Origin of the sequence: Devosia sp. Leaf64, from assembly GCF_001421945.1 — a bacterium.
Lineage (GTDB): Bacteria > Pseudomonadota > Alphaproteobacteria > Rhizobiales > Devosiaceae > Devosia.
The window spans coordinates 284255-372063 of record NZ_LMLO01000018.1; the positions used below are offsets into that span (position 1 = coordinate 284255).

At 59.8% G+C, this 87809-nt stretch carries 99 protein-coding genes and 1 tRNA gene (1 of these 100 cut by a window edge); 54 read left to right on the forward strand and 46 right to left on the reverse strand.

The window, feature by feature from the left end; translation table 11 throughout:
- Nucleotides 1-451, reverse strand: partial view of an NADP-dependent phosphogluconate dehydrogenase gene (gene gndA, locus ASE94_RS10535; RefSeq protein ID WP_062630356.1) — the start only. 968 nt of this gene lie to the left of the window's left edge; 451 of the gene's 1419 nt are visible here — the first part of the coding sequence; its start codon is at nt 449-451; its stop codon lies off the left edge, out of view.
- Nucleotides 452-671: 220 nt separating this feature from the next.
- Between gndA and ASE94_RS10540 the strand changes: the two genes are divergently transcribed.
- Nucleotides 672-1442, forward strand: a complete 771-nt coding sequence (locus ASE94_RS10540; RefSeq protein ID WP_062630357.1) for a glucose 1-dehydrogenase — start codon at nt 672-674, stop codon at nt 1440-1442.
- Nucleotides 1429-1977 carry a gluconokinase gene (locus tag ASE94_RS10545; protein WP_348270970.1) on the forward strand — a complete coding sequence of 183 codons (549 nt, stop codon included), beginning with the start codon at nt 1429-1431 and terminating at the stop codon, nt 1975-1977. Before ASE94_RS10540 ends, ASE94_RS10545 begins: the two co-directional genes overlap by 14 nt.
- Here ASE94_RS10545 and ASE94_RS10550 read toward each other — a convergent pair.
- From ASE94_RS10550 to ASE94_RS10570, 5 genes are all read right to left on the reverse strand, one after another.
- Entirely contained in the window at nt 1961-2866 is a 906-nt protein-coding gene (locus ASE94_RS10550; RefSeq protein ID WP_062630359.1) for a DMT family transporter, read from the reverse strand. The two genes, ASE94_RS10545 and ASE94_RS10550, sit on opposite strands and share 17 nt — an antisense overlap.
- A 68-nt stretch (nt 2867-2934) precedes the next feature.
- On the reverse strand, nt 2935-3690 hold the full coding sequence (locus ASE94_RS10555; RefSeq protein ID WP_062630360.1) for a glucose 1-dehydrogenase: 756 nt from the start codon (nt 3688-3690) through the stop codon (nt 2935-2937).
- A gap of 102 nt (nt 3691-3792) precedes the next feature.
- Nucleotides 3793-4260, reverse strand: coding sequence for a CYTH domain-containing protein (locus ASE94_RS10560; protein ID WP_062630361.1), 468 nt, complete (start codon nt 4258-4260; stop codon nt 3793-3795).
- A gap of 1 nt (nt 4261) precedes the next feature.
- Nucleotides 4262-5146 (reverse strand): CHAD domain-containing protein, encoded by an 885-nt coding sequence (locus ASE94_RS10565; protein WP_062630362.1) that lies wholly within the window; start codon nt 5144-5146, stop codon nt 4262-4264.
- Between the two features lie 7 nt (nt 5147-5153).
- Nucleotides 5154-5690, reverse strand: coding sequence for a methylated-DNA--[protein]-cysteine S-methyltransferase (locus ASE94_RS10570; protein WP_062630363.1), 537 nt, complete (start codon nt 5688-5690; stop codon nt 5154-5156).
- Between the two features lie 66 nt (nt 5691-5756).
- Between ASE94_RS10570 and ASE94_RS10575 the strand changes: the two genes are divergently transcribed.
- Nucleotides 5757-6416 carry an RluA family pseudouridine synthase gene (locus ASE94_RS10575; RefSeq protein WP_244484019.1) on the forward strand — a complete coding sequence of 220 codons (660 nt, stop codon included), beginning with the start codon at nt 5757-5759 and terminating at the stop codon, nt 6414-6416.
- Nucleotides 6417-6429: 13 nt separating this feature from the next.
- On the opposite strand, the gene ASE94_RS10580 is transcribed toward ASE94_RS10575, so the two are convergent.
- Complete coding sequence (locus tag ASE94_RS10580) at nt 6430-6708, reverse strand: hypothetical protein (RefSeq protein ID WP_062630365.1); 279 nt, start codon at nt 6706-6708, stop codon at nt 6430-6432.
- Entirely contained in the window at nt 6708-7088 is a 381-nt protein-coding gene (locus tag ASE94_RS10585; RefSeq protein ID WP_062630366.1) for a RidA family protein, read from the reverse strand. The genes ASE94_RS10580 and ASE94_RS10585 overlap by 1 nt, the downstream gene beginning before the upstream one ends.
- Nucleotides 7089-7167: 79 nt before the next feature.
- Between ASE94_RS10585 and ASE94_RS10590 the strand changes: the two genes are divergently transcribed.
- Both ASE94_RS10590 and ASE94_RS10595 read left to right on the forward strand, forming a co-directional pair.
- A tRNA-Leu gene (locus tag ASE94_RS10590) sits at nt 7168-7252 on the forward strand.
- Nucleotides 7253-7272: 20 nt separating this feature from the next.
- Nucleotides 7273-7950 carry a hypothetical protein gene (locus tag ASE94_RS10595; RefSeq protein ID WP_062630367.1) on the forward strand — a complete coding sequence of 226 codons (678 nt, stop codon included), beginning with the start codon at nt 7273-7275 and terminating at the stop codon, nt 7948-7950.
- On the opposite strand, the gene gpt is transcribed toward ASE94_RS10595, so the two are convergent.
- Together gpt and ASE94_RS10605 are read right to left on the reverse strand one after the other, a co-directional pair.
- Complete coding sequence (gpt, locus tag ASE94_RS10600; RefSeq protein ID WP_061911336.1) at nt 7951-8448, reverse strand: xanthine phosphoribosyltransferase; 498 nt, start codon at nt 8446-8448, stop codon at nt 7951-7953.
- 79 nt (nt 8449-8527) lie between these two features.
- Complete coding sequence (locus ASE94_RS10605) at nt 8528-9298, reverse strand: competence/damage-inducible protein A (RefSeq protein ID WP_062630368.1); 771 nt, start codon at nt 9296-9298, stop codon at nt 8528-8530.
- 121 nt (nt 9299-9419) lie between these two features.
- Between ASE94_RS10605 and map the strand changes: the two genes are divergently transcribed.
- Nucleotides 9420-10250 carry a type I methionyl aminopeptidase gene (gene map, locus ASE94_RS10610; protein WP_062630369.1) on the forward strand — a complete coding sequence of 277 codons (831 nt, stop codon included), beginning with the start codon at nt 9420-9422 and terminating at the stop codon, nt 10248-10250.
- Nucleotides 10251-10300: 50 nt separating this feature from the next.
- Nucleotides 10301-10978: a DNA repair protein RadC gene (radC, locus tag ASE94_RS10615; RefSeq protein ID WP_082461168.1), complete on the forward strand. Its 678-nt coding sequence runs from the start codon at nt 10301-10303 to the stop codon at nt 10976-10978.
- Here the strand turns inward: radC and ASE94_RS10620 are convergent.
- From ASE94_RS10620 to dgt, 3 genes are all read right to left on the reverse strand, one after another.
- On the reverse strand, nt 10970-12229 hold the full coding sequence (locus ASE94_RS10620; protein ID WP_062630371.1) for a GNAT family N-acetyltransferase: 1260 nt from the start codon (nt 12227-12229) through the stop codon (nt 10970-10972). The genes radC and ASE94_RS10620 overlap by 9 nt on opposite strands.
- Before the next feature lie 117 nt (nt 12230-12346).
- Nucleotides 12347-13084 carry a cytochrome c biogenesis protein CcdA gene (locus tag ASE94_RS10625; RefSeq protein WP_062630372.1) on the reverse strand — a complete coding sequence of 246 codons (738 nt, stop codon included), beginning with the start codon at nt 13082-13084 and terminating at the stop codon, nt 12347-12349.
- A gap of 85 nt (nt 13085-13169) precedes the next feature.
- Nucleotides 13170-14513: a dGTP triphosphohydrolase gene (gene dgt / locus ASE94_RS10630; protein WP_062630373.1), complete on the reverse strand. Its 1344-nt coding sequence runs from the start codon at nt 14511-14513 to the stop codon at nt 13170-13172.
- 200 nt (nt 14514-14713) lie between these two features.
- Between dgt and rpe the strand changes: the two genes are divergently transcribed.
- The 6 genes from rpe (at nt 14714) to ASE94_RS10660 (ending at nt 18895) form a co-directional block, all read left to right on the forward strand.
- Nucleotides 14714-15394, forward strand: a complete 681-nt coding sequence (gene rpe / locus ASE94_RS10635; protein WP_062630374.1) for a ribulose-phosphate 3-epimerase — start codon at nt 14714-14716, stop codon at nt 15392-15394.
- 30 nt (nt 15395-15424) lie between these two features.
- The gene (gene purB / locus ASE94_RS10640) at nt 15425-16756 is read left to right on the forward strand and encodes an adenylosuccinate lyase (RefSeq protein ID WP_062630375.1); all 1332 of its coding nucleotides are present in this window, start codon (nt 15425-15427) and stop codon (nt 16754-16756) included.
- Entirely contained in the window at nt 16753-17304 is a 552-nt protein-coding gene (locus ASE94_RS10645; protein WP_062630376.1) for an alpha/beta hydrolase, read from the forward strand. The genes purB and ASE94_RS10645 overlap by 4 nt, the downstream gene beginning before the upstream one ends.
- The gene (locus ASE94_RS10650) at nt 17304-17717 is read left to right on the forward strand and encodes a GNAT family N-acetyltransferase (RefSeq protein ID WP_062630377.1); all 414 of its coding nucleotides are present in this window, start codon (nt 17304-17306) and stop codon (nt 17715-17717) included. Before ASE94_RS10645 ends, ASE94_RS10650 begins: the two co-directional genes overlap by 1 nt.
- A 233-nt stretch (nt 17718-17950) precedes the next feature.
- A complete protein-coding gene (locus tag ASE94_RS10655) occupies nt 17951-18262 on the forward strand; it encodes a DUF1344 domain-containing protein (protein WP_062630378.1) in 312 nt (103 codons plus the stop codon).
- Between the two features lie 327 nt (nt 18263-18589).
- The gene (locus ASE94_RS10660; protein ID WP_082461169.1) at nt 18590-18895 is read left to right on the forward strand and encodes a DUF1344 domain-containing protein; all 306 of its coding nucleotides are present in this window, start codon (nt 18590-18592) and stop codon (nt 18893-18895) included.
- A gap of 52 nt (nt 18896-18947) precedes the next feature.
- Here ASE94_RS10660 and ASE94_RS10665 read toward each other — a convergent pair whose 3' ends face one another.
- Complete coding sequence (locus ASE94_RS10665) at nt 18948-19271, reverse strand: DUF1476 domain-containing protein (protein WP_062630465.1); 324 nt, start codon at nt 19269-19271, stop codon at nt 18948-18950.
- A gap of 228 nt (nt 19272-19499) precedes the next feature.
- On the opposite strand from ASE94_RS10665, the gene purC reads away from it, so the two are divergent.
- The 16 genes from purC to ASE94_RS10745 all read left to right on the forward strand — a co-directional run bounded on the left by purC (nt 19500) and on the right by ASE94_RS10745 (nt 32050).
- Entirely contained in the window at nt 19500-20264 is a 765-nt protein-coding gene (gene purC, locus ASE94_RS10670; RefSeq protein WP_061911308.1) for a phosphoribosylaminoimidazolesuccinocarboxamide synthase, read from the forward strand.
- A gap of 16 nt (nt 20265-20280) precedes the next feature.
- On the forward strand, nt 20281-20523 hold the full coding sequence (gene purS / locus ASE94_RS10675; RefSeq protein ID WP_061911306.1) for a phosphoribosylformylglycinamidine synthase subunit PurS: 243 nt from the start codon (nt 20281-20283) through the stop codon (nt 20521-20523).
- A 265-nt stretch (nt 20524-20788) separates the two neighbouring features.
- A complete protein-coding gene (locus tag ASE94_RS10680) occupies nt 20789-21865 on the forward strand; it encodes an acyltransferase family protein (protein ID WP_062630379.1) in 1077 nt (358 codons plus the stop codon).
- Nucleotides 21866-21926: 61 nt separating this feature from the next.
- Entirely contained in the window at nt 21927-22448 is a 522-nt protein-coding gene (locus tag ASE94_RS10685; RefSeq protein ID WP_062630380.1) for a hypothetical protein, read from the forward strand.
- 4 nt (nt 22449-22452) lie between these two features.
- On the forward strand, nt 22453-23121 hold the full coding sequence (purQ, locus tag ASE94_RS10690; RefSeq protein WP_062630381.1) for a phosphoribosylformylglycinamidine synthase subunit PurQ: 669 nt from the start codon (nt 22453-22455) through the stop codon (nt 23119-23121).
- 33 nt (nt 23122-23154) lie between these two features.
- Nucleotides 23155-23766, forward strand: a complete 612-nt coding sequence (locus ASE94_RS10695) for a DJ-1/PfpI family protein (protein WP_062630382.1) — start codon at nt 23155-23157, stop codon at nt 23764-23766.
- Entirely contained in the window at nt 23763-25988 is a 2226-nt protein-coding gene (purL, locus tag ASE94_RS10700) for a phosphoribosylformylglycinamidine synthase subunit PurL (protein ID WP_062630383.1), read from the forward strand. The genes ASE94_RS10695 and purL overlap by 4 nt, the downstream gene beginning before the upstream one ends.
- An 80-nt stretch (nt 25989-26068) precedes the next feature.
- Nucleotides 26069-26662 (forward strand): hypothetical protein, encoded by a 594-nt coding sequence (locus ASE94_RS10705; RefSeq protein ID WP_062630384.1) that lies wholly within the window; start codon nt 26069-26071, stop codon nt 26660-26662.
- 88 nt (nt 26663-26750) lie between these two features.
- The gene (locus tag ASE94_RS10710) at nt 26751-26984 is read left to right on the forward strand and encodes a BolA family transcriptional regulator (RefSeq protein WP_061911292.1); all 234 of its coding nucleotides are present in this window, start codon (nt 26751-26753) and stop codon (nt 26982-26984) included.
- Nucleotides 26985-26989: 5 nt separating this feature from the next.
- Complete coding sequence (locus ASE94_RS10715; protein ID WP_062630385.1) at nt 26990-27304, forward strand: DUF6665 family protein; 315 nt, start codon at nt 26990-26992, stop codon at nt 27302-27304.
- A gap of 53 nt (nt 27305-27357) precedes the next feature.
- Nucleotides 27358-27681, forward strand: a complete 324-nt coding sequence (locus ASE94_RS10720) for an HIT domain-containing protein (RefSeq protein ID WP_210166234.1) — start codon at nt 27358-27360, stop codon at nt 27679-27681.
- A complete protein-coding gene (locus tag ASE94_RS10725; RefSeq protein ID WP_062630387.1) occupies nt 27678-28301 on the forward strand; it encodes an HAD-IA family hydrolase in 624 nt (207 codons plus the stop codon). The genes ASE94_RS10720 and ASE94_RS10725 overlap by 4 nt, the downstream gene beginning before the upstream one ends.
- Nucleotides 28301-28861 carry a hypothetical protein gene (locus tag ASE94_RS10730; RefSeq protein ID WP_062630388.1) on the forward strand — a complete coding sequence of 187 codons (561 nt, stop codon included), beginning with the start codon at nt 28301-28303 and terminating at the stop codon, nt 28859-28861. The genes ASE94_RS10725 and ASE94_RS10730 overlap by 1 nt, the downstream gene beginning before the upstream one ends.
- A 108-nt stretch (nt 28862-28969) precedes the next feature.
- Nucleotides 28970-29305, forward strand: coding sequence for a Grx4 family monothiol glutaredoxin (grxD, locus tag ASE94_RS10735; RefSeq protein WP_061911280.1), 336 nt, complete (start codon nt 28970-28972; stop codon nt 29303-29305).
- 146 nt (nt 29306-29451) lie between these two features.
- Nucleotides 29452-30672, forward strand: coding sequence for an MFS transporter (locus tag ASE94_RS10740; protein ID WP_062630389.1), 1221 nt, complete (start codon nt 29452-29454; stop codon nt 30670-30672).
- 121 nt (nt 30673-30793) lie between these two features.
- Nucleotides 30794-32050, forward strand: coding sequence for a multidrug effflux MFS transporter (locus ASE94_RS10745; protein WP_062630390.1), 1257 nt, complete (start codon nt 30794-30796; stop codon nt 32048-32050).
- A 35-nt stretch (nt 32051-32085) separates the two neighbouring features.
- Here ASE94_RS10745 and ASE94_RS10750 read toward each other — a convergent pair whose 3' ends face one another.
- From ASE94_RS10750 to ASE94_RS10760, 3 genes are read right to left on the reverse strand one after another with little or no spacing between them, the layout of a single operon-like run.
- Complete coding sequence (locus ASE94_RS10750) at nt 32086-32715, reverse strand: ATP-dependent Clp protease proteolytic subunit (protein WP_062630391.1); 630 nt, start codon at nt 32713-32715, stop codon at nt 32086-32088.
- A gap of 50 nt (nt 32716-32765) precedes the next feature.
- Entirely contained in the window at nt 32766-33095 is a 330-nt protein-coding gene (locus ASE94_RS10755; protein ID WP_062630392.1) for an SRPBCC domain-containing protein, read from the reverse strand.
- Nucleotides 33092-33406: a metalloregulator ArsR/SmtB family transcription factor gene (locus ASE94_RS10760; RefSeq protein ID WP_062630393.1), complete on the reverse strand. Its 315-nt coding sequence runs from the start codon at nt 33404-33406 to the stop codon at nt 33092-33094. Before ASE94_RS10760 ends, ASE94_RS10755 begins: the two co-directional genes overlap by 4 nt.
- 105 nt (nt 33407-33511) lie before the next feature.
- On the opposite strand from ASE94_RS10760, the gene ASE94_RS10765 reads away from it, so the two are divergent.
- Complete coding sequence (locus tag ASE94_RS10765) at nt 33512-34714, forward strand: aminotransferase class V-fold PLP-dependent enzyme (protein ID WP_062630394.1); 1203 nt, start codon at nt 33512-33514, stop codon at nt 34712-34714.
- Here ASE94_RS10765 and ASE94_RS10770 read toward each other — a convergent pair.
- Both ASE94_RS10770 and ttcA read right to left on the reverse strand, forming a co-directional pair.
- The gene (locus ASE94_RS10770; protein ID WP_062630395.1) at nt 34704-35516 is read right to left on the reverse strand and encodes an inositol monophosphatase; all 813 of its coding nucleotides are present in this window, start codon (nt 35514-35516) and stop codon (nt 34704-34706) included. The two genes, ASE94_RS10765 and ASE94_RS10770, sit on opposite strands and share 11 nt — an antisense overlap.
- Nucleotides 35513-36388, reverse strand: coding sequence for a tRNA 2-thiocytidine(32) synthetase TtcA (ttcA, locus tag ASE94_RS10775; RefSeq protein WP_062630396.1), 876 nt, complete (start codon nt 36386-36388; stop codon nt 35513-35515). The genes ASE94_RS10770 and ttcA overlap by 4 nt, the downstream gene beginning before the upstream one ends.
- Nucleotides 36389-36554: 166 nt before the next feature.
- Between ttcA and ASE94_RS10780 the strand changes: the two genes are divergently transcribed.
- Complete coding sequence (locus ASE94_RS10780) at nt 36555-37955, forward strand: SbmA/BacA-like family transporter (RefSeq protein WP_062630397.1); 1401 nt, start codon at nt 36555-36557, stop codon at nt 37953-37955.
- Between the two features lie 45 nt (nt 37956-38000).
- Here ASE94_RS10780 and ASE94_RS10785 read toward each other — a convergent pair whose 3' ends face one another.
- The 6 genes from ASE94_RS10785 to ASE94_RS10810 form a co-directional block, all read right to left on the reverse strand.
- The gene (locus ASE94_RS10785; protein ID WP_062630398.1) at nt 38001-38426 is read right to left on the reverse strand and encodes a VOC family protein; all 426 of its coding nucleotides are present in this window, start codon (nt 38424-38426) and stop codon (nt 38001-38003) included.
- A 205-nt stretch (nt 38427-38631) separates the two neighbouring features.
- On the reverse strand, nt 38632-39249 hold the full coding sequence (gene rpsD / locus ASE94_RS10790) for a 30S ribosomal protein S4 (RefSeq protein ID WP_061911256.1): 618 nt from the start codon (nt 39247-39249) through the stop codon (nt 38632-38634).
- 173 nt (nt 39250-39422) lie between these two features.
- Nucleotides 39423-40661 (reverse strand): MFS transporter, encoded by a 1239-nt coding sequence (locus ASE94_RS10795; RefSeq protein ID WP_062630399.1) that lies wholly within the window; start codon nt 40659-40661, stop codon nt 39423-39425.
- A 67-nt stretch (nt 40662-40728) separates the two neighbouring features.
- Entirely contained in the window at nt 40729-41541 is an 813-nt protein-coding gene (locus ASE94_RS10800) for an RNA methyltransferase (protein WP_061911615.1), read from the reverse strand.
- Between the two features lie 56 nt (nt 41542-41597).
- A complete protein-coding gene (locus ASE94_RS10805) occupies nt 41598-42194 on the reverse strand; it encodes a GNAT family protein (RefSeq protein WP_062630400.1) in 597 nt (198 codons plus the stop codon).
- Nucleotides 42195-42374: 180 nt separating this feature from the next.
- The gene (locus tag ASE94_RS10810; RefSeq protein WP_244484020.1) at nt 42375-43058 is read right to left on the reverse strand and encodes a GNAT family protein; all 684 of its coding nucleotides are present in this window, start codon (nt 43056-43058) and stop codon (nt 42375-42377) included.
- 398 nt (nt 43059-43456) lie between these two features.
- Here ASE94_RS10810 and ASE94_RS10815 point away from each other — a divergent pair, with 398 nt between their 5' ends.
- A complete protein-coding gene (locus ASE94_RS10815; RefSeq protein ID WP_200913632.1) occupies nt 43457-43792 on the forward strand; it encodes a TfoX/Sxy family protein in 336 nt (111 codons plus the stop codon).
- Nucleotides 43793-43794: 2 nt separating this feature from the next.
- Here ASE94_RS10815 and fabF read toward each other — a convergent pair whose 3' ends face one another.
- On the reverse strand, nt 43795-45078 hold the full coding sequence (fabF, locus tag ASE94_RS10820) for a beta-ketoacyl-ACP synthase II (RefSeq protein WP_062630467.1): 1284 nt from the start codon (nt 45076-45078) through the stop codon (nt 43795-43797).
- Nucleotides 45079-45135: 57 nt separating this feature from the next.
- The gene (locus ASE94_RS10825; protein WP_062630402.1) at nt 45136-45552 is read right to left on the reverse strand and encodes a MarR family transcriptional regulator; all 417 of its coding nucleotides are present in this window, start codon (nt 45550-45552) and stop codon (nt 45136-45138) included.
- Between the two features lie 142 nt (nt 45553-45694).
- Between ASE94_RS10825 and ASE94_RS10830 the strand changes: the two genes are divergently transcribed.
- Nucleotides 45695-46906, forward strand: coding sequence for an NADP-dependent isocitrate dehydrogenase (locus ASE94_RS10830; RefSeq protein WP_061911247.1), 1212 nt, complete (start codon nt 45695-45697; stop codon nt 46904-46906).
- Between the two features lie 69 nt (nt 46907-46975).
- On the opposite strand, the gene ASE94_RS10835 is transcribed toward ASE94_RS10830, so the two are convergent.
- Nucleotides 46976-48673, reverse strand: a complete 1698-nt coding sequence (locus ASE94_RS10835) for a VWA domain-containing protein (RefSeq protein ID WP_082461155.1) — start codon at nt 48671-48673, stop codon at nt 46976-46978.
- 197 nt (nt 48674-48870) lie between these two features.
- On the opposite strand from ASE94_RS10835, the gene ASE94_RS10840 reads away from it, so the two are divergent.
- Entirely contained in the window at nt 48871-49755 is an 885-nt protein-coding gene (locus ASE94_RS10840; RefSeq protein ID WP_062630404.1) for a DMT family transporter, read from the forward strand.
- Nucleotides 49756-49864: 109 nt separating this feature from the next.
- Here ASE94_RS10840 and alaS read toward each other — a convergent pair whose 3' ends face one another.
- Together alaS and recA are read right to left on the reverse strand one after the other, a co-directional pair.
- Nucleotides 49865-52504: an alanine--tRNA ligase gene (gene alaS, locus ASE94_RS10845; RefSeq protein WP_062630468.1), complete on the reverse strand. Its 2640-nt coding sequence runs from the start codon at nt 52502-52504 to the stop codon at nt 49865-49867.
- A gap of 265 nt (nt 52505-52769) precedes the next feature.
- Nucleotides 52770-53840: a recombinase RecA gene (recA, locus tag ASE94_RS10850; protein ID WP_061911241.1), complete on the reverse strand. Its 1071-nt coding sequence runs from the start codon at nt 53838-53840 to the stop codon at nt 52770-52772.
- A 276-nt stretch (nt 53841-54116) separates the two neighbouring features.
- Here recA and araD1 point away from each other — a divergent pair, with 276 nt between their 5' ends.
- The 3 genes from araD1 (at nt 54117) to ASE94_RS10865 (ending at nt 56914) form a co-directional block, all read left to right on the forward strand.
- Nucleotides 54117-55112 (forward strand): AraD1 family protein, encoded by a 996-nt coding sequence (gene araD1 / locus ASE94_RS10855; RefSeq protein ID WP_062630405.1) that lies wholly within the window; start codon nt 54117-54119, stop codon nt 55110-55112.
- A 132-nt stretch (nt 55113-55244) separates the two neighbouring features.
- Entirely contained in the window at nt 55245-56261 is a 1017-nt protein-coding gene (locus ASE94_RS10860) for an aldo/keto reductase (RefSeq protein ID WP_062630406.1), read from the forward strand.
- Nucleotides 56258-56914, forward strand: a complete 657-nt coding sequence (locus ASE94_RS10865) for a glutathione S-transferase family protein (protein ID WP_244484021.1) — start codon at nt 56258-56260, stop codon at nt 56912-56914. The genes ASE94_RS10860 and ASE94_RS10865 overlap by 4 nt, the downstream gene beginning before the upstream one ends.
- 10 nt (nt 56915-56924) lie before the next feature.
- Here ASE94_RS10865 and ASE94_RS10870 read toward each other — a convergent pair whose 3' ends face one another.
- Together ASE94_RS10870 and ASE94_RS10875 are read right to left on the reverse strand one after the other, a co-directional pair.
- Nucleotides 56925-57320 carry a DUF2237 domain-containing protein gene (locus tag ASE94_RS10870; protein WP_062630408.1) on the reverse strand — a complete coding sequence of 132 codons (396 nt, stop codon included), beginning with the start codon at nt 57318-57320 and terminating at the stop codon, nt 56925-56927.
- Nucleotides 57321-57363: 43 nt separating this feature from the next.
- Nucleotides 57364-59934, reverse strand: a complete 2571-nt coding sequence (locus ASE94_RS10875) for a PAS domain-containing sensor histidine kinase (protein WP_062630409.1) — start codon at nt 59932-59934, stop codon at nt 57364-57366.
- A 159-nt stretch (nt 59935-60093) separates the two neighbouring features.
- Here ASE94_RS10875 and ASE94_RS20655 point away from each other — a divergent pair, with 159 nt between their 5' ends.
- Nucleotides 60094-60753, forward strand: coding sequence for an AAA family ATPase (locus tag ASE94_RS20655; RefSeq protein WP_082461156.1), 660 nt, complete (start codon nt 60094-60096; stop codon nt 60751-60753).
- Here ASE94_RS20655 and flhB read toward each other — a convergent pair.
- The 6 genes from flhB to flgB all read right to left on the reverse strand — a co-directional run bounded on the left by flhB (nt 60639) and on the right by flgB (nt 64218).
- Nucleotides 60639-61721 (reverse strand): flagellar biosynthesis protein FlhB, encoded by a 1083-nt coding sequence (flhB, locus tag ASE94_RS10885; protein ID WP_062630411.1) that lies wholly within the window; start codon nt 61719-61721, stop codon nt 60639-60641. The two genes, ASE94_RS20655 and flhB, sit on opposite strands and share 115 nt — an antisense overlap.
- 3 nt (nt 61722-61724) lie before the next feature.
- Nucleotides 61725-62495, reverse strand: a complete 771-nt coding sequence (fliR, locus tag ASE94_RS10890; protein ID WP_062630412.1) for a flagellar biosynthetic protein FliR — start codon at nt 62493-62495, stop codon at nt 61725-61727.
- On the reverse strand, nt 62495-62761 hold the full coding sequence (gene fliQ, locus ASE94_RS10895) for a flagellar biosynthesis protein FliQ (RefSeq protein WP_061911225.1): 267 nt from the start codon (nt 62759-62761) through the stop codon (nt 62495-62497). The genes fliR and fliQ overlap by 1 nt, the downstream gene beginning before the upstream one ends.
- 109 nt (nt 62762-62870) lie before the next feature.
- A complete protein-coding gene (locus tag ASE94_RS10900) occupies nt 62871-63365 on the reverse strand; it encodes a flagellar hook-basal body complex protein FliE (protein WP_244484022.1) in 495 nt (164 codons plus the stop codon).
- A 20-nt stretch (nt 63366-63385) separates the two neighbouring features.
- On the reverse strand, nt 63386-63796 hold the full coding sequence (gene flgC, locus ASE94_RS10905) for a flagellar basal body rod protein FlgC (RefSeq protein WP_061911223.1): 411 nt from the start codon (nt 63794-63796) through the stop codon (nt 63386-63388).
- 14 nt (nt 63797-63810) lie between these two features.
- Nucleotides 63811-64218, reverse strand: coding sequence for a flagellar basal body rod protein FlgB (gene flgB / locus ASE94_RS10910; protein WP_061911221.1), 408 nt, complete (start codon nt 64216-64218; stop codon nt 63811-63813).
- Nucleotides 64219-64395: 177 nt separating this feature from the next.
- Here flgB and ASE94_RS10915 point away from each other — a divergent pair, with 177 nt between their 5' ends.
- The 3 genes from ASE94_RS10915 (at nt 64396) to nhaA (ending at nt 67392) form a co-directional block, all read left to right on the forward strand.
- On the forward strand, nt 64396-65052 hold the full coding sequence (locus ASE94_RS10915; protein ID WP_062630413.1) for a flagellar biosynthetic protein FliO: 657 nt from the start codon (nt 64396-64398) through the stop codon (nt 65050-65052).
- Nucleotides 65053-65131: 79 nt separating this feature from the next.
- The gene (fliP, locus tag ASE94_RS10920) at nt 65132-65809 is read left to right on the forward strand and encodes a flagellar type III secretion system pore protein FliP (protein WP_244484025.1); all 678 of its coding nucleotides are present in this window, start codon (nt 65132-65134) and stop codon (nt 65807-65809) included.
- 386 nt (nt 65810-66195) lie between these two features.
- On the forward strand, nt 66196-67392 hold the full coding sequence (gene nhaA / locus ASE94_RS10925) for a Na+/H+ antiporter NhaA (protein WP_062630414.1): 1197 nt from the start codon (nt 66196-66198) through the stop codon (nt 67390-67392).
- Between the two features lie 536 nt (nt 67393-67928).
- On the opposite strand, the gene ASE94_RS10935 is transcribed toward nhaA, so the two are convergent.
- The 5 genes from ASE94_RS10935 to ASE94_RS10955 form a co-directional block, all read right to left on the reverse strand.
- Complete coding sequence (locus tag ASE94_RS10935) at nt 67929-71273, reverse strand: hypothetical protein (RefSeq protein WP_156352105.1); 3345 nt, start codon at nt 71271-71273, stop codon at nt 67929-67931.
- 199 nt (nt 71274-71472) lie between these two features.
- Nucleotides 71473-72498, reverse strand: coding sequence for a hypothetical protein (locus ASE94_RS10940; RefSeq protein ID WP_061911211.1), 1026 nt, complete (start codon nt 72496-72498; stop codon nt 71473-71475).
- Nucleotides 72495-72938 (reverse strand): DUF6468 domain-containing protein, encoded by a 444-nt coding sequence (locus tag ASE94_RS10945; RefSeq protein ID WP_156352106.1) that lies wholly within the window; start codon nt 72936-72938, stop codon nt 72495-72497. The genes ASE94_RS10940 and ASE94_RS10945 overlap by 4 nt, the downstream gene beginning before the upstream one ends.
- A 14-nt stretch (nt 72939-72952) precedes the next feature.
- Nucleotides 72953-74119 (reverse strand): flagellar motor switch protein FliM, encoded by a 1167-nt coding sequence (fliM, locus tag ASE94_RS10950; RefSeq protein ID WP_062630419.1) that lies wholly within the window; start codon nt 74117-74119, stop codon nt 72953-72955.
- Nucleotides 74119-74652, reverse strand: a complete 534-nt coding sequence (locus ASE94_RS10955; protein ID WP_062630420.1) for a flagellar basal body-associated FliL family protein — start codon at nt 74650-74652, stop codon at nt 74119-74121. Before ASE94_RS10955 ends, fliM begins: the two co-directional genes overlap by 1 nt.
- Before the next feature lie 284 nt (nt 74653-74936).
- Between ASE94_RS10955 and flgF the strand changes: the two genes are divergently transcribed.
- From flgF to ASE94_RS11000, 9 genes are all read left to right on the forward strand, one after another.
- Nucleotides 74937-75674 (forward strand): flagellar basal-body rod protein FlgF, encoded by a 738-nt coding sequence (gene flgF, locus ASE94_RS10960; RefSeq protein ID WP_061911609.1) that lies wholly within the window; start codon nt 74937-74939, stop codon nt 75672-75674.
- Nucleotides 75675-75689: 15 nt separating this feature from the next.
- Nucleotides 75690-76475, forward strand: coding sequence for a flagellar basal-body rod protein FlgG (flgG, locus tag ASE94_RS10965; protein WP_061911204.1), 786 nt, complete (start codon nt 75690-75692; stop codon nt 76473-76475).
- Nucleotides 76476-76484: 9 nt separating this feature from the next.
- A complete protein-coding gene (flgA, locus tag ASE94_RS10970; protein WP_062630421.1) occupies nt 76485-77435 on the forward strand; it encodes a flagellar basal body P-ring formation chaperone FlgA in 951 nt (316 codons plus the stop codon).
- A 10-nt stretch (nt 77436-77445) separates the two neighbouring features.
- Nucleotides 77446-78189, forward strand: coding sequence for a flagellar basal body L-ring protein FlgH (gene flgH, locus ASE94_RS10975; RefSeq protein WP_061911200.1), 744 nt, complete (start codon nt 77446-77448; stop codon nt 78187-78189).
- Nucleotides 78190-78436: 247 nt separating this feature from the next.
- Entirely contained in the window at nt 78437-79936 is a 1500-nt protein-coding gene (locus ASE94_RS10980) for a carboxypeptidase M32 (protein ID WP_062630422.1), read from the forward strand.
- Between the two features lie 277 nt (nt 79937-80213).
- Nucleotides 80214-80648, forward strand: a complete 435-nt coding sequence (locus tag ASE94_RS10985; protein WP_061911196.1) for a curlin — start codon at nt 80214-80216, stop codon at nt 80646-80648.
- 60 nt (nt 80649-80708) lie between these two features.
- Nucleotides 80709-81086 carry a curli-like amyloid fiber formation chaperone CsgH gene (gene csgH, locus ASE94_RS10990; RefSeq protein WP_062630423.1) on the forward strand — a complete coding sequence of 126 codons (378 nt, stop codon included), beginning with the start codon at nt 80709-80711 and terminating at the stop codon, nt 81084-81086.
- 183 nt (nt 81087-81269) lie between these two features.
- A complete protein-coding gene (locus ASE94_RS10995; protein ID WP_062630424.1) occupies nt 81270-81674 on the forward strand; it encodes a hypothetical protein in 405 nt (134 codons plus the stop codon).
- A 148-nt stretch (nt 81675-81822) separates the two neighbouring features.
- Entirely contained in the window at nt 81823-82245 is a 423-nt protein-coding gene (locus ASE94_RS11000) for a YciI family protein (protein WP_061911190.1), read from the forward strand.
- Nucleotides 82246-82289: 44 nt separating this feature from the next.
- Here the strand turns inward: ASE94_RS11000 and dksA are convergent, their stop codons facing one another.
- The gene (dksA, locus tag ASE94_RS11005) at nt 82290-82706 is read right to left on the reverse strand and encodes an RNA polymerase-binding protein DksA (protein WP_061911188.1); all 417 of its coding nucleotides are present in this window, start codon (nt 82704-82706) and stop codon (nt 82290-82292) included.
- Nucleotides 82707-82880: 174 nt separating this feature from the next.
- Complete coding sequence (locus tag ASE94_RS11010) at nt 82881-83300, reverse strand: flagellar assembly protein FliX (protein ID WP_062630425.1); 420 nt, start codon at nt 83298-83300, stop codon at nt 82881-82883.
- Between the two features lie 247 nt (nt 83301-83547).
- Here ASE94_RS11010 and ASE94_RS11015 point away from each other — a divergent pair, with 247 nt between their 5' ends.
- From ASE94_RS11015 to ASE94_RS11030, 4 genes are all read left to right on the forward strand, one after another.
- Entirely contained in the window at nt 83548-84672 is a 1125-nt protein-coding gene (locus ASE94_RS11015; protein ID WP_062630426.1) for a flagellar basal body P-ring protein FlgI, read from the forward strand.
- Nucleotides 84672-84992: a rod-binding protein gene (locus ASE94_RS11020; protein ID WP_061911182.1), complete on the forward strand. Its 321-nt coding sequence runs from the start codon at nt 84672-84674 to the stop codon at nt 84990-84992. Before ASE94_RS11015 ends, ASE94_RS11020 begins: the two co-directional genes overlap by 1 nt.
- Nucleotides 84992-85462 carry a hypothetical protein gene (locus ASE94_RS11025; protein WP_061911180.1) on the forward strand — a complete coding sequence of 157 codons (471 nt, stop codon included), beginning with the start codon at nt 84992-84994 and terminating at the stop codon, nt 85460-85462. The genes ASE94_RS11020 and ASE94_RS11025 overlap by 1 nt, the downstream gene beginning before the upstream one ends.
- Before the next feature lie 235 nt (nt 85463-85697).
- Nucleotides 85698-86024, forward strand: a complete 327-nt coding sequence (locus tag ASE94_RS11030) for a hypothetical protein (protein ID WP_062630427.1) — start codon at nt 85698-85700, stop codon at nt 86022-86024.
- 126 nt (nt 86025-86150) lie between these two features.
- Here the strand turns inward: ASE94_RS11030 and ASE94_RS11035 are convergent, their stop codons facing one another.
- Complete coding sequence (locus ASE94_RS11035) at nt 86151-87260, reverse strand: flagellin (protein ID WP_062630428.1); 1110 nt, start codon at nt 87258-87260, stop codon at nt 86151-86153.
- Between the last annotated feature and the right edge of the window lie 549 nt (nt 87261-87809).

Genomic DNA, 87809 nt, shown 5'->3' on the forward strand with positions numbered 1-87809 from the left:
CCTTGGAGCCGCCGACCATGATCGAGGGGCCATGGCGGGCGCCTTCTTCACCGCCGGAAACGCCGACGCCGAGATAACCGATGCCCTTGGGACCGAGGTAGTCGAAGCGGCGCTGGGTGTCGGTGAAAAGCGAATTGCCGCATTCGATGATGGCGTCGCCCTTTTCAAGGTGCGGCAAGAGCTGTTCGATCATTTCATCGACCGGCTTGCCGGCCTTGACCATGATGATGATGGAACGCGGGGCCTTTACGGCCTGAACGAACTCGGCGAGGTCATACTTGGCCGTGACCTTGCCATCGAGACCTTCCTTCTTCGCTTCTTCGACGAACTCGTCGATGCGGCCGGGAGACCGATTATGGACGGCGATGGAATAGCCTTTTTCCGCGATGTTGAGCGCGAGGTTGGAACCCATCACCGCCAAGCCGATCAGGCCGATATCTGCATTCGCCATGAAGCTGTCCTTCCGAAGTCTTCGTCGCCGTCAAAATGTCGTGCGCCATGCGCGTGGTGCATAGCATGCGGGGGCGACAATGACCACAAAGTGGGTTCGCTGGAAAGGGCGATGGCGGCAATATTCGACCAATTCGCCATGCTTGTATGGAAGCCCCTATGCGCGTCTTGCCTCATAGCGCTTTGGATGGGTAGAAGCGTCGAGACAGAAGGATTTCAAGATGGGTCAGCGCTCGCCATTCGATCTCTCCGGCCAGCGCGCCCTCGTGACTGGCTCCAGCCGCGGCCTCGGCTTTGCTATGGCCAAGGCGCTCGCTGCGTCCGGTGCGGATATCGTCCTGAATGGACGCGATACTGTGGCACTTGGGGCTGCTGCCGCCGATCTCTCCGAAAGTGGCGTCGAGGTCAAAGCGCTGGCTTTTGACGTGGCGAGCGAGGATAGCGTTGCGGAAGCAATGGATTACTGCGACCGCGAGATCGGACCGATCGACATCCTCGTCAACAACGCCGGCACAATGGTTGGCGGCGCGCTCGAAGACTACCCGCTTGATCGTTTTGAAGCCTTGCTGTCGGCCAATCTTGTCTCTGCCCTGTGCGTAGCGCAGGTCGTTGGCAAGAGCATGCTGGCGCGGGGTCGGGGCAAGATCATCAATATCTGCTCAACGCGGGCCGATCGCCCCCTGCCTGGCAACGGGCCTTATGCGGCGACCAAGGCCGCGCTAGTGAACCTGACCCGCGCCATGGCGCTGGAATGGGCGCCGCGCGGTCTGCATGTCAACGGTATAGCGCCAGGATTCTTTGCGACCGAAATGAACGCTGCGCGCATGGCTGATCCGGAATTTCAATCATTCATGTCGCGCGTTTCACCAATGGGGCGCTGGGGCGAGCCGGATGAACTCGGCGGCGCCGTTGTCTTTCTTGCCTCGGCGGCATCCAGTTTCGTCAATGGGCACATACTTTACGTCGATGGAGGCCACAGTGCAGCAGTCTGAACCCGCCCGCATCATTATCGTCATGGGCGTCAGTTCCTCGGGCAAGTCTACCGTTGGCGCTGCGCTAGGGCGTGCCCTGCATGCGCCGTTTCTCGATGGCGACAAATATCATCCCGAAGCCAATGTCGAAAAAATGCGCGCCGGCATTCCGCTTACCGATGAGGACCGCTGGCCTTGGCTCGAAGCCTTGGCGGCAGCATTGAAAGATGCCGCGGACCAAAAAAAGGGCATTGCTGTCGGGGCGTGCTCGGCCCTCCGGAGGGCCTATCGCGATTTCATCACCGAGAAAGCCGGCGAGCCCGTGTGCTTCGTTTATCTAGACGGCAGCCGCGAGGTGATTGGCGAGCGCATGGCCAAGCGCAATCACGATTATATGCCGACAAGTCTTCTCGACAGCCAGTTCGCGACATTGGAAGTGCCGAATCCGGAGACGGAAAACGTCATCGTGGTGCCGGTGACGGATCCGGTAAACCGGATCGTGACGACGGTGACCGGCCAACTCGATCACCTCAAGAGCTTCAAGCGCTGGCAGTAGCTTTTCGGGTGAAACGGCCCTGCCCATACGCAACCAGCGCCGCAGCACCGACGACCAGAAGCGCGCCGAGAAGCGCGATTGGTACGGGAACGATTCCGAGTAGTATCAGGTCGAAGCCGAAGGCCCAGATGATGCCGGTATATTCATAGGGCGCGAGGACGGAAACCGGAGCGCGGGCAACTGATTCCATCAGTAGTACGTGGCCGAGGCCGCCAAGAAGACCAGCGCTGACGAGTAGCCAGAATTGGACTTGGGTCAGGTCCGCCCACCCCATCACAGCAGAAGAAAGTCCGGCAGCCGAGCAGATCAGCGCAAACGAGAGTGCGATGCTGGCAGGCGGCTCGGTGCGCGTCAGGTCCTTGACCTGGACACGTGACAGCGCGTTGGTAGCGGCCATGGCAACGCCTGCACCCACGCCGATCAAGGTTCCTTCGCGCAGTTCGCTACCGACGAGAGACGGGTACAGCATAAGCACGATGCCGGCGAAGCCGAGCACGACGCCAAAGAAGATCGTGGCGCCAGGCCGTTCGCGCAGAAAGATCATGGCGGCAGCGATCGAGAGGATCGGCGCGAGATAGGTCAGCGCCGTGGCAAGGCCCACCGAAAGGTAGCGCAGCGAAACGAAGGAAAAGAACATGACCGCGCAGCCAAGGAGGCCGCGGACCAGATGCTTGTGCGGATACCGGGTGCGGATGGATTGGCCGAGTTCACGCCGGACGGTGAGATAGATCAGCGTCGGCAAGAGGGCGACGAAGCTACGCCAGAAGATAATCTGGCCTGTCGATACGCCATCCGCGGCAACGGCGTGCACAGCGGTCGACATGCCCGACATGACGGCAAGGCCGCCCGTCGAAAGCCAAAGGGCGGCCGCGATATTCTGCTTGGGCATGGGTGGGGGTCACAGGAGGGAAAGTTTCGCCCTTGGTAGTGTTCCCCACCCTGCCCTGCAAGCACGGATTACTGCGCGGCGTAACCGCCATCGACCAGATGATAGGAACCGGTGATAAAGGATGCCTCATCGGACAGGAGGAACAGCGTCAGCGCCGCGACCTCACCGGACTGACCGAGACGCCCGACCGGATGCAGCGCACGGAGGCCGTTCAGGGTATCGGACGGCGTGGCGGAGCCGAGGAGCGGGGTTTCGATAAAGCCCGGACCGACGGCAGTCACGCGGATACCCTCCTTGGCATAGTCGATGGCGGCCGCCTTGGTCAGCCCTACCACACCGTGCTTGGCCGAGACATAGGCCGGAGCGCTGGCAAAACCATTCGTGCCGAGGATCGATGCCATGTTGACGATCGCGCCACCGCCGTTCTTGAGCATGGCAGCGATCTCGTACTTCATCGAATAAAAGACGGAGTTGAGGTTGACGTCGATGACCTTGTGCCAATCGTCAAAGGTGTAGTCGCCGGCCTTGGCTGCCTTGCCACCAATGCCGGCATTGTTCACGGCAACGTCGAGCCTGCCATAGGTGTCGACGGCGAACTGTACGGCCTTCTCGACCTGGTCGATCTTGCTGACGTCAACCGCGACGGCTGCGGCTTCGCCACCGGCAGCCTTGACGGCGTCCACGGCAGCCTGGGCGGCATCGAGCTTGAGATCGGCAACAACTACCTTGGCACCGCGCGCCGCCAACTGCTTGACGACCGCTTCACCGATGCCGGAAGCGCCACCTGTGACGAACGCGACCTTGCCTGAAAAATCCTGTGCCATAACAATCTCCTTTATATCCCTTGGAGATATGCGCTTTGGCCGCTGGTGCAACAGCGTGTGCGACGAAGTCCGGTGAACGGATTGTTCAATCGCGACACGAACTTATTGCGGCACACCGGGCGTGCGCGAAAGGCTCGCATTGGCGTATCGATCGTCGTCGGTGACCTCCCGCCCTATCCAATCGGGTATGGCGACCTCATCACGTTCGGATGACATTTCAACCTCAGCAAGAACCAGCCCCTCATGCAGCCCTTCGAAGACGTCGATCTCCCAGACATGATTGCCGAACGGTGCTTTGTGGCGGCGCTTCTCGACGATATTGGGAGAAGAAAGAGCCATCATTTCCCGCGCGTCAGCGAGCGGCACCTCATATTCGAATTCTGGGCGGGTAAGGCCGATTGCTTTACCCTTAAGGGTCAGTACGGCGCGAGTATCATCGAAGATACGTATGCGAACCGTGGCCTTGGCGCTGGTCGAAAGATAGCCCTGCTGCAGGCGTGCGGAACTCGTCACTGCGCTCTTCCACGCATCGCTCTTGAGCAGGAATTTACGTTCGATTTCCTCGGCCAATTCAGATGTCCTTGGGTAATAATTTCCAGAATTTGCCGAGCCGGGCGGTTAGCGCAGCACAGTTTTCAACGCAGAGTTCTCGCCCAAGCGGGATCGCTTTTTCGGCCAATGCTTGTTGTTGGCCCGCAAGGCCCTCGCGCAGCATGGCATCAAGTGGGCCGGCTCTTTGCGAGAGAAAATCGGCGAGAACCGCGATGTTGTGATGGTCACCGAGCAGATCGCCAAGCGTGTCGAGATGCGCCTTGCGTGCAGCAAGGATATGCGGTGCGGATTTGCTCAAGAGGCCAATGTGAAACCAGTGACCTTTCGACTGCTTGCGCCATTCGTGAAAATCGACTGGATCATGGGACTTCGCGGCCTTTTTCATCCGCTTCTGCATGTCGCTGTAGGTATCGCCCAGGCCCGATCGGAACAGTTGAAAACCGTCACCGCTGAGTGACCAATCGGGCACGCGGCCAACCGCGTTCTGCATGGCGAGCGCAAAGTCTGCGAGAAGCTGCGACTGGTTTTGTTCGGCTTTCACCTCGTCCAGATGGGACGTCAGCAGCGCCCGAAGATCTCGCTTCCGCTCTTCAGGGAAACCAGCCGCCCATGGGTCTTGCATGGCGGCATCGAATGTTTCGACAATGACGGCAGCATCGCGGGAAACTGAAAGCGCGCTTGCGGCATCGCGGAATGCCGCGTTTTCGGCCTCGAATTCTTTGAAATTAGGTCGGACGAGGCGTATCAGACCGCGGATCTTCTTGCAGCGACGACGGAGGCCATGAACGGTCTTGTCGAAGTCCTTGTAGGCTTCGGCCAATTCAAGCGCCGACGTGATCTGATCCGACGCGATCTGCCTTACCTGTGCCGGGGTGTCCCTGCGTTGCCTGAATGAAAAGCTCATGCCACTCCTAGAACGCGAACTGCATCTGCCCCGGCGGCGTGCCGAGGCTCACACCTTCCAATGCCAGCATGACGCGCTTGGTTGCCGTGCCGCCCGGCGCAGAAAAGCCTCCCGCCCCACCGCGCGCCGCAAGAACGCGGTGGCAAGGAATGATCAGCGGAATAGGATTTGCGCCCATCGCCTGGCCAACGGCGCGCGAAAGGCCGACATCGCCCAATTGGCGGGCCATGTCGCCATAGGTGGTGGTGGAGCCGCGGGCAACGGTGAGCAGGATGTCGTAGCAGCGACGGTGGAAGGCGGGAATGCCGTCGAGATCGAGCGCGGTTTCCGAAAAATCCACCGCTTCGCCTTCGGCATAGTCTTCGATCCTGTCGAGTACGGCGCTGATGGTGCGCGGCGGATCGGCCGGCTGGGCCCCGATTTCGGCGAGGCGTTTTTCGACAGCAATGGCCTCATTGCCCGGCAGCAGCACCCGCCGCACCCCGCGATCGGTCCAGACAAGAGCAAAGTCGCCGAGGGCGGTTGGAAAGGTGGTGCTGTACATGGGGCAAGCATAGTAGGCTTGGTGAAAAGGGCCAAGCTCTGCTAAAGCCCCGGCATGCCCGGTCCCATGCCCACCCTCCTAGACTATTTTCCGCCCACCGACCCCTATCTCAACGTCCTGCATGTCGATGACGATATTCTGGTGGTCGACAAGCAGAGCGGCTTGTTGAGCGTTCCCGGCAAGGATCCGAGCCTCTGGGATTGCGTCGAACATCGCGCGCGACAGACATGGCCAACCGCCGGCATGTGTCATCGGCTCGACAAGGACACGTCAGGGGTCTTGGTGCTGGCGCTCAACAAGCGCGCGCATGGACGCATCGGCAGCCAGTTCGAACATCGGCAGACGACCAAGAGCTATGTGGCCCGCGTTGCAGGCGTAATTGCCGAAGACAGTGGCGTCATCGACCTGCCTCTCGCGACCGATTGGGAAAACAAACCAAGACAGCGCGTCGATTTCGAGAATGGACGCCACGCCAAAACCGAGTGGCAGGTTTTAGAGCGTGAACCCAATGCAACACGGGTAAAACTGGTGCCACTGACCGGCCGGACGCACCAGTTGCGCGTGCATATGCTCGCCATTGGTCATGTCATCCTCGGCGACGCATTCTATGCCGAGGAGGAAGACTTCAAGGCCGCCGATCGGCTCCAACTGCATGCGGCGGAGCTGGGTTTTACGCATCCAACGCGCGAAGAGTTCATGACCTTCGTGGCGCCAACGCCGTTCTGACCGGTCTTTCAGATCAGTCTTCGAACTTCACTTCGATCCGCTGGAAAATGCTGCCTTCCTTCATGGTGTCGAGCCATTTGCGGAAATCGGCGACATCAGTGAAACCGGCGCGCCTTGCGTCGGCATCCGTTACGTCGTCCGCACTCATGTCGGTGACGGAAAGGATCGAAAGTTGTCCAAGCTTGGTCTTGAGCGTGCCGCCGGTTTTGACGGTCGGACGGTTCCAGCGGCGGAAGATCACATCGACCTTGCCGGCTTTGATGTCTTCGAGAAGTGCGAGTTTGAGCAGCATCAGTCGAGGACCGCCGTGGCAGTGATTTCGATTTTGAGACCCTTGGCGAGCAATTCCTTGACGACCACCGTGGCGCGGACCGGGAATGGCTGCTGAGTAAAAAACTCGCGGTAGACCGCGTTCATGCCAGGGGCATCGGCGCTGTCGACAAGAAAAATCTGCACCATGACGAGGTTGGCAAGCCTGCCGCCAGCGGCATTGAGTGCGATCTGCAGGTTCTCGATACAGCGGCGAGCCTGTGCTTCGATACCGCCCTCGACGATCTCGCCGCTGACCGGATCTTCGGCGATAGCCACGAGCCAGAGATGCTTGCCGGCGCGCACAGCGTCATTGATAGGCGCCGAGGATGGCGCAATGCCGGTTTCGATGCGTTCGATCATCTTCTCTCCGGGGTTGAGAATCGTCAGAGCACAATTGTCTTGCGCATCGCCTTGTGACAAACACGGGCCACCGAGCCAAGCGGGCGTGGTGAAACTGGTAGACACAAGGGACTTAAAATCCCTCGGCTAACGCTGTACGGGTTCGATTCCCGTCGCCCGCACCATCTCATTAACCCGAGCGCTCATGAAACCCTGGATTCATCTCGAAACGGCAAATGTCCCGGGCGACAAGACCCAGCTCAAACTGATGCAGCGGGGCGATGAATTCTCCATCATGCTCGGCACAAATGAGCTGATGAACAGCCGCCTCAGTGGCTCGGAGGAAGCGCTGGCGACACTGAGCGCCGAGCGCGTTGGCAACCGTCCCCAGCCGCGCGTGTTGATCGGCGGTCTTGGCATGGGTTTTACGCTGCGCGCGGCACAGGCGTGCTTTGGGCCAGACAGCGAATTGGTTGTGGCGGAACTGGTCCCTGAGATCATCGCCTGGGCGCGCGGTCCGCTGACGCCAGTTTTCGGCACTTGCCTCGATGACCCGCGGGTTAGAGTGGTCAATGACGACGTGGGTAAGGTCATCGCGGCGCGGAAAGCTGCCTTTGATGCGATCCTGCTCGATGTCGACAATGGGCCGGATGGCGTGAGCCGGGAGCAAAATGACAAACTCTATGGGCTCAAGTCGCTCAGAACGTCGCTGGATGCTTTGCGCCCGGGCGGCGTGCTCGCTGTTTGGTCGGCGCATCCGAGTGAGCCATTCACAAAGCGTTTGGCGACAGCAGGCTTTGCGGTCGAAGAAATAAAAGTGCGCGCGCGCAGCGGTGGTCGCGGCGCGCGGCACGTTATCTGGTTGGGCAAAAAGCCTGGCTGATCAGTCTGTGCCGCCCGAGATCGGAGCGACGTAAGCGACATCAAGATCCCACGGGAAGAAGATCCAGGTGTCCTGACTGACTTCGGTGATGAACGTATCCACCATTTCGCGGCCCTTGGGCTTGGCATAGACAGTGGCAAAATGAGCGCCGGGGAGCATTTCGCGGACAACGCGGGCGGTGTTGCCGGTATCGACGAGATCGTCGACGATCAGGATCTTGCCGCCACCCTTGCAAAGCTCGATGACGGGTTGGCTGATTTCCTTGAGGATCTTGATGCCGGTCTGGTTCTGGTGGTCATAGCTCTTTGCCGCCACAGTCTCGACGGTGCGAATGTTCAATTCGCGCGCCACGATAGCGGCCGGCACGAGCCCCCCACGAGCAATGGCGACGACGGCATCGAATGGGCCGAGGCTGGCGAGGCGCCACGCCAAGGCGCGGCTATCGCGGTGAAACTGGTCCCAGGTGACGGGAAACGACTTCTGGTTGGGATTGCTCAACGCTCAAAACTCCGGGGGCGTGCGGGCCGATTGATCCTTCGTGGGGACCGTCCATATCAAAGCGCGGCCAATCCGCCAATCATTCCGCATCGGGTGGCGCAATACCCGCTTTTTCGTGAGCATCCATTACCATCGCACGCACCTTCTCGGTGGCCTCGTTCAACCGCGCCTCGTCGGACGAGCGCAAGACGAGCTCGGTCATAACGCGGTCTTTGCCCATCTGTGGATAAGAGCCCATCTTCACGTCGGGGTATTCTGCCTGCAGTGCGCCAAGCGGGCCGCCGAGAGTTCCTTCCCCGACTGCCGCTTTGACGGTTTTAGAAAGAACCTTCTTTCCGCCTTCCAGCTTTGGCGCCAATGCCTCGAGCATGGCGCGCATGATGACGGGGACGCCTGCCATGACATGGACATTGCCGATGCGGAAGCCAGGAGCGGCGCTGACGGAATTGACGATGAGATCGGCGCCTTCCGGGATACGCGCCATGCGCAGGCGCGCTTCATTGACCTCGGTGCCAGTCTGGGCCCAGCGGGCTTCGAGCATAGCGCGGGCCTGCGGATTGATTGGCAGCGCCACGCCGAACGCCTTGGCGATGGCGTCGGCGGTGATGTCGTCGTGGGTTGGGCCTATGCCGCCCGTCGTGAAGACGTAGGTATAGCGCTGGCGCAGCGCGTTGACGGCTTCGACGATCGACTCTTCGACGTCGCTGACGACCCGGACTTCGGTGAGGTCGATGCCGAGATCGGTGCAGAAATCGGCGACGGCGCCGATGTTCACGTCCTTGGTGCGGCCGGAGAGGATTTCGTCGCCGATGACGAGGAGACCGGCAGTGACGCGCGCTTGACTGGACATGATTGGACCCGGTGTGTTTGAGCAAAAAGGAATGCCCCTGCCCTAACGCGCCGTCAAGGTTAGAAGCCCTTTCCATTGCGACAGCAACTGACTAGGTTTGGAGCATCTTCCGGAGTCCTGCATGGTTACCTACGTCGAAGCATCCGCCAAACCGCGTCGCACCGCCGGCATCATTCCGATCCACGGGACGGAAGGCTTTGAGGGCATGCGCAAGGCTGGCGCGCTGACGGCACAGGCGCTGGACATCCTGGCAGAATATGTCGAGCCAGGCGTCGACACCGCAAAGCTTGACCAGATCGCCTACGAATTTGGCCGCGATCATGGCGCGGTGCCTGCAACGCTGTTTTACAAGGGCTATCGGCATTCGATCTGCACATCGATCAACCACGTTGTGTGCCACGGCATCCCCGACGAGCGCGGCATGCGCGAGGGCGACATCGTCAATATCGACCTGACCTTTATCGTCGATGGCTGGTATGGCGATTCGAGCCGCATGTATCCCGTCGGGGAAATATCTCGAAAGGCCGAGCGGCTGATCGAAGTGACCTATGCGAGCCTCGAAGCAGGCCTCGCTGCGGCCAAACCCGGCAATACGACGGGCGATATCGGTGCGGCGATCCAGGCTGTCGCCGAGGGCGAGCGCATGAGCGTGGTGCGTGATTTTGTCGGCCATGGTGTGGGCCGGCTATTCCACGATGAGCCGAACATTCTCCATTTCGGAACGCCGGGCACCGGCGTGCCGATCAAGCCGGGCATGATCTTCACCATCGAGCCGATGATCAATCTCGGCAAGCCGCACGTGAAAATTCTCTCTGATGGCTGGACCGCAGTGACACGTGACCGGACGCTGTCGGCGCAGTGCGAGCATTCGATCGGTATCACCGAAACCGGCAACGAGGTGTTTACGCTTTCGCCCGGCGGCCTCTTCAATCCTCTCGCAGCACGGAAGTAACGTTGAGCGACAAACCCGAGACCAAATCCGGTGGACTGGCGGAAGCGCCGATGAAACCGCATTATCTTGGGCATCGCGAGCGAGCACGCGAACGGTTCAATGCCGTGGGCGGGGATGGCCTTGCGGACTACGAACTGCTTGAGCTGCTCCTCCATATCATTTTGCCCCAGCGCGATACCAAGGCGTTGGCAAAGGAACTTCTGGCGCGCTTTGGTTCGATGTCGGAAGTCCTCGGTGCGGCCCCTGCCCGCCTGGCGGAGATCAAGGGGCTTGGGGAAACCTCGATCACCCACCTCAAGGTCATGCAGGCCGTGGCGCAGCGCTATGGGCGCGATCAGATCAATGTCGAAAAGCCAATCCTCTCATCGTGGACGCAGTTGATCGACTACTGCCGCAGCGCCATGGCTTTCGAAAACATCGAACAGTTCCGAGTTCTCTTCCTCGATAAGAAAAACAGGCTAATCGCGGACGAAGTCCAGCAGGTAGGGACGGTCGACCACACGCCGGTCTACCCGCGCGAGGTCATCAAGCGAACGCTTGAATTATCCGCGTCCGCATTGATCCTCGTCCACAATCATCCGTCCGGCGATCCATCGCCTTCGCCTGCGGATGTGAAGATGACGCGCGAGATCGGAGACATCGCCCGGCAGATGGGCATTACGCTCCACGACCACATCATCATCGGTCGATCGGGTCATGCCTCACTGCGCGGGCTGAAACTACTCTGAGGTCTGGGACGCCTGCGGCTTCTTGCCGAAAAGGCGATCGCGGGTCTGATGCGCGGTCCGGATTGCGCTCTTGATGCGTGGATTGGCCTTGGCCTGAGCACGCGCCTTCTGGAACTGTTGGTGCAGCCCAACAGACAGCCGGCCTTTCCAAGTGCGACCGACATAGTGCTGGCGGATCGGGATCTGCACGTTGCACCAATGGCGCTTCTCGTCAGTGAAGCCGGAGCCCATGTCGAACATGGTGAAGCCGCCATCGAACACCGACTGCATGACGCGCAACAGACACTGCTTGCCCGGCGAACCGTTCTGGATCGCCGGATCATCGCTCATCGACGAGATCAAGCAGAACATGCGACTGCCATGAACGATATTGTAGCGCACCGCGACGATATGGCCGTTGAGGCGAAGAACGTGGAGGCGGACATCGAGCCCTGAGCCGGGCTGCATCGCCTTCTGGTAGAAATCGACGAGGTTGTCGCAAACGAAGGTGTCGCGAATGCCCTGCGCCTTGAAGCGGGCGGAGCGCTGGCGGAACATCACCTCTATGGCGGCCTTACCCGTTACCGGATTGGTAACGAGTTCGAACCCAACTTCGCCGAGCGCTGCGAGACGATCGCCTTGCTGACGGTCATGCTTCCGGCGGCTACGGCTGCGCTGGATCTGATCGCACTGTTCCCAGGACGAGAATTCGGAGCGGTAAAGCGTTTCGACCGCGAGGGCGCTACCGAGTTCGTCAAACAACTCGCCAAAGCCCGTGATTTCGGCGGGAATGGCGCGAAGATAGACCGCGTCGGCATCAGGCAGTTCGGCGATCATCGATTGCCAAAGTTGCAGTCGTCCGGCGGAGCCAAGCAGCGTGAGCTTTTCGTAATTTGAAATAGGCGCGTAGCAACCGACCTGGGAGCGCGGGAACCACGTGTAGACCGTAACGCCGAGCTGCCGGCGGCGATGGAGCGGCATCAGCGCGACTGGCTCGCCCTCGATTTCGCCAACGATGAAGGCTTGGTCCTTTTGGGCAATGCCGCGATCAGCGATCCAGAGTTTGATAAAATCAAAGCTCTGCCCGGGCGACTCGACGCTACTCTCGGTCAGAGACCGCCAAACAGCCTCGACATCATCAATATTGCGGGTGAACCGCGCGCTGACGCGCACGCCGAGACGCGGCGCTGCTTCGGCTCTTTGCTCGAGCGCATCGCTTTCAATAGCGAGTGCCCGAAGTAATGGTTGGCTGTTGATGTGTGCCGTACCCATATTCCCCGCCCCAATAGCGCCGCAAGCATTGCGGCACGCGAGTAAACCGAGGCTGAAGATCGCTCAGAAATTGTTCTGGGACTTTCAGAAAATTTGAGAGGGTTAAGAAAGTCCTGCTCAGCCGAAGGTCGACAGCACTGGAAAAGTCTCGAGGAACCAGAACGATATGCGGGTAAAATTGCCCGTAAGAAACAACACGCCGGTGACCACCAGCAGGCCGCCCATCACTTTCTCGACGGTGTGAAGATGCCGCTTGAAGGAATGGAAGAACGTCAGGAACGGGCCGATGGCAATGCCCGCGAGGAAGAATGGGATGCCGAGGCCAAGCGAATAAAGCCCGAGCAACGAAGCGCCTTCCCAGGCTGTATCGCGGCTGGCGGCAACTGAGAGGATGGCAGCGAGCACGGGTCCGATGCACGGGGTCCAGCCGATAGCAAAGGCGAGGCCGAGCAGGAAGCCACCACCCGGACCTGACGCTACGCCGGGACCATTGTGCCGCAACTGGCGGTCGAGAAAGGCCAGGCGATAAACGCCGAGGAAATGGAGTCCCATGGCGATGATGACGATGCCGGCAACGGGGGTCAGGATGGGCAGGAGCTGCCGGAAAACCTGGCCGAACGCTGTTGCGGTTGCACCAAGGGTGATGAAAACAACCGAAAAGCCGAGGATGAAAAAGAGCGAGGTGATCGCGACCTTGAGGGTCAGCTTGCCCGCACCCGTATCAACGTCGTCGCGAAGCTGGTCGAAACTCGCGCCGCTCATATAGGTCAGATAGGGCGGAACCAGCGGCAGGACGCAGGGGCTAAGAAAGCTCAAGACGCCTGCGCCGATGACCAGAGGCAGGGAAAATTCCAAGGTGACGCTCCTCGTTCACGCCTTCTCTAGCGCGGCAGCGCCGTAAAGCAATCTGCCTTACCGTCGCATCGCGCCGATGTGAGGACTAATGGCCTGAGAGCATTTTGGAAATGCGAAGTGCGTAACGGTCCGTCATGCCGGACGTGTAATCGGCTAGCGCGTGGAGTGCCTCGGCCGGTGTGGTCAGATTGCGCAGGTCGAGATCGAGCGCCCGCACCAGTTGTTGGGAGCGAGAGCCAAGGCTTTCTGGCTGCCAGCCGACGGCGGCGAGATCTTCATAAACGGGCAGAATGCCGGACATGACATTGTTGATGATGCGACGGCCGGAGACTTCCAGTTCAGTTTTGCGACGAGCGGTAAAAATGTGGTCGTTGGACAATTGGCGCATGTCGGTGAACATCTCACCCATTTCGCAAACCTCAGTCAGCGAGCCGGAAAATGTGCCGTCCATGATCGCCGCGTGGTTGTCGATAAAGGCTTTGACGCAGCTTTCGATTGCCTGACCGATGGCCATGGCGCGCAGCATGGCGACATGTTCGGCCTGGCTCCGATCGCCAGCGCTTTCGTCGCGCGGCTTTGCAACCTTGACCAGGATCGTGACGACTTCCTTGTAGGAGAGTTCGCCGGTGGTGAAGGCATCTTCGATATCGACGATATTGTAGCAGATATCGTCTGCAGCCTCGACGACGTAGACCAGCGGATGGCGACGCCACCATTTCTGCTCGCCGATGCGCTCTTCGGGCAAGCCAAGCGTGGTCGCGACATCCTCAAACAATGTCTCCTCGCTGCTGAAGAAACCGAATTTCTTGAGGCCGACATAGCTCATCTCGCCGCTTGCCTTGAGCGCGGCGCGTGTCCTCGCGGTCACCGGATACTTCATGAAGGCACCGAGCGTTGCCTTTGAGAGCCGCATGCCGCCGTCGTTGCGGCGCATTTCGAGGCGCGTCAGGATGCGAAAGCCTTGGGCATTGCCTTCAAAGGCAATGAACTCTGGTTGGATCGCTCCATCGACCTCGCGGGCTATCCCTTTGCTTGCCGCGAACTGCTCGGCAAACCAGGAGCCCATCGCATCTTCGCCGGAATGGCCGAATGGCGGATTGCCTATGTCATGGGCGACGCTGGCGGCCTGGACGATATTGGCGAGGGCATGCTCGTCGCCGGGACTGATCAGCCCCTGCCCGACCAACCACTGGCCAATGCGCATGGCAAGCGATCGGCCAACGCTGCTGACCTCGATGGAATGGATGAGCCGATGATGAACATGGTCGTGCTCATAAAGCGGCTGCACCTGCGTCTTGTTGGCGAGGCGGCGGAAGGGGGCGGAAAAGACGATGCGGTCGTGGTCTTGCACGAAAATGGACCGGCTCGCCTGCGACGCAGTCTTCTTGTCCCCGAGACGTTCCTCGGAAATCAGGCGGTTCCATTCCATGACTGGTCCTCACGCAGACAAGCGACACTGGATATGAACTGCCAACCATGGCGGAGTCCCGGCGAAGCACGGTCTTTTCAACAGCTATGCACGTGTGGCGAGCGATATGGGCAAGCTCGGAGACTGCACTTGCCCCCGCGCCGTGACCGCCCTATAGCCAGACCGAATACCTGAATATGATCTGTCGCTGAGGTGCCTTCATGCCGGCCCGTCCTCTTCGCATCGCTCCGTCGATCCTCTCCGCCGATTTTTCGCGGCTCGGGGATGAGGTCTCAGCCATCGTCGCGGCCGGTGCGGATTATATCCATGTCGACGTGATGGATGGCCACTTCGTCCCCAATATCAGCTTCGGCGCGCCGATCATGAAATCGATCCGTGGCGTGACCGATAAGGTGTTCGACGTGCACCTGATGATTTCGCCGGTCGACCCCTATCTCGCCGATTTTGCGGCAGGCGGCGCCGATATCATCACGGTACATGCAGAGGCTGGCCCGCACCTCCATCGCAGCCTGCAGGCCATTCGGGGCCTCGGCAAGAAAGCCGGCGTGGCGCTCAATCCAGCGACACCCGTTTCGGCCATCCAGCATGTCATCGACGACGTTGATCTCGTGCTGATCATGAGCGTCAATCCCGGCTTCGGCGGCCAGAGTTTTATCCCAGAATCGATCAACAAGATCCGCCAGGCCAAGGCACTGATCGGCGGGCGCGATATCGACCTAGAGGTCGATGGCGGTATAACCGCTGAAAATGCCCGCGCCGTGGTCGATGCGGGGGCCAATGTTTTGGTTGCCGGTTCGTCGATTTATGGCGGCAATGACCCCGCAACCTATGCCGGCCGCCTCGCGGCTATCCGCGAGGCGGCAACGAGCCGCATCGCCTGACTCCACTTCTGACCTTTTAGGGCTAAGTCCATGATCCCGCGCTATTCCCGTCCCGAAATGGTGGCCAACTGGTCGGCCGAAACCCGCTTCGCTATCTGGTTCGAAATCGAGGCCCACGCGACAAGCAAACTCGCCGAGCTCTGTGTCGTGCCCAAAGAAAGTGCCGACAAGATCTGGAACGTGATGAACGCCCGCAAGGCGGAGATGGGCGACTACGGGTTCGACGTCGAGCGCATCGACGAGATCGAGCGCACGACCAAGCACGATGTCATCGCGTTCCTGACGCACCTCTCTGAGATCGTCGGCCCGGATGCCCGCTTCGTGCATCAGGGCATGACCTCTTCAGATATCCTCGATACGACGCTCTCGGTGCAGATGAAGCGCGCCGCCAACATCCTGCTCGCCGATATCGATGCTCTGCTCGAGGCGCTGAAGCGTCGCGCGATGGAGCACAAGCACACGATCACCATCGGCCGCAGCCACGGTATCCATGCCGAGCCGACGACCTTCGGCGTGAAGCTCGCCGAGGCCTATGCCGAGTTTTCGCGCAATCGCGCCCGGCTTGTGGCAGCGCGCGACGAGATCGCCACCTGCGCCATTTCCGGCGCCATCGGCACCTTCGCCAATATCGACCCGCAGGTCGAAGAATATGTGGCTGAAAAGCTGGGCCTTTCGATCGAGCCAGTCTCGACCCAGGTCATCCCGCGCGATCGTCACGCCATGTTCTTTGCGACCCTTGGCGTCATCGCTTCATCGATCGAGCGCGTTGCCGTCGAGATCCGCCACCTACAGCGCACGGAAGTGCTGGAGGCCGAAGAATACTTCTCGCCGGGTCAAAAGGGCTCGTCGGCCATGCCGCACAAGCGTAACCCGGTGCTTACCGAAAACCTGACCGGGCTTGCGCGTCTGGTGCGCGGCATGGTGACCCCGGCGCTGGAAAACGTGGCCCTCTGGCATGAGCGCGATATTTCTCACTCCTCGGTCGAGCGCATGATTGGCCCCGATGCGACGATCACGCTCGATTTCGCGCTCGCGCGCCTCACTGGCGTTATCGACAAGCTGGTCGTCTATCCGGAGAACATGCGGAAAAACCTCGACCTGCTCGGCGGCCTCCACAATTCGCAGCGGGTGTTGCTTGCACTGACCCAGGCTGGTTACAGCCGCGAAGATTCCTATTCGGCCGTACAGCGCAATGCCATGAAGGTTTGGGAACATCGCGGCGATCGTGCAGGCCTTTTCGCGCAGAACCTCAAGGGCGATCCGGCGGTAACGCTGTCAGATGCGCAGATCGACGACATGTTCGATGACGCCTACCATCTCAAGCATGTCGACACGATTTTCTCGCGGGTCTTCGGCGCATGAGAATTGCTGAAACCGATATCCTGATTCTGCCTGGGCTTGGTGCTGTGGGGCCGGGCCATTGGCAGGTGCGTTGGGCCGAGAAGATGTCGACCGCCGGCATCGTCGAGCAGGCCGAATGGGACGAGCCCGATCCGGAGCATTGGGTCGATACGATCGTCAAGGCTGTCGAATTGGCCAATCGGCCTGTGGTCTTTGTCGCCCATTCGCTTGCGTGCATTGCGCTTGCGCAAGCGGCGTCACGGTTTCCCGAAGGGCGCGTGAAGGGCGCGTTGCTCGTCTCGCCCCCTGACATTGAGCTCAATGCCAGCGTGCCGGAAGAAGCAACGGCATTTGCACCCGTGTCGCGCGATCCCCTGCCCTTTCCGTCGTTGCTCGTGATTTCGGACACCGACCCCTATTGTTCTTTGGAGCGCGCTGCAGACTATGCTGCGGCTTGGGGATCGGATTTTCATCAGGCTGGAGATGCCGGGCATATCAATGTGCAGTCCGGCCATGGCCCTTGGCCCGAAGGACTGATGATGTTCACCCGCCTGATGCAGCGGCTGTGATGGACGGCTACACGCTTATCGAACAGTCGCCCGACGTCGAGGACTACCTCCGCTTGCGAGTCGTATCGGGGCTTAGTCCCAAGACGCGTGCCGGCGCTGAAGCCGGTCTGCCCAACACGTGGTATGGCGTCCACTTCATTTTCGACGGACGACCTGTCGCAATGGGTCGCGTCATCGGCGATGGCGGCACGGCTTTTCAGATCGTTGATATGGCCGTCGAGCCTGAGCATCAGGGCAAGGGCCTCGGCAAGGTGATCATGACAGCTCTGGTCGCGCGCTTGCAAAGCGACGCGCCATCGAGCGCCTATGTGAGCCTCGTGGCCGATGGCGACGCCAAGCATCTCTATGCCAAATACGGCTTCGAACCAGTCATGCCGAAGTCGATTGGCATGGCCATGGTCATCCGACCCTGATTAGAACAGCTCCAGTTCGACGCCGATTTGCCCGTTTTCCGCCTAACTTCCTGAAAATCAGGCGGAATCTGGCGTTCGGGAATTAAATCTTCTTAACTTGAGAACCAGCGTGGCCAGGCCTAGACCAGTGCTCGTCGGTTTGGAGCCGCCGGCGGGAACGAAGGACCCGCGACGCGACGACCCCTGAAAACCGACTTATGGCCGCGCATCGGCCCGTCTCATGGAGACATTTCATGCGCAAGTTCGTCGCTCCACTCTTTCTCGCTTTGCTCGTTGCCGCACCGGCAAGTGGTGCCTTTGCCGCTACGGCCATGGCTCCCGCTGCCAAGCCCGCAGCGTCTGCATCGACCTCCGCGGACCAATCTATCAATGGCACCGTGAAGAGCTTCAACCTGACGGCTCGTTCCCTCGAGCTCGCGGATGGTAGCTGGTACTTCCTGCCGCTCAATACCAAGTTCCCTGATGTGAAATCGGGTGAAAAGGTGACCGTGCACTACAAGCAGAACGGCTCGAGCCACGATGTGACCGCGATCGACGTCGGCTAATCGAAGGGGAGAAATCTCCCCACTCTTTCCTTGCACAAAGGCCGTCCGGCATCCGGGCGGCCTTTTCGTTATGGTCAATCAGCACGGGATGTTAGAACGGCTCTAGACCGACGCTGATTTACCGAAATGTCGCCTAACTCACTGAAATTTAGGCGGAATCTGGAGCCGCAGAATTAAATCTTCTTAACTTGAGAAGCCGATTGGCCGGGCATAAACCAGTTCTCGTCGGTTTGGAGCCGCCGGCGGGAAACGAAGGATCCCGCGACGCGACGACCCCTGAAAGCCGACTTTTATGGCCGCGCATCGGCCAGTCTCATGGAGACCATCATGCGCAAATATATCGCACCGCTCTTTGTTGCCCTGCTCGTCGCAGCCCCAGCCAGCGGCGCATTCGCCGCCACGGCGATGGCTCCGGCTGCCAAGCCGGCCGTCTCGGCACAGGCTGAGCAGTCGATTTCGAGCACCGTGAAGTCGATCGACCTCAAGGCACACACGCTGACCCTTGCGGATGGGAAGACCTACCAACTGCCGACCACCTTCAAGGCCCCCGGCCTCAAGGCGGGTGAAAAGGTTACCGTGCAGTGGAAGATGAATGGCCGCGCCTATGAAGCGACCCGAGTAACGATCGGCTAGTCTAGTCCAAGGAGCCGGCCATGGTCGGCTCCTTATTTTTTAAGCCTGACGATCAGCCTTCGGAGGCGATCTGTTCATTGGCAACCGCGACCAGCGTCGACATCTTCTGGCGAATCACGTCGTCGCCGACCGAAATGCCCTTAGCCTTGAGATCGCCCGACACCTTGCGGAACACGTCTTCGTCGCCGGCCTCTTCAAAATCGGCAGCAACGACTTCGGCCGCATAGGCCTTGGCGTCGTCGCCGGTGAGGCTCATCAGTTCTGCGGCCCAAACGCCGAGCAGCTTGTTGCGGCGGGCTTCGGCCTTGAACTTCTTTTCAGAATCAAAGGCAAATTTGGCTTCCTGGCCCTTCTGACGGTCGTCGAACGCGCTCATGATCTCTCCCATGTTGACCAACGTGCCGGAATTCCGGCGTCTCAAGACCGACATAGGCGGTCGAGACAAGCAAATCAACGGCATGGAAGGCCATGCGACCTTGTGTGACGGAGGCAACAGTCCGGTGCCCCAAGACGTTGGCCCCCATGAAAGCGCTTGCAATTCCGCTTGGTTCTAGCGCATGAAGCGCGCCTAAACGGTGCGCTTTTTCACGGCAGCGGAAACCTCATGAATCGTCGACGCAAAATCTACGAGGGCAAGGCAAAGATCCTTTTTGAGGGTCCTGAGCCCGGCACTCTGGTCCAGTATTTCAAGGACGATGCCACCGCCGGAAACGGCGCCCGGCATGAAGTGATCGACGGCAAGGGCGTGTTGAACAACCGAATCTCGGAATTCGTGTTCACCAAGCTCAATGCCATGGGCATCCCGACGCACTTCCTGCGCCGCATCAATATGCGCGAGCAGTTGATCAAGGAAGTCGAGATCATCCCGCTCGAAATCATCGTACGCAATTTCGCGGCGGGTTCGCTGGTCAAGCGCCTTGGCCTCGAGACGGGTACGCAACTGCCGCGCTCGATCATTGAATTCTGCTATAAGGACGATGCGCTCGGCGACCCGATGGTTTCTGAAGAGCACATCACGGCCTTCGGTTGGGCAACCCCGGCCGAGCTCGACGACATCATGAGCCTTGCGATCCGCGTCAACGACTTCCTGACCGGCCTCTTCATGGGCGTCGGCATCCAGCTCGTCGATTTCAAGATCGAATGCGGGCGCCTTTATGAAGGCGATCTCATGCGCATCGTGCTGGCTGACGAAATCAGCCCGGACAATTGCCGCCTCTGGGACATCAAGACCCGCAACAAGCTCGACAAGGACAGATTCCGCGAAAATCTCGGCGGTCTCGTCGAAAGCTATCGCGAAGTGGCCCAGCGCCTCGGCATCCTGGTTGAAAACGACAATGCGCTGACCACCGGTCCGCGCCTCGTCCAGTAATTTTCGGGAAAAGCTCATGAAAGCGCGCGTCACTGTCACGCTCAAGAATGGCGTTCTCGATCCGCAGGGCCAAGCCATCGAAGGCTCATTGTCCTCCCTCGGCTTTGGCGGCGTCTCCGGCGTTCGCCAGGGCAAGGTTTTTGATCTGGTTCTCGATGGCACCGATGAGGCTGCCGCCCGGACCCAGTTGACCGGCATGTGCGAGAAGCTTCTCGCCAATACCGTGATCGAAAACTACCAGATCGAAATCTCTAATTAACGCTTAATTGCGATAACAACTGGCGCGCCCCATTTGGCGCAGGACAGTACCATCATGCGTAAAACCCAAATTGCTCTTTCGGTCTTGTTCTTCGCCTCCATCGGCCTGCTTTTTGCGGCCTATGCCTCGGTGCCTGTGCCGGTCTGACCGGCTTTAGGGCATTAATTACCAAGCCGGCAAATGCTTCCAAACCCACCGACCGGTTTAACCGGCTGGTCGAAGGGATACGCTAATCTGCACCCGTCATCATGCGGGGAATGCGGTTATGGGCTTGAGTAAGCAGAGGCTCGATTGGGTGGATATGGCCAAGGGCCTGTCCATTTTTCTGGTCGTCATCATGTATTGCGCGTCGAGCGTCGGCGAGGATACGGGTCAAACCGGGTTCCTCCATTGGACGATCGCCTTCGCCATGCCCTTCCGCATGCCGGAATTCTTCCTGATCTCGGGCCTGTTCCTGAGCCAAGTGATCGATAGACCATGGCGGGCCTATGCCGATCGCCGGGTGGTCCATTATCTCTATTTCTACGTCCTCTGGGCGATCATCCACATCATCTTCAAGGTGGCGCTGGTCGGCCGCGATCCAGGCGGCGCACTAAACTTTCTCGCCTGGGCAGTGATCGAGCCCTATGGCGTGCTGTGGTTCATCTACATGCTGGCCGTCTTTGGGCTGGTCAGTAAGCTCGTGCATCAGGCCAAGCTCCCGCATTGGTTGGTGCTGGGCGTCGGTGCGGTGCTGCAGATGGCTTCAGTCCATACCGGCAGCTATCTCATCGACCAGTTCTGCGCCTATTTCGTCTATTTCTACGCCGGCTACGTCTTTGCCCCAGCAATTTTCCGCCTGGCAGATTGGGCAGGCCAAAATGTCGGCGCAGCGCTCGGTGTCCTGGCGGCTTGGGCAGTGGTCAACGCGGTGCTGGTTTTCACACCCGGCTTCCGGCTTGATCCCGTCCACATTCAAATGGGATGGGGCGCCCTGCCCGGCGTTCACCTGCTGGCGGCCATTGCCGGTGCTATTGCGATCTGCATCGCCTCTGCATTGCTTGTAAGACTGCCATGGATGAACTGGCTGCGCTGGATGGGTGCCAAGTCGCTGGTGGTCTATGTTGCCTTTGTGCTGCCCATGGGCATCGCCCGCACTATCCTCCTCGCACTCGGTATCGAGGAACCGAATCTGGTCAGCCTCATCATCATGACCATCGCCATCGGCTCGCCGCTCATTCTGTGGTGGCTGACCGAAAAGACCGGCTTTGGCAAATTCCTCTTCGAACGCCCGGCGTGGGCCCATTTGCCGGGTACCGGCAATTCGACCACGCCGAATCCGCAGGCCATTCCAGCCGAATAGGTCACGAAGTAGCCAAATCCGTTCGCTAGGCTGGCGGGGCACCCAAGATGGAGCCCTGCCGATGCGTCCTCTCCTTGCCTGCCTCGCCGCCCTGCCCGTCCTTCTCACGCCGGTGGCCGCCCATGCCGAATTTCTCAATCCCACATTCGAAACGCTGACGATCGATGGCGTCGCGCCGCCCGACTGGATCGCCGGTGTTCGTGAAGGCGCCTATATCGGCATTTGTGGTAGTTGTGAGGGCGGCATGGTGGTGCTCGAAATCAAGGTTCACAACGATGACGGCACCGGCGGCCGTGTCCGGTCTGGTGAGACCACGACTGAGACTTATACGGAACTCGGCAAAGCCAACGCGCAATCTCTTGGTGGTGAATCCGAATATTTCGGGACCGAGGAGATAGAGTTTGGACCTGCGGTCGGGTTCAAGACCAACGCCAAAATTGCGACCGGCGACTGCTCCACCACCTATCAGCTGTGGAGTGACGGCAAACAATTGGTGATTAGAGTTTACGGCGCGGATCAAACCGTGGTGGACAACGTCGCGGAGAAAGCCTATTCCGCCGCTGCACCCCAGACCTTCAGGTGACCTGATGAAAGCTGCCGTTCTCGTCTTCCCCGGGCTCAACCGCGACCGCGACATGATCGCCGCGCTGACCAAGATCGGAGGCGCCGAGCCGGCAGTCGTCTGGCACCAGGATGCCGATATTCCAGATGTCGACCTGATCGTCATTCCCGGCGGTTTTTCCTATGGCGATTATCTGCGTTGCGGCGCGATCGCCGCGCGCTCGCCGATGATGGACAAAGTGCGCGAACGTGCCGCCAAAGGCGTAAAAGTTCTGGGCGTCTGCAACGGCTTCCAGATCCTGATCGAAGCCGGGCTTCTGCCGGGCGCGCTAATGCGCAACACATCGCTGAAATTCGTCTGCCGCGAGGTCAAGCTCGAGGTGACGAACACGGACAACGCGTTCACGCGTGGTTACGCCAAGGGCCAGATCATCCGCTGCCCCGTCGCTCATCACGACGGCAACTATTTCGCCGATGCGGAAACGCTCGCGCGCATCGAGGGCGATGGACGCGTCGCATTCCGCTATGCCGAGGGCACCAATCCAAACGGGTCCATCAACAATATTGCCGGCATTCTCAACGCCGAAAAGAACGTGCTTGGCTTGATGCCGCATCCGGAAAATCTCATCGAAAGTGCCCATGGCGGCGATGACGGCCGGGCTCTTTTCGCTACCCTTCTCAATAAGGCAGCCTGATAGCGCGGCTCGCAAGACCGCCAGGAGTGCAGCATGGTTGACCAAGATCATCCCCTTCAACTGGCTATAGTTGTCTTTCCGGACGTCGAGGAACTGGACTTCGTGGGCCCGTGGTCCGTTTTTACCCGAGCCAAACATATCGGCGCACCTGTCCATCCCTTCACCGTCGCCTGGCCGGAGAGATCCGTGACGTGTGCTAAAGGCCTCAAGGTTGAGGCAGATTTCGATTTTACCGACGCGCCCCGCGCCGATCTCGTGATCGTTCCCGGCGGTGATGGTGTCCCACATGTCATTATGGACGATGCGTTTATTGACACCCTCCGAGATTATCTCGCAGCAGCGACCTGGCAGGCCTCTGTATGCAGCGGCGCTGCGCTGTTGGGCCAAACCGGGTTCCTTGATGGGAAGCGCGCAACAACGAACCATAATGCCATCGACTGGGTGCGCAGCATGGCTCGAAGAGCTTACTTCACGACAGACGAACGCTATGTGCGTCACGGAAGTGTCGTAACAAGCGGAGGCGTGTCGGCCGGTATCGACATGTCTCTTTGGTTCGTGGGCCATCTCTTCGGCCACGATACCGCACGAGAAGTGCAGCGCGCTCTCGAATACTATCCCGAGCCCCCCTACGGAACGACCCGATGACTCTTGCCAACGACATCGCCATCACCCCGCAGCTGGTCGCCGACCATGGGCTGAAGCCGGATGAATACCAGAAGATCCTCGACCTGATCGGTCGCGAGCCAACTTATACCGAGCTCGGTATCTTCTCGGCGATGTGGAACGAGCACTGCTCCTATAAAAGCTCGAAGAAATGGCTGCGCACGCTGCCGACCACAGGCCCACGCGTCATCCAGGGCCCAGGCGAAAATGCCGGTGTGGTCGATATCGGCGATGGTCAGGCGGTCGTCTTCAAGATGGAATCGCATAACCACCCGAGCTTCATCGAGCCGTACCAGGGCGCGGCGACGGGCGTGGGCGGCATTCTGCGCGACGTCTTCACCATGGGCGCACGCCCTGTGGCGGCGATGAACGCGCTGCGCTTTGGTGCGCCCGAGCACGAAAAGACCCGACACCTCGTCAATGGCGTCGTTGCCGGGGTTGGCGGCTATGGCAATGCTTTTGGCGTGCCTACCGTGGCCGGCGAAGTCGAATTCGATGCGCGCTACAACGGCAACAACCTCGTCAACGCATTTGCCGCTGGCTTGGCCGACACCGATAAGATCTTCTACTCTAAGGCCGAAGGCGTCGGCCTACCTGTCGTTTACCTCGGCGCCAAAACCGGCCGCGATGGCGTCGGCGGCGCCACCATGGCCTCGGCCGAGTTCGGCGACGATATAGAGGAAAAGCGTCCGACAGTGCAGGTTGGTGACCCCTTCACCGAAAAGCGCCTGCTCGAAGCCTGTCTGGAACTAATGCAGACCGGCGCCGTGATCGCCATTCAGGACATGGGCGCTGCCGGCCTGACCTGCTCTGCCGTCGAAATGGGCGCCAAGGGCGATCTTGGCATCGAGCTTGATCTCGACAAGGTGCCGGTGCGCGAAACGGCGATGACGGCATATGAAATGATGCTGTCGGAAAGCCAGGAGCGCATGCTCATGGTGCTGCATCCTGATAAGGAAGCAGCAGCCCGCGCCGTGTTCGAGAAGTGGGAACTGGATTTCGCCACCGTCGGCAAGACAACCGATGACCTGCGTTTCCGTGTGCTTTGGCAGGGCGAGGAAGTCGCCAATCTGCCGATCAAGGAACTCGGCGACGAAGCGCCAGAATATGATCGTCCTTGGGTTGAACCGAAAGTCCCGGCCGCACTAGCCGCCGATGACGTCCCGCAAATGGACGTGGCCGATGCGCTGCTCAAACTGGTTGGCGGTCATCAATGCTCCTCCCGCCGCTGGGTCTACGAGCAGTATGACACCCTGATTCAAGGCAATAGCATTCAGCGCCCCGGCGGCGACGCGGGCGTGATCCGCGTGCTGGGTCACGAGACCAAGGGCCTTGCCTTCACCTCGGACGTCAATCCACGTTATTGCGAAGCCAACCCCTATGAGGGCGGCAAACAGGCCGTGGCCGAATGCTGGCGTAACCTCACCGCTACCGGTGCAGAACCGCTGGCAGCGACCGACAATCTCAATTTCGGCAATCCCGAACGCCCGGAAATCATGGGCCAGCTTGTGAAAGCTGTGGGCGGTATTGGTGATGCCTGCCGTGCACTCGACTTCCCGATCGTTTCGGGCAATGTCTCGCTCTACAACGAAACCAATGGCCGCGGCATTCTGCCGACCCCGACTATCGGTGGCGTTGGCCTCCTGCCAGATTGGCAGAAGAGCGTGCGCATTGGCTTTGCAGCTGTGAGCCAGCCAATCCTCCTCATTGGCGGCCCTGCTGAGCGTGGCACCCACCTCGGCCAGTCTATCTATCTGCGCGACCTGTTCGATCGTCGCGACGGCGATGCTCCGCATGTCGACCTTTCGGCCGAACGCAAGACCGGCGACTTCGTCCGCACGCTCATCCGTTCGGGCGTTGTTACGGCATGCCACGATCTCTCCGATGGCGGCCTCGGCGTAGCATTGGCCGAAATGGCCATTGCTGGCGGTATCGGTGCGACGGTAACTGACATCGAAGATCATGATCCAGTCCTCCAGTATTTCGGCGAGGACCAGGGCCGCTATCTCGTGACGCTCAATCTCGACCCGCAGGGCGAAAAGATCGCGGCACTTTGGGCCGAAGCCAAAACTCTCGGCATCGAGGCGCCCTGGATCGGCACCACGGGCGGCACCGAACTCGTTCTCGGCAAGGCCCGCGCGGTTTCGCTGGCGGAATTGACCCAGGCGCACGAAGGCTGGTTCCCCAACTATATGAACGGCTGATCTGCCTATTGATTGCGGATGCCATATGATCGCCACCCTTTGGTCCGCCAAAGGGTGGCGCGTTGTTTTTGGAGCAGGTGATGAATTCGAAGCGGCTTTTGGCGATCGTGGTCAGTATGAGCGCGGTGGCGCTGCCGGCAACGAGCTACGCCCAGACCATAAACGTCACGCGCTCGATATTCCCTGACCAGCCCTACACTCTCATCTACCCGGAAGCCATGGTGGCCACCGGCGGCGCGGGCGAACCGCTGACCATCAACCACCCGAATGCGCCCTTGCAGTGCGACCTGAGCGTCGTGCCGGTAGAAGATGCCGATTGGTCCGCTGAAGCCGCCGTCGCTGCGCTAGACGCATCTGCTATTACCGAAGCCTGGGTAGAGACATTCCCCGGCTTCACGCTCGGGGAAACCGGCACCAAGAATTATCAGGACGCCACCGCGCTTTATTACGAAGGCACGAGCGAAAGCTCCTCCATGGGCGTGCCGATCACGCTGGTTCATAGCGAGACCGTGGCCCAAAGCCGCGGCTATTCGCTCGACTGTATCTACGCGACGTCAGTCGCCGAGCAGGTACGACCGGCCGTCGAATTCATCATCGCCAATTTCTCGACCCGTTCGGACGCCGATTGTTGCGTCGGCGCGACGCCCGAGACCGAACAAGCCCCGCCTCAATAGTCCGGCGATATTGAAGCCGCCCCTTCCGCATGCCATATCAAGGACATGCGCCGGCCACGGCGAACCGAAAACGACGGGGAGACTGAACATGCCAATGGACGCCCACGAGATCGAGCGCCGCATCAAGGCCGCCCTGCCCGATGCCGATATCGAGATTCGCGATCTGGCCGGCGACGGTGATCACTATGCCGCCAAGGTCGTCTCTGAAGCTTTCCGCGGCAAAAGCCGTGTCCAGCAGCATCAGCTCGTCTATGCAGCTCTTCAGGGAGACATGGGCGGCGCTCTGCACGCTCTGGCACTGCAAACCGGCATCCCCGAATAGAGCCGATGTCCGGGCTGCGCGACTCGCTTGATCTCATTCGCATGGTGCGGCCGGAAGCTGGAACGGCGGCCCTCGACCACGAGATCATGGCCGAACGCGCCAATTCGATCGGCGCGGCCGAAGCACGGGTCATCAAGAGCCTAGCCGTGCTCGAGACTGGCACGGACAAGGCCCTCTACGAAGCCAGAGACGCTGTCTGGTCTTATTTCGTTCAGCGCGAGCTCATGGGTTTTCGTCAGCACGGCGACGTCATTCGCGATCTAAGAATTCCGGCAAACGTGCTGAACGGTCTCGGCGCGACGCCCCCAAAATCTCGATGAGAGTGGCCGGTTGCCGCTTCTGTCGAGAAAATGGGCTCCTGATCGACGCGCCTTTGCTTGAGACCGAGCATTTCTATCTTCTGGCGAGCCGCGATCCAGATCTGCCCCTCGCCAGCATGATCGTGCCGCATCGGCATAGCGAAAGCCCTTTCGAGATGTCTCCTGACGAGTGGAGTGATTTCAACGCCGCGCTCGCGGCCACACGCGATCACTATGGCGACCAAAAGCCCGACGGTTTTACGCTCGGCTGGAATGTCGGATCGGTCGGTGGACAGCATGTCTTCCATACCCACCTCCATGTCATTCCACGGTTCGCGGGCGAGCCACTGGATGGCAATGGCATCAGGAATGCGTTCAAGGAAGCGCTCAAGCGGTGACACGCTCGATCATCTTCGACGTCGATGGCGTGCTCGTTCATGGCTATCACGCGCGGCCTGATGGGAAGACCTGGGAAGGAAAGTTTCTGATCGATCTCGGCATCGACCCCGTTCGATTTCGCGACGAGTTTATCTACGACATTTTCATCAAGAAGGTGGTCGTCGGGCAAACTGCTCTCGTCGACGCGCTTGACCGGCGGCTCTCGTCATTTGGCTACAAGGGCTCCGCGATCGCCTTCGCGCAGCATTGGGCGGCACGAAACAGTTTTCCCAATGAAGAACTGCTCGCGGACATCCGCAGACTCAAAGCCAGAAGCGATATCAAGCTCTACCTCGCAACAAACCAAGATCATATGCGGGCCCAATGGCTATGGCAGACTCTTGGACTGGGCGAGTTGTTCGACGATATGTTCTATTCGGCCCGTGCCAGGGCAATGAAGCCGATGGCCGCGTTCTTTGAATTCGCTGCAGCACGAATGGGCCCGCAGACCGAAATTCCGCTGTTTTTCGACGATACGCAAAAAGTGGTAGAAGGCGCCTGCAATTTCGGTTGGGAATCGGTGCTCTTCACCAGCAACAACGACTTCCGCCTGCACCCTTGGATCAAGGACAGACTTTGATGCGCCTCAGTCAAGCTCTCGCATTGATGCCGTTCCTCTTTGCTGCGCCGGCAATGGCGCAGGAGGCTCAGTGTTTTCAGAACGACCAGTTCCTCGTCATTGCGCAAGACCGGACCGATAGTGCGGGCATGGAAATCCTCGCGCGCGCGCCTGCGCGCGGTAAGATCAAATGCGAATATGTGGAGCGGGAGACGGACTTTGTCATCAATCCCCTGGGTCAGGCAGGTTGGCCCGATGGCCAGCCGCTCTGGTTTGAGGGTCTTGCAGGCAAGTACTTAGTTCTGACCCGATCGACCGGACCGGACGGCAATATCGTCATCATGGACCTCGCCGAGCACCAAACGGTCGTGGATGAAGCTGCCGACGATGAGATCATCGTCAGCGACGACGCGGTGACCTATTGGATGCGCGGCGAGCCGGGCACGGCGGACAATTGCCCGCAGTTTGAGGATTTTACCTCCAATGGGCTTGGCGCGGTTATTGCCGAAGAACAAGTGTTCGACATTGCTTCGGGCGAGGTTAAGTCGACCGGCGAAAAGCGCTGCAGCGCGACACAGTAACAATAGTGGGCGAGTTGAGGCGGTGATCTCGACACTGCCGCAGTCCTGTCCTATTTAAAGCGCGAGTTCACCCGGCCCTTGAAACCGGTTCACTGAAAGGCTCCTCCCATGACCGACATCAACGCCTTTATCGACGAGAAGGTGAAGAACAACGACGTGTTCCTCTTTATGAAGGGCACCCCAGATTTTCCGCAGTGCGGCTTCTCCGGCCAGGTTGTTCAGATCCTGAATTACCTCGGCGTCGATTATGACAGCGCCAACGTGCTCGAAAGCCCCGAACTGCGCGACGGCATCAAGGCCTATTCCAACTGGCCAACCATCCCGCAGCTTTATGTGAAGGGCGAGTTTGTCGGTGGCGCCGATATTGCCCGCGAAATGTTCCAGTCGGGCGAATTGCAGACGCACATGCAGCAGGCTGGCATCCCGGTAAAGCAGAGCGCCTAAGTCGACAGAATTATGCTGAAAGCCCCGCCATAGTGCGGTGCTTTCGCTTTCGTGGCATCACCAAATCTGATCGAAGCCATTCCGCAATATCGTTTTGCGTGATGGCGGTAGCGGCGTAATCTCTGCGGACTCGCTCAGGTGTTGCCATGACCTCTCCCGCCTCCGCTCGTCCCGTCGTTCCGCTGCCGCTGGTCATCATCGCGGGGTGCATCATTGCCGCGATTGGTTTTGGGACGCGCGGGGCCTTTGGGTTGTTCACCCTGCCGGCGACGGAAGACCTTGGCCTATCGCGCGAGCAATGGGCAATGGCCATGGCGGTACAGAACCTAGTCTGGGGCATAGCACAGCCGTTCGCCGGCGGCTTTGCGGATCGCTATGGCACAGGCCGTGTCCTTGCCGTCGGCGGCCTGATCTATGCGCTCGGCGTGCTCGGCATGTCGTTTTCGACCGACGTCGTGAGCCTGACCCTGACCGCAGGTATCGTAACCGGCACAGGCATCGCAGTCGCCTCGTTCGGTGTCGTGATGGCCGCCTTCGGCCGCGTCGTTCCCGCGGAAAAGCGCAGCTTCGTCTTCGGCATTGCCACCGCTGCCTCCTCGGCTGGCCAGTTCATTTTTGCGCCGCTCGGTCAGGGCTTCATTTCCGCTTTCGGCTGGCAGATGGCGCTCGTGTGGATTGCTCTGCTCCTCCTGCTGATCATCCCACTATCCGCCGCATTACGGGGTCGGAGCGTCAGCACGCCCGGCGAAGCCGACATGCCTTTCATGCAAGCGCTGTCGCAGGCCTGGGGCCATGGGTCATACAGGCTCTTGGTCATCGGCTTCTTCGTTTGCGGCTTCCATCTGGCGTTCATAAATGTCCACATGCCCGCCTACCTCGTGCAGTGCGGCCTGTCGCCGGAAGTCGGAAGCTGGACCATTGCGGTGATCGGCCTATTCAACATCGCCGGCTCGCTGCTTTCAGGCTGGTTGGGCTCGCGCCTGCCCAAGCAAATCCTGCTCGCGACTATTTACTTCCTGCGCGCGATTGCGATCGCAGCGTTCCTGCTGTTCCCGGTTACGGAAGTCACCGCCTATACGTTCGCGGCAGCAATGGGCCTGCTTTGGCTCTCAACCGTGCCGCTGACGGCGGGCCTCGTTACCCTGTTCTTCGGGCCGCGCTATATGGGCATGCTCTACGGCGTCGCCTTCTTCAGCCACCAGCTCGGGTCGTTCGTCGGCGTCTGGTTGGGCGGCGTTGTCTATGACCAGACCGGATCTTATAGCCTCGTCTGGTATCTCGGTATCATTCTGGGTCTCGCATCCGCAGCGCTGCATCTGCCGATCAACGAGCGCAGCGTTTCGAGTTTCAGGATCCAACCCGCTTAACCCATAGCAACTATCGTTTTTTACCGATAAAAGCTTGCCAACCCGGCCGGACAGGTTCATGTTCCGGCCAATTATTGCGCCGCCGTCTTCTGGGCGAGCCCCTCCTTACTGAGCAATTCTCATGTCTGATCACGTTAATCGGGTGCTCTCGCGCCCGGAATTCATTGCCCTTATCGCGGCCCTCATGGCGCTGAATGCGCTCGCCGTCGACGTTATGCTTCCTGCGCTGCCCTATATGGGCGAAGCGCTCAATATCGTCAGCGAGAACGAGCGCCAGTTCGTCGTGTCGTTCTACATGCTCGGCATGGGCATCGCGCAGCTTGCCTTTGGTCCATTGACCGACCGTTTTGGCCGCCGGGCGCCGCTGCTTGCTGGCATCGGCGTCTACATCATCGCTGTGATCGCCGCAGCCTTCGCGCCAAGCTTTGCCGCGCTTCTCGCGCTCCGCTTCGTGCAGGGCATGGGTGCAGCGAGCGTGCGCGTCATCGCCACCGCCGTGGTACGGGACCGGTATCAGGGCCGCGAAATGGCCGAAGTCATGTCGCTCACATTCATGGTCTTCATGGCGATTCCAATCGTCGCGCCCGGCATTGGTCAAATCCTGTTGCTGACCGGGCCTTGGCAGATGATCTTCATCTTCATGGGCCTGCTTGCTCTGGTCTTTTGGAGCTGGACCTATTTCCGCCTGCCTGAGACGCTGCCTGCCGAGAAACGTCGTCCCCTCAGCTTTTCGGGGATCATTCAAGGCTTCAAGATCGTCGTGACCAATCGCGTAGCCTTCTCTTATGGGCTCGCGGGCACTTTCCTTTTCGGCGCACTCTTTGGCTTCATCAGTTCGGCACAGCAGATCTACGTCGATATCTACGGCCTCGGCGTCTACTTCCCCGTGGCATTTGCTGCAGTGGCAGGCCTGATGGCCGTGTCATCCTTCACCAACTCGCGCATCGTGCGCAGCCTCGGCATGCGTCGCCTCTCCCATGGTGCGATGGTGGTCTACACCCTCGCTTCGGCGGTTCTGTTGGCGCTTTCGCTTGCCGGCTATGTGCCATTCTGGGTTTTCTTCGGCCTCCTTTGCGTGGTCATGTTCTGCTTCGGCTGGGCTGCGTCGAACATGAATTCGCTGTCCATGGAACCGCTGGGCGCCGTCGCCGGTACGGCAGCATCGGTCTTCGGCTTTATCCAGACCGTTGGCGGCGCCTTGATCGGTAGCTATGTCGGGCAGATGTTCGATGGCACCACCGTGCCGGTGGCGGCAGGCTATTTCAGCATGGGCGTACTGACCCTGATCTGCATTCTCGTTGCAGAGAAGGGCCGGCTGTTCGGCGTCGGTGAGCAATATAGCCACGGCGAGGCCGCGCCCATCATGGACGCGCACTAAAAACCAAGCCACCCGCAAAACGGGTGGCTTTTTTCTTACGCGAGAGAATCTACGGGCGGGAAGGAAAGCTCGGCACGATCGGCGTAGACGTGGTCGATCAACCCCCAGGCCTTGGCATCTTCGGGAGTCATATAGCGGTCGCGCTCTAGGGCCAGCTCGACTTCCTCATATGTTCGTCCACAATGGCGGGCATAGATATTATTCGTCAGGCGTTTGAGTCGCAGGCTTTCCTCTGCATGGATCAGGATGTCCGTCACCTTGCCCTGAAAACCGCCCGAGGGTTGGTGCAACATGATTGAGGTGCTGGGCAACGATGCGCGATGACCCGGCTCACCCGCAGCCAGAATGATTGTCGCGGCTGATGCTGCCATGCCCATACACAGTGTACCGACCGGTGCCTTGATAAACTGCATGGTATCGTACATCGAGAGACACGCGGTTACGACGCCACCGGGTGAATTGATATACATGTAGATCGGCTTGGTCGGCGCCTCTGCTTCCAGAAACAGCAATTGGGCACAGATCAACGAGGCCATGTTGTCCTCGATCTGGCCATTTACGAAAATGATCCGCTCCCGGAGCAGCCGAGAATAGATGTCTAAGGCGCGTTCGCCACGACTGGATTGTTCGACGACCATAGGGACGAGTTGCATCATGTCGCGCATCGGCGACCTCCATGAGGTTTTCGGTGTAATTGGTAAGGTTAGCGCGGCGCTTAAGCCGCGAGCATCATCGGCTCGTTGCTATTGTCGGCCGCGGGAACGGACAGAGGCGCATGCGTTAGCCTGAAATAGCTGCCGCCGTTATCAAGCGGGCTGATTTCAAAAGTGACGACGCTGTCGGATGAAGACGCGCCATCCTCCTGATCTCGCCACCGATAGGTCACGCTGTGCGGCTCATCGGTGTGGATGATCGAAATGTGCGTCTTGGACGGCAGATCGAGCCAAAGTTCGAGATATTCGGGGATGGTCAGCGCTCGCCAGACCTTCTCGGGCGGCGCATCGAGCTCGGTCTCGAAGACCACTGCTTCATCCTTGTCGGTCATTGGTCCATCTCCCGCAGCAGGTCCTTGAGATTATGGATCCGGCTCGGCCAGAAATCGCGATAGCGCGCGAGCCATGCGTGCAAAGGTACAAACCCGTCGGGATCGACGCGGTAATGGGCGAATCGTCCTTCCCGCCTTTCGCTGATCAATCCCGCACCCTTGAGAACTGCAATGTGCTGCGACATCGCCGGCTGTGAAATGGCGAAGCCATCGCGCAGATCGGTGGCTGTCAATTCCGCTCCGGAAAGCCGCTCGAGAATTGCCCTGCGGGTCGGATCGGCCAGCACTTTGAATATTTCAGCATCGCTCATGCACACACATAAGCATAGACTTATGAGTCGAGCAAGTGGGTCAAGGCTCTTTGCGGGTTTGTCGAGGAAGTCTAGGCTGAAGCGTCTATCACTCCGGAATCTGCCATGTCAGGTCGCACCTATCTCGCCATCCCCGGTCCATCTGTCGTGCCGGAGCGTGTGCTGAACGCCATGCATCGCGCTTCGCCCAATATCTATGAAGGCGAAGTGGTTGAGATGATGGATGGCCTGATGGCCGACCTACGGCGCGTCGCAGTCACCAGGCAGAACGCGGCAATCTATATTGCCAACGGACATGGCGCATGGGAGGCCGCGAATGCGAACCTCTTTTCGCGCGGCGACAAGGCCCTTCTGGTAGCGACAGGACTTTTCGGCACCGGCTGGGCCAGCTCAGCCATACGACTGGGTGTGGACGTTGAGGTGATGGATTGTGGCAAGTCAGGCGCAGCCAATCCGGATTTGATCGCGGAGCGATTGCAGACCGACATATCGCACAACATCAAGGTGCTCATGGTCACGCATGTCGACACGGCCTCATCAGCGAAGAATGACATTGCCGCAATCCGCCGTGCCATTGATGCCGCCGGGCACCCTGCTCTCCTTGCCGTCGATGCCGTCGCGAGCCTCGGCTGCGACGACTTGCGCATGGACGATTGGGGCGTCGATGTCATCGTCGGCGCCAGCCAAAAGGGCCTGATGATGCCACCGGGTCTCGCCTTTCTCTGGTTTTCCGACAAGGCGCGCGAGCGATCCGCAGAGAGCGATCTCAGAACACCCTATTGGGATTGGTCACCGCGAACCGATGGCGCCGAGTTTTGGCACTATTTCGGGGGCACCGCTCCGACGCAGCACCTCTTTGGCATGCGCGAAGCGCTACATATGATTTTAAACGAAGAAGGCCTGGAGAATGTTTGGCAGCGCCACCACACGCTTGCCAGATGCGTGTGGTCGGCGCTGGACGCCTGGAGCGCCGGGCACTCCCATATCGGTCTCAATATTGCTGATCCTTCCGCCCGCGGACACTCCGTCACCGCAGCGCGCATCGGTAATGGTGGCGCCCTCAAACTGCGGCGCTGGATGGAGCAAGAAACCGGCGTCACACTGGGCATAGGTCTCGGCATGGCTCTCTCCAGCGAGCCAGCCTATGGCGATTTCTTCCGCATCGGTCACATGGGGCACGTTAATGCCCACATGGTGCTCGGCGTCCTGTCAAGCATCGAAGCGGGCATGGAGGCCCTGGGCATAGCGCGAGGCAATGGCGCGATAGAGGCCGCAGCCAAGGCGTTCTGCGACGTGGCTAGACCGTAAAGACCTCGCGGCGGAGTTCGTCCCAACTCTCTTTGCTCGGCGCGATAAGCAGACCGCCATCGCTGTGACATGCCTTGTATTCCGAGCCATCGAGGCGCGCGACATGCGCACCGGCTTCGCGCATCATGAGCGCGCCGGCAACGTGGTCCCAAGGCATCAGCTTATTATACATGAGGAAATGGACATGCCCGCTGGCGGCCATGCGATATTCATGGCCAGCACAGCGATAGTTGGCGAACATCTTGACCTTGGCCAGATTGCTCAACACCTGGCCGCGCACGGTATCGGGAAGATACGAGGCTGAAGCCAGGCCACCCATTTCAGCAAGCGGCGCTGGCTCGGCAAACTTCTGGCGCACACGGCGTCCATCGGGAAACACCTGCCAAGTGCCGCAGCCACGCTCGGTCATCAGGAAATCGTCGCCCATTGGGTCGTAAATGACGCCGGCAACGGTCTCGCCATTTTCAACCACCGCCGCCATCACGGCAAAGAGCGGTAAGCCAGCGGCGAAATTGTAGGTGCCGTCGACTGGATCGACATAGATGACGGTGCGATCCGCAAAGTTGGTTTCGAGCAGCGCCGGATTGGCGGAAACAGCTTCCTCGCCGACAACTACGGTATTGGGCGAATGAGCATTGATCGCCGCCGTAATGACCCGCTCCGCATTCTCGTCAGCTTCGGTAACGAGATCGAACGCATTGGTCTTGCTGCGCACCATGCCCTCGTCGAGATGCCGGAAACGCGGCATGATCTCGGCCTTGGCCGCTTCACGCAATATGCCGGCAAGCCGTTCGATATTCATGCGTTTTCTTCCCTTGCGGTGACGGTCAGGCTGGCGAAATCAAAGAGTTTCGGATCCAGCATGTGGCTCGCATTGATATTGCCGAGTGCGCGGATCATGACATCCTTGCGGCCCGGCATACGCTTTTCGATATCGGTCAACATGGCCTTCATCGCATTGCGCTCGAGCCCATCCTGCGAACCGCAGAGATCGCAAGGAATGATCGGAAACTGCATGGCATCGGAAAACTTCTGTAGATCTTCCTCTGCGCAATAGATCAGCGGGCGCAGCACCTGCAGATCGCCTTCATCGTTGACGAGTTTGGCCGGCATCGCCGCGAGCTTGCCGCCATGGAACATGTTCATGAAGAAGGTTTCCAGGCTGTCATCGCGATGATGACCTAGCACCAGCGCCGTGCAGCCTTCTTCCCGCGCGATGCGATAGAGATTGCCGCGACGAAGGCGCGAGCAGAGCGAGCAATAGGTCGCGCCCTGCGGCAGCTTGTCGGTCACGATCGAATAGGTGTCCTGATATTCGATGCGATGCTCTATCCCCAATCCTTCAAGGAATTCCGGCAGGATATGCTTGGGAAAGTTCGGCTGGCCCTGATCGAGATTGCAGGCCAAGAGCTCCACCGGCAGCAGGCCGCGCCACTTGAGATCGAGCAACAGGGCGAGGAGGCCATAGCTGTCCTTTCCGCCCGAAAGCGCAATCAGCCATTTCTCTCCGGGCTGGACCATCCCGAATTTTTCGAGTGCCTCGCGCGTGTTGCGGATGAGACGCTTCCGCAGCTTGTTGAACTCGACCGAACGCGGTGCCTTGGCGAAAATCGGATGCGCACCAGTTTCATTTTCGTCAGCCGGCGTGGTCGGGGCTTCCATCACCGCGGTCATGGCAAATCTCTCATATGAACCTTCGCCCTGCTGATACCCCCTGCAGAAGCGCAGGGAAAGCAAAAGCGACAGGCCTCAACCTTACCAAAGCTTAACTTCCTGTCCTTGTTTTATGCGTAATGCCACAGTTAGATGACACATCTTCCTGGCACCTTGGAGTCTCCCGGTGTTCCGCTCCTTTTTCCCCGTCCCCAAGATATTCTTCTCGTCGGCAGCGTTGTGGCTCCTGGCGTCCGTGCTGATCTGGTTTGCCGTCGGCGAACCCATCCGCTCTGTCATCAGTATCGATCGGTTCACCCACCCCCAGATCGCCTCGACGGAGACACCGGGCGCCGATCAACCGACGACAGCAGACGATCCGGTTGCGGCGCAGCCTGCGGCGGGTGCCGATCAGACCAACCCCAATGCTCCGGCGACAACCGAAAGCGCCACTTCGACCTCACAACAGGCTGCCGCCGCGGGCGCCGCCGAGTCCTCGGTTGGCAACTTCCTCAACGGGGATCGCGTCTGGCTTTATGAGTATGTGCTGCTCGTTGCGCTTGCGTTCTGCGTCTTCTGGTACTTTTACAAGCGCAACGAATGGTATTGGTGGAGCGTCGTCGGATCGACTGGGATCCTGTTGGTCATCTATTTCCAAGTGCAGGTCGAAGCGTTCGTCAACGAATGGTCTGGCGTGTTCTTCGATATGATCCAGCTGGCTTTGACCCAACCGCGGTCGGTTTCGCCTGAGCGTTTTTACGGCGAGGTCTTCACGCTGCTGATCGTATTGATGCCAACCATCATCGTTTCAGTTTTGCTCGCCTTCTTCACCTCGCACTACGTCTTCCGTTGGCGCAAGGCGATGAACTTCTACTACATGGCGCATTGGCCAGCGATCCGCCAAACGGAAGGTGCCGCGCAGCGTGTGCAGGAAGACACCATGCGTTTCGCGACCATCGTTGAGGACCTCGGCACGGCCTTTTTCAGCTCGCTGATCACGCTTGTCGTGTTTCTGCCGATGCTGTGGGGACTATCGAGCACGATCACCGAGCTGCCGTTCGTCGGTGAAGTTCCCGGCAGTCTGGTCTGGGTGGCACTTGCAGCCGCCATTATCGGCACGGTACTGCTTGCGACCGTTGGTATCAAACTACCCGGCCTTAACTTTGCCAATCAGCGCGTTGAAGCAGCCTATCGTAAGGAACTGGTGTTTGGCGAAGATCATGCCGAGCGCGCCGATCCGCCAACGGTGAAGGAGCTCTTTGCCAATGTGCAGAAGAACTATTTTAGGCTCTATTTCCACTACACCTACTTCAACCTGGCGCGTTACGCCTACCTCAACATGGTTGGATACGTTCCGCTTCTAACCATGGCGCCGACTATTCTTGCTGGCGGCCTGACCATGGGTGTCTATCAGCAGGTACAGTTGGCTTTTGGCCAGGTTTCGTCCTCGTTCCAGTTCTTCGCTCGCGCCTGGACAACGATTGTCGAACTGCAGTCGGTCTATCTGCGTCTGCGTCTCTTCGAGAGCTTTATCCCGAAGGATCAAGAGCCGATCAAGGAAAGCGTCAGCGGCGCTGCGACGACCTGATACTCAATCAAGGGGCCACTCCTCGGAGTGGCCCTTCTCTTTTGATCACACGGCAAAAGTGACGTGGCCGTTCTGATCGATCGGCCAGGCTGGATTCCAGGCGATTTCCCAGGCGTGCCCATCCGAGTCCGCGATGTAACCTCGGAAGCCGCCATGAATTGGCGCATCAGCCTTGCGCAGGAGCATGCCTCCGGCTGAAAGAAGGGAATCCATGATCGGCTCGACATCTTCTTTGTTCGGGACATTGTGGGCTAGCGCATAGGCGCCGGGGCCCACCGGTAGGCCGCGCTGGTTCATGTCTTCCTCCAGTACTGGCTTGAGGAAGGTACCAAGCACGAACCCGTTCATTTGATAAAAAACGATTTCAGGATTGTCGAATACAGGTGTCCACCCAAAGCCTTCCCCATAAAAGCGGCGTGAGCGGGCGATGTCGGCGACGCCGAGTGTGATGACGGCGATAGACTGTTTCATCGTTCCAGGAGCTTTATGTCGCACGCGCACTATGCGCAGGCGTTCAAGGTCATGGGACTCATCGCGTGGCGAAGGCCAGGACCTGCGGTCTTAACGCAGGGGCTGGGCTAACCGCACCAGCCTTTCCTTTTTAGACTATCGTATTGAGCCAAAAGAAAAGGGCCACCAGATGGCGGCCCTTCCCAGTTCTGTGCGTCGTGTTCGCTTAGCGCGAATAAAATTCGACGACGAGGTTCGGTTCCATCTGGACCGGGTACGGCACGTCCGAGAGGGCGGGCACGCGGGCGTAGGTGGCGACCATCTTGTTGTGGTCGACTTCTACGTAATCCGGCACATCGCGTTCAGCGAGCTGGACGGCTTCGAGAACGACGGTGAGCTGCTTGGAGCGCTCACGCACTTCGATCTTGTCGCCAACCTTGACCTGGTAGGATGGGATGTTCACGCGCTGGCCGTTGACGGTCACGTGGCCGTGGCTCACGAACTGACGAGCAGCAAACACCGTTGCGACGAACTTCGCACGATAGATGATCGCGTCGAGGCGCGACTCGAGCAGACCGATCAGGTTTTCACCAGTGTCGCCCTTGCGACGGCTGGCTTCGTCATAAAGACGACGGAAAGCCTTTTCAGTGATCGAGCCATAGTAGCCCTTCAGCTTCTGCTTGGCGCGGAGCTGCAGACCGTAGTCCGAAAGCTTGCCCTTGCGACGCTGACCGTGCTGGCCGGGGCCATAGGCACGTGCGTTGAGCGGGGACTTCGGACGGCCCCAGATGTTCTCGCCAAGACGGCGGTCAATCTTGTACTTTACAGAATGACGCTTCGACATCGCGTATCCCTTTCATAGTTTGAATGGATCGCGCCCTCCTTTGCCCTCGTCGCCGAGGGCCGACAGATTCCTAAAAATTCAGGAGATCCCGGGTGCGCCTATAAGGCCCGAGGGCCGGATAGGTGGGCGCTTGATAGTGGCGAGGGGCCATCCTGTCAAGCGCCGGAGGGGTTTCAGACCATCTTCTTGTCCAAACTGTCCTGCTCTCGCAGTTGCGGAAAGAGCCGGCTCCAGAGCCCAGCGACGAGCATGGCGCCGACACCTCCGACGGCCACCGCGGCAACCGGACCGATGAAGTGCGCAACGGTCCCGGCGCGAAACTCTCCAAGCTCGTTGGATGCACCAATGAAGACTGAATTGACCGCGTTGACACGTCCGCGGACCTCTTCCGGCGTCCAAAGCTGCATGATGGTTTCGCGGATCGTGACGCTGACCATGTCGGCAGCACCCACCAGCATCAACGCAGCAATGGAGAGCCAAACGCTGGTCGAGAGGCCGAAGACGAGCGTGAAGAGACCAAAGAGCGCCACGAAGGCAAAGAGGGTCTTGCCCGCATGCTTGCGCACCGGGAACTTGGTCAAGACGAGCGCCATGGTGAGCGCGCCAATTCCGGGCGCGGCGCGCAGCACGCCGAATTCCATTGGCCCGCCGTGGAGGATTTCCTCGGTAAAGGCAGGCAGCAGCGCAACGGCGCCGCCCATGAGCACCGCAAACATGTCCAAAGAGATGGCACCGAGCACCACCTTATTGGAGAGAATATAGCGGAAGCCACCAAAGATGGTTTCAAGGCTCGTCGCTTGCTGAGCCCGTTGCTGAGTGGGCTTGGGAATGAGAGTAACGCAGACAGCGCCGCAGACCAGCAGCACGGCGGCTGTGCCAAAGGCGAGGATCGGGCTGATGGCATAGAGGACGCCGCCGACCGACGGTCCCGCGATACTGGCAATCTGCCAGGCCGACGCATTGACCGTGATCGCGTTTGATAACGCCTCAGGCGGCACCAGATTCGGCGCCAGCGATTGCGCCGCAGGACCCCAGAAGGCGCGGGCTGTCCCCAACACGACCAGGATGACGAAGATCGGCCAGACCTGATGGGCCTCAACTTCGACCAAGGCCAGAAATCCGAGGGCGCAGAGCAATTCCACGGTAAGGCAGATTGCCATGATGCCGCGACGATTGAAGCGGTCGGCGGTCAATCCCGTAACGAGGATAAGGCAGAGCGCCGGGAGAAACAGACACAGCCCAACAAGCCCGAGCAGGAAATAATCACCAGTCACGGCAAAAATCTGCCAGGCGATGGAGACCGACATGATCTGCACGGCAAAGCTGACGAACAGTGTCGTCAGCCAAAAAAAGCGAAAGCCGGGATAGGTGAAGGCAAGCCGATTGGGCTCAGTAGGATGGGTCGTGAACATGATTACCCGGCATGACACTTTGTCGCACCGGCGTCAAAGGCGAATCTGGTCCGATCCGTTCGGCAGATTAATCCGTGATCGGTTTATCGGCCTCGGCCTTCTGCCGGTTTGGATTCGGTCGCTCATGGCGCCGGTCGATTGAAGAAATCACGCCGCGCAGTGTGCGGATTTCCTGGCTGGTAAATCGCCCGCGGGTGAGCGCCGTGCGCAGATTGTTGACCATGCTGGGGCGCTTATCCGGCGTCGTGAAGAAACCACTCTGATCAAGCACGCCTTCGAGATGCTCGAACAGCCCGACAAGTTCGTTGCGCGGCGCGGCTTCATCGAGCCCGTCCCCAAAGGGCAGATCTTTGCCCGGGCCACCATGGCGACGCCATTCATATGCCATCAACAAAACCGCCTGAGCGATGTTGAGAGACGCGAATGCCGGTTCGACCGGAAGGGTTACGATCGCGTCCGACATGGCGACTTCATCATTGAGAAGGCCCCAACGTTCGCGACCGAAGAGCAGTCCCGCCCCCTGCCCGGCATTGATGCTCTGGGCCATATTGATCGATGCTTCTTCCGGCCCCAGCACTTCTTTCTGCATGTCGCGCGAACGGGCCGTAGTGGCATAGACCAGCTTGAGATCGGCGATGGCGTCTTCCAGTGTTTCGAAAACACGGACACGCTCGAGCACATGGTCTGCTCGAGAGGCAGCTGCTACCGCCTTTTCATTCGGCCAGCCGTCGCGCGGGCGAACAAGGCGCAGGTCCCAGAGCCCGAAATTGGCCATGGCGCGTGCCGCAGTGCCGATATTCTCGCCCAATTGCGGTTCGCATAAAATAATCGCTGGCCCGGGGGCCAGCGTTATGGAGAGGGAAGTGTCAGTGCCTGCCATCTGCGCCATCCAGCCGATTTGGCGGCGACATAGCGCAGATGCGCCTCAGGTGCAAATCAGGCGACGCGTTCGCGCAGCGGCAATGGGCGCACCTTGGACGATGCCTGCCATTCGCGATCGAGAATGGCAAAGTGCAATTCCTCGTCCCATTCGCCCTGGAAGAGCGCATGCTCACGATAATGCGCCTCAAGGCGCATGCCTAGCTTCTGCATCAGCTTGGCTGAGTGATGATTGCGGCCATCGCAGCGCACGAAAATGCGGTGAATGCGGAAATGATCGAAGGACAGGTTCAGCATGGCTGTCAGCGCTTCTGTGAGGAAGCCGTTGCCAGCGTGGGCGGGATCGATGCAGAACAGCAATTCGCCCTGCCCCGCGGTCGCGTCAGACCATTTCAGCGAAACATGGCCAAGCACGGCCTGATCGCCTTTGCGCTGCATCGCAAGGGTAAGAACATCGCCCGGACGCTGCAAACCGATCTGGTTGCGCATGACTTCGACGGCGCCGGCAACATCTTCAGCATAGCGCGTTGGGCGAGCCAGGTAGCGTTGGACGGACGGCAGAGTGAGATAGCGTGCGACCAGGCGCACATCACTGCGCTCAAACGGACGAAGAACAAGACGATTGGTAGTGATTGGAAAATTCAAACCCGACATGACGATTCCGCCCCTTATGTAAGCTGCTGGACGCTCCAAGGGGACAACGGCATGATCGGATGGAAGTTCCTGCAATATCTAATGAAATTCAGCTCACTTAGCACTTGCAGGCACAAACAGGGACGTCTCCGGATGACATTGGTGAAACCACATATCATGGAGCAATAGGTCTTGCGGCGATCAGGGCTGGTTGTCGCCCTGCCATTCGCGCTGCAAAACAGCATAGATGAACTCCTCATCCCAGCCACCCTTGAACCGTGCATGCTCGCGAAAGTGTGCTTCACGGCGCATGCCCAACCGCTCCATGAGGCGCCACGACGGGCTGTTCCGTGCGTCACACCGTGCAAAGATGCGATGGATGTCCCCACCATAAAATCCCAGGTTGATGACCGCACGCGCCGCCTCCGTCGCGTAACCACGGCCCTGATATTCCGGGTGAAAAATCCAGCCTATCTCGGCCTGACGGGCATCGACGTTTCGCCAGATAAGCGACATTTCGCCAATGACGCGCGAGCTATCTGAAAGCTCCACCGCCAGCACAATCTTGTCGCCCTCTTCTGCCCAATTGGTATGGACGATGCGCTGCTGCACCGCTTGGGCGCACTCATCTCGGCTGAGCGCTGAATCGAAGAGGTAGAGTGCGACATCAGCCCGACCGCGATAGTCGAACACCGCATCGACATCACCGCGGGTGAATGGGCGGAGCCGCAACCTTTTTGTCGATACCGGGAAGTGCGGATAGTAACCCATGATACTTTCTCCGCGGATTAAGGGAACGTTGAGGCATCTTGCAGACCCGCAACGAGCATGCAACTTTTTGCCATGACCCACAAAAATAATCTTAACCTGGATCAATACGGACATTGCGACTGCGGCGCCAATTCCGTTCACGTCGCCGGCCGACCAGTGTCGATGTTCATGTGCTCATGCGAGAATTGCCAGCGCGTTGGCGGCGCCGGACATTCTGCGGTCGTTCTATTCCGTGCCGAAGAAGTTAGGACGCGAGGCGCGCTGAAATTTATCTCCCGCCCGGCTGCATCGGGAGCAAGCTTCACGCGCCACTTCTGCCCCGAATGTGGCACCACGCTATTTGCTCAGAGTTCGCGCGCCCCTGCCCTTCGTATCGTCCCTGTGGGCGTTTTCGCGGGTGACAATGACTGGTTTACGCCAAATCAGCTGATCTTTTCACGGAGCCATCAAGCCTGGGATCTGATCGCCGATCACCTTCCGCGTCACGACACCTATAGAAAGGACGAAGCGTGATGAGCCTGGCATGCGACGAGTTGAGCGATCGCGTCCGCGATGTCCTCGGGCCCCTGCCTTTTCTCACCGAGAAGAAAATGTTCGGCGGCCGCGCATTTATGCAAAACGGAAACATGCTGTGCTGCCCGACAAAGGAAGGCAGTCTCATTGTCCGCGTGGGCAAGGACGGAATGGATGAGGCGCTTGCCATTTCCGGAGCCAGCATCATGGATATGGGCGGCCGCAGCATGACCGGCTTCGTCGTCGTCTCGGGCGATGCCCTCGAAGACGACGACAATCTCGCTGATTGGCTGGGGCGATGCCGACGCTTTGTCGCCACGCTCCCAGCCAAATAGAATTACGGCGCTTTACCGAAGACAAGCGCCGCGTTGACGCCGCCAAAACCAAAGGAATTGGACAGCACGTAGTCCAACTGCTTGGGCTTTGCCTTGTTCGGCACTAGATCGAAAATGTCTGCCTCTTCTACCGGATCGTCGAGATTGATCGTCGGCGGCAGCATGTCGTTGCGGATCGCCTGAATGGCCACGATAGCTTCGAGCGCCCCTGCTGCGCCGAGAAGATGACCCGTAGCCGACTTGGTGGACGAAACCGCCAGATCCTTGCCGCGCCCAGCGAACACAGCCCCGATGCCGGCAATCTCAGCCATATCGCCGACCTGGGTCGATGTGGCATGCGCATTGACGTAACCAATTGCCGACTGGTCGATCCCAGCCATTTTGATCGCATTACGCATCGCAACCTGCGCTCCTGCCCCATCCGGAGAGCCTGAGGTCAGATGATAGGCATCGGCGGACGTGCCGTACCCAGCAACGATCGCCAAAGGCGTCGCACCGCGCTTTAGCGCATGGCTGAGCTTTTCTATGACGACAACAGCAGCGCCCTCCGACAGCACAAAGCCATCATGGCCCTTATCGAATGGCCGTGAGGCTTTGGTCGGATCATCCGCATAGGCCGTGGAAAGCGCGCGGGCTGCGCCAAAACCGCCGACCGAGATAGGATCGACAGATCCCTCGGCGCCACCGGCGACGACGACTTCGGCTTCACCTGTCAGCAGCAAGCGCACACCATCGCCAAGGGCCTGAGCGGAAGCAGCACAAGCCGTAACCGGCGTGCCGATTGGACCGCGAAACTGGTAGCGAATGGATACCCAGCCAGCGGCGAGATTGGCGAGGAAGGACGGCACGGTGAAAGGCGACAATCGGCGCGGCCCCTTCTCGCGAATCGTCTCCACCGCCTTGGCCATCACCGGCGAACCGCCGACCCCCGAACCGATGATCGTCGCGGTAGCCAGTTGGTCCTCAAGCGTTTCGGGAAACCAGTTTGCCTGCGCCAGGGCTTCAGCCGTCGCACCCAGAGCATATTGGATAAAGAGGTCCATCTTCTTGACCTCTTTTGCGTCGATGAAGTCGACGGGGTCAAAGCCGTGCTCATCGCGATCCTTGCCAGGCACGAGGCCGGCAATCGGCGACACGAAACCCTCGGTATCGAACCGATCATTGCGTACGATACCGCTTTTGCCCTCGATCAACCGGCGCCAGAAAACCTCGACACCAACGCCAAGTGGGGTCACTGCTCCCATGCCTGTAACGACGATTGGGTCGGATGGATCGGGCTTCAGCATGGGCATGTCCTCTGTGTGAACGGATTCGTTTGGAGATGGTCTGTGTGTGAGGTCCGCTTAAAGGCGGGCGATAGTGCGGAGACCGTTGATAACAGTCTCATAATCGGGGTCGCGCAGTGCGAGGCGCAGGTCGGCAATCGAGCTTCGCCACTCGGGAATGGCTTTGTTGAAAGCCGCGCGGCCGGTTTCCGTCAGGGCATAGGGCCGCGCTTTTCCCTCGGCGATCGCTTCGGTTGCGATCAGACCTTTTCGTTCGAGCAGTGCCAGATTGCGCGACAACGTGGTGCGTTCCATGGCCAGTTCGCTCGCCATTTCCGAGATGGAGCGGTTCGGCCGGCTGACCAGCATCCCCATAATATTGAATTGCGCCGCGGTAACGCCGAACGGCCGTAGGCGCCGATCGGACAGACGCGTGACCGCTCGCGCGGCCATTCGCGTGTTCAGCACAAGGCAAATATCAAAGTCATCCTGCATGGCAGCTCAGTACGCCCGTGCATATGCACGGGTCAATGGCATGCCCCCTTGCCGGACCCGTCTTTGCGCTTCGCGCTCATAATGCTATAGGGGCTGCGAAATTGGCCGAGGGGCCAAAGCAAGGATTTTCAGGGAGTATCCGATGAGCAAGATCAAAGTCGCCAACCCAGTTGTGGACCTCGACGGCGATGAAATGACCCGCATCATCTGGCAGGCGATCAAGGACAAGCTGATCCATCCCTACCTCGATCTCGACATCAAGTATTATGATCTCTCGATCGAAAACCGCGACGCCACCAACGATCAAGTGACCGTGGATTCGGCCAATGCCATTCGCGAATATGGCGTCGGCATCAAATGTGCCACCATCACCCCCGATGAGCAGCGCGTCGAAGAATTCGGCCTCAAGAAGATGTGGAAGTCGCCCAACGGCACGATCCGCAACATCCTTGGCGGCGTGATTTTCCGCGAGCCCATCATCTGCAAGAACGTGCCGCGCCTCGTTCCCGGCTGGACCCAGCCGATCATCGTCGGCCGTCACGCATTCGGTGATCAGTACCGCGCCACCGATTTCACATTCCCCGGCAAGGGCACGCTGACCATCAAGTTCACCGGCGAAGACGGTCAGGTCATCGAGCACGAAGTCTATCAGGCTCCGGGCGCTGGCGTGGCGATGGCCATGTACAACCAGGACGAGTCGATCCGGGACTTCGCCTATTCGAGCTTCAACTACGGCCTCGCCCGTGGCGTGCCGGTCTACCTCTCGACCAAAAACACCATTCTCAAGGTCTATGACGGCCGCTTCAAGGATATCTTCCAGGAGATCTATGAAGCCGAGTTCAAGGAAAAGTTCGAAGCCAAGAAGATCTGGTACGAACACCGCCTGATCGACGATATGGTTGCTTCGGCCCTTAAGTGGTCAGGCGGCTATGTCTGGGCCTGTAAGAACTATGACGGCGACGTGCAATCCGACATCGTGGCCCAGGGCTTTGGCTCGCTCGGCCTGATGACCTCGGTTCTGGCAACGCCCGATGGCAAGATCGTGGAATCGGAAGCCGCCCACGGCACCGTGACCCGTCACTACCGCCAGCACCAGCAGGGTAAGGAAACCTCGACGAACTCGACCGCGTCGATCTTCGCCTGGACCCGTGGCCTCGCACACCGCGCCAAGCTCGACGACAACGCGGCACTCGCCAAGTTTGCCTCGACGCTCGAAAAGGTCACCGTCGACACCATCGAAGAAGGCAAGATGACCAAGGATCTCTCCTTGCTCGTCGGCCCAGATCAGCCATGGCTCTCGACCATCGGCTTCCTCGACGCCATTGACGCCAACCTCCAGAAGGCCATGGCGTAAGCGCTCTAATCGCTTTGAATTGAAAAAGGCCGGATCTCACGATCCGGCCTTTGCTTTTGGGGTACAGCCCTACTTTTTCTTCCCCCCGGCTTTCGGCGGCGTGATGGTCAACTCGAACCGCTCGCCCGCCTTGATGGTCACCGGCGTTTCGCTTTCGACATCGCCCTTTTCTGAAAACACGATGTAGTCGCCCGCTTTGAGCGTGGTTTGCACGTTCGGCCCATAGCCATAGTCGAACGATGTAATATTGCCCGCGATGTCCTTGGTGGGGCTGCGGAATTCGACATAATCGTCGCTCGGTGTCGTCACCGCCAGCACGCCTGCGTCAAGCACAACCGGAATATCCGTCCGTTCACCGGTCGCGACACTGAACGGAATCTGACCCGTCGTGCCGTCCAGCTTGTAGTCCATGACGTAGTCGCCCGGCGCCAGCTCGAAATCCTGCTCGCCATCATAGCCATAGGCTATCGAACTCCGCGTGCCATCAAGCGCCACTTTGGCATCGAAGATTTCCATGTATAGGTCATTATCTTCGACCTTTACGCCGGGCGCGTACTCAGCCTTGAAGAACACAAGACCCGTGCCAACGATGACGTCTTCATCGATCGTCTCGCCTGCCTTTACCGTGTAAGACCGAGTCACCGTGGCCTCTCCGATCGTCACGTCGAAGTCTAGCTTTCCGGCGGGCAGAACGAGGACCTTATCGCCATATTGCGTCGTGACATTTTCGCTGTTGTGGCGAATTCCGATTGAGGCATTTTCATTCACCTCGGCACCCTCGCTCGACTTTGGATGCAGCTTGAAGACGGCTGCGTTGAGGATGAAATGCGTGTCGTTGACCTTATCTGCTACGATGGTCACGGGCTGTTCAGCAGTGGCATAACCATATTCGACTGTGACGATATAATCGCCGGGTTCCAACGTCCCTTTGAAGCGGGCATAGTAGTCGGTGTCGATCCATTCACCCTTTGTGCCGTCGGGGTTCACCTTGAACCACTGCCAGGTCAGATTGAGCGGACCACCGTCCTCGATATCCGGTCCACCTTCGGACAGCGACGCGGTCGGCGCAAAGTTGTATTCGACCTTAGGCGCCGGTTCAGGTTTCGGGGCTGGTTCGGGCTCTGGTTTCGGCTCGGCCTGTACCACTTGCGCGACGGTCTTTGTCAACGCGTCGACAAGGCCCGCACCATCGGCGGCAGAAAGATATTGGCCGCCCGTATTTTCCGCGAGACAAGCCACCTGCTGGCCTTCTTCATCGGAGAGACCAAAGCCCAGGACATGGGTGGTAAAATCGACGCCCTGCTTTTCAAGTTCGCTTGCAAGCTGGCACGGATCGACCTCGCAGGTTTCGAGCCCATCGGTAATGAGGATGACCGTGGCCTTTTCCTCGGTGTAGCGCAGGTCTTCCGCCGCAAGTTTTACTGCGTCGGAAATCGGCGTCATCCCCTTGGGATTGATGCTATCCGCCGCTTTGGCGATCGCCGCTCCCGTGCCGACGGCTGGCTCGACCAGCATTTCGATATCGCCGCAATCGCCCTTCTTGCGATGCCCATAGGTCATGAAACCGAGTTCGAGATCGTCCGGCAGATCCGCTAAAACTGACGCCAGCGTTTCACGCGCAATGGTGATCCGCGCCTTGCCATCGATCTGCGCCCACATGGAACCGGATCCATCGAGCACGATGATGGCGCGCTCCGCCGATAAGGCCGGAAAAGCCAGGCCCAGCGCGGCTATCGCGCCAAGCATGGCTCGCTTGAACATAGTCATGGAATGCCCTCCAGAAGCGGCCGGTCACCGGTCCGCCATGCTCCAACCAAGCCATTGCGCGGCTGAAGCCGGGATGAATGGCGGAGCCAGATTATCCCGAGTTAAGGCGGACTAGAAGAGCGTGACCGCGAAGAACAAGCTTAGTATGGTAGATTGCTCGCTCACGAGTCCAAACCCCGATTTGTCAGGTAGTTGAGATGCCCGTCGGCGTCATTCTGGCCTTTTTGGCCTATGCCAGTTATTCCATCGGTGATGCACTGATCAAAGCCACGGGGTCCGGCCTGTCGGTCTTCGAAATCGCGTTTTTCACCACGAGCTTTTCGATCATTCCCGCTCTGCTGACGAAGCGCGGCGAGCGCTGGCGCGACATCTATAAGTTGCAGCATCCCTGGCTTGTGCACCTGCGCTGCGCAACGGCGATCTCGGCCACGGCTTGCGTCATGTATGCCTTTACCCATATTGCCTTTGCCGACGTCTATGCCATTGGTTTTACAACACCTTTGTTCGTGACCCTGCTGTCGGTAGTGCTTCTCCACGAGCATGTTTCCGTGCCGCGTTGGCTGCTCCTGCTCGTCAGTTTCCTCGGCGTCGTGCTGGTCATCCGTCCGGGTCTTCGCGAGCTTGAAATGGGCCATTACGTGATGATGGTCGCTGCCGCTCTGGCCGCGGTCACAACAACCGTGCTCCGCCATGTAGCGCCCAAAGAGAGACGCGTCAGCCTTGTCGGGCTGCAGGTGCTCTATTCCGGAATTTTCAATGGCTTCATGATGATACGGACTTTCGTGGTACCCAATCTGGAGCAGATGGCGATCCTTTTGGGCATTGGTCTACTCGGTGGTGTCGGTGCGCTGCTGCTCATTCAGGCCAGCAAGCAGACGCCTGCCAACCTGATCGCACCGGTTCAGTACAGTCAGCTGATCTGGGCGATCCTGTTCGGCGCGCTCTTTTTCGGCGAATATCCGGACTGGATTGCGGTCGTCGGGATGCTAATCGTGGTCGGAGCGGGGCTCATGAATGTGCTCAGCGAGAAGCGACCGATCCGCTGGAAGCCGCGAGTGTTCTTCTTCCGAATTGGGGAGTGATCCGGTAGCAGTCCGTTACCATCGACGCGTCCTCAGCGGCGAATTGGTTCTAGAAACGACAAACCCCGCACCGATGGCGCGGGGTTTTGTGTTTAAGGCTGCCGTTCGATCAGATCAGGGCGCGAATAGCGGCGACGGCGTCGTCGGCCTTGGAGGCATCTGGACCGCCACCCTGGGCCATGTCCGGACGGCCACCACCACCTTGCCCGCCCAGCGCTGCGGTTGCTGACTTGATCAAGGTGCCGGCGGCATATTTGCCGGTGAGGTCTTCCGTCACGCCGATGGCCACGGTGCCCTTGCCGTCTTCGCCCTTGAGGACGATGACGACGACGCCGGAGCCGATGCGCTTCTTTTCGGCATCGACGACTGTCTTGATATCCCTGGCGGCGACGCCTTCGACGACGCGGCCGACGAAAGTCACACCATTGACGGTTTCAGTGGCACTGCCGCCTTCGCCGCTGCCGCCGAGGGCCAGCTTCTGGCGCGCGTCGCTCAGGGCCTTTTCTGCGCTCTTGATCTGGTTTTGCAGGGCTTCGATGCGCTCGAGCACTTCATGCGTGCCGGAGCGGAGGAGGCTGGCAGCCGACGAGACGATGTTGACATTTGTATTGCCGCGATGCCGGGCGGCCTTGCCGGTGAGGGCCTCGATGCGGCGGACGCCTGCGGCAGACGCGGTCTCGGTGACAATCGAAACGAGGCCGATATCGCCGGTGCGACGCACATGGGTGCCGCCGCAGAGTTCGACGGACCAGCCCAGACCATTACCGGTCGGCTCGCCCATGGAAACGACGCGGACTTCGTCGCCATACTTCTCGCCGAAGAGAGCGCGCGCGCCCGATTCCTTGGCTTCATCGACGCCCATCAGGCGCGTTTCGACCGCGGTGTTCTGAAGGATGATCGTATTGGCGATATCCTCGACCTCGGCGATTTCCTGCGGGGTCATCGGCTTTGTATGCACGAAATCGAAGCGCAGGCGATCGGCGGACACCATCGAACCCTTTTGCGCGACGTGGTCGCCGAGCACGAGACGCAGGGCTTCGTGCAAAAGGTGGGTGGCAGAATGGTTGGAGCGGATCGAGGAGCGACGGTCGTGATCGACGACGAGCTCGACCGCCTGACCAACCTTGAGCGTGCCTTCCGTGACTTTCACCTTATGGCTGAAGACGCCGTGGTGCTTGCCAGTGTCGAGAACGTCGGCGGCAAAGCCTTCGCCCTTGATGACGCCGGAGTCGCCGACCTGGCCGCCGCTCTCGCCATAGAACGGGGTCTGGTTGACGACGACGACGCCGTCCTGGCCGGCGGCGATCTCGGCGACTTCAGCGCCATCGACCAGCAATGCCTTGATCTCGCCTTCGGCCGTCTCGGTTTCGTAGCCGAGGAATTCGGTCGGACCGAGCTTGTCGGCAAGGCCATACCAGACGGTATCGGTGGCCGCTTCACCCGAGCCAGCCCAGTTCTTGCGGGCTTCAGCCTTTTGCTGGGCCATGGCAGCGTCGAACCCTGCCTGATCGACCGTGATATTGCGCGAACGCAGGGCGTCTTGCGTCAAATCGAGCGGGAAGCCATAGGTATCATAGAGCTTGAAAGCGGCGGCGCCGTTGAGCACATCACCTTCGCCGAGGCCGGATGTTTCCGATTCAAGAATCTGCAGGCCACGGCCAAGCGTCTTGAGAAAGCGACCTTCTTCGAGGCGAACGGTCTCGGCGATCATGGCTTCGCCGCGGCTAAGTTCGGGATAGGCCTGGCCCATTTCCCGAACGAGCGCGGGGACAAGCTTGTAGATCGTCGGTTCGCTCGCGCCCAGAAGGGTTGCGTGACGCATGGCGCGGCGCATGATGCGGCGAAGAACATAGCCGCGGCCTTCATTTGAGGGCAGTACGCCTTCGGCAATGAGGAAGCTCATCGAACGGAGGTGATCAGCAATGACGCGGAGGCTCCGATTGCCCGGACCATCGACGTCGGCATTCGTGGCATTGGCGGCGGCCGAGATCAGCGCCTTGAAGAGATCGATGTCGTAATTGTCGTGAACGCCCTGCATGACTGCAGCAACACGTTCGAGACCCATGCCGGTGTCGATGGACGGACGCGGCAGGCCGGTGCGGGACCCATCGGCATGCTGTTCGAACTGCATGAAGACGAGGTTCCAGATTTCGATCCAGCGATCGCCATCTTCATCCGGCGAGCCCGGAGGGCCGCCCCAGACCTTGTCACCATGGTCATAGAAGATTTCCGAGCACGGACCGCAGGGACCGGTATCGCCCATCTGCCAAAAATTCGACTTGGCGCCGAGGCGCACGATGCGGTCTTCGGAAAGACCGGCGATCTTCTTCCAGAGTTCGAGCGCTTCGTCATCGTCCTGATAGACAGTGACCATCAGCTTGTCGCGCGAAAGGCCCCAGTCCTTGGTGAGAAGGTTCCAGGCGAGCTCGATCGCTTGCGGTTTGAAATAGTCGCCGAACGAGAAATTGCCCAGCATTTCAAAGAAGGTGTGGTGGCGCGCAGTGAAGCCGACATTGTCGAGGTCGTTATGCTTGCCGCCGGCACGCACGCATTTCTGGGCCGTCGTCGCCGTCGAATAGGGGCGCTTTTCAAGACCCGTGAAGACATTCTTGAACTGCACCATGCCGGCATTGGTGAACATCAGCGTCGGATCATTGCGCGGCACGAGCGGGCTCGAGGCGACGGCTTCGTGGCCATTGCGGGCGAAGTAATCGACAAAGCTCGAGCGGAGATCGTTTACGCTGGTCATCAACAGGCTTTCATGACGAACAGAACGCGGGCGCGTCCAGAAAGAAACGTGGCTTTCTATCGTGCGAATGACGGAAATGTCCAGCATTGCGGCGATATTGGGATGGGAGAAGGTTGGGGTGGCTGATGCCGATACATCAGCACTTGTTTCCTCACCACAAGGAGAAGAGCAGCATCGGACCAACTGCCAATTACAACTCGCCCTAGAAAAAGACCCCCGCCGATGGCGAGGGTCGAAAAGTATGCATGGGACTTTTGTGGAGGCTTTATTCGTCGCCGGCGTCTTCCTCGCCACCGGCCACGAGCAAGACTTCGCCAAGGAGGCCCGAACTCTCGCGGACGCCCTGCTCGATCGTGTTGGCAATCTCCGGATTGTCCTTGAGGAACTGACGGGCGTTTTCACGGCCCTGCCCCAGGCGCTGGCTATCCCAGGAGAACCAGGCACCAGATTTGTCGACGATGCCGGACTTGACCCCGAGATCGAGCAATTCGCCAGTCTTGGAAATGCCTTCGCCATACATGATGTCGAATTCGACCTGACGGAACGGCGGAGCAAGCTTGTTCTTGACCACCTTGACGCGGGTCTGGTTGCCAACGATCTCTTCGCGATCCTTGAGCGCCCCGATGCGGCGGATATCGAGACGAACCGAAGCATAGAATTTCAGCGCATTGCCGCCCGTGGTCGTTTCGGGCGAGCCGTACATCACGCCGATCTTCATGCGGATCTGATTGATGAAGATGACGAGGCACTTGGACTTCGAAATAGACGAGGTCAGCTTGCGCATGGCCTGGCTCATCAGGCGGGCCTGAAGGCCTGGAAGCGCATCACCCATTTCGCCTTCGAGTTCGGCGCGCGGGGTGAGCGCTGCAACCGAGTCGACGACTAGAACGTCGATAGCACCGGACCGGACCAGCGTGTCGGTGATTTCGAGCGCCTGTTCGCCGGCATCCGGCTGGGAAATCAACAGGTCATCGACATTGACGCCGAGCTTACGCGCATAGACCGGATCGAGCGCATGTTCCGCGTCGACAAAGGCGCAGATGCCCCCTTTGCGCTGCGCTTCGGCAATGACATGCAAAGCCAGCGTCGTCTTGCCCGAGCTTTCCGGCCCAAAGATTTCGACGATACGGCCCTTGGGCAATCCGCCAATGCCAAGAGCGATATCGAGACCGAGCGAGCCGGTCGAGATCGATTCCACTTCGATTGCGGAATTTTCGCCCAGGCGCATGATAGAGCCCTTGCCGAAATTCCGCTCGATCTGGCTCAGCGCTGCCGCAAGAGCCTTGTCCTTATCCATCGATCCACCCTCAACAACGCGAAGCGGCGAGCTAGCCATGATTTCTCTCCTTATTTCACGCTCTCGAGGACCACGCAACGCGCTGGGTCGAGAGATCAATGTCCACAAATCGTGCTGTATTTGTTCTCATTATGTTTCGGTACTGTCAAGGCACAAAAAGAGAACATTTAGATTGACCGATGCGACCTCGTGTGATGATTCTACGGATGATTGGGACCGCGAGTCTCAAAAGTATGATTTTTGACTAGACAGGCTGCGACTGGTTGCGCTTTATGCCTGCCAAGCTGCCGAAGGCCCCAGGAGGCAAGGAAAGTCATGCACCTTATCCAGTATTTCGATGACAATGGCACCCGCGCCGTGGGCGTGACGCGCGACGGAGCGACTCGCAAGGTCGAGGGCGTCAGCAGTGTCTATGAACTGGCTCAGGCAGCCCTGGCGGGCCTTGGCGGTCTATCGGCCGCGATCGATGCGCGTGGTCTTGGTGGCACTGTAGATAAGGCCGCCCTTTTGGCCGAGGGCCGGTTGCTGGCTCCTATCGATCACCCCGACGCGACGCATATGCATGTAACTGGTACTGGCCTGACCCATCTCGGATCGGCCGCAACGCGCGACGCCATGCACAAGAGCAATGGTGAAAAGCCGGCGGGCGAATTGACCGACAGCATGAAAATGTTCCGCATGGGGCTGGAAAACGGCAAGCCAACTGGCGGCGAAAAGGGTGTGCAGCCTGAATGGTTCTATAAGGGCAATGGCCATATCGTTTCCAATCCAGGCCATCCCATCCCCTCGCCGTCCTTTGCGCTCGACGCAGGCGAAGAGCCGGAGATCGCCGGCATTTACCTGATCGATGCCAATGGTCAGCCACGCCGCCTCGGCTTTGCATTGGCCAACGAATTTTCCGACCACGTGACCGAGCGGATCAACTATCTCTATCTGGCGCATTCCAAACTGCGCGCCTGCTCTTTTGGCCCGGAATTGCGGGTCGGCGATCTGCCCAATCATATCGAAGGGATGTCGCGCATCCGTCGCGACGGCGAAGTGCTCTGGGAAAAGCCGTTCCTCTCCGGCGAGGACAATATGAGCCACACCATCGCCAACCTCGAATATCACCACTTCAAATATGGCCTCTTCCGTGAGCCAGGCGATGTGCATGTCCATATGTTCGGGACGGCGACGCTGAGCTTTGCGGATGGCATCTCGACCAAGGAAAACGACATCTTCGAAATCGAGGAGAGCCAGTTCGGCTTGCCGTTGCGCAATCCGGTGCGTCTCGAGCAGGAAAAGCCAGTGCTGATCAGCGGGCTCTACTGAGCGTCTCGCAAGACTGACATCGGGCCTCTCGCTGAAAAGCGAGGGGCCCTTTTTGTTTGTCGAAGGGCGCTGCACTTTACTCGCCGCAACTAACATGTCAGTTGTTTTGGAGGGAGTTAAGGGAGGTTTCTGGTGACCAGCAGGTTTGACACGCGGCGCGTGGGCGAGACGGCGCTCGAGGTGACCACACTGGGGCTTGGCTGCGCATCGCTGGCCGGGATTTTCTCGCGCGTGCCGGCTGACCAGGGTCGCGCCACGGTGCAACACGCACTCGACAAAGGCATCACCTATGTTGATACCGCGCCGCAATATGGCTTGGGGCGATCGGAGCATTTCGTAGGCGACGTGCTGCGCGAGGCAGCGGTTCGGCCCGTGGTGTCGACCAAGGTCGGGCGGTTGCTCAAGCCGGTTTCGCCAGACCGGCAGGACAAAGGCAACTGGGTCGATCCCCTGCCCTTCGATCAGCAATACGATTACAGCTATGATGGCGTCATGCGCTCGTTCGAAGATAGCCTACAGAGGCTGGGGCTCGACCGGGTGGACATCGTCTATGTCCACGATATCGGCACGGCGACGCATGGGGTTGAGGGCAACAAGCCGCTCTGGGCGCAATTGGCGGGCGGCGGGTACAGGGCGCTGCGCGGGCTCCGCGATAGCGGAGTGATCAAGGCGATCGGGCTCGGCGTCAACGAGTGGCAGGTGTTGATGGACGCCTTTGCGCTTGGTGATTGGGACGTGTTCCTACTGGCTGGCCGTTACACGCTCCTGGAACAGACTTCGCTGGAGCCATTCCTCTCGACCTGTATCGCGCGAAAGGCGTCGGTCGTCGTCGGCGGACCGTTCAATTCCGGTATTCTGGTTGGCGGCGACAAGTTCAATTATGAGCGCGCGCCGGAAGAGATCGTCACCAAGGTGCGCGCGATCGAGGCCGTGTGTCGCGAGTTCGGCGTGCCACTGCCCGCGGCGGCGCTGCAGTTTCCGCTGACCCATCCGGCCGTGTGCAATGTGCTGCCAGGTCCTCGCTCGCCCGAGGAGCTGGATGGCATTCTGGATTGGTGGGATTCAGAGATCCCAGACGCGCTGTGGACCGCGCTGGCGGAGAAGGGTCTGCTGGCCGAGGGCACGCCGATACCGGGCGGGACAGCTTGAGCCATCACACGCTGACAGTCTGGGGGCGCAAGACGTCGTCTAATGTGCAAGCACTGATGTGGTGCATCGGCGAACTCGGGCTGCCCTACGAGCGCTACGATGTCGGGCATCGCTTCGGCGGCAATGATACGCCGGAATTTTTGGCGATGAACCCGAATGGGACGGTGCCGGTGCTGCAAGATGGGCTCAATCAGCCCATCTGGGAGACGGGCGCCATACTGCGTTATCTCGCGGGGCGTTATGGCGATGCCCCGTTTTGGCCGAGCGATCCGGCAGTGCGGGCGCCGGCGGATCAGTGGGCTGAGTGGGCCAAGATCAATGTGACGCTGGCTTTTACAGGTCCGGTGTTTTGGCGCGTGGTGCGGACGGCGCCGTCACGGCGTGATCCCGTGGCGATTGCAGCGGCGCTTGAAAAGCTGCATGCGATCCTCGCGATTGCCGAAGCGCAGTTGGCGCGGCATGCATTTTTGGCGGGCGGCGATTTTACGCTCGCCGATATCCAGTTTGGACACGTGCTTTATCGCTATTTCGACATCGATATTCCGCGACCAAGCTGGCCCAATGTCGAGCGTTATTATCACCAACTGACGCAGCGGCAGGCTTTCCGAGAGCACGTGATGGTCTCTTACGACGAGTTACGGGCCCACGACTGAAGCTGATGCGTCAGTTTAGGTCGATTGCGTAACGCTTTAGAATGTCGAGCGGAACGAGGTCGAGGACCTTACGGTTGGTGGCGCGGAGGTGGATCCGCGGCGCTTTGCCGGCCTCGTGGGCCTGCAGCCAGCGGGCGGCGACGAGGCACCAGCGGTTGCCGGGAACGATGCCAGTGAAACCGAATTCAGGGCGTGGCGTCGAGAGGTCATTGCCGACGGATTTGGAATAGGCAAGGAACTCGGCTGTGGCTTCGATACAGACTAGATGCACGGCCGCGTTTTCTGGACCAGCCGCGCAATAGCCGGTGCGGAAGAAGCCCGTTAGAGGATCGTCGGAGCACGGCTGCAGCGCTTCGCCGAGAACGTTATATTCGTTCGGGCCTTCGATGCGGTTTTGGTGGTTCATGAAAGCTCCAAACTGAGGTGGCAGGGCGATGTTGCGCCCTGCCCTAGCCGTCAGTCTTGTCCTGGCGCCGAAGCACTTCCTTGACCTTGGAATTGATCTGGTCGAGCGAATAGGGTTTTGGCAGGAAGTCGACGCTCTGATCATCCTCGATATCGCGGCGCACGCTCTCTTCGGCATAGCCGGACACGAAAATGATCTTCAAATTTGTCATCTTTTCGCGGATGACCTTGAGCATCGTTGGCCCGTCCATTTCCGGCATGACGACGTCGGAAATGATGAGGTCGACCTTGTAATCGAGGTCTTCGAGCACTTCGAGCGCCTCTTCGCCGCCATCGGCTTCGAAGACTTCATAACCCGTGGTGCGCAGAGCGCGAGCCGAGAAAGCGCGGACGCTTTCTTCGTCTTCGACAAGCAGAATGCGTTCGTGGCCAGTAAGGTCCTTGGCTGGCGCGGTGGCGATGGCGACTTTGGCCGCGGTTTCTTCTGCGGTCGGGACGTAGCGGGGCAGAAAAATCTTGAAGGTCGTGCCGACGCCGACAACCGAGACGGGATAGATGAAGCCTTCGGTCTGCTTGACGATGCCGTAGACCGTCGAGAGGCCGAGGCCTGTGCCCTTGCCCAATTCCTTGGTGGTGAAGAAGGGCTCAAAGATTTTCGCCATGACTTCGGGGCTCATGCCGGTGCCCGTATCCTGGACGTCGATAAGGACATAGTCTGCAGCGGCCATGCCATCGAACTTGAGGTCGCGGGCTTCGTCTTCGGTGATGTTGTTGGTGCGGACTGTGATCGAGCCACCATCGGGCATGGCGTCGCGCGCATTGACGACGAGATTAATGATGACCTGTTCGAGCTGCACCACGTCGGCACGGACTGGCCAGATATTTCGGCCGTGCTCGACCGTCAGATTGTTCTTCTCGCCGATCATGCGCTTCAACAGCACGGTGAGGTCATCGACGATCAGCGGCAGTTCGAGCACTTGCGGGCGCAAAGTCTGGCGGCGCGAGAAGGCGAGTAGCTGACGAGTAAGACCGGCAGCGCGATTGGCATTCTGCTTGATCTGCATGAGTTCGCTGAACGACGGATCGCCCGGCTTGTGCTTGAGCAGCAGGAGATCGGAGAAGCCGATGATGGCGGTGAGCAGATTGTTGAAATCGTGCGCGACGCCCCCCGCAAGCTGGCCGACCGCCTGCATCTTCTGGCTCTGAGCGAACTGGGCTTCGAGCTTGCGCTGATCGGTCATATCGAGCGCATAGACGTTGATCTGCTCAGGTGAGCCGGCACTGACTTCGGACGCGGAGATATAGAGTCTGACGGCATGCTCGCCTTCGACGCTCAACTGCGCGTCGACGGGTTCGACTTCACTGCGCTGTGCCGTAGCGTCGGACAGTGCGCGCATAAGCTTGTCGCGGCTGCCTTCGCCGATGAGGTCATGCATCGGCTGCAGTTCCAAGCTCTTTTCCTCGCCAGACCAGCGGAAGATGCGCCCGAATGGAGCGTTGGTTCGCACAATGCGGCCTTGGCCATCGAGGGTAGCAATGGCGAAAGGCGTGTCGTTGAAGAAGCGCGAGAAGCGGACTTCGGCGGCGCGGAGTTCTTCTTCGCTTTCGGGGGCGCTGGAGCGATCGAGGACGAGGGTCCGCGTCTCGCCCAATTCGCCATCAGCAAGACGCGCGGCGCGGTGCAACATACGAACCGGCAAGGCGGTGCCATTGCGGCGCACGAGGTCGATATCGATGATCTCGGTGTGGATTTCGCCATCGCGACGGCCGCGCATCAGGAGCGTCGCACCATCGCCACGGACCACATCGCCAAGGCTCAAATGACCGGCGTTGAACTCGGCAAGGTCGTAGCCCAGCCAATCGGCGAGCGTCGAGTTGAGGTATTGGATGCGGCCTTGAGCATCGGCGGAGAAGAAGCCGGCGGGAGAATGATCGAGATAATCGATGGCGCGCTGGAGATCGAGGAAAGCGGTTTCGTTGCTTTCGCGGTCGCGCGTAATGTCTTCGACGGTCCAGACGACCATCGGCTTGGTCGTCTCATCGGTGGCTGGCAGCGGCCGGACGGAAATGCGATACCAGAAGGCCCGAGCGCTCTCGGTCTGCGACCCACCGAGGCCGCCGACGATGCGCAAATCCTCGATTGCATTACGGCCATCCTTGGCGGCGCGGGTAAGCCGGTAAATGGCCTCGCCGGCATCGGCCTGTCCGGCGAAAAGGCGCGGCAGGCTGACGGGCACGCCATTGGTCAGCGCTCCATTAAAATTGCCATAGTGCGAATTCACATAGGCGATCTTGCCATCGCGATCGGCCACGACGATCCCGCGTGCAGCCGTATCGACCACAGCTCGGGCGATCGTCCGGCGCTCTTCGGACGCCGCGAAGCGGAACAGCCCGGCAGCCAAGCCAAAGAGGAAGAAGACTCCGGCGACGGCCAGCAGCCCCACAAAAGTCATGACCACTTCGGCCGGGACCCGCTCACCAAAGAGCGCAAAGGCAACCGCGGCGCCGACCAGAACAAGCCCCAGCGCCGCGACGCGCCAGAGACCGGCACCGCCCTTGGCAGCAGAAACCAACGGATCGGGGTAGTTGTCTTCGCCGAGCGGCGTCGTGGCCATGAATGGGAGCTCCAGCGCAAAACCTGCCCCGATTCGGGACACTCGACATTGGTTTAGCAAATGGATTCCCCCGTTGGGAGAGCGAAGGCGGCTTTTCCCGCCCTGTGCCTCAAATCCCTGCGGTTTGGCGCAATAAAACCTCACGAAAGGAATTCGAATTTGAACGGGTTGATCATTATTTCCGGCTGCTCAGGCGGCGGCAAATCCACGCTGCTGACCGAACTGTCCCGGCGCGGCTTTGCCGTGATCGAAGAGCCCGGGCGAAGGATCGTTATCGAGGAAGAAGCCGCGGGCGGAAGCGCCCTGCCCTGGCTGGATCTCAAGGGGTTTCTGACCAGAGCAGTGTCGCTCTCGCGAGAGGATCTTGCGACGGCAAGTACACTCGATGGCCCGGTATTTTTCGACCGCGGGCTTTTCGATGCTCTGTCTGGTCTGGCCGAAGTGACGGGCAATCGCGGCGTGCTCTATGAGGCTGGCTATCCGAGCTTCCACAAGACAGTGTTTTTGACGCCGCCATGGCCAGAGATCTACCGCAGAGATGCCGAGCGGCAACATGGGCTAGACGCCGCACTGGTGGAATATGAGCGGCTAAAGCGCGACTACCCCGCAATGGGATATGACGTGATCGAGCTTCCAAAAATCCCGGTCGTCGCGCGGGCGGATTTCGTGATCTCAACCCTAGGCCTCCAGCAGCACAGCCGCGATCAGCGCGCCTTCCAGCTCTGCCCGTGCTTGAGGCGCATGACGAAGCCGATAATCTCGGCGACAGCCTTGAAGTGTTCGGCGGGGATATCCTGGTCAACGTCAACCGACGCGTAGAGCGCGCGGGCGAGCGGCGGATTTTCGATGATCGGCACATCGCTTTCCTTGGCCACGGTGCGAATGCGCAAGGCGACCGCGTCGGCGCCCTTAGCGACGCATTTTGGTGCGCCCATGCCCTTTTCGTATTTAAGCGCCACGGCATAGTGGGTCGGGTTGGTGACAACGACCGTGGCGTCGGGCACGGCCTGCATCATGCGCTTACGCGCCTTCTCCTGCCGGAGCTGGCGAATGCGGCCCTTGACGTGCGGATCGCCTTCCATCTGCTTATATTCGTCGCGCGTTTCCTGCATGGTCATCATCTGCCGCTTCCACCACTTGTTGCGTGTGTAGAAGTAGTCGGCGGCCGCAATGGCGGTGACGACGATGAGCACGGAGGTCAGGATCTTGACCGCCAATTCCTGGAAATCGAGCAGGATGACGATCGGGTCGGCCGTCATCATGGTGTCGAGGCGATCTCGCTCGGGCCAGACGGTCATCACGACGACGGTGCCGACAACGGCGATCTTGGCGAGCCCCTTTCCAAAATTGACCAGCGCTTCGCCCGAGAACAGGCGCTTGGCTCCAGCGAGCGGAGAAATCTTGGAGAATTTCGGGGTGACGGGCTCGGTAGAGAACAGCGGCTTGTGCTGGATGAGATTGGCAACGACGCCGCAGACATAGAGCACGCCAAGCGGGGCTAGCACTGCGCCGATCATGGCGAGCGCGAGCCCATTGAAAAAGGCAGAGAAACCCGACCCCTCGACGTCGAAGCGATCGGCATTCATCATGATGATCTGCAGTGGATTGCTGATCTGCTGGGCGACCCAAGGCGCCATCGACGAGACCACGACGGCCATGCCCACCAGCATGAACCAGGCCGTTACCTCCTGGCTCTTGGCGACATCGCCCTTTTTATGGGCTTCCTCGAGCTTTCTATGGGAGGGATCTTCTGTTTTGCTTTCCTGCTCCGGGGCCTCGTCTGACATCGACTACCCCCTCCACATGGCCAGATGATTTTCAAAGGCGGAGAGATACCACCCCATCATCATCATGAGCAGGAGCGCGAAAAGCACGAGGCCGGCGAGGATGTTGGCGGGCATGAGCAGAAAATAGACCTGCAAGGCAGGCATCAGGCGCGCCAGGATGCCGGCGCCAAGGTTGAACACGAGTCCGAAGACGATGAAGGGCGCAGACATCTGCACGCCGACCGAGAAGGCGCCGGCGACGGTCTTGAGCGCCAGTTGCATGGCATCTTCCGACATGATGGGCATGGTCGGCGAGAACACATCATAGCTGTCGTAGATCGCCGCGAGGATCATGTGATGGAGATCGGTCGCAAAGATCAGCGTGATGCCGAGGAACGACAGAAAGCTTGAAAACACCGCAGCCTGCATGCCCTGCTGGGTCGGGTCGGCCGCCATGGCGCCGGAAAGGCCAGTCTGGAAGGCGACGATGGCGCCCGCGACCTGGGTGGCCATAGTGGTGATGCGCACAATGGCCCCGATGATGAGGCCGACGGCGATCTCGTGAAAGAGGAGGCCCAGCATCGGCCCGAAATCGGTCGATGCGGGCGGGATGACGTCGCGCAACAGCGGGTAGAGCACCAAAGTCAGCAGCAGCGCAAAGGAGAGACGCAAGCGCGCGGGGATCGTGTCTTCACCCAATGCCGGCATGAGCATCAGCATCGCGGCGATGCGCGAAAACAAGATGAGATAGGTGAAGGCGGCAAAAGGCGCCCAATCGATGTTGAGCGTAAACATCAGCCGCCGACGATGATCATGTCGACCACGCGCGTCATATAGGCCGACATGGTCGCTCCCATGAACGGCAGGGCGATCAGCATGGTGACGAAGATGGCGATGATCTTGGGCACGAAGACCAGGGTCTGTTCCTGAATCTGCGTGAGCGCCTGGAAGAGCGCGATGACGACGCCGACGACGAGACCGACGAGCATCATGGGAAGGGACACGATGACGAGCGTCCAAATGCCCTGATTGGCAATGTCGAGAACTTCGGCGCCGGTCATTTTAGTCGCTCCGCGAACAGAATCGCGAAGCCATAGGTAACTGATTCCTGAATCCGCCGCGAATTCTATGCAGCGGCGACCCTCAAAGTTGCGAGAGCGAAAGCATGCCTTAGATCGGCATGCTCATGATCGATTCATAGGACTGGATGACGCGGTCGCGAATGGTCACGATGCTGTCGATGGCAAATTCGGTCTGGGACATGGCCGTGACCATGTCGACAACGTTGGCTTTGCCGTTGACCATGTCGATGGCCATTTTGTCCGAGGAGCGGCCGGTATCCACGACACCCTGCACCGACTGGGCCAGCATCTGGGCGAATTCATTGCCTGATTTGCCGGCATTGGTGCCGAGCTGCGCGCCCGGCTGCGACGCCTGGGAGAGAAGACGGCTTGCGGCATCGTTGAGCGACGCGACGGCAGTCGGGTCGGCGGCGCGGCCGGTTTCGGCGATGCCCTGGACCGACTGGGCCAGCATCTGTGCGAAGTTCGGACCACCGGAAATCCCGGCGATCGTGCTTTCGACTTCCGGACGGCTGATTTGCGATGCGAGGCGGCTGGCATTGCCATAGGCCGCGGCTGCGATGTTGAATGGTGTCGACGCCATGATATTTGCCCCCTAGAACGTCAGCCGCGCAGGATGTCGAGCGTTTGCCCGAGCATCTGGCGAGAGATGGTAACCACGTTGAGATTGGCCTCGTAACTGCGCTGGGCCTCGCGCATGTCCATCGTCTCGATGAGCGTATTGACGTTGGGATACTGGACGTAGCCGCTGGCATCCGCTGCCGGATGGCCGGGTTCGTAGCGGCTCGTGAAATCGCTTTGGTCGAGGGCAACCTTGCCCATGGTGATGACCTTGCCGCCAAGTTCCTGGTTCATCACCGTTTCGAACGTCGGCACGCGGCGACGATAGGGCTGGCCGCCCGGCGTCGAGGCCGTCGAGTCGGCATTGGCGATGTTTTCAGCGATGACGCGCATACGGGCGGACTGAGCATGAAGGCCAGTTGCGGCGATGCCGATCGAAGTGTTGAAGTCCATGGGTCACGCCCTCCTTATGCTGTCTTGCCGAGAGCGGTCTTCAAGATCTTGACCGACTTCTGGTAAAGGGAGGTCGCGGCCTGATAATCCATCATATTGGTCGTGACCTTCATCATTTCGTCTTCGAGCGTGATGCCGTTTCCGCGCGGCGTGACCTCGAAATTCACCATGCGCTGATCGGCAAAGCTTGAACCGCCGCCAAGGCTGGTGGAAAAGTGCATAGGCTGGGTCGCTGCAGTCGCCACCGTCGGCGCCTGTGCGACCTTGAACCGATCCTCGAAGTTGTATTGCTTGAGGTCGCGACCCTTGAAGCCGGGGTTATCGGCGTTGGCGACGTTTTCGGCGAGCAATCCCTGCCGGGCCTGATGCCAGCGCATCTTGTCCGTCAGCGCCGCGAAGACCGGCATATCCAACAATCCCATCGCCAGCGCTCCTTGAGTCCAGGCTAGATAGGAAAATCCTGCCCATTTGTGGTTAAAGAAGAGTTAATAGAGCGCGCATGCTGTCCCAAATTGCCTCGCAATCTGCACGATTGCCTGGTTTGACTGGGCAGAAAATGCCCGTCAGAATCACGGCGGCCACTTTAGGAGTTAGAATCAGTGCAGTTCATCACCAGCCTTTTCGGCGGTAGCGGCAGTACATACCTGACCGCTTTCTTCGCCCTCGGGGCCGTAATCGTCCTCATCATCCTCGGTGTATGGCTGCTCAAACTGGTCTTCAACGTGTCGAGCAATGGCGTGCGTGGACGCAACCGGCGCCTCGCGATCATCGACACTCTGGTGGTCGATCAGAAGCGGCAATTGCTGATCGTGCGGCGTGACAATGTCGAACACCTGATCCTGACCGGCGGCAGCCAGGACCTCGTCGTGGAATCGGGGATCACGCCTCCGGAGCCGCCCGCCGCGCAAACCTCGCGCCGCCCCGTGCCAATGGTTGGCCGCCGCCCGGCCAATGAAGGGCGCAAGACGGATGTGAAGCCGACGATCGTGCCGGCTGCGACTGTTGCAGCGGGCCCCGGCGCCGCCGCAGATCGCGCCCGCGAAGCCAACAAGGTGCGCGAGCATGCGCCGGGCAAATCGCTGCGCCATACGGGCCTGCTGCGCCCGGTAACGACGCAGGACACTTTGCCGCCGGGGTATAAAGCGGACATTTCGCCCGTAAACGCGGCCGACTCAGCTAAAGAAGGCGCAGACGAGCCGGTTAACGAAAGCATAACGCGTGATCACGAAGCGCAGGGCGAGAGCAACAGAAACTAGCGTCCCGCGCAGGCGCCTCAAGAAAACGGCCTTCATCGGCCTGGCGCTTGCTGCCGGGCTGACGCTTCTGGCAACGGGCATCGCCCAGGCGCAGGACATCTCCATCGGCTTCGGCGACGACACCGCGATCGCCGAGCGCGCCATCCAGTTCATCGGCCTTCTGACCATCCTGTCGCTCGCGCCATCCATCCTCGTGATGGTGACGAGTTTTACCCGTATCGTCGTCGTGCTGTCCCTGCTCCGCACCGCCATCGGTCTCCAGACGGCGCCGCCGAACTCGGTGATGATCTCGCTCGCGCTGTTCCTGACCTTCTTCATCATGCAGCCGACGCTGCAGCAGAGCTATGACAATGGCATCGCGCCGCTCCTGGCGGGGCAGATCGAGATCACCGAAGCCTTCGAGCCGACCGTAGCGCCGCTCCACGCCTTCATGCGCGCGAACGTTCGCGATCAGGACCTGTCGCTGTTCTACGACCTGACCGATGCAGAAATCCCCGATGAAGCGGAAGCCATTCCGCTGCAATTGCTGATCCCGGCTTTCCTGATTTCAGAACTGCGGCGCGCCTTCGAAATCGGCTTCCTGCTGTTCCTGCCCTTCGTCATCATCGACATGGTCGTCGCGTCGGTGCTGATGAGCATGGGTATGATGATGCTGCCGCCCGTCGTGATCTCCCTGCCCTTCAAGCTGATCTTCTTCGTGCTCGTGGACGGCTGGTATCTGGTCGTCGGATCGCTGGTGCGAAGTTTTGTGAGTTAGGTGGCGTTGGGCTAAACGGCAGATAAGGGATGGGACGAAGGTTGGCGGCTTTAAACTCACATTCATCATAAGCCAACATTGGTGCGGGAAGATATTTGGCACGCTTCATGGTCGCCAACCGCATCCCAACATTGCTTGAAATTTCCGACACAGGTCGCTAGACCTTCCTCGGGTGCCCTCATGGGGCAGGATTGCGCTGGTCGGGCCGCCAGCGGAACAGAATCTCGAAAGAGACCGATGGCCCACTTGTGCTTGGCTGAACAAAGCCACTCCATCTTCATTGCATTTCTGGTTTGCCCAGCGGCGGCTCTTGAGCTGCCACGCGCTTTGTCGCGTCCGGCCTAAACCACTTTTCCGAACATCCGTGTCTTAAGGAGCTGGCGACAATGTCTGCTGCGCCCACGCGTCCCGTTTCTCTTCTTCGCGCCTTTCTCGACAATGCATCATCTGGCGGTATCATTCTCATGGTTGCCGCGGCGCTCGCCATTCTGGTCGCCAATTCGCCGCTTGCCGCCGCTTACTTTGATGGGCTTCATGCCTATATCGGCGGCCTCTCGGTGCATCATTGGATCAATGACGGCTTGATGGCGCTGTTCTTTTTGTTGGTCGGTCTCGAGATCAAGCGGGAGGTCATTGATGGGCAGCTTTCGACATGGCCGAGGCGCGTTCTGCCCGGCTCTGCTGCCATAGGCGGTATGGTCGGGCCGGCGCTGATTTATCTGGCGTTCAATATGGGACCAACAGGTCACCCCAACGGCTGGGCCATCCCGGCCGCGACGGACATTGCCTTTGCGCTTGGCGTACTATCGCTTTTGGGATCGCGCGTGCCCACGACGCTAAAAGTGTTCCTGACCGCTCTCGCCATCATCGATGACCTTGGCGCTGTCATCATCATTGCGCTCTTCTATACGACCTCAATTGATATGATGAACCTTGGCCTCGCTGCTGGTCTCATCGTTGCGCTCGTTGCCATGAACCGGACTGGGGTGCGTGTGCTGTGGCCCTATTTGCTGCTCGGCGCGGTGCTCTGGTTCTTCGTCCTGCAATCAGGCATCCACGCTACGCTTGCTGGCGTCGTTCTCGCGCTGACGATCCCGCTACGCCCGAGCCCTACGCGTCCTGACGACATGAATTCCCCGCTGCATAAGCTTGAGCACGGCCTGCAACCCTGGGTGACCTTCCTGATCCTGCCGATCTTCGGTTTTGCCAATGCCGGCGTGTCTTTCGCGGGTATGTCGATCGGCCAACTTGCCGATCCAGTGCCGCTGGGTGTCGCAGCTGGTCTCGTCATCGGCAAGCAGGTCGGGGTCTTTGCGGCGGCCGCACTCGTCATTCGTGCCGGCTGGGCCGAATTGCCGATGCATGCAACATGGCGGCAGGTCTATGGGGTGTCCCTTCTTTGCGGCATTGGCTTCACCATGAGCCTCTTTATTGGCTTGCTTGCCTTCCCTGACTCAACGCTGCTGCAGGACGAGGTCAAACTCGGCGTTCTCTTGGGATCTCTAATCTCAGCCTTGCTCGGCGCACTAGTGCTCGGCACGTCGCAAGCGCGCGCGCCCGAGCAGAAGGCAAAACCAGTCTGATGAGGGTGGAAAAGAAGCTCTACGGCGTGCAGCGTGTGCTGCCTGGCCGTAGAGAGCCGGTCCCGGAGAGTGTGCTAATCGAGGCATCCTCTCCGGTAGCGGCGGGCGAGCGTGTAGTCGGATGCCAGCTTATACCAGTTGGCTCACCGGCCAATCTTCGGGCGCTCGTTTGGCACATGCAGCCGGACTTCACTCCGGTTTGCACAAGCCTTTACGAGCCCGAAAATCTCGACCGTGGCCTCCGTGCGCACCGGCTGAAGGTTCTGGCCCGATCTGGATCAGCGCAGGAGCGTAGGGTGCATATCCATATCTTGATCATGGCGATTGTCGTTGCTGTGGCGATAGCTATATTGATCCTGCAGTTCTGAGCGATGGATCGACTTTTTCCTAACGGCCTGAGGCGGGTGTATCCGCTTTCAGGAGCTAATCCATTTCTTGAACGGGGTCGAAAACGGCCTCTATGAATAGCTACCCGTCACTCACGTGACTTTTGGCGACATCTTTATCTCGCCAACAATTTCCAGCGATGGCCTCTCCTACTTCAGCGTCGCTACCGCACCATCCGGCTGCGCCGCCGACTCCGGAGTCAGCGCGCCTTCGCTGCCGTAGACTTCGCGATAGGCCGAGAGGAAGGTTTCGAGCCCGTTGACCGAGGCGATTTCGGTGGCGACTTGGCGGAACTGGTTGCTGGTGGCTTCGATTGGGCCGGTGACATAGTCGAACATCGGCCATTCGGGCGAGCTGACCATGGCGTCGGAATATTTCGACCTGAGGCGGGCAATGCCGCTCGAATCATTGCTCATGACGTAGCCGACTGCGGCCTGTAGAACGGCCATGCGGGCGGACTTGCTGAGGGGTACGCCCGGCGTTGCCGGATAGAGGCCTTCGATGAGTTGGCCGGCCTGACCATAACGCTTGGCCTTCCAATGCGCGTCGATGCGCATGAGGTCGACATCCTTGCCGGTCAATTCGCGGATCATGTCGAGCGCGAGTTGATCGCGGCCGCCATCGAGGAGCGCGCGGGCTTCGAGAATGCGGCGCTGACGACCGAGCCCGTCTGGCAGATCGGGCAGCCGCGTGTCGTTGAGGACACGCATCGCCTCGGCAGGCTTCTGATCGGCGAGATAAATGACCGCCAGATCGGAAGCGACCTGCGTGCGGGCCACGCCGCGCAGACGATTGTCGAGCTGATACTTAAGCAGCTCTGCCGCCTGCGGCAGCAGATCGACGCGGACGAGGCGACGGGCAAGATTGCGGATCATCTCATCGCCGCGCGTGCCCGGCGGGGTCAACTGGCGGAAGTCATAGTAGATGCTGAGCGCTTCGACCGGCCCGATGGAATCGGCGAGGCCATTGAGGAACAGCTCGTTAAAGGTCTTTTGCGCATTGTCGCTGAGCGCCTGCACGTCACGGCTATCGGGATCGCTCGCCACAGCAGCCATCACCGATTCAAAGCCTTGGCGATACTCGCCGGAGCGGAAATAGAGATCGGCCAGCATGCCCTGCATCGAGGCTTCGAGCGCGTCGCCGCGCCAGAGCAGCGCTTCGGCCGAGAGCGTCTGGGCGCCCTTGACGATATCGAGGCGCTTCTGCTGGTCGAGGATCTTGAGGGTGCGATAGACGGCCTCGGCGCGCGGCTCGCGCACTTCCATGGCTATGACCTGGCCGTAGATATCGATGGCGTTGTTGAGTTCGCCACGCTCTTCGGCGATGCGGCCGGTGAGGAGGTTGAAATCGGCCACCTGGTCATTGCCGAGATCGGAGAAGCGAACGTCGCCGATCATCTGCTGGGCCTGATCGGCATAATGCTCTTCGATCGCCGCGCGGGTGGCGGCGAGAAGGAAGGTCTCGCGCGCCCAGCCGGGATAGGAATCGATGATGGAATAGGCCTGGGTCGCATCCGCGCGCGCGCCGGCATAGTCGCCGGCATGCGAGCGGGCGATGGCGCGCCAGAACATGCCATCGATGTCCTGATCATAGTCGGGCGTGTTGAGCTGCGTCAGCGCGTCTTGCGGCCGGCCAGCCATGATATTGGCAGCGGCCATGCTCATCTTCAGCTTGGCGAGCAATTCATCATTGCGCAGATTGCCTTCGGTGACGCGAAGGACACCAAGGGCCTCCATGGCAAAGCCATTGGCGACATAGAACTCGGCGAGATCGACACGGGCGGCGTCGCGTGCGCGGCCATCGCTGGCGGCCGCCGCGGCTTCCAGCTCGTCGCGCTGCTTGCCGAAGACGGCCGCGTCGGATTGCACGAGCGGCTCGTAATCGACATAGCCTGGGCGGTCGGTTGGCACGGTAGCGGCGACGCCGTGACGGAGGCTGTCGGTCGAGGAAACTTCGAGCCCTTCATTGGTGCCGATGACGGCAAGAGCATTTTCGAGCGAAATCGAGAGATCGTCGGCCTTGGGGCGAATGACGAGGCCGTGGACACTCGTCATGGCGGTGAAGTCGACATAATCGAGCGAGCGCGTGATGCCGCGCGCCGGTGGATAGATGGTGACCACGTCGAGCGTGTCGCCAACGAGCGGATCCTGAAACTGGTGGACACGGCCTGGGCGAACGAGATTAGCGGTCATCTCGAAATCGCCGCGCATGTCGCGGCGACGGGTCAATTCCATCGGTTCGGTCGGCGCCATCATGACATCGCCCAGCGAGAGCACCCAGGACTGACCCTCGGACCCCATGGTCGCGAGCCGATCCTTGGACAGGTCGAGACGAACGATCTGGGCATTGTCCGCCATCGAGACGACGAACTCGTCGGAAATGTCGGAGAGCTCTTCGAGATCGCTGGGGATCTGGATGGCGCTGCTCGTATCGAACATCAGCCAGACAGAATCGCCGCGCCGGAAAATGGCAGCGGGCGTTTCCTGCGTGAACGGAAAGACGACGCGGACGGTGCTGCCGATATTGGTGACGAAGGGCGTAATTTCGCTGGGCGGCACAACGGTGAGGTCTTGCCCAGTGGAGGCGCCCTGCCCGGCCTCGGCGCCAGCATCAGCGGTATCATGTGGCACTTCGGCGGCAAGCGCCTCGGCCGAAAATTCCGGCAGGCCCTGACCCTCAACGTCGATATCGAGGACATATTGGTTGGGCCCGGTCGAATAGAATCGCGGCGTGATGCCTTTGGCAAAGCGGAGGTTGACCCCGCTGCCATCGAGATCGACGGTGTTCTTGGCGGTGACGATTTCGGGCGGCAGATCGGACAGCAGATCGCGCAGATCGACCTCGACCGGCCATTCGAATTCAAGATTGCCGACCTCGCCTTCCTGCTCGAACTTGGCCTGGGTCGGAATGGTCCAATCGAACTGCAGGCGCATGAAGGTCGGATTGCGGCCGATTCGCAGCGTGCCCTTGGGGTTCTGCTCGGCAACGACATTGGCCTTGCGCTGCTGGTCGGCGCGGAGCGCCAGGCGCTCGGCGCGCTGGGTCATCTCGGCGATGACGTCATCGGGGAGCGGTGGCGGCGAGCCCTGCCAGTTGGAGGGCAGCAGATCGATGAAAAGTTTGGTGCCCGCTTCGGTGCGGTTGAAATTGAGCGTCGTGCGGAGGCCAATGCGTAGCCCTTTGCCCGAGGGATCGAGGCGCGCAACCGAGAGATAATCGGGGAGAATCGAGGCGACGTCGGGCAGAGAGACGTTGATGGGCTCGCTGAACTCGAGCGCGAGAACACCATTGGTCATGCGCATCGAATAGGCCGGCATGGTGTCGCGATCGGGAAAGCTGATTACGAGCCGGCCGTAACCTTCTTCCTGCGTCGCAAAGAATTGGGCCTGATCCTGCCCCATGGCAACGGAAACCGTGAGGAGGCTGACCGACAGATATGCCGCTGCCAGAAGATGACGCGGCCTCAGCCAACCCGAATTGATGGTCTTATTCACGACTTCCACCTGCCCCGACGCAGAGCTGAACACCCCTGGAAACCCAGAACATGCCAACAACCAAGCACTGGCCGCAGACTAAGCAAGCATGCTTAACACCCGATTACGCGCGGCGCTTAAGTCTTGGGTCGGAGAGGGAAATGCAGCCGGAAGACAGCAAAAAGCCCGCAGCGTAAACACCGCGGGCTCCTTGAGAAGTTTACTGCCCGACGATCTGGGGCAAGGCGGCGAGGTCGGCAGCGCCCATCTGCTCGGGATTTTCCGAGGTTTGCGAGGCGAGTGCGACGGTTAGGGCCTCGGCCTTGGTTCGGTCCATCGCCGCCAGAATCGGAGCCATGTTGCGAGGCGGCATCATTTTGGCAACGCGCAGCAGCACATCCATTTCGAGCGCATTGAAGATGCCGGCAGCATCTTTGGGCTTCATGGTCTTGTACATCGACACGATCGAAGCGAACTGATCTTCCTCGAGCTTCTTGCGCTCTTCGACCAGACCCGAGATCTGCGATTCGAGGGCCTGGAGCGTGGCGGTGCGTTCGTTGACGCGCTTTTCGGCGGCATCGATGAGCGAAGCGCGCAGAGCCAGTTCCTGCTCATAGCTGTCGAGTTCGGTGCGGCGGGCCGAGAGCCGGTCGAGCAGCACCTGTTCGGTCAGCGTCGGGTCCGAAGCGCCGAGATCGACATTGCCACTGGGCGTCGAAAGCTGCGGCGTGGCGTCTTTGATTGGCGGACAATCGGCACCGACGGCGGTCAATTGGCCATCGGGCGTTTCCTCGCCCACCGGACGCGGCGCGCAGGCATTGAATTCTGCAACGCTATTGGAGCCTTCGGGGGCGCCATGTCCACCATCGGCCGCGCCTTCGATATTGGCTTCGGCGACCTGGGTCGCCTCACCGCCATGGCCGGCTTCCGGCGCTGGCGTTGCGCCATGATCATTGGCGGGCGCGGGTGCGCCGTGACCGCCCGCAGCGACGGGAGGTTGTTCACCCGCCGTTGGCGCGGTGTCGGCAATTGTGGGCGACGTATCGGCCACTGTCGGCTGAGACAGGGTCGAGGTCGCTGCAGGCTCGGAAGAACCGCCGTGGCCACCACCGCCACCACCTGCCGCGAGGGCAACGTTGACGCCGGTCAGCGCATAGCTGCCCTGGGTCACGAGACCCACGGTCTTGAGAACGAGGAGCGCCCCGATCATCAAGATAACGACAGGAAGGAGGCGGATCCGGTTCACGCGGCCACTCCACGGTTCCGCACGCGGGTCGAGAGCTGCTCGAGGGCCGCACGCACCTTATTGTTTTCCTTGCCGGTGCCGATCGATTCATTGGCTGCAGGGGCCGGCATCATCACCGGGCTCTGACGCACGGCATTGGTGACGCGAACGATCTTCTGCATCAGCGCGGTGCCTGAATTGACGTGATTGGCCAATTCGATGCCGAAGCGCTCGGCTTCTTCAAGCCGCGAGCTGAGGACCATATCGGCCTCGACAGCGGTGGCCTTGAGTTCCTTGATCGCCTGATTGGCAAGATTGGTGGCTGCGATCAGATCGCTGACCATCAATTTGAGCGCATCCCGATCGGCGTGAAGCCGGGCGAGCTTACGGTTGAGTACAACGCAATACCCCAGGGTAAGCGCCATGAGCACCGACACAGCGGCCTCAATGAACAATCCCATCGACAACCCCAACATCAGCGACCTTCCATAGATTCATCAATTGCCTCAAATGCCGCCATGGTGACCTTGGGCGGATTGAGGGGGCGCGTGACGCGCACTGAAACGTGGTTTCCGATATGGCCCATAATGGCCTCGGTAAGCTCGACATCGCCGCAGCGAAGCAGAATGGGATCATTCGGCGAGCGCTCGAACATCACGGTGTCGCCGGGCTTGAGCGCGAGAAGGCGCGAGAGCGGCAGTTCCTGCTCATGCAGCACGGCATCGATCTCGACATCGGCCTGATAGATCTCGGTGGCGAGGTGCCCTTCCCAGATCGGATCGCGGCCGAACTTTTCACCCATGAACATCTGCAGGAGCTGTTCACGGATGGGTTCGATCGTGGCGTAGGGCAAGAGGATTTCGATCTTGCCGCCGCGCTCGTCCATTTCGATCCGCAACTCGATCAGGATCGCGGCATTGTTGGGCCGCGAAATCGCTGCGAAGCGTGGATTGGTTTCCATGCGTTCGAGCTTGAAATTGACCGTCGTCACCGGCTCGAAGGCGCGCTTGGTGTCCTCGAGAATGACTTCGATCAGCCGCTGAGCCAGGGCCTGCTCGATGGTGGTATAGGGACGACCTTCGATGCGCATGGCGACGCCCGTACGGCGGCCGCCGAGCAACACGTCGATCATCGAATAGATCAGGCTCGAGTCTACAGTCAGAAGACCGTAATTCTCCCATTCTTCCGCCTTGATGACCGAAAGAATGGCCGGCAGCGGGATCGAATTGAGATAATCGCCGAAACGCACCGATGAGATGGAGTCGAGCGAGACTTCGACGTTATCTGACGTGAAGTTACGCAGCGACGTCGTCGCGAGACGCACGAGGCGGTCGAAGACGATTTCGAGCATCGGCAGACGCTCGTAACTGACGAGCGCGTTATTGATCAGCGCCTGGACGCCGGTCAGCTCTACATTGCTCGCCGTAGCCGCATCGAAACCGAAAAGATTGTCGATCTCGTCCTGGTTGAGAACGCGCTCGACACCGTCGGCCGCGCCTTCCTGGCTGGCCTTGAGCATGGCCGCCCAGTCTTCTTCGCCATCTTCACCCTCGCCGGGAATGTTGAAGCTTGGCGTGGGGCTATCGAGGTCGTCGAGACCCCAGTTTTCCGAAAGCTTGTCTTGATCTGAAGGGCCAGCCATCACTGCACCAGCATTTCCTTGAAGAGAATGCTTTCGATCCGAGCGGGATAGACCGCAAGGTTCACGCGACGCAGCAACTCTTCCTTGAGACGATAGACGCCAGCCGAACCTTCGAGATCGGACTTGCGCAGCTCGCGCATATAGACCTGGAACGCATCGATCACCTTGGCAAGGCGTGGCTGGATTTCGGTCATCATATGCTCGTCGGCCACTTCGAGGGCGACGGTGAGCTTCATGTAATTCTGGGCGCCATCAGCGCTCTGCAGGTTCACCATCATCGGTTCGAGATTGAAGATGAAGGTATCGGCAGCAGCAGTTGCGCCGTGCTCGCCCGCTGGGGCGCCATGTTCACCGGCTGCAGCTTCGTGGCCTTCCGCCGCAGCTTCGGCAGGTGCGCTGCCCTTGGACATGAAGAAGAACAGGCCGGCACCTGCGATGAGGACTATGATGGCCGCAGCACCAATAATAATGAAGAGCTTGTTGATGCCCTTCTTGGCTGGCACTTCCTCGCCAACTTCCGCTTCCGTCGCCATGCAAACCCCGCCAGATGCAACCATGCCGGACGATTCCGGCGATGAGTCCACCTAATGCCATCTTGGTTAACGCTTGGTTACTTTTGGCCCCTAGTCGGCAATATCTGCCGGGCATTACTTGCCGCGAAGTAAAACGAGCACCCGGCAAAGTTAACCGGTCCATTTCAATAACCCATTGAAAACGCAGAAGAACCCAATCTGGCATGGTTTCTGCATTTTGAGATGCGAGGCGGCAGACTTGGGGAAGTCAGCCACCTCGGGGATACGAACCGGGGATCGAAATGATCGAGAACGCACAACTCATCGGCCTGTCGCGCCAAATGGCTCTGCAGCGCCAGATGGACATGGTGGCCAACAATATCGCCAACGTTAACACAGGTGGTTTTAAGGCCGAACAGCTCTTGTACGAAGAGTATAAGATGCCGGTCGCCCGCCATGGCGACTTCTCGGGTCAGGATCGCACTCTGTCCTATGTTCAGGACTGGGCAACGGTGCAGGACTTTTCTGCCGGTGCGATGGTCCAGACCGATGCGCCCCTCGACGTTGCGATTTCGGGTGACGGCTTTTTCACCGTGCAGACTGCTGCCGGTGAACGCTACACCCGCTCCGGCGCCTTCCAGCTGAACAATGCTGGCACGCTCGTCGATCTCGCCGGCAACCCCGTCATGGGCACCGGTGGCCAGATCCAGTTCGGACCCGAAGAAACCGATATAAAGATTGCAGCCGATGGGTCGATCTCGTCGAGCGAAGGCGCCAAGGGCCAGCTTCGCGTCGTCGAATTCGCCGACCCGCAGGCATTGACCCGCCAGGGCAACAACCTGCTCGCCGGCGGCACGCCGGTGCCGGCGACCAATTCGCGGGTGCTGCAGGGCTTTACCGAGAAGTCGAACGTTTCGAGCGTTTCCGAGATGGCCGAAATGATCCGCGTGACGCGCGCCTACGAATCCATCGCCTCGCTGGGCCAGAAGCAGGACGACATGCGTCGCGATGCGATCAAGCGCCTCGGCTCCATGAACGCGTGACATTGAGGAACTGCCATGAAAGCTCTCTACATCGCATCGACCGGCATGAGCGCGCAGGAACGCAATGTCGAAGTCATCTCCAACAACATCGCCAACATGCGCACGCCCGGCTTCAAGCGTCAGCGCGCCGAGTTCGAGGATCTGCTCTACCAGCAGATCTCGCGCGCCGGCTCGCAGACCTCGGACCAAGGCACGCTTGTGCCGGCCGGCCTTGAAATCGGTTCGGGTGTTCGCACCGTCGCCACGCCTCGCGTGATGAGCCAGGGCAGCGTCAACCCGACCGAACGCGAACTCGACGTCGCTGTCCGCGGCGAAGGTTTCTTCATGGTCGACCTGCCCGATGGTCGAACTGCCTATACCCGTGACGGTTCGTTCGAACGCAACGAAGACGGCACGCTGGTCAATTCGAGCGGCTTTGCCCTTTCTGGTGGCATCACCATTCCCGGCAATGCCACCGGCGTGAACATCTCTCCCGATGGTACGGTCGAAGCCTTTATTGGCACCGGCGGCCCGGCAACGCAGCTCGGCCAGCTTCAGTTGGCGCGCTTCGTCAACAAGTCCGGTCTCGAATCGATGGGCGACAACCTCTTCCTTGAGACCGCAGCCAGCGGCGCGCCGCAGATCGGCGTCGCTAATGCCGACGGCAATGGCAGCATGCTGCAGTCGTACCTCGAAATGGCCAACGTCAACTCGGTGACTGAAATCGCCGACCTGATCGCTGCCCAGCGCGCCTATGAAATGAATGCCCGCGTCATCTCTGGTGCAGACCAGATGATGCAGGCCACCAGCCAGCTGCGCTGATAGGGGGACATGGTGACCTTCCTCTCTCGCCTTGCTCTCGTCAGCGCCCTGTCGCTTACGGTCGCCACCGCCGAAGCAGCGCCTGCGCTGCGGGGCAATGTGACCGTGACCAACAAGGTCGTGACCGTTGCCGACATGTTCGACGACGCTGGCGCGCTGGCCGAAACTGCGATCTTCAGCGCTCCTGCCCCCGGCACCACCGGCCAGGTCGATATCGCTACCATTCGCGCTGCCGCTGCCCGCGTCGGCATCGTCGACTTTGAAGCCAACGGCATCAATGCCGTGACCGTCACTCGCGCAGGCATGACGGTGGATGAAGCAACACTTGAAAACCTGGTGATGACGGAATTGTCGACCCGCGGCCTCATCGGCCCCGGGGTCAACAGCACCATCCAGTTCTCGCGCTTCATCGATCCGATCCAGGTCTCGACCAATGGCGTTGCCGTGCGGCTCGATAGCCTGCGCTACACCAAGGGCGGCCGCGACTTCTCGGTCCGGTTCATGCTCGCTGACGGCACGCAGACGCTCGATGTCAGCGGCACGATCGACATGACGATCGACATGCCGCACCTCGCCGCCAACTTGCCGGCCGGAACGATCCTCCGCCCCGAGAACGTCGTGATGAAATCGGTGCCGGTCGGTCAGGCAGATGCCTATGGCTATGTGCCGATCGAACAGCTCGTGGGCATGGCGCTCAACCGCCAGAGCCGCGAAGGCATGCTGCTCCGCGCGAGCGATGTCAGCGCGCCGCTGACGGTCGCCAAGAACGACGTCGTCACCATCATCTATCGCCGCGGCCCCATGACTCTAACCGTCAAGGGCCAGGCGATTACCAGCGCGAGCCGCGGCACCAGCCTGCAAGTGCTCAATCTCATGTCCAATCGCGTGATCACCGCGACCGCCGTATCGCCGGGCACCGTCGAAGTCGATGGTGCTGCCGTGTCGATGGCTGGCCTCTAATCAGGACCGAATGAAAATGAAGACTCTTAAGATCGCCACCATCCTCACCCTGACGGCAGCCCTCGGCGCCTGCAACACCATGGATCGCCTCGCCAGCGTCGGCAATGCACCACCGTTGACCCAGATCCAGGACCCGACGACGCTCGCCGGGTACCAGCCCGTGCGCATGCCGATGCCAGAGCCGATCGCCGATACCTATCAGTCGAACTCGCTCTATCGGACTTCGGCCAAGGGCTTCTTCAAGGATGAACGCGCCCACCGCGTCGGCGATATCCTCACCGTCATGGTGACCGTCGACGATAGCGCCAAGATCAGCAATACGAGCAATCGTAATCGCTCTTCGAGCAACAATGCCGGTATGGGCGGCATCTTCGGCGCCGCGGTCGAAAACGTGACGGCTGGTGCGATCGATCCGGCCAAGGCCATCGACTTCACCTCGGGCATCAACGATGCCGGCGCCGGCTCGGTGAACCGTTCGGAAGCGCTCCAGACCTCGATCGCTGCGGTCATCACCCAGGTTCTGCCCAACGGCAATCTCGTGATCGAAGGGCGCCAGGAAGTGCGCGTCAATTTCGAAGTCCGCGACCTCATCGTCTCCGGCATCGTGCGCCCGTCCGACATCCAGGCCAATAACACGATCCCATCGACCAAGATCGCCGAGGCCCGCATCTCCTATGGTGGCCGCGGCCAGATCACCGACGTGCAGCAGCCGCGTTACGGCCAGCAGGTTCTCGACGCCATCCTGCCATTCTGATTTCGGCAGCGCCCGGCCAACGGGCGCGCCACCTTCTTCCGGCGGCATGTTGTCCCCATTGCGTGCCGCCGTTCCCCCGGGCAGATCCAGAAGGATCGCCCAGGCCAAAGCAGAAGCCAACGGCCTTCCCCACGAGGCGCAGCTCCCCGGCTGCGCCTCTGTTGTTTTTTAAGGACGGCGCGAGGAACTTGATCCTGCCCCATCCCTATGAAAAACATCGCGGCACCTCGTTTCGGAGACCTGCCGCATGTCCTTCCAAAAACTCGATGCCCTTGGCCGCAAGCTTGAAGCGCTGGAGCACGCGCTTTCCATTCTTGGCGCCGACGAAGCGACGCATATGGCGGTAGGTGGCGGCGAGAAGCGGGCTGAGGCAATGTCGAACCTTGCCGGCATGTACCATGCCCAGGCGACAGCGCCGGAAATCGCCGATTGGATCGACGCGGCCAAGAACGAGGATCTCGACACCGACCAGAAACTGGCGGTCGCCGAGTTCGAGCGCAGTTATGTCAACGCGACGTGCCTTCCGACCGAATTCGTCGAGCGCCGGACGGCAGCGACCATGCGATCGGAACAGCTCTGGCGCGAATTGCGGGCCAAGGGCGATTGGGATTCGTTCCTGCCGGCGCTGGAAGGCGTGGTCGCACTCGTGCGCGAAGAGGCAGGGCTGCGCTCGGCCGCCACGGGGCTTGGTGCCTACGATGCCCTGATGGATCAATATGATCCGGGCAATCGCACTGCCGGCATCGATCCGATCTTTGCCGACCTCAAGAGTTTTCTGAAGGATTTCGTGCCCGAGGCACTGGCGGTGCAGGAGGAGCGTCTCGCCAAGCGTCCGCGGAAAAGCCTCAACGGCCCCTACCCGATCGAAAAGCAGCGTGAGCTTGGGCTCGCGGCCATGCGCGCGGTTGGCTTCGATTTCACCCATGGTTCGCTTGCGGTATCGCATCATCCGTTCTGCGGTGGCGTACCGACCGACGTGCGGATGACGACGCGCTATCGGACCGATGAATTTCTGTCCTCGCTTATGGGCGTGCTGCACGAGACCGGCCACGCGCTTTATGAGCAGGGCCTTCCCAAGGACTGGTCGCACTGGCCGCTGGGCAAGGCGCGTGGCATGGGCATGCATGAAAGCCAGAGTCTTTTTGTCGAAATGCAGCTCTCGCGCAGCCCCGAATTCTGGGAATTCATGCTGCCGCTGGTGCGCCAGCATCTCGGCGATGATGCTATACCCGGCTGGGACATCGCCGATATTCTCAACGAGGTGAACCATGTCGAGCGCGGCTACATCCGCGTCGATGCCGACGAGGTCACCTACCCGCTTCACGTTATCCTCCGCTACGAACTTGAGCAGGAGCTGATTGCGGGCAAGCTCGAAGCGAGCCAGATCCCCGAGGCCTGGGATGCCAAGATGACGGAATATCTCGGGATCTCGACCATCAACGACCCCAAGGACGGGCCGATGCAGGACGTCCATTGGCCGGGCGGCGCACTTGGCTATTTCCCGAGCTATACGCTGGGCGCCATGATCGCGGCACAGCAATGGGCAGCGATGGAAAAAGCCGTGCCGGACGCGAAGAGCCAGATGAGCCGCGGCGAGTTCGAGGCGATCAACCAATGGCGGGCGGAGAATGTGTGGTCTGAGGCCTCGCGCTATTCGACGCCGGAGTTGATTACGCGGGCGACGGGAGAACCGCTGAATGCCGAGTTCTTCAAGAGCCATTTGAAGCGGCGGTATGGGCGGGTTTGAAGGTGAGGTTGGTGATTGCCGATCACCCCCTCCCTTCCTCCCCCATCTAGGGGGAGGTGTCTGGCCGGTGGCTTTGGCTGGATCTAGTCCCAAACTCAATCGGCACCTCCCCCTTGATGGGGGAGGCCGGGAGGGGGTGACGGCAGCCACGGTTTTCAAACTACCGCTTCACCTGAACGAATTCTGAATTCTCGCTTCAGGCCCGGTTGCGGATCAGGCGCCTAAAACGGTTTCCATCAGCGCGGTCGGAGGGACCGCCCCACCTGGAGACGAAAAAATGATCCGCAAGCTCTTCATCGCCGCTCTTGCCACCACCGTCATCGCTTCTGCCGCTGCGCCTGCCATGGCCGCCGGCATTCATATCGACCAGTACGGCTGGGGCAATCAGGTGGGCGGCAGCCAGTCGGGCTGGAACCAGACTTTTTCGACCAAGCAGACCGGCTGGTGGAACAAGGCAACGAGCCAGCAGAAGGGCGGCAACAACGTCTCCGCAATCGGCCAGCAGGGCAATTGGAACAAGGGCGACGTCTACCAGAACGGCTGGAACAACCAGGCTGGTGTCGGCCAGTTCGGCAACAACCACACCTCGGTCATCACCCAAGACGGCAATGGCAACATCACGGCCGGCGTGCAGGTGGGCAATAATTGCAATGCCAACGTCGTGCAGCAGGGTTCGGGCAATGTGACTGCCTTCGTGCAGGCCTGCAACTGAAGTCAAAGGCCAGGGGCTGGTTCGCCAGCCCCGCCCTTCCCCGCGTATCAGGAGGACGACATGATTACCCCACTGACCCAAGGCCTTATCGCCGGTGTCGTAGCGCTCGCTGGAATTGGCGCGGTCGCGACGGCCAATGCCGATGGCGGCAACTTCACCTGCGGCGTTGAAACGACGACCCAGTCGGGCATGACCACATATCAAGGCCGGTTGATGAGCCCGACCGTGCTGACCGGCGACTACACCTTCTCGCTGCGCTCTTCGGGCGGCGGCGGATCGAGCAATATCAACCAGGGCGGCCCCTTTGCGGCCATGGCCAATACCGAAGTCTCGATCGGCCAGGTGATGATCAATTCAAGCGCCAATGCCAAGGTCAACTTCACGGTCACGATCGGCGGCAAGAGCTATGACTGCTCGCAGAGCACCGGCCGCATCTAACCGCATCTGCCCCACTGATCCGACATAGCCCCGGTCCGCCGGGGCTTTCTTTTTTGGCGACAGGGAATCGCTGAACGCATTCTGAACGCCCTGCTCCGGATGGGTTCAGCCCAAGGGCTCTAAGGTCTTTTCATGCGCTGGGAAACACCAGCACCGGGAACGCAGAACTGCTTGGAGAACCAAATGACCGCCACCTTCACTAAGACCGCCGCAGGCGCCATCACCGCTCTCGTCATCGGCATTTCGCCTGCCATGGCCGGCCAGATCTCGTTCGGCTTTGCGCCGAGAGATCCTGATCAGGCGCAGGCCCTTGGCCTTGGCCTGCGGGTCTATTCCCTTGTGAAGGGTTTTTCTGACAATGGTGGCAATGTCGCACAGAACGGCAATTGGAACGCCGCCGGGTTCGATCAGAGCGGCAGCAACAATTCCGGCCTCATCGTCCAGGACGGTAATGGCCACCATGGTACCATCAGCCAGCACGGCAACAACAATACCTGCGGCCTCTTTCAGTTCGGCAATGCCAGCGATGCGCAATGCATGCAGAACGGCGACGGCCAGAGCGGCATCACCACCGTCTTCGGCTTCTAAATTTCTCTCAAAGCGTCACCAGTCAGACGGGGCCCACTCGGCCCCGTTGTCTTTTTCGAAAAATGACGTCGCAAAAATGTCGAAGGGCTTCGCTTGAATTCGTCGCCAGGGTGAGAGGCAATTTCTGCCGCACTGAAGGAGACGAGAAATGCGCGTTGTCGTTTTTGTAAAAGCCACCCAGGACAGTGAAGACGGCCGCATGCCGCCCACCGAAATGCTTGAAGCCATGGGCAAATATAACGAGCAACTAATCAGCGCCGGCATCATGCTCGGCGGCGATGGGCTGAAGCCGACCAAGCAGGCCAAGCGCGTGCATTTCAATGGCACAGACCGCACGGTGATGGATGGCCCCTTCACCGAGACCAAGGAAATCGTCGCCGGCTACTGGATCTGGGAAGTGCGCGATATGGACGAGGCCGTCGAATGGGTGAAGCGCTGCCCCAATCCGATGTTCGAAGAAAGCGATATCGACATTCGCCCGATCTATGAATTGAGCGATTTTGCCGAGCAACTGACGCCAGACGTTCAGGCGATCCACGATCGCAACCGCGAACGGACCGGTGAAGTCTGAACCATCACGCCAAACAAAAAGCCCGCCTTGCGGCGGGCTTTGATTTATTCGTCGCGATAGACCTTTTCGCGCCGCTCGTGCAGTTCCTGAGCTTCAAGGCTCAGCGTCGCAGTTGGGCGGGCATCGAGACGGGCGACGCCGATCGGGTCGCCGGTTTCTTCGCAATAGCCATAAGTGCCATCGTCGATCCGCTTCATGGCGGAGTCGATCTTGCCGATCAGCTTGCGCTGACGGTCACGCGTCCGCAATTCCAGCGCCCGATCGCTTTCCGAGCTGGCCCGATCGGCCATATCCGGATGGTTCTGGCTTTCTTCTTGCAGGTTTTCGAGCGTGCCGCGGCTTTCGCGCAGGATCTCGTCTTTCCAGGCAAGCAGTTTATTCCGGAAGTATTCCCGCATACGCGGGTTCATGAACGGCTCGTCTTCACTCGGCCGGTATTCGATAACTTCAACCGAAGACATTAGCTGACTCAACTCCAATGCACCCCTCGGCGGCCTATATAGGCCGGACGTCAACCCCGAGCAAGCGAAGTTCTTAAAGTGCCTTAACTAAGAAAAGGCCCTTCGCATCAGCCACATAGCCCGTAATAGGCAACATTTTTATGAAGCTGACTGAACTGTGACTTATCCTTTGGCTCAGAAAGGCGGGAAGAGGCCCTGCTTGGCGAGCTCGACGCGGACGCGCAGTTCGATATCGTCCAACAGGTCATCAAGCCCCGGTTCGGTCCGGTCGCGATAGGTGCTGAGTTCCTTGACCAGCGCATCGAGCCGATCGGGCGTGATATCGCCAACGAGCAGATCGGCCTTGATGCCTTCGAGGAGGTCGAGCAGGTTGCTGCCGCGCTTGACCGCCTTGCGCTTGCCGCCCATGGCATCGCCAACCGACTGGATAGCAAGGATCGCGTCGAGCGGGGTCAAAGCCACGACCGGCGCTGTGCGGGCCACCCGTGCGGGGCCCGAAACATCCGACATCGTAAAAGACTGGCCGGCAGCATATTTCCCCACGGCGGCACGTGAAGACACACTGCTCATGCGATTGGCGGTTTCGATACGCACGGGACTCAGTCACTCCCAAATTCCTGTCACAGGCAAAATCTGCCCGACATGGTTAAGGACCACTTAATGTTCCCGGCAAGAATTGCACACCGGCACATTTAGGGCGGGCAACCGAGCACTGCATTCGACAGTAAACTTAATCATTACAATGACTTATGCAGAAAATTCGAGTTTGGCACGCTTCTGGCATTGAGTGTTGCGAACTGCAGCGCCATGGGGATGGTGCCGCGCACTCTCGGGGAAACAGATGCCAAAGAGCTTCTTCCGTATTGGCCTTCTTATAGCGGTCGGCGCCGCGCTGGCACTGGGCCCTGTCGCCCAGGCAGCCGCAGCGCCCGCCCGTATCAAGGACATCGTCGACGTCGAAGGCATCCGCGAGAATCAGCTTGTCGGCTATGGCCTCGTCGTTGGCCTCAATGGCACAGGCGACAGCCTCAACAATTCGCCATTCACCAAGCAGTCGCTGCAATCGATGCTCGAACGGCTTGGCGTCAATACCGCTGGCGAGAACGTCCGAACGGCAAATGTTGCCGCCGTGATGGTCACTGCCAGCCTGCCACCTTTCGCCACCCAGGGGCAGCGCATCGACATTTCGGTTGCTTCGCTCGGCAATGCCAAGAGCCTCCAGGGCGGTACTTTGCTGGTAACCCCCCTCCTCGGCGCCGACGGCGAAGTTTTTGCCATCGCGCAGGGCCCGGTCACCATCAACGGTTTTAGCGCCGAAGGCGACGCGGCCAGCATCGTTTCGGGCGTGCCAACCACCGGCCGCATTTCTTCGGGCGCCTTGGTGGAACGCGAAATCGGGTTCGAACTCGGCGCCCAGCATTCGCTGCGCCTTGCACTGCGCAACCCGGACCTTACCACCTCGCGCCGCATCGCCATGGCGATCAACGATTTCATTGGTGCAGCGACAGCCGTGCCGGAAGATCCGTCCACCGTCCGCCTCACCCTGCCCGTGAATTTTAACGGCAATATCGTCGACCTGCTGACGGACGTTGAGCAGCTCATCATCCAGACCGACCAGTCGGCCAAGATCGTCATCGACGAAAACAGCGGCATCATCGTCATGGGCAAGGATGTCCGCGTGTCGAGCGTCGCCGTGGCCCAATCGAACCTGACTGTCTCGATCGCCGAAAACCCGACCGTCGTGCAGCCGGCACCCTTTAGCCAGGGCCAGACCGCCGTGCAGCCCAGCACCGACCTCAGTGTCAGCCAGACCGATACGGCGCTGCAGGTCATCAACGAATCCGTAACCTTGCAGGAACTGGTCGACGGGCTCAACGCGCTCGGCATTTCGCCCCGCGATCTGATCGCCATCCTCCAGGCCATCAAGGCGACTGGCGCTCTTCAAGCTGAAATCGAGGTGCTCTGATGGAAACCACTATCGTCAACGGCATCAAGACCAGCCTCAACAGCCACCAGATCGACAAGATCCGTAAGCAGGCCGAGGATTTCGAAGGCGTCTTCCTCAACCTTCTCACCAAGGAAATGTTCGCGACGGCCAAGTCCGACAACGGCTTCGGCGGTGGCTTCGGCGAAGAAACCTGGCGCTCGATCCAGTCCGAACAACTTGCCAATTCCATGGCTCAAAATGGCGGCCTCGGCATTGCCGACCAATTGATGGGCGACATGATCGCCCTGCAGGAAGCCAGCCAACAAACTAATCCGCGTGTAACAGGAGTGTACCGTTAATGTCCGCAGCAGCAGATCGTATTGCGTCCCTCGACAGCCTGCCAGCCGAGGAGCTCTGCACCCAGGCCGAGACCGCGCTCCAGGCGCTGGTCAACGTGATGAACGAAGAAACCACCCTGCTCCGCGCCGGCCGTTTTCGCGATGCCGCAGGCCTCACCGCCGAAAAGACCCAGCTTGCACAGGATTACGTGGTTTACGCCCGTTCGGTGCAACGCCAGACGACGCGTCTTTCGGCCGAAGCGCCCGTGTCGCTCGACCGCCTGCACAGCAATCACGACAGCCTTGCAACGCAGATGGCGGAAAACCTGCGCGTTATCGCCACGGCCAAGACCATTGCCGAGGATATTCTGGAAGATGTCGCCGAAACCGTCGGCCAGAAAGACCGCACCCGCACCTATGATCGCAGCGGCGAAGTGAGAATGCCGCGCGCTGCGGCGGCCAAGGGCATCGCCATCAACCGCGCGCTCTAAGGAATCGCCGGCGCGCGCGTCTTAAAGACCAGTGCTCCAGAAGGAGCGCTTGCTGTATCACCGGCCAAAGGGCTTTCGCAGGAGCGAGGGCCCTTTTTCTTTGCCCGCTATCATGGTGAACCAAATCTTCCGGAGTGATGACCACTTTCTTAAAATCCGACGATTGCTCCGAACGGATTACAGAGAGGCCGACTCGTAGCCTGCCAGTGGCCAATTGTGGCTCCAGGATAGGAATATGAGCGCCAGAATAGCGCCGAAAACCGATACGATCGGTATCGCCTTTTCGCCGCATCTTCCCCGGTTTACGCGGCCAAATGGCCGAAAAAACCAGGACGATCCCAAGAAAGACCGTCCACCCGAAGACGATCCCGAAAACGCAAATGGCGGTTCGGCGGTCACGCAACACGATGAGAGCCTCCCCGCAGAGACGATTTTCGAAGCGGGGCTGCTGGGTAATGAACAGGCCTTGGCGCCGCCAACGGCTTACGAATATATCCAGCGCCTCAAGCGGGAGTGGTCGTCGCCCCTCTCAACCTTGCCGGTAACCGACAAGATCATCTGACGACCAAACATGAAAAACCCGGGCTGAGTTTCAGCCCGGGTTTTCTCTTGCGCGCGATTACGGCGCTCAAACGAAAAAGGCCCGCCAAGATGGCGGGCCAAGTTTTCAGTGAAGTATCGTGAGCGATTACGAGATGAGGCGGAGAGCCGTGGTCTCGGAAGACTGCATGATCGAGAGGGCCGTGGTGGCCATCTGCTGGCGGGTCTGGAGAGCGACGAGGTTCGCAGCTTCCTGATCCATATCGGCGGCAGTCAGCGAATTGGCGCTGGACTTGAGGATATCCGAGAGCGAGGCGTTGAAATCCTTGCGGGCATTGATGATCGACTGGGTCGAGCTGAACGATGCGGCAGTGGCTTCCAGCGTATCGGCAGCAGCGATCAGATCATCGAGAGAGTCGGTGATGTTCTTATCCGACTGCCAGGTCCCGGCTGCACCGGCAACACCGAGGCTTGCAGCATTGACCACCGTGCCATCGATCGAGGTCGAGGACGAACCATCTTCGTTGAGCGCCAGCTTGATCTTGTCACCATTGAGCAGGTTGGTGCCGTTGATGCCTGCGTCCTTGGCAATCCGATCGATTTCGGTCTTGAGGGCATCGAACTGCTTGGCAAGCGCTTCGCGGGTCGCATTCTTCGGAGCAGCAGTGGTCGCAGCGGTGAAGCCCGGAGCGGTCAGGCCGGTGCCGGTGCCGGCGATCGTGATGGATTCGTTGTTCGAACCGGAGAGGGTCAGCTTGCCGTCGACGATCGCAGCCTTCACACCGACGTCTGCGTCAGCATTGATGCCGTCGATGAGGCCCTGGATGGTGCCACCACCACCCGGTGCAGTGTAGGTGTAGGTGCCGCTCGTGGTCGTCAGAACCAGCGTATCTGCGGCGGTGATCGCCGTGGTGCCGGTCACGGTTGCAGTGCCGGTGACCTTCGCATTGGTTGCCGAGGAGGTCAGTGCCTGGCTGGTGAGACCGCGGGCTTCCTTGATGAGGCCCTGGATACCCTTGATGCCTTCCGAAGCGGCCTTCATGGAGGACTGAGCAGCGTTGATATTGTCCATCAGCGAGTCGATCGAAGCAGCGCGGGTGTCCATCGAAGAGGCAGTGAAGAACTTCGAGACGTTATCCAGCGGGCTATTGACGGCCTTGCCAGTTACCAGGCGGCTCTGCGTGGTGGCCATCTGCTCAGAAACGTTGCGCAGAACTGTGAGACCGGTACGGGCGTTGGACGAAAGATTGATGCTCATGTTTGGACTTCCTGCTCCAGAGATTTTTTTCTTCCGGCGTTTCTTGCCGGCGAAATCAGGTTTAAGGTCCAAAAGCTGCGCGCCCCTCTCGGCAAACATCGCAATTTATTTCAAATTTTATCTAATTCCTCCGAGCCCTGATTTTGCCCCGGCTGATAGGTCGAATCGCGCGCGTACACGTGAGGGCGAGTTAGGCCCTGGGCTGATAGAGCTAGGGCGAGTCGTGTGATCTTACCGGCGTGGTGTGAGCGTAATCCGGGAAACCGCCGCCCGCAAAGATCATCCGGCGCAAAATATTTGGTACCCCAGGACCTCACCAACCAACATGGAAATCGCCGGAAATCTGCGGAAAACCGTGGTGAATGAAGGGCTTACCGACAGCGTAAAGATTGAACGAATTTAAGAAGTTTTTAGCAAGTCGAGCCCATGCTGCAGACGTCTCAAGAATTGAGGCGAAGCACCACACGTCCAGAAGGAAAACCTAGTATGGGTTCCGATGTTTCTCTCTCGAAGGCCGTTCGCGCGAACCTTCTGAGCCTCCAGAATACC

Bases quoted from the DNA above. Each gene is read 5' to 3' on its own strand.
- recA (WP_061911241.1), bottom strand. From the start codon at position 53,840: ATGGCTAGCTCGCCGCTTCGCGTTGTTGAGGGTGGATCGATGGATAAG.
- ASE94_RS10800 (WP_061911615.1), bottom strand. From the start codon at position 41,541: ATGGCAGGCACTGACACTTCCCTCTCCATAACGCTGGCCCCCGGGCCA.
- ASE94_RS10585 (WP_062630366.1), bottom strand. From the start codon at position 7,088: ATGATCGAACGCATCGAAACCGGCATTGCGCCATCCTCGGCGCCTATC.
- dksA (WP_061911188.1), bottom strand. From the start codon at position 82,706: ATGTCTTCGGTTGAAGTTATCGAATACCGGCCGAGTGAAGACGAGCCG.
- ASE94_RS10620 (WP_062630371.1), bottom strand. From the start codon at position 12,229: ATGGGTACGGCACACATCAACAGCCAACCATTACTTCGGGCACTCGCT.
- ASE94_RS10840 (WP_062630404.1), top strand. From the start codon at position 48,871: ATGCCCGTCGGCGTCATTCTGGCCTTTTTGGCCTATGCCAGTTATTCC.
- ASE94_RS10835 (WP_082461155.1), bottom strand. From the start codon at position 48,673: ATGACTATGTTCAAGCGAGCCATGCTTGGCGCGATAGCCGCGCTGGGC.
- ASE94_RS10870 (WP_062630408.1), bottom strand. From the start codon at position 57,320: ATGAACCACCAAAACCGCATCGAAGGCCCGAACGAATATAACGTTCTC.
- ASE94_RS11030 (WP_062630427.1), top strand. From the start codon at position 85,698: ATGAGCGCCAGAATAGCGCCGAAAACCGATACGATCGGTATCGCCTTT.
- grxD (WP_061911280.1), top strand. From the start codon at position 28,970: ATGACCGACATCAACGCCTTTATCGACGAGAAGGTGAAGAACAACGAC.
- ASE94_RS10550 (WP_062630359.1), bottom strand. From the start codon at position 2,866: ATGCCCAAGCAGAATATCGCGGCCGCCCTTTGGCTTTCGACGGGCGGC.
- ASE94_RS10730 (WP_062630388.1), top strand. From the start codon at position 28,301: ATGCGCCTCAGTCAAGCTCTCGCATTGATGCCGTTCCTCTTTGCTGCG.
- ASE94_RS10825 (WP_062630402.1), bottom strand. From the start codon at position 45,552: ATGCAGGATGACTTTGATATTTGCCTTGTGCTGAACACGCGAATGGCC.
- nhaA (WP_062630414.1), top strand. From the start codon at position 66,196: ATGTCTGCTGCGCCCACGCGTCCCGTTTCTCTTCTTCGCGCCTTTCTC.
- ASE94_RS10805 (WP_062630400.1), bottom strand. From the start codon at position 42,194: ATGTCGGGTTTGAATTTTCCAATCACTACCAATCGTCTTGTTCTTCGT.
- ASE94_RS10755 (WP_062630392.1), bottom strand. From the start codon at position 33,095: ATGACCGACAAGGATGAAGCAGTGGTCTTCGAGACCGAGCTCGATGCG.
- ASE94_RS10695 (WP_062630382.1), top strand. From the start codon at position 23,155: ATGGTTGACCAAGATCATCCCCTTCAACTGGCTATAGTTGTCTTTCCG.
- ASE94_RS10605 (WP_062630368.1), bottom strand. From the start codon at position 9,298: ATGTCCAGTCAAGCGCGCGTCACTGCCGGTCTCCTCGTCATCGGCGAC.
- ASE94_RS10540 (WP_062630357.1), top strand. From the start codon at position 672: ATGGGTCAGCGCTCGCCATTCGATCTCTCCGGCCAGCGCGCCCTCGTG.
- ASE94_RS11020 (WP_061911182.1), top strand. From the start codon at position 84,672: ATGGAAACCACTATCGTCAACGGCATCAAGACCAGCCTCAACAGCCAC.
- ASE94_RS11015 (WP_062630426.1), top strand. From the start codon at position 83,548: ATGCCAAAGAGCTTCTTCCGTATTGGCCTTCTTATAGCGGTCGGCGCC.
- purC (WP_061911308.1), top strand. From the start codon at position 19,500: ATGAATCGTCGACGCAAAATCTACGAGGGCAAGGCAAAGATCCTTTTT.
- purS (WP_061911306.1), top strand. From the start codon at position 20,281: ATGAAAGCGCGCGTCACTGTCACGCTCAAGAATGGCGTTCTCGATCCG.
- ASE94_RS10745 (WP_062630390.1), top strand. From the start codon at position 30,794: ATGTCTGATCACGTTAATCGGGTGCTCTCGCGCCCGGAATTCATTGCC.
- purB (WP_062630375.1), top strand. From the start codon at position 15,425: ATGATCCCGCGCTATTCCCGTCCCGAAATGGTGGCCAACTGGTCGGCC.
- ASE94_RS10770 (WP_062630395.1), bottom strand. From the start codon at position 35,516: ATGAATATCGAACGGCTTGCCGGCATATTGCGTGAAGCGGCCAAGGCC.
- ASE94_RS10575 (WP_244484019.1), top strand. From the start codon at position 5,757: ATGCCCACCCTCCTAGACTATTTTCCGCCCACCGACCCCTATCTCAAC.
- map (WP_062630369.1), top strand. From the start codon at position 9,420: ATGGTTACCTACGTCGAAGCATCCGCCAAACCGCGTCGCACCGCCGGC.
- ASE94_RS10710 (WP_061911292.1), top strand. From the start codon at position 26,751: ATGCCAATGGACGCCCACGAGATCGAGCGCCGCATCAAGGCCGCCCTG.
- ASE94_RS10565 (WP_062630362.1), bottom strand. From the start codon at position 5,146: ATGAGCTTTTCATTCAGGCAACGCAGGGACACCCCGGCACAGGTAAGG.
- araD1 (WP_062630405.1), top strand. From the start codon at position 54,117: ATGCACCTTATCCAGTATTTCGATGACAATGGCACCCGCGCCGTGGGC.
- ASE94_RS10750 (WP_062630391.1), bottom strand. From the start codon at position 32,715: ATGCGCGACATGATGCAACTCGTCCCTATGGTCGTCGAACAATCCAGT.
- rpe (WP_062630374.1), top strand. From the start codon at position 14,714: ATGCCGGCCCGTCCTCTTCGCATCGCTCCGTCGATCCTCTCCGCCGAT.
- ttcA (WP_062630396.1), bottom strand. From the start codon at position 36,388: ATGACCGCGGTGATGGAAGCCCCGACCACGCCGGCTGACGAAAATGAA.
- ASE94_RS10650 (WP_062630377.1), top strand. From the start codon at position 17,304: ATGGACGGCTACACGCTTATCGAACAGTCGCCCGACGTCGAGGACTAC.
- fabF (WP_062630467.1), bottom strand. From the start codon at position 45,078: ATGCTGAAGCCCGATCCATCCGACCCAATCGTCGTTACAGGCATGGGA.
- ASE94_RS10555 (WP_062630360.1), bottom strand. From the start codon at position 3,690: ATGGCACAGGATTTTTCAGGCAAGGTCGCGTTCGTCACAGGTGGCGCT.
- csgH (WP_062630423.1), top strand. From the start codon at position 80,709: ATGATTACCCCACTGACCCAAGGCCTTATCGCCGGTGTCGTAGCGCTC.
- ASE94_RS10685 (WP_062630380.1), top strand. From the start codon at position 21,927: ATGCGTCCTCTCCTTGCCTGCCTCGCCGCCCTGCCCGTCCTTCTCACG.
- ASE94_RS10945 (WP_156352106.1), bottom strand. From the start codon at position 72,938: ATGGGATTGTTCATTGAGGCCGCTGTGTCGGTGCTCATGGCGCTTACC.
- ASE94_RS10765 (WP_062630394.1), top strand. From the start codon at position 33,512: ATGTCAGGTCGCACCTATCTCGCCATCCCCGGTCCATCTGTCGTGCCG.
- flgB (WP_061911221.1), bottom strand. From the start codon at position 64,218: ATGGGATTGTTGGATATGCCGGTCTTCGCGGCGCTGACGGACAAGATG.
- ASE94_RS10830 (WP_061911247.1), top strand. From the start codon at position 45,695: ATGAGCAAGATCAAAGTCGCCAACCCAGTTGTGGACCTCGACGGCGAT.
- fliM (WP_062630419.1), bottom strand. From the start codon at position 74,119: ATGGCTGGCCCTTCAGATCAAGACAAGCTTTCGGAAAACTGGGGTCTC.
- ASE94_RS10795 (WP_062630399.1), bottom strand. From the start codon at position 40,661: ATGTTCACGACCCATCCTACTGAGCCCAATCGGCTTGCCTTCACCTAT.
- ASE94_RS10680 (WP_062630379.1), top strand. From the start codon at position 20,789: ATGGGCTTGAGTAAGCAGAGGCTCGATTGGGTGGATATGGCCAAGGGC.
- purQ (WP_062630381.1), top strand. From the start codon at position 22,453: ATGAAAGCTGCCGTTCTCGTCTTCCCCGGGCTCAACCGCGACCGCGAC.
- purL (WP_062630383.1), top strand. From the start codon at position 23,763: ATGACTCTTGCCAACGACATCGCCATCACCCCGCAGCTGGTCGCCGAC.
- ASE94_RS10900 (WP_244484022.1), bottom strand. From the start codon at position 63,365: ATGGCGTCGACACCATTCAACATCGCAGCCGCGGCCTATGGCAATGCC.
- ASE94_RS10570 (WP_062630363.1), bottom strand. From the start codon at position 5,690: ATGTACAGCACCACCTTTCCAACCGCCCTCGGCGACTTTGCTCTTGTC.
- ASE94_RS10785 (WP_062630398.1), bottom strand. From the start codon at position 38,426: ATGAAACAGTCTATCGCCGTCATCACACTCGGCGTCGCCGACATCGCC.
- ASE94_RS10660 (WP_082461169.1), top strand. From the start codon at position 18,590: ATGCGCAAATATATCGCACCGCTCTTTGTTGCCCTGCTCGTCGCAGCC.
- ASE94_RS11035 (WP_062630428.1), bottom strand. From the start codon at position 87,260: ATGAGCATCAATCTTTCGTCCAACGCCCGTACCGGTCTCACAGTTCTG.
- ASE94_RS10875 (WP_062630409.1), bottom strand. From the start codon at position 59,934: ATGGCCACGACGCCGCTCGGCGAAGACAACTACCCCGATCCGTTGGTT.
- ASE94_RS10580 (WP_062630365.1), bottom strand. From the start codon at position 6,708: ATGCTGCTCAAACTCGCACTTCTCGAAGACATCAAAGCCGGCAAGGTC.
- ASE94_RS10980 (WP_062630422.1), top strand. From the start codon at position 78,437: ATGTCCTTCCAAAAACTCGATGCCCTTGGCCGCAAGCTTGAAGCGCTG.
- ASE94_RS10810 (WP_244484020.1), bottom strand. From the start codon at position 43,058: ATGTCCGTATTGATCCAGGTTAAGATTATTTTTGTGGGTCATGGCAAA.
- ASE94_RS10740 (WP_062630389.1), top strand. From the start codon at position 29,452: ATGACCTCTCCCGCCTCCGCTCGTCCCGTCGTTCCGCTGCCGCTGGTC.
- ASE94_RS10705 (WP_062630384.1), top strand. From the start codon at position 26,069: ATGAATTCGAAGCGGCTTTTGGCGATCGTGGTCAGTATGAGCGCGGTG.
- ASE94_RS10760 (WP_062630393.1), bottom strand. From the start codon at position 33,406: ATGAGCGATGCTGAAATATTCAAAGTGCTGGCCGATCCGACCCGCAGG.
- ASE94_RS10645 (WP_062630376.1), top strand. From the start codon at position 16,753: ATGAGAATTGCTGAAACCGATATCCTGATTCTGCCTGGGCTTGGTGCT.
- ASE94_RS10995 (WP_062630424.1), top strand. From the start codon at position 81,270: ATGACCGCCACCTTCACTAAGACCGCCGCAGGCGCCATCACCGCTCTC.
- ASE94_RS10665 (WP_062630465.1), bottom strand. From the start codon at position 19,271: ATGAGCGCGTTCGACGACCGTCAGAAGGGCCAGGAAGCCAAATTTGCC.
- dgt (WP_062630373.1), bottom strand. From the start codon at position 14,513: ATGGAATGGAACCGCCTGATTTCCGAGGAACGTCTCGGGGACAAGAAG.
- flgC (WP_061911223.1), bottom strand. From the start codon at position 63,796: ATGGACTTCAACACTTCGATCGGCATCGCCGCAACTGGCCTTCATGCT.
- ASE94_RS11000 (WP_061911190.1), top strand. From the start codon at position 81,823: ATGCGCGTTGTCGTTTTTGTAAAAGCCACCCAGGACAGTGAAGACGGC.
- flgH (WP_061911200.1), top strand. From the start codon at position 77,446: ATGAAAATGAAGACTCTTAAGATCGCCACCATCCTCACCCTGACGGCA.
- flgA (WP_062630421.1), top strand. From the start codon at position 76,485: ATGGTGACCTTCCTCTCTCGCCTTGCTCTCGTCAGCGCCCTGTCGCTT.
- alaS (WP_062630468.1), bottom strand. From the start codon at position 52,504: ATGACCAGCGTAAACGATCTCCGCTCGAGCTTTGTCGATTACTTCGCC.
- fliQ (WP_061911225.1), bottom strand. From the start codon at position 62,761: ATGACCGGCGCCGAAGTTCTCGACATTGCCAATCAGGGCATTTGGACG.
- ASE94_RS10655 (WP_062630378.1), top strand. From the start codon at position 17,951: ATGCGCAAGTTCGTCGCTCCACTCTTTCTCGCTTTGCTCGTTGCCGCA.
- fliR (WP_062630412.1), bottom strand. From the start codon at position 62,495: ATGTTTACGCTCAACATCGATTGGGCGCCTTTTGCCGCCTTCACCTAT.
- flhB (WP_062630411.1), bottom strand. From the start codon at position 61,721: ATGTCAGACGAGGCCCCGGAGCAGGAAAGCAAAACAGAAGATCCCTCC.
- ASE94_RS10955 (WP_062630420.1), bottom strand. From the start codon at position 74,652: ATGGCGACGGAAGCGGAAGTTGGCGAGGAAGTGCCAGCCAAGAAGGGC.
- ASE94_RS11025 (WP_061911180.1), top strand. From the start codon at position 84,992: ATGTCCGCAGCAGCAGATCGTATTGCGTCCCTCGACAGCCTGCCAGCC.
- ASE94_RS10985 (WP_061911196.1), top strand. From the start codon at position 80,214: ATGATCCGCAAGCTCTTCATCGCCGCTCTTGCCACCACCGTCATCGCT.
- ASE94_RS10815 (WP_200913632.1), top strand. From the start codon at position 43,457: ATGAGCCTGGCATGCGACGAGTTGAGCGATCGCGTCCGCGATGTCCTC.
- ASE94_RS10595 (WP_062630367.1), top strand. From the start codon at position 7,273: ATGAAACCCTGGATTCATCTCGAAACGGCAAATGTCCCGGGCGACAAG.
- flgG (WP_061911204.1), top strand. From the start codon at position 75,690: ATGAAAGCTCTCTACATCGCATCGACCGGCATGAGCGCGCAGGAACGC.
- radC (WP_082461168.1), top strand. From the start codon at position 10,301: ATGAAACCGCATTATCTTGGGCATCGCGAGCGAGCACGCGAACGGTTC.
- ASE94_RS10715 (WP_062630385.1), top strand. From the start codon at position 26,990: ATGTCCGGGCTGCGCGACTCGCTTGATCTCATTCGCATGGTGCGGCCG.
- rpsD (WP_061911256.1), bottom strand. From the start codon at position 39,249: ATGTCGAAGCGTCATTCTGTAAAGTACAAGATTGACCGCCGTCTTGGC.